The sequence below is a fragment of the Acaryochloris thomasi RCC1774 genome, assembly GCF_003231495.1.
Taxonomy (GTDB): Bacteria; Cyanobacteriota; Cyanobacteriia; order Thermosynechococcales; family Thermosynechococcaceae; genus RCC1774.
Genome location: NZ_PQWO01000003.1, coordinates 288357 through 402651 on the forward strand (window position 1 = coordinate 288357; position 114295 = coordinate 402651).

At 50.9% G+C, this 114295-nt stretch carries 112 protein-coding genes, 1 tRNA gene, 1 pseudogene, 1 riboswitch and 1 other annotated feature (1 of these 116 running past the window's edge); of the genes and pseudogenes, 48 read left to right on the top strand and 66 right to left on the bottom strand.

Annotated elements, in window-relative coordinates; genetic code table 11:
• The 5 genes from serA to C1752_RS06930 form a co-directional block, all read right to left on the bottom strand.
• Positions 1-749 carry the start of a phosphoglycerate dehydrogenase gene (serA, locus tag C1752_RS06910; protein ID WP_110985317.1) on the bottom strand. Its footprint begins 835 nt before the window's first position, so only the first 749 of its 1584 coding nucleotides appear in the window; it begins with the start codon at positions 747-749; the stop codon falls past the left edge of the window.
• Positions 750-894: 145 nt separating this feature from the next.
• On the bottom strand, positions 895-1593 hold the full coding sequence (locus C1752_RS06915) for a DevA family ABC transporter ATP-binding protein (protein ID WP_110985318.1): 699 nt from the start codon (positions 1591-1593) through the stop codon (positions 895-897).
• 7 nt (positions 1594-1600) lie between these two features.
• Positions 1601-2755 (bottom strand): ABC transporter permease DevC, encoded by a 1155-nt coding sequence (gene devC / locus C1752_RS06920; protein ID WP_110985465.1) that lies wholly within the window; start codon positions 2753-2755, stop codon positions 1601-1603.
• Positions 2756-2766: 11 nt separating this feature from the next.
• The gene (locus C1752_RS06925) at positions 2767-3960 is read right to left on the bottom strand and encodes an efflux RND transporter periplasmic adaptor subunit (RefSeq protein ID WP_110985319.1); all 1194 of its coding nucleotides are present in this window, start codon (positions 3958-3960) and stop codon (positions 2767-2769) included.
• Positions 3961-4036: 76 nt separating this feature from the next.
• Positions 4037-5476 (bottom strand): aromatic ring-hydroxylating dioxygenase subunit alpha, encoded by a 1440-nt coding sequence (locus C1752_RS06930; RefSeq protein ID WP_110985320.1) that lies wholly within the window; start codon positions 5474-5476, stop codon positions 4037-4039.
• 314 nt (positions 5477-5790) lie between these two features.
• On the opposite strand from C1752_RS06930, the gene acnA reads away from it, so the two are divergent.
• Positions 5791-8469 carry an aconitate hydratase AcnA gene (gene acnA / locus C1752_RS06935; RefSeq protein ID WP_110985321.1) on the top strand — a complete coding sequence of 893 codons (2679 nt, stop codon included), beginning with the start codon at positions 5791-5793 and terminating at the stop codon, positions 8467-8469.
• Between the two features lie 94 nt (positions 8470-8563).
• Positions 8564-10513, top strand: a complete 1950-nt coding sequence (locus C1752_RS06940) for an AMP-dependent synthetase/ligase (RefSeq protein ID WP_110985322.1) — start codon at positions 8564-8566, stop codon at positions 10511-10513.
• On the opposite strand, the gene C1752_RS06945 is transcribed toward C1752_RS06940, so the two are convergent.
• From C1752_RS06945 to C1752_RS06955, 3 genes are all read right to left on the bottom strand, one after another.
• On the bottom strand, positions 10490-11218 hold the full coding sequence (locus C1752_RS06945) for a DUF6816 family protein (RefSeq protein WP_110985466.1): 729 nt from the start codon (positions 11216-11218) through the stop codon (positions 10490-10492). The two genes, C1752_RS06940 and C1752_RS06945, sit on opposite strands and share 24 nt — an antisense overlap.
• Before the next feature lie 102 nt (positions 11219-11320).
• Complete coding sequence (gene thiC / locus C1752_RS06950) at positions 11321-12697, bottom strand: phosphomethylpyrimidine synthase (protein ID WP_110985323.1); 1377 nt, start codon at positions 12695-12697, stop codon at positions 11321-11323.
• A gap of 7 nt (positions 12698-12704) precedes the next feature.
• Positions 12705-12801: riboswitch (TPP riboswitch) on the bottom strand.
• Between the two features lie 334 nt (positions 12802-13135).
• Positions 13136-13465: an STAS domain-containing protein gene (locus tag C1752_RS06955; RefSeq protein ID WP_110985324.1), complete on the bottom strand. Its 330-nt coding sequence runs from the start codon at positions 13463-13465 to the stop codon at positions 13136-13138.
• A gap of 156 nt (positions 13466-13621) precedes the next feature.
• Between C1752_RS06955 and C1752_RS06960 the strand changes: the two genes are divergently transcribed.
• From C1752_RS06960 to C1752_RS06980, 5 genes and pseudogenes are all read left to right on the top strand, one after another.
• On the top strand, positions 13622-13873 hold the full coding sequence (locus C1752_RS06960; protein ID WP_110985325.1) for a hypothetical protein: 252 nt from the start codon (positions 13622-13624) through the stop codon (positions 13871-13873).
• 36 nt (positions 13874-13909) lie between these two features.
• A complete protein-coding gene (gene mltA, locus C1752_RS06965) occupies positions 13910-15067 on the top strand; it encodes a murein transglycosylase A (RefSeq protein ID WP_110985326.1) in 1158 nt (385 codons plus the stop codon).
• 151 nt (positions 15068-15218) lie between these two features.
• A complete protein-coding gene (locus C1752_RS06970; protein ID WP_110985327.1) occupies positions 15219-16742 on the top strand; it encodes a polysaccharide lyase domain-containing protein in 1524 nt (507 codons plus the stop codon).
• Between the two features lie 350 nt (positions 16743-17092).
• Entirely contained in the window at positions 17093-18076 is a 984-nt protein-coding gene (locus C1752_RS06975; protein WP_110985328.1) for an SDR family oxidoreductase, read from the top strand.
• 21 nt (positions 18077-18097) lie between these two features.
• A pseudogene (locus C1752_RS06980) lies at positions 18098-19014 on the top strand (NAD(+) kinase).
• Between the two features lie 106 nt (positions 19015-19120).
• On the opposite strand, the gene C1752_RS30520 reads toward C1752_RS06980, so the two are convergent.
• The 3 genes from C1752_RS30520 to C1752_RS06995 all read right to left on the bottom strand — a co-directional run bounded on the left by C1752_RS30520 (position 19121) and on the right by C1752_RS06995 (position 23355).
• Positions 19121-19309, bottom strand: coding sequence for a replication restart DNA helicase PriA (locus C1752_RS30520; RefSeq protein WP_110985329.1), 189 nt, complete (start codon positions 19307-19309; stop codon positions 19121-19123).
• 643 nt (positions 19310-19952) lie between these two features.
• Positions 19953-21854, bottom strand: coding sequence for an excinuclease ABC subunit UvrC (uvrC, locus tag C1752_RS06990; protein WP_110985467.1), 1902 nt, complete (start codon positions 21852-21854; stop codon positions 19953-19955).
• Positions 21855-22317: 463 nt separating this feature from the next.
• Entirely contained in the window at positions 22318-23355 is a 1038-nt protein-coding gene (locus C1752_RS06995) for a retropepsin-like aspartic protease (protein WP_110985330.1), read from the bottom strand.
• 116 nt (positions 23356-23471) lie between these two features.
• On the opposite strand from C1752_RS06995, the gene C1752_RS07000 reads away from it, so the two are divergent.
• Positions 23472-24422 (top strand): RluA family pseudouridine synthase, encoded by a 951-nt coding sequence (locus C1752_RS07000; RefSeq protein ID WP_110985331.1) that lies wholly within the window; start codon positions 23472-23474, stop codon positions 24420-24422.
• 292 nt (positions 24423-24714) lie between these two features.
• Positions 24715-24984, top strand: a complete 270-nt coding sequence (locus C1752_RS07005; protein ID WP_110985332.1) for a hypothetical protein — start codon at positions 24715-24717, stop codon at positions 24982-24984.
• A 33-nt stretch (positions 24985-25017) separates the two neighbouring features.
• Here C1752_RS07005 and C1752_RS30200 read toward each other — a convergent pair whose 3' ends face one another.
• From C1752_RS30200 to C1752_RS07035, 6 genes are all read right to left on the bottom strand, one after another.
• The gene (locus C1752_RS30200) at positions 25018-25299 is read right to left on the bottom strand and encodes a methyltransferase family protein (RefSeq protein WP_315865244.1); all 282 of its coding nucleotides are present in this window, start codon (positions 25297-25299) and stop codon (positions 25018-25020) included.
• Positions 25289-25792: a DinB family protein gene (locus C1752_RS07015; protein WP_110985334.1), complete on the bottom strand. Its 504-nt coding sequence runs from the start codon at positions 25790-25792 to the stop codon at positions 25289-25291. The genes C1752_RS30200 and C1752_RS07015 overlap by 11 nt, the downstream gene beginning before the upstream one ends.
• A gap of 145 nt (positions 25793-25937) precedes the next feature.
• A complete protein-coding gene (locus C1752_RS07020) occupies positions 25938-26324 on the bottom strand; it encodes a hypothetical protein (RefSeq protein ID WP_110985335.1) in 387 nt (128 codons plus the stop codon).
• Between the two features lie 8 nt (positions 26325-26332).
• Positions 26333-27904, bottom strand: a complete 1572-nt coding sequence (locus tag C1752_RS07025) for a YcjF family protein (protein WP_110985336.1) — start codon at positions 27902-27904, stop codon at positions 26333-26335.
• 9 nt (positions 27905-27913) lie between these two features.
• Positions 27914-28321 carry a hypothetical protein gene (locus tag C1752_RS07030; RefSeq protein WP_233501423.1) on the bottom strand — a complete coding sequence of 136 codons (408 nt, stop codon included), beginning with the start codon at positions 28319-28321 and terminating at the stop codon, positions 27914-27916.
• 1 nt (position 28322) lies between these two features.
• A complete protein-coding gene (locus tag C1752_RS07035; RefSeq protein ID WP_110985337.1) occupies positions 28323-28796 on the bottom strand; it encodes a GNAT family N-acetyltransferase in 474 nt (157 codons plus the stop codon).
• 76 nt (positions 28797-28872) lie between these two features.
• Between C1752_RS07035 and C1752_RS07040 the strand changes: the two genes are divergently transcribed.
• Positions 28873-29145, top strand: coding sequence for a cell division protein SepF (locus C1752_RS07040; protein WP_110985338.1), 273 nt, complete (start codon positions 28873-28875; stop codon positions 29143-29145).
• 95 nt (positions 29146-29240) lie between these two features.
• On the opposite strand, the gene rplL is transcribed toward C1752_RS07040, so the two are convergent.
• From rplL to C1752_RS07085, 9 genes are all read right to left on the bottom strand, one after another.
• Positions 29241-29630, bottom strand: coding sequence for a 50S ribosomal protein L7/L12 (gene rplL, locus C1752_RS07045; protein ID WP_110985339.1), 390 nt, complete (start codon positions 29628-29630; stop codon positions 29241-29243).
• A 61-nt stretch (positions 29631-29691) separates the two neighbouring features.
• Positions 29692-30219, bottom strand: a complete 528-nt coding sequence (gene rplJ / locus C1752_RS07050) for a 50S ribosomal protein L10 (RefSeq protein WP_110985340.1) — start codon at positions 30217-30219, stop codon at positions 29692-29694.
• Between the two features lie 51 nt (positions 30220-30270).
• Positions 30271-30417: a sequence feature (ribosomal protein L10 leader region), on the bottom strand.
• Positions 30418-30457: 40 nt separating this feature from the next.
• A complete protein-coding gene (gene rplA, locus C1752_RS07055; protein ID WP_110985341.1) occupies positions 30458-31174 on the bottom strand; it encodes a 50S ribosomal protein L1 in 717 nt (238 codons plus the stop codon).
• Positions 31175-31255: 81 nt separating this feature from the next.
• The gene (gene rplK, locus C1752_RS07060) at positions 31256-31681 is read right to left on the bottom strand and encodes a 50S ribosomal protein L11 (protein ID WP_110985342.1); all 426 of its coding nucleotides are present in this window, start codon (positions 31679-31681) and stop codon (positions 31256-31258) included.
• A gap of 3 nt (positions 31682-31684) precedes the next feature.
• The gene (nusG, locus tag C1752_RS07065; protein WP_110985343.1) at positions 31685-32308 is read right to left on the bottom strand and encodes a transcription termination/antitermination protein NusG; all 624 of its coding nucleotides are present in this window, start codon (positions 32306-32308) and stop codon (positions 31685-31687) included.
• 10 nt (positions 32309-32318) lie between these two features.
• Entirely contained in the window at positions 32319-32594 is a 276-nt protein-coding gene (gene secE, locus C1752_RS30205) for a preprotein translocase subunit SecE (RefSeq protein ID WP_110985469.1), read from the bottom strand.
• 259 nt (positions 32595-32853) lie between these two features.
• Positions 32854-32926: transfer RNA gene (locus C1752_RS07075), tRNA-Trp, on the bottom strand.
• 127 nt (positions 32927-33053) lie between these two features.
• Positions 33054-33416, bottom strand: a complete 363-nt coding sequence (gene rplS / locus C1752_RS07080) for a 50S ribosomal protein L19 (protein WP_110985344.1) — start codon at positions 33414-33416, stop codon at positions 33054-33056.
• A 102-nt stretch (positions 33417-33518) separates the two neighbouring features.
• A complete protein-coding gene (locus C1752_RS07085) occupies positions 33519-34853 on the bottom strand; it encodes a GGDEF domain-containing protein (RefSeq protein WP_110985345.1) in 1335 nt (444 codons plus the stop codon).
• 415 nt (positions 34854-35268) lie between these two features.
• On the opposite strand from C1752_RS07085, the gene C1752_RS07090 reads away from it, so the two are divergent.
• Positions 35269-36534: a dihydrolipoamide acetyltransferase family protein gene (locus C1752_RS07090; RefSeq protein ID WP_110985346.1), complete on the top strand. Its 1266-nt coding sequence runs from the start codon at positions 35269-35271 to the stop codon at positions 36532-36534.
• 89 nt (positions 36535-36623) lie between these two features.
• A complete protein-coding gene (locus C1752_RS28020) occupies positions 36624-37034 on the top strand; it encodes a hypothetical protein (RefSeq protein WP_146242287.1) in 411 nt (136 codons plus the stop codon).
• A 10-nt stretch (positions 37035-37044) separates the two neighbouring features.
• Here C1752_RS28020 and C1752_RS07105 read toward each other — a convergent pair whose 3' ends face one another.
• Positions 37045-37953 carry a double zinc ribbon and FHA domain-containing protein gene (locus C1752_RS07105; protein WP_233501426.1) on the bottom strand — a complete coding sequence of 303 codons (909 nt, stop codon included), beginning with the start codon at positions 37951-37953 and terminating at the stop codon, positions 37045-37047.
• A gap of 712 nt (positions 37954-38665) precedes the next feature.
• Between C1752_RS07105 and ctpB the strand changes: the two genes are divergently transcribed.
• Positions 38666-40003: a carboxyl-terminal processing protease CtpB gene (gene ctpB / locus C1752_RS07110; RefSeq protein ID WP_110985350.1), complete on the top strand. Its 1338-nt coding sequence runs from the start codon at positions 38666-38668 to the stop codon at positions 40001-40003.
• Positions 40004-40074: 71 nt separating this feature from the next.
• On the opposite strand, the gene C1752_RS07115 is transcribed toward ctpB, so the two are convergent.
• Positions 40075-40587 (bottom strand): MogA/MoaB family molybdenum cofactor biosynthesis protein, encoded by a 513-nt coding sequence (locus tag C1752_RS07115; RefSeq protein ID WP_110985351.1) that lies wholly within the window; start codon positions 40585-40587, stop codon positions 40075-40077.
• Positions 40588-40926: a photosystem II reaction center protein Psb28 gene (psb28, locus tag C1752_RS07120; RefSeq protein WP_110985352.1), complete on the bottom strand. Its 339-nt coding sequence runs from the start codon at positions 40924-40926 to the stop codon at positions 40588-40590. It lies immediately after the preceding gene.
• A gap of 303 nt (positions 40927-41229) precedes the next feature.
• Here psb28 and coaD point away from each other — a divergent pair, with 303 nt between their 5' ends.
• Genes coaD through C1752_RS07135 form a run of 3 tightly spaced genes read left to right on the top strand, consistent with a single transcriptional unit; the run spans position 41230 to position 42702 of the window.
• Entirely contained in the window at positions 41230-41712 is a 483-nt protein-coding gene (coaD, locus tag C1752_RS07125) for a pantetheine-phosphate adenylyltransferase (RefSeq protein ID WP_110985353.1), read from the top strand.
• Positions 41691-42332 (top strand): F0F1 ATP synthase subunit B family protein, encoded by a 642-nt coding sequence (locus C1752_RS07130; RefSeq protein WP_233501427.1) that lies wholly within the window; start codon positions 41691-41693, stop codon positions 42330-42332. The genes coaD and C1752_RS07130 overlap by 22 nt, the downstream gene beginning before the upstream one ends.
• Before the next feature lie 40 nt (positions 42333-42372).
• On the top strand, positions 42373-42702 hold the full coding sequence (locus C1752_RS07135) for a DUF8822 family protein (protein WP_110985354.1): 330 nt from the start codon (positions 42373-42375) through the stop codon (positions 42700-42702).
• 84 nt (positions 42703-42786) lie between these two features.
• Here C1752_RS07135 and rpsN read toward each other — a convergent pair whose 3' ends face one another.
• The 3 genes from rpsN to rseP form a co-directional block, all read right to left on the bottom strand.
• A complete protein-coding gene (rpsN, locus tag C1752_RS07140; protein ID WP_110985355.1) occupies positions 42787-43089 on the bottom strand; it encodes a 30S ribosomal protein S14 in 303 nt (100 codons plus the stop codon).
• 61 nt (positions 43090-43150) lie between these two features.
• Positions 43151-43837, bottom strand: a complete 687-nt coding sequence (gene nth, locus C1752_RS07145) for an endonuclease III (RefSeq protein WP_110985356.1) — start codon at positions 43835-43837, stop codon at positions 43151-43153.
• Positions 43838-43858: 21 nt separating this feature from the next.
• Positions 43859-44974 (bottom strand): RIP metalloprotease RseP, encoded by a 1116-nt coding sequence (gene rseP, locus C1752_RS07150; RefSeq protein ID WP_110985357.1) that lies wholly within the window; start codon positions 44972-44974, stop codon positions 43859-43861.
• A gap of 339 nt (positions 44975-45313) precedes the next feature.
• Here rseP and C1752_RS07155 point away from each other — a divergent pair, with 339 nt between their 5' ends.
• The 6 genes from C1752_RS07155 to C1752_RS07185 all read left to right on the top strand — a co-directional run bounded on the left by C1752_RS07155 (position 45314) and on the right by C1752_RS07185 (position 50103).
• Positions 45314-46720, top strand: a complete 1407-nt coding sequence (locus tag C1752_RS07155) for a sensor histidine kinase (RefSeq protein ID WP_110985358.1) — start codon at positions 45314-45316, stop codon at positions 46718-46720.
• Between the two features lie 26 nt (positions 46721-46746).
• Complete coding sequence (locus C1752_RS07160) at positions 46747-47292, top strand: GIY-YIG nuclease family protein (protein ID WP_110985359.1); 546 nt, start codon at positions 46747-46749, stop codon at positions 47290-47292.
• Positions 47292-48143, top strand: a complete 852-nt coding sequence (locus C1752_RS07165) for a 3'(2'),5'-bisphosphate nucleotidase CysQ family protein (protein WP_110985471.1) — start codon at positions 47292-47294, stop codon at positions 48141-48143. Before C1752_RS07160 ends, C1752_RS07165 begins: the two co-directional genes overlap by 1 nt.
• Positions 48144-48159: 16 nt before the next feature.
• On the top strand, positions 48160-48852 hold the full coding sequence (locus C1752_RS07170) for a uracil-DNA glycosylase (RefSeq protein WP_110985360.1): 693 nt from the start codon (positions 48160-48162) through the stop codon (positions 48850-48852).
• Positions 48853-49173: 321 nt separating this feature from the next.
• Entirely contained in the window at positions 49174-49539 is a 366-nt protein-coding gene (locus C1752_RS07180) for a DUF760 domain-containing protein (RefSeq protein ID WP_110985362.1), read from the top strand.
• A gap of 39 nt (positions 49540-49578) precedes the next feature.
• Positions 49579-50103: a GNAT family N-acetyltransferase gene (locus C1752_RS07185; protein ID WP_110985363.1), complete on the top strand. Its 525-nt coding sequence runs from the start codon at positions 49579-49581 to the stop codon at positions 50101-50103.
• A gap of 174 nt (positions 50104-50277) precedes the next feature.
• On the opposite strand, the gene crtR is transcribed toward C1752_RS07185, so the two are convergent.
• The gene (crtR, locus tag C1752_RS07190; protein WP_110985364.1) at positions 50278-51276 is read right to left on the bottom strand and encodes a beta-carotene hydroxylase; all 999 of its coding nucleotides are present in this window, start codon (positions 51274-51276) and stop codon (positions 50278-50280) included.
• A gap of 166 nt (positions 51277-51442) precedes the next feature.
• On the opposite strand from crtR, the gene C1752_RS07195 reads away from it, so the two are divergent.
• Positions 51443-52393, top strand: a complete 951-nt coding sequence (locus C1752_RS07195; RefSeq protein WP_233501429.1) for a COP23 domain-containing protein — start codon at positions 51443-51445, stop codon at positions 52391-52393.
• 51 nt (positions 52394-52444) lie between these two features.
• Here C1752_RS07195 and C1752_RS07200 read toward each other — a convergent pair whose 3' ends face one another.
• A complete protein-coding gene (locus C1752_RS07200; RefSeq protein WP_199464309.1) occupies positions 52445-53416 on the bottom strand; it encodes a 3'(2'),5'-bisphosphate nucleotidase in 972 nt (323 codons plus the stop codon).
• Positions 53417-53863: 447 nt separating this feature from the next.
• Between C1752_RS07200 and C1752_RS07205 the strand changes: the two genes are divergently transcribed.
• The gene (locus C1752_RS07205) at positions 53864-54694 is read left to right on the top strand and encodes a hypothetical protein (protein ID WP_110985366.1); all 831 of its coding nucleotides are present in this window, start codon (positions 53864-53866) and stop codon (positions 54692-54694) included.
• Between the two features lie 204 nt (positions 54695-54898).
• Here C1752_RS07205 and C1752_RS07210 read toward each other — a convergent pair whose 3' ends face one another.
• The 4 genes from C1752_RS07210 to C1752_RS07225 are packed head-to-tail and all read right to left on the bottom strand — an operon-like array spanning position 54899 to position 57622.
• Positions 54899-55294 (bottom strand): cytidine deaminase family protein, encoded by a 396-nt coding sequence (locus tag C1752_RS07210; protein WP_110985367.1) that lies wholly within the window; start codon positions 55292-55294, stop codon positions 54899-54901.
• A 22-nt stretch (positions 55295-55316) separates the two neighbouring features.
• Positions 55317-55622 (bottom strand): hypothetical protein, encoded by a 306-nt coding sequence (locus C1752_RS07215; RefSeq protein ID WP_110985368.1) that lies wholly within the window; start codon positions 55620-55622, stop codon positions 55317-55319.
• Between the two features lie 9 nt (positions 55623-55631).
• Positions 55632-56273, bottom strand: coding sequence for a response regulator transcription factor (locus tag C1752_RS07220; RefSeq protein ID WP_110985369.1), 642 nt, complete (start codon positions 56271-56273; stop codon positions 55632-55634).
• Positions 56270-57622, bottom strand: coding sequence for a sensor histidine kinase (locus C1752_RS07225; RefSeq protein ID WP_110985370.1), 1353 nt, complete (start codon positions 57620-57622; stop codon positions 56270-56272). The genes C1752_RS07220 and C1752_RS07225 overlap by 4 nt, the downstream gene beginning before the upstream one ends.
• Positions 57623-57859: 237 nt before the next feature.
• On the opposite strand from C1752_RS07225, the gene C1752_RS07230 reads away from it, so the two are divergent.
• Positions 57860-58381: a Spy/CpxP family protein refolding chaperone gene (locus C1752_RS07230; RefSeq protein ID WP_110985371.1), complete on the top strand. Its 522-nt coding sequence runs from the start codon at positions 57860-57862 to the stop codon at positions 58379-58381.
• 174 nt (positions 58382-58555) lie between these two features.
• Positions 58556-58783, top strand: a complete 228-nt coding sequence (locus tag C1752_RS07235) for a ferredoxin family protein (RefSeq protein WP_110985372.1) — start codon at positions 58556-58558, stop codon at positions 58781-58783.
• Positions 58784-59016: 233 nt separating this feature from the next.
• On the opposite strand, the gene C1752_RS07240 is transcribed toward C1752_RS07235, so the two are convergent.
• The 3 genes from C1752_RS07240 to C1752_RS07250 form a co-directional block, all read right to left on the bottom strand.
• Entirely contained in the window at positions 59017-60858 is a 1842-nt protein-coding gene (locus tag C1752_RS07240; RefSeq protein WP_110985373.1) for a sodium:proton antiporter, read from the bottom strand.
• A 193-nt stretch (positions 60859-61051) separates the two neighbouring features.
• On the bottom strand, positions 61052-61927 hold the full coding sequence (locus C1752_RS07245) for a pantothenate kinase (RefSeq protein WP_110985374.1): 876 nt from the start codon (positions 61925-61927) through the stop codon (positions 61052-61054).
• The gene (locus C1752_RS07250) at positions 61908-62330 is read right to left on the bottom strand and encodes an ATP-binding protein (RefSeq protein ID WP_110985375.1); all 423 of its coding nucleotides are present in this window, start codon (positions 62328-62330) and stop codon (positions 61908-61910) included. The genes C1752_RS07245 and C1752_RS07250 overlap by 20 nt, the downstream gene beginning before the upstream one ends.
• Positions 62331-62550: 220 nt before the next feature.
• On the opposite strand from C1752_RS07250, the gene C1752_RS07255 reads away from it, so the two are divergent.
• Positions 62551-63711 carry a PP2C family protein-serine/threonine phosphatase gene (locus tag C1752_RS07255; protein WP_110985376.1) on the top strand — a complete coding sequence of 387 codons (1161 nt, stop codon included), beginning with the start codon at positions 62551-62553 and terminating at the stop codon, positions 63709-63711.
• Positions 63712-63735: 24 nt separating this feature from the next.
• Here C1752_RS07255 and C1752_RS07260 read toward each other — a convergent pair whose 3' ends face one another.
• Positions 63736-64053: an STAS domain-containing protein gene (locus tag C1752_RS07260; RefSeq protein WP_110985377.1), complete on the bottom strand. Its 318-nt coding sequence runs from the start codon at positions 64051-64053 to the stop codon at positions 63736-63738.
• 108 nt (positions 64054-64161) lie between these two features.
• On the opposite strand from C1752_RS07260, the gene C1752_RS07265 reads away from it, so the two are divergent.
• A complete protein-coding gene (locus C1752_RS07265) occupies positions 64162-65031 on the top strand; it encodes a phosphatidate cytidylyltransferase (RefSeq protein ID WP_110985378.1) in 870 nt (289 codons plus the stop codon).
• Between the two features lie 353 nt (positions 65032-65384).
• Positions 65385-65546 (top strand): hypothetical protein, encoded by a 162-nt coding sequence (locus C1752_RS29220; RefSeq protein WP_233501432.1) that lies wholly within the window; start codon positions 65385-65387, stop codon positions 65544-65546.
• A 72-nt stretch (positions 65547-65618) separates the two neighbouring features.
• Here the strand turns inward: C1752_RS29220 and C1752_RS07275 are convergent, their stop codons facing one another.
• Positions 65619-66608 carry a glycosyltransferase gene (locus C1752_RS07275; RefSeq protein ID WP_110985380.1) on the bottom strand — a complete coding sequence of 330 codons (990 nt, stop codon included), beginning with the start codon at positions 66606-66608 and terminating at the stop codon, positions 65619-65621.
• Positions 66609-66678: 70 nt separating this feature from the next.
• On the opposite strand from C1752_RS07275, the gene fabG reads away from it, so the two are divergent.
• Positions 66679-67374, top strand: a complete 696-nt coding sequence (gene fabG, locus C1752_RS07280; protein ID WP_110985381.1) for a 3-oxoacyl-ACP reductase FabG — start codon at positions 66679-66681, stop codon at positions 67372-67374.
• A 2-nt stretch (positions 67375-67376) separates the two neighbouring features.
• Here fabG and C1752_RS07285 read toward each other — a convergent pair whose 3' ends face one another.
• The 3 genes from C1752_RS07285 to C1752_RS07295 all read right to left on the bottom strand — a co-directional run bounded on the left by C1752_RS07285 (position 67377) and on the right by C1752_RS07295 (position 70736).
• Positions 67377-68624, bottom strand: coding sequence for a coiled-coil domain-containing protein (locus tag C1752_RS07285; RefSeq protein ID WP_110985382.1), 1248 nt, complete (start codon positions 68622-68624; stop codon positions 67377-67379).
• A gap of 221 nt (positions 68625-68845) precedes the next feature.
• On the bottom strand, positions 68846-69745 hold the full coding sequence (gene trpC / locus C1752_RS07290; protein ID WP_110985383.1) for an indole-3-glycerol phosphate synthase TrpC: 900 nt from the start codon (positions 69743-69745) through the stop codon (positions 68846-68848).
• 259 nt (positions 69746-70004) lie between these two features.
• Positions 70005-70736, bottom strand: a complete 732-nt coding sequence (locus C1752_RS07295) for a class I SAM-dependent methyltransferase (RefSeq protein WP_110985384.1) — start codon at positions 70734-70736, stop codon at positions 70005-70007.
• A gap of 183 nt (positions 70737-70919) precedes the next feature.
• On the opposite strand from C1752_RS07295, the gene C1752_RS07300 reads away from it, so the two are divergent.
• A complete protein-coding gene (locus C1752_RS07300; protein ID WP_110985385.1) occupies positions 70920-71699 on the top strand; it encodes a class I SAM-dependent methyltransferase in 780 nt (259 codons plus the stop codon).
• A gap of 50 nt (positions 71700-71749) precedes the next feature.
• Positions 71750-73468, top strand: coding sequence for a glycosyltransferase family protein (locus C1752_RS07305; protein WP_110985386.1), 1719 nt, complete (start codon positions 71750-71752; stop codon positions 73466-73468).
• 10 nt (positions 73469-73478) lie between these two features.
• Here C1752_RS07305 and C1752_RS07310 read toward each other — a convergent pair whose 3' ends face one another.
• The 3 genes from C1752_RS07310 to C1752_RS07325 form a co-directional block, all read right to left on the bottom strand.
• Complete coding sequence (locus tag C1752_RS07310; RefSeq protein WP_110985387.1) at positions 73479-74642, bottom strand: pyridoxal phosphate-dependent aminotransferase; 1164 nt, start codon at positions 74640-74642, stop codon at positions 73479-73481.
• The gene (locus C1752_RS07315; RefSeq protein ID WP_110985388.1) at positions 74639-75160 is read right to left on the bottom strand and encodes a P-loop NTPase family protein; all 522 of its coding nucleotides are present in this window, start codon (positions 75158-75160) and stop codon (positions 74639-74641) included. Before C1752_RS07315 ends, C1752_RS07310 begins: the two co-directional genes overlap by 4 nt.
• 247 nt (positions 75161-75407) lie before the next feature.
• Positions 75408-75779, bottom strand: a complete 372-nt coding sequence (locus C1752_RS07325) for a VOC family protein (protein ID WP_110985390.1) — start codon at positions 75777-75779, stop codon at positions 75408-75410.
• 459 nt (positions 75780-76238) lie between these two features.
• Here C1752_RS07325 and C1752_RS07330 point away from each other — a divergent pair, with 459 nt between their 5' ends.
• The 4 genes from C1752_RS07330 to C1752_RS07345 all read left to right on the top strand — a co-directional run bounded on the left by C1752_RS07330 (position 76239) and on the right by C1752_RS07345 (position 81875).
• Entirely contained in the window at positions 76239-77810 is a 1572-nt protein-coding gene (locus C1752_RS07330; protein ID WP_233501433.1) for a hypothetical protein, read from the top strand.
• 423 nt (positions 77811-78233) lie between these two features.
• Positions 78234-79487 carry an MFS transporter gene (locus tag C1752_RS07335; RefSeq protein ID WP_110985392.1) on the top strand — a complete coding sequence of 418 codons (1254 nt, stop codon included), beginning with the start codon at positions 78234-78236 and terminating at the stop codon, positions 79485-79487.
• Between the two features lie 105 nt (positions 79488-79592).
• The gene (gene ilvB / locus C1752_RS07340) at positions 79593-81416 is read left to right on the top strand and encodes a biosynthetic-type acetolactate synthase large subunit (protein WP_110985393.1); all 1824 of its coding nucleotides are present in this window, start codon (positions 79593-79595) and stop codon (positions 81414-81416) included.
• Positions 81417-81419: 3 nt separating this feature from the next.
• Positions 81420-81875: a hypothetical protein gene (locus tag C1752_RS07345; RefSeq protein WP_110985394.1), complete on the top strand. Its 456-nt coding sequence runs from the start codon at positions 81420-81422 to the stop codon at positions 81873-81875.
• Positions 81876-82065: 190 nt separating this feature from the next.
• On the opposite strand, the gene C1752_RS07350 is transcribed toward C1752_RS07345, so the two are convergent.
• Positions 82066-82245, bottom strand: coding sequence for a hypothetical protein (locus tag C1752_RS07350; RefSeq protein ID WP_110985395.1), 180 nt, complete (start codon positions 82243-82245; stop codon positions 82066-82068).
• Between the two features lie 103 nt (positions 82246-82348).
• Here C1752_RS07350 and C1752_RS07355 point away from each other — a divergent pair, with 103 nt between their 5' ends.
• Together C1752_RS07355 and C1752_RS07360 are read left to right on the top strand one after the other, a co-directional pair.
• Positions 82349-83290 (top strand): nucleotidyltransferase domain-containing protein, encoded by a 942-nt coding sequence (locus C1752_RS07355; RefSeq protein ID WP_110985396.1) that lies wholly within the window; start codon positions 82349-82351, stop codon positions 83288-83290.
• Positions 83291-83293: 3 nt separating this feature from the next.
• Positions 83294-84052 carry a nucleotidyltransferase domain-containing protein gene (locus C1752_RS07360; RefSeq protein ID WP_110985397.1) on the top strand — a complete coding sequence of 253 codons (759 nt, stop codon included), beginning with the start codon at positions 83294-83296 and terminating at the stop codon, positions 84050-84052.
• Between the two features lie 157 nt (positions 84053-84209).
• Here C1752_RS07360 and C1752_RS07365 read toward each other — a convergent pair whose 3' ends face one another.
• The gene (locus C1752_RS07365; protein ID WP_110985398.1) at positions 84210-85178 is read right to left on the bottom strand and encodes a heme o synthase; all 969 of its coding nucleotides are present in this window, start codon (positions 85176-85178) and stop codon (positions 84210-84212) included.
• A gap of 255 nt (positions 85179-85433) precedes the next feature.
• Complete coding sequence (locus C1752_RS07370) at positions 85434-86387, bottom strand: COX15/CtaA family protein (protein ID WP_274704503.1); 954 nt, start codon at positions 86385-86387, stop codon at positions 85434-85436.
• Between the two features lie 337 nt (positions 86388-86724).
• Between C1752_RS07370 and C1752_RS07375 the strand changes: the two genes are divergently transcribed.
• From C1752_RS07375 to groL, 4 genes are all read left to right on the top strand, one after another.
• On the top strand, positions 86725-87708 hold the full coding sequence (locus C1752_RS07375; protein WP_110985399.1) for a cytochrome c oxidase subunit II: 984 nt from the start codon (positions 86725-86727) through the stop codon (positions 87706-87708).
• Positions 87709-87759: 51 nt separating this feature from the next.
• Positions 87760-89493, top strand: coding sequence for a cytochrome c oxidase subunit I (gene ctaD / locus C1752_RS07380; RefSeq protein ID WP_110985474.1), 1734 nt, complete (start codon positions 87760-87762; stop codon positions 89491-89493).
• A gap of 52 nt (positions 89494-89545) precedes the next feature.
• The gene (locus tag C1752_RS07385; RefSeq protein WP_110985400.1) at positions 89546-90157 is read left to right on the top strand and encodes a cytochrome c oxidase subunit 3; all 612 of its coding nucleotides are present in this window, start codon (positions 89546-89548) and stop codon (positions 90155-90157) included.
• Positions 90158-90351: 194 nt separating this feature from the next.
• Positions 90352-92022: a chaperonin GroEL gene (gene groL / locus C1752_RS07390; protein ID WP_110985401.1), complete on the top strand. Its 1671-nt coding sequence runs from the start codon at positions 90352-90354 to the stop codon at positions 92020-92022.
• A gap of 140 nt (positions 92023-92162) precedes the next feature.
• Here the strand turns inward: groL and C1752_RS07395 are convergent, their stop codons facing one another.
• The 9 genes from C1752_RS07395 to C1752_RS07435 all read right to left on the bottom strand — a co-directional run bounded on the left by C1752_RS07395 (position 92163) and on the right by C1752_RS07435 (position 103072).
• A complete protein-coding gene (locus tag C1752_RS07395; RefSeq protein ID WP_110985402.1) occupies positions 92163-93053 on the bottom strand; it encodes a glycosyltransferase family 2 protein in 891 nt (296 codons plus the stop codon).
• Between the two features lie 81 nt (positions 93054-93134).
• The gene (locus C1752_RS07400) at positions 93135-93851 is read right to left on the bottom strand and encodes a DUF8692 domain-containing protein (protein WP_110985403.1); all 717 of its coding nucleotides are present in this window, start codon (positions 93849-93851) and stop codon (positions 93135-93137) included.
• 217 nt (positions 93852-94068) lie between these two features.
• Positions 94069-95538: a lipopolysaccharide biosynthesis protein gene (locus tag C1752_RS07405; protein ID WP_110985404.1), complete on the bottom strand. Its 1470-nt coding sequence runs from the start codon at positions 95536-95538 to the stop codon at positions 94069-94071.
• On the bottom strand, positions 95535-97034 hold the full coding sequence (locus tag C1752_RS07410; protein WP_110985405.1) for a class II glutamine amidotransferase domain-containing protein: 1500 nt from the start codon (positions 97032-97034) through the stop codon (positions 95535-95537). Before C1752_RS07410 ends, C1752_RS07405 begins: the two co-directional genes overlap by 4 nt.
• Complete coding sequence (locus C1752_RS07415; protein WP_110985406.1) at positions 97021-98118, bottom strand: glycosyltransferase family 2 protein; 1098 nt, start codon at positions 98116-98118, stop codon at positions 97021-97023. The genes C1752_RS07410 and C1752_RS07415 overlap by 14 nt, the downstream gene beginning before the upstream one ends.
• A 32-nt stretch (positions 98119-98150) precedes the next feature.
• Entirely contained in the window at positions 98151-99419 is a 1269-nt protein-coding gene (locus C1752_RS07420; protein ID WP_110985407.1) for a glycosyltransferase, read from the bottom strand.
• A gap of 51 nt (positions 99420-99470) precedes the next feature.
• A complete protein-coding gene (locus C1752_RS07425) occupies positions 99471-100382 on the bottom strand; it encodes a glycosyltransferase family 2 protein (protein ID WP_110985408.1) in 912 nt (303 codons plus the stop codon).
• Between the two features lie 51 nt (positions 100383-100433).
• The gene (locus C1752_RS07430; protein ID WP_110985409.1) at positions 100434-101891 is read right to left on the bottom strand and encodes an NAD(P)/FAD-dependent oxidoreductase; all 1458 of its coding nucleotides are present in this window, start codon (positions 101889-101891) and stop codon (positions 100434-100436) included.
• A gap of 167 nt (positions 101892-102058) precedes the next feature.
• A complete protein-coding gene (locus tag C1752_RS07435; RefSeq protein ID WP_110985410.1) occupies positions 102059-103072 on the bottom strand; it encodes a glycosyltransferase family 2 protein in 1014 nt (337 codons plus the stop codon).
• A gap of 711 nt (positions 103073-103783) precedes the next feature.
• Here C1752_RS07435 and C1752_RS07440 point away from each other — a divergent pair.
• Positions 103784-105259, top strand: a complete 1476-nt coding sequence (locus C1752_RS07440; RefSeq protein WP_110985411.1) for an ArnT family glycosyltransferase — start codon at positions 103784-103786, stop codon at positions 105257-105259.
• A gap of 146 nt (positions 105260-105405) precedes the next feature.
• Here C1752_RS07440 and C1752_RS07445 read toward each other — a convergent pair whose 3' ends face one another.
• Both C1752_RS07445 and C1752_RS07450 read right to left on the bottom strand, forming a co-directional pair.
• Positions 105406-106293 carry an ABC transporter permease gene (locus C1752_RS07445; protein ID WP_110985412.1) on the bottom strand — a complete coding sequence of 296 codons (888 nt, stop codon included), beginning with the start codon at positions 106291-106293 and terminating at the stop codon, positions 105406-105408.
• A gap of 42 nt (positions 106294-106335) precedes the next feature.
• The gene (locus tag C1752_RS07450; RefSeq protein ID WP_110985413.1) at positions 106336-107355 is read right to left on the bottom strand and encodes an ABC transporter ATP-binding protein; all 1020 of its coding nucleotides are present in this window, start codon (positions 107353-107355) and stop codon (positions 106336-106338) included.
• A 129-nt stretch (positions 107356-107484) separates the two neighbouring features.
• On the opposite strand from C1752_RS07450, the gene C1752_RS07455 reads away from it, so the two are divergent.
• A complete protein-coding gene (locus C1752_RS07455) occupies positions 107485-108234 on the top strand; it encodes a sulfite exporter TauE/SafE family protein (RefSeq protein ID WP_110985414.1) in 750 nt (249 codons plus the stop codon).
• Between the two features lie 22 nt (positions 108235-108256).
• On the opposite strand, the gene C1752_RS07460 is transcribed toward C1752_RS07455, so the two are convergent.
• From C1752_RS07460 to glyA, 3 genes are all read right to left on the bottom strand, one after another.
• Positions 108257-109507, bottom strand: coding sequence for a competence/damage-inducible protein A (locus C1752_RS07460; RefSeq protein ID WP_110985415.1), 1251 nt, complete (start codon positions 109505-109507; stop codon positions 108257-108259).
• Positions 109508-109515: 8 nt separating this feature from the next.
• Positions 109516-110634, bottom strand: coding sequence for a glycosyltransferase family 4 protein (locus C1752_RS07465; RefSeq protein WP_110985416.1), 1119 nt, complete (start codon positions 110632-110634; stop codon positions 109516-109518).
• Between the two features lie 136 nt (positions 110635-110770).
• Positions 110771-112054 carry a serine hydroxymethyltransferase gene (gene glyA, locus C1752_RS07470; RefSeq protein WP_110985417.1) on the bottom strand — a complete coding sequence of 428 codons (1284 nt, stop codon included), beginning with the start codon at positions 112052-112054 and terminating at the stop codon, positions 110771-110773.
• Between the two features lie 259 nt (positions 112055-112313).
• Here glyA and C1752_RS07475 point away from each other — a divergent pair, with 259 nt between their 5' ends.
• The 4 genes from C1752_RS07475 (at position 112314) to C1752_RS07490 (ending at position 114281) form a co-directional block, all read left to right on the top strand.
• Positions 112314-112517, top strand: a complete 204-nt coding sequence (locus tag C1752_RS07475; RefSeq protein ID WP_233501436.1) for a hypothetical protein — start codon at positions 112314-112316, stop codon at positions 112515-112517.
• A 74-nt stretch (positions 112518-112591) separates the two neighbouring features.
• On the top strand, positions 112592-113071 hold the full coding sequence (locus C1752_RS07480; RefSeq protein WP_110985418.1) for a Tic20 family protein: 480 nt from the start codon (positions 112592-112594) through the stop codon (positions 113069-113071).
• A 215-nt stretch (positions 113072-113286) separates the two neighbouring features.
• Entirely contained in the window at positions 113287-113604 is a 318-nt protein-coding gene (rpsF, locus tag C1752_RS07485; RefSeq protein WP_110985419.1) for a 30S ribosomal protein S6, read from the top strand.
• Positions 113605-113753: 149 nt separating this feature from the next.
• The gene (locus C1752_RS07490) at positions 113754-114281 is read left to right on the top strand and encodes an Npun_F5560 family protein (RefSeq protein ID WP_146242288.1); all 528 of its coding nucleotides are present in this window, start codon (positions 113754-113756) and stop codon (positions 114279-114281) included.
• The last annotated feature ends 14 nt before the right edge of the window (positions 114282-114295 follow it).

Genomic DNA, 114295 nt, shown 5'->3' on the forward strand with positions numbered 1-114295 from the left:
CCTGCGATTTGCCCCTCATCTATAGCCTTTGCCAAAGCGGCTTCATCAATAATGCCGCCTCGGGCACAGTTGACGATCCGGGCGGTGGACTTCATCTTTGCCAGGGTCTCAGCGTTAATGAGGTGGTAAGTCTCTGGCGTTTTAGGGATGTGAAGAGTGATGTAATCGGCTTCGCTAAACAGAAAATCCAGCTCCACCAGTTTGCAGCCTAGCTGCTCCGCTCGCTCTTGGGATAAAAACGGATCGTAGGCGAGCAACTGCATGCCCATGGCCCGTGCGACCTTCGCCACATGGGAGCCAATTTTACCGAGGCCCACAATGCCGAGCGTTTTTTTGTAAACTTCAACACCCGTGAACTTTTTGCGTTCCCACTTGCCTGCTTTGAGGGAGACGTTGGCCTTGGGGACGTGGCGAGAGAGGGCCAGCATCATGGTAAGTGCGTGTTCAGCCGCAGCAATGGTGTTGCCTTCAGGGGAGTTGACCACCACAATTCCCTTGCGGGTGGCGGAGGGAATATCAACGTTATCGACGCCAACCCCGGCCCGACCAATAATTTTGAGGAGCTTACCGGCTTCAATAACTTCGGGGGTGACTTTAGTTCCCGAACGGATCATCAGAGCATCGTAGTTGGGAATGACCTGAATCAGTTGTTCGGGGGTGAGGTCAGTTTGAACATCGACTTGGGCCACTTGACCCAGCAGTTCAATACCGACGGGGTCAATGGGATCGGAAACGAGAACCTTAGGCATGATTTAAGTCTGTAGTGTGTGTTCAGTAAGGCTGAGCTGGCAAGGAGGCAGCAACCTCTTTCACGCCGCTGGCGATTTAGATTTATCTGTAAGCCGCTATTGTACAGAATTGAGCTGTCCGCGTGAAGGTTCCCCAAATCACTCTTCAGACAATTGCCTTTTCAACGGAACGTAGGCGACCGTCTTCCATGTGGATCAGGCGATCGGCCACGTCTAAAATTCGGTTGTCATGGGTGACGATGATGATGGTGCAGCCCTGCTGCTTGGCTAGCTTTTGCATCAGTTCCACGACATCTCGGCCTGTGTGTTTATCTAAGGCTGCGGTGGGTTCATCGGCGAGGACGATCTTGGGTTGGCTGACGAGGGCACGGGCTATGGCAACCCGTTGCTTCTGTCCCCCCGATAGCTCCTGCGGGAAATAATCTCTCCAGTCCTTTAGCCCCACAGCTTCCAGCATTTCGGAGCTTTGCTGCACTGCTTGCGTTCCTGAAATCTCGGGATGCAAATCTAAAGACATCTGGACGTTCTGACGCGCCGTTAACGAATGCAGCAGATTGTGGGACTGAAAAATATAGCCAATGTTGCGGCGCACCTTGACTAACTTATTTGTTCCGGTGCGCTGTAGCTCTTGTCCTAGAACTTTGAGGCTGCCTTCTTGAGTGGAGCGCAGTGCTCCCATCAGCGTCAGCAGCGTGGTTTTTCCCGATCCTGAGGGGCCAGTCATGATCACCACTTCGCCCGCATGAATTTCAGCACAGATCTCAAACAGAATCTGCTTGCGGAGTCGTCCTTTGCCGAAAGAATGGTTGACGTTATCAATGGCGATCACGGGTTCAGAGATCATGGGTGAGCTAGAAGATATCCGCAGGGTCAGCAGCCTGGACTTTTCGCATTGCGATCGCACCTGACAACAAACACATTACTAAGGTTAGAGTAAAGACCAGTAAAGCGCGACTGGTCACCATTGTGAGTGGTAGAGCTGTGGCACTGCGCGTCAGGCCATAGAGCAGCCAAGACAGGCCAAACCCCGGCAGGTAGCCTAGTACGGACAGAATTAACGCTTCCTGTATCACCACAGAAAACAGGAATGTGCTTTTGTATCCCATTGCTTTGAGAGTTGCATATTCTGGCAGGTGGTTCGAAACATCAGTGTATAAAATCTGGTACACAATCACGATGCCCACAATAAAGCCCATCATCGTCCCGAGGGTAAAAATAAAGCCAATGGCGGTGCTGCTGCGCCAATAAGCCTGCTCAAATTCAGTAAAACCCTCCTTAGAAAGAACAATGACATCATCGGGAAGGGTTGTTTGTAGCCGCTGAATCACGCTCTCAATATCCGCTTCTGGCTGCGTCCGAATAAGGCCCACATCAATGAGCCCTGGAGGACGCTGATCAAAAATCCGCAGAAAATTGAGATCGCTGGTGATCAAATTACCGTCGGCAGCAAAGGAGGCTCCCAGCGTAAATAATCCCCCCACCCGAACTTCACGACTAGAGACCTCGGTTGTGACCCGCTTCCCCTGCCTAAACTCAGCGGCGATCGGCCCAAACTCTTCCCGTGAGGCCTGATCAAATAGAACGACGTCTGGGACTTTGACCTTATTCTGCAGGGCTTCTACCTCTGGCAGGTCTAACACAGATACATCTGGATCAAACGCAAGGGCCAAAATTTGCCGGGTCTCACGGGTCTCAGGATTTTTCCAAAAGCCAAAGTCTAAGTAAATAGGGATCACAGACTCAACCCCGGCGATCCCCTGAGCTTGGTAAAGGCGACTACGGGCAAAGCTCTTCATGGCAATCAATGCCGTTGATTGGGGATTAATCAACACGATGTCGGTTTTCAAGCGCCGATGTAGCGTTACAGATGATTCAAAGAGCGCGTCTTGAAAGCCAAGCTGCAGCATCATCAGAATGACAGCAAAGGCGATGCCTGCTAAAGCAATGACGAGTCGAGCTTTTTCTCGGACGAGCTGCAGCCAAGCTAGCGGAATCGCAAAGATCATTAAGAGCATGTTTAGCCCTGAGGGCGAATAACAACGTCAACCTGCAGGTTCGTCAGTTGTGCCACAGGTGAGCCGTTGGCAAGGCCAATTTTGACCTCAATGACCCGAGAATCAGTATTGGCAGCCGGATCCGTATCGAGGACGTCATTTTTACCAATTCGTAGCCCGACCTGCTTGACGACCCCATACAGCTCACCATCAAAGGCAGGACTGGTCACCATTGCAGATTGACCGACCTTGACGTGCCGAATATCTGTTTCGTAGACCTCTGCCACCACAACCATGCGGCTGGTGTTGCCCATTTCTACAATGGTAGGATCCCCGTCAGAACCACCCTGACTCCCGCCGAGAGGAACGGCTTCACCTTCTCGCAGCAGCACTTTAAGAATTTGTCCGTTTTGCGGAGCGGCAATGATGGTACGCGCAAGGCGGGCGTTGGCAACCTCTAGCTCCCGAATTCTAGAGGCAACCTGTGTTTGCACTTGGGATTTGATGGTACCGGCCCGTGCCATGTCCACTTGGGTGGTGGCGTTGGCGAAATCAGTCTGGAGCTGCTGTCTGAGTTGAGCAAAGGTGGCGGCGGCGTTGTTTAGCTCTTCTTGTCTGCTCCGGAGGGCCAAGGCGCGATCGTCGAGTTCTTTGGCAGAAATTGCCCCTCGCTCCTGCAGGTACTGAAAACGTTGATAATCTTTTTGGGCCAGCGTTAGTTCAGCTTTTAAGCGCTCTACGGTGGCAGCTTGGGCACGCATCTGCTCGGCCTTAGGCTGGCTCACCTGGGCCTGTCGCGTTTGGGCCTCCTGTACCTGTACCTGTCCTAACTGCTGTTCGCTGGCGAGCAGCGCTTTGGCTTCCTGTAGCTGGCTTTTGGCGAGATCCCGTTCAGCCAGTTGCTCAGGGTAGCTCTCTAGGTAAGCAATGGCCTGTCCCTGCTTCACCTCTTGGCCGTCTTGCACCAGCATCCGCAGAATACGTTCGCCTGCGGGAGCGCCGATTTTGATGATTTCACCTTCGGGTTCTACGCGCCCCAGAGCCGTCACAAGTCGGCCACCGGTCTCAGAAGCTTGCTGACCTTCTGCTGAGGCCTCTTCGCCTGGCTGGAGCTGAGCAACTCGGGCGATGCCTACGGCAGCCGTTGTTAAGGCCACAAGAATGGCTCCGCCCACAATCCATTTGCCCGGAGGCTTCAATAACGGTTTATCACCCACAGTTTGACCTATTTATCTAACTCAATTGTAGAGGCAATTTGTCTGGGCTGTTTTTAGGGTGAGATTTGCTGGTTCTTTAGTCGTTGTGGGCGTGTTCAAATTCGTAGACGTAAAACAAACGGCTGAATTTCTGCAGCAAATATCCCCCCCCAGCCAAGAGAATGGAGGATGCGATCGCGACCCAAAAACCAACAGACGGCATCACCCATAGCTGACTTGTCGCACGAATCGCCCGAGCATCCACCAAAATCCCAACGCCAAAGCAGATGATCGCCGCAACGTAAGCCACCACCGTCACCCGCTGAATATTTTTCAACGCTTGGCGACAGACCTGGCAGTCTTTTGTATGGGTTGACCAAACATCGAACAAAACCTGCTTATCGCGCTCAGCAGGTGGTAGCTCTGGGTCACAGGCCCAGGGAATGCCGCCTCCAGCTTTGTACTGCAGCCACTTGCGAAAGGCGATAATCGCCTTGTCTTGGGGATTTGGTGTATAAACCTGATCGAGCCATTCTTCTGACCGACGCGCAATGATCTTTTCTTGATAGTGCAAGAACACCAAGTCTTGATGCATAAACAGCGATGTGAGGGCATGGCCTAACCACTGTGGCATGGGTAGCCCGTAGAATCCCAAGCCCGACGGCAACTGGCCCGCTTCATTTTTGACTAACACCTGACACCCAACTTGGCGACACCAGCCCGGACGAGTGGGGCTTGCATAGAGAGCCAAAATAAACTTGCCGCCATCTTTATACTGCGAGCCAATGTGGACTAAACAAGGGGGCTGAAAGTCTTGGACCGTCTGCGCAATCACGTCAGGGGTCGGGCCAACCTTGAAGGACAGTCCTTCTTGGGCAGAGACTTCTTTGACGCGAGACATCTCCACGTAGCGCGCATCTTCTCGTTTGCCCATAATGCCGTGGTGGGACACGGTGACGTGGGCAGGGTCGATGACGTTCTCAATGAAAGAGTCCCAGCCGTAGGGCAAGTCCCGAACGTACCAGAACAGCTTTTTAACTCGGCCTGAATCATCTTCAAGCTCTGGAATAATGCGAGGCTCACGCATCTGGCTTTCTAGGTATGCTTCTGCGCCTGATTCAGCCCAGATCCACAGCAGCCCCTGACGCTCTTGTGTTGGATATGCGATCGCACATGCCTTCGGGTTTGCCTTGTGCTTCTCTTCCGTCGCTGCATCCTTTGATTGAGGGATGCTAACGCAGTTTCCGGCTCCATCAAATCGCCAAGCATGGTAAGCACAGAGTAAAGTGCCGTCGTCCTCCACTCGACCTTCTGAGAGAGGTACCAAACGGTGAGGGCAGGCATCTTCAAAGCAGTGCCATTGCTTATCCCCATCGCGCCACAACACCAAGTCTTTTCCTAAAAGCTGCACTGCATGAGGTTTCTTTGGGTCCAGTAGCTCAGTCACAGCCAATGGGTACCACTGCTTTGTCCATTGAAAGACCTCTTGCTCATTTTCAGAGGACACTTCAACGGAGCGCGCTTCGGCCAGACTCATCTCAAAACCTCGGTGGACTAGGCTTACATTTCTTTACAAATTCTAAATGATTTTGAGAGCTCAGTTATGAGAGGACAAATTACGTCCAGTCTTTGGCCTCTCAAATCGCTTAGCCAAATTAATAATTCAGTATTTTTAAATACTCTAGCGGTGCCAATCTTCGTGGCAGAGTAACTGAACCTAGCTTTCTCAATCTTTCACCGCTTATTTTTCGAAATCGCAGTATTGCTTACTTAAAACCTCGAAGACTCTAATGCTGGACTAGACTTCAGCGCACGCGCTAGGGTGTATATACCTCAATTGGAGAACCGTTCTTGAGTAGCTTCAACGCCAAACAAACCCTCACCGTTGCTGACAAGACCTACGAAATCTATAGCTTGCCGGCCGCCGCGCAAACCTTGGGGGATGTCAGCCGCCTTCCCTATAGCCTCAAGGTACTGCTAGAGAATCTGCTGCGTTACGAAGACAATCGCACCGTCACGGCAGACGATGTGCGCTCCATTGCTGATTGGCTGAAAACTCAAACCTCCAAGCGAGAAATTGCCTACCGCCCTGCCCGCGTACTGATGCAGGATTTTACAGGTGTTCCAGCCGTAGTGGATCTCGCCGCCATGCGCGATGCCATGGTTTCATTGGGCGGTAACCCCGAGGCCATTAACCCCCTTTCTGCTGTCGATCTGGTGATTGACCACTCTGTAATGGTGGATGCTTCTGGTAGTGCCGATGCTTTTGCCAAAAACGTTGAGCGCGAATTTGAGCGTAACTACGAGCGCTATGCCTTTTTACGCTGGGGTCAGCAAGCCTTTGATAACTTCCGGGTGGTGCCGCCGGGGACTGGCATTTGTCATCAGGTCAACCTAGAGAATCTATCTCAAGTGGTTTGGATTAAGGACGTAGATGGCGAAACCGTTGCCTACCCTGACACGTTAGTGGGCACCGATAGCCACACTACGATGGTGAATGGCCTGTCTGTTTTGGGCTGGGGCGTAGGTGGTATTGAGGCTGAAGCCGCCATGCTAGGCCAACCCATCTCGATGCTGATTCCGGAAGTGGTGGGTGTGAAGTTGACTGGGCAGCTTCCTGAAGGAGCTACGGCGACAGATCTAGTGCTGACCGTGACGGAGATGTTGCGATCGCAAGGTGTCGTTGGAAAGTTCGTCGAATTTTATGGCGCCGGTCTTGATCATCTAACATTGGCCGACCGGGCCACCATCAGCAACATGGCTCCCGAGTACGGAGCCACCTGTGGATTCTTTCCTATCGATGCTGAAACAATTAACTATCTGAAGTTCACAGGCCGAGAACCTGATCGGGTTGCTTTAGTAGAAGCCTATGCCAAAGCTCAAGGCATGTGGCGAAATACCGACAGTCCTGATCCTATCTTCACAACGAATTTGCAGCTTGATCTAACCACTGTGGAACCGTCAATGGCTGGTCCCAAACGCCCACAAGATAGGGTGCTGCTTTCCAACGCAGCTGAGCAATTTAAAACAAAGGACTTCCCTGGATTTAGCAATCTAGAGTTCTCTCAAAGTCGTTCAGTTCCGGTAGAAGGGGCCGACTATGAGCTCAGAGATGGTGCAGTCGTCATTGCTGCAATTACAAGCTGCACCAATACCTCCAACCCTTCCGTGATGTTGGGGGCAGGATTGGTAGCTCGCAAAGCTCGAGAGAAAGGCTTAACCGTTAAGCCGTGGGTCAAGACTTCGCTGGCTCCAGGCAGTCAAGTTGTAACCGACTATCTTGTGAATGCTGGTCTGCAGGCAGAGCTAGACGCCCTAGGCTTCAACCTAGTGGGTTATGGCTGCACCACCTGTATTGGTAACTCTGGCCCTCTACCTACTCCCATCATCAAGGCCATTGAAGAGCAGGAGCTAGTTACCTGCGCGGTCCTCTCTGGAAACCGCAACTTTGAAGGTCGAGTCAGTCCCCACACTCGCGGCAATTATCTGGCGTCTCCACCGTTGGTCGTCGCCTATGCGCTGGCCGGGAACTTCTCCATCGACCTTCGCACAGAGCCATTGGGCAACGATACGGAAGGCAATCCGGTGTATCTCAAAGACATCTGGCCGACGAGTCAAGAGATTCGAGATACGCTGCAGGTTGCCCTCACACCTGAGATGTTCCGCAGTCGCTATAGCAATGTGTTTACGGGCGACCAAGAATGGCAAAAAATCAAAGCAGAAGACAGCCAGACCTATAGCTGGAATACCTCTAGCACCTATGTCCAAAACCCACCCTTCTTTGAGGGGATGGGGGCCAAAAGTCAGAGCAGCTCCGCCGATATTAAGGACGCTAGACCACTAGCCCTGCTGGGTGACAGCATCACTACAGATCACATCTCTCCTGCCGGAGCCATTAAGCAAGATAGTCCCGCAGGCAGTTACCTTGTCGATAACCAGGTGAGCGCCACCGACTTTAACTCCTTTGGTTCACGACGCGGCAACCATGAAGTGATGATGCGCGGGACCTTTGCCAATATTCGGCTCAAAAATGAGATGGCACCGGGTACCTCGGGCGGTATTACAAAATACATGCCTGCTGGTGAACAGATGTCGATATACGATGCAGCAATGAAGTATCAGGCGGAAGACACGCCGCTAATTGTGATTGCGGGTAAAGAATACGGCACGGGTTCATCTCGGGATTGGGCAGCAAAGGGCGTTCGGCTACTGGGCGTTAAGGCCGTAGTGGCCGAGAGCTATGAACGTATTCACCGCTCTAACTTGGTGGGCATGGGCGTTCTACCTCTACTGTTCCCAGACGGCGTTAGCCGGAAGACCCTGAAGCTAGATGGTACTGAAACATTTGACCTTACGGGCCTCAGCAACGGCATCCAGCCTGGAATGATAGTGACCTTAGTGATTCATCGTGCCGATGGTTCTACGGAAGAGACTGACCTCCTGTGCCGGATTGATACCTTAGATGAGGTGGAGTACTACAATAACGGCGGTATCCTGCACCATGTCTTGCGGCAGTTGGTTGCGGCCTAGTGCTGTAAATATCTACTGAAGAGCTGCTCCTTACACAGCGCTCACGTTTTGAGAGAGAATTGTGAGAGTGCTTGGGTTGTAGAGAGGAACAAATATGTCTAATAGCGAGGTCCTGTCCCCCGGCGTAGCTGACTACACCGCCATTACGTCCATTGCTGATGTTTGGCCCATCGCGGCTCGTCATTTCGGGGAAACGGTGGCCCTTAGAGATCCGCACCGGCAACCCGAAGTTAGTCTCACCTTTGCAGAGCTTAATCAGCAGCTTCATGGCTTTGCAGCAGGTTTGCAGGCTCTCGGGGTAGAACCCGGTGATCGCATCTCCATCGTGGCTGACAATAGTCCTCGCTGGCTGATTGCCGATCAGGGTAGTCTCATGGCAGGGGCCGTCAACGTGGTCCGCAGTTCCCAAGCTGATGCACAGGAATTGGCCTATATCCTTGAACATAGCGGCTCAACGGCTCTGCTAGTTGAAGATCTTAAGACCCTGCGCAAGCTGAAACCTTTCCTGGGTTCCCTTCCTCTCAAGTTTGTGGGCCTCATGTCTGATGAAGAGCCAGAACCTTCAGAGTCTGTGAAGATGCTGAGCTTTAATCAAATTTTTACATCGGGTGCTGCTAGCGGCCTGAAAGACGTATCTGGCAGCCCAGACCGCTTAGCTATTCTGATGTACACCTCTGGGACCACAGGCCAACCCAAAGGGGTTATGCTCAGTCACGGGAATTACCTCTTTCAACTCACTCACCTTCGCAGCGTGCTTCAACCAGAACCAGGCGATCGCGTTCTCAGCATCTTGCCCAGTTGGCACGTTTTTGGTCGCATCGTCGATTATTTCTTTTTATCCCAGGGCTGCACTCAGATCTACACTTCAATCCGCCATGTCAAGAAGGATCTGCAGGTTTATAAGCCTCAGTTCATGGGCAGCGTTCCTCGACTGTGGGAATCTATCTATGAAGGCATCCAAAAGCAGTTTCGCCAACAGTCTAAAATCCAACAGCTACTGATTAATCAATGTTTCAGTGCTAGTCAACGATACATTTTGGCCCAGCGTACGCTACAGGGGCTAGATCTCATAAATTTGAAGCCCTCTGGTGGTCAGCGGCTGCAGGCCCGTATTCAGACGCTATTGGCTTTACCGCTCCATGCCCTAGGGAAGAAGCTGGTCTACGGCAAAGTGAATGCAGCCCTGGGTGGGAATTTCAAGTACTCCCTTAGCGGCGGCGGCTCTTTAGCCATGCATATAGAAAACTTCTTCGAGATCGTGGGCATTGATTTGCTGGTAGGCTATGGCCTCACAGAGACAGCGCCCGTACTAACCGCTCGACGGCCTAGGCATAATCTGCGCCGATCCTCGGGGCGACCGATCCCTAAAACGGAGCTAAAGATTGTAGATCTAAAAACGCGGCAGGCTTTGCCCTTAGGAGAAACTGGCTTGGTTCTAGCACGGGGACCGCAGGTTATGCAGGGCTACTATCATAATCCTGAGGCTACAGCTAAGGCCATTGATCCAGAAGGATGGTTTGATACCGGCGACCTTGGCTGGATGACGGACCAGCAGGATTTAATCATCACCGGGCGCTCGAAAGATACGATTGTGCTCTCCAATGGCGAGAACATTGAGCCACAGCCTCTAGAAGACGCCTGCGCTCGTAGTACCTATATCGATCAACTTGTGGTGGTGGGGCAAGACCAGCGATTGTTGGGGGCGCTCATTGTGCCCAATCTAGAGGTGCTACAGCAGTGGGCAATCAGCCAAAATGCAACGCTGAAGTTACCTCCTGTTCTGCAGGATTTAGTGGCATCAGCCCCCGCGGGCGCTCAAGCTTGGGATCTAGACAGCCAACCGGTGCAGGAGCTGTTTCGCCAAGAGCTGCTGCGAGAAGTCAAAAATCGTCCAGGCTATCGAGCCGATGACCGGATTGGGGTGTTCAAGTTCATTCTGGAGCCGTTCACGATTGAGAATGGCTTACTCACGCAAACCCTCAAAATCAAGCGGCCTGTTGTTGCAGAACAATACCGCACATTAATCAACGAGATGTTCATTTAGCGTCAAGATCAGATGATAGCGGTAGAGCGCAACCGGTCGATTCCCCGCCTTAAAATACTGCGGATCTTGGGGAGATAGATAAATCGCCGTCACTTGGTCTGCTTCAATCTGAGGCTTCTCGATGCTGGTAAGACGGTAGTCAGTCGTGTTTTCCACCTGATTGACGTAAATTTGGCTGGCGCTGCTAAATATTTGCTGAAATAGCTCGCTTGTGATGAATTCAGCTGTGCTAGATTCTGTGGCGCGATCGCTAATCACCGAAGTTAACTTGCGATCTCCCCTTAAGCGTGTCACCTGCCGTGTCGGATCCTTCGGATCAACCGTCACGTTTTGCACACTGCCGTCTCCTAGATAGGCCGTGATTAAACTACGGCTGTTGTAAGCCTGATCGGCCACAATTGCCGCATCGCTGGTGTCCTCAGAACCAAAGCGCACATCAAACACCACGGGCTGCTCAAGGTATCGCTCTTGATCTGCAAACCCCGGCGTCACAATTTCAGGCGATAAAGGAGCCTCCAGCGCCGTTAGGGTGCTGGTCACCTGCCACTCACCTTGAAACCAGTCAGGATACTGCAAATTCCCCTGAGCAGGCTTAAGGGGCGGCCGAGATTTCCAGCTGGGAAACTGATCGAGCCGATCTGCTAGAGGACCGGCTAAAACACCGCCCTTGATGTCAGCCCATTTATACACCGACGTTTTATACATCGATGTATAGGGTAATGAAAACCAACAAAACACAAATAGCAACATCAAGGCTATTGAGCGTCCAATACCCTTGATGCGTTGCAGAAGAACGGTCATAAAACGCTAGCTAGCAGATCCCACCGCATCCTTCGCTAGATACTTCTCTAGTTCAGTGAGGGCATCGGCATCTACTTTTGTCTGCATTGGGCAGAACTTCGGACCACACATAGAGCAAAACTCCGCCGTTTTGTAGATGTCTGCTGGCAGCGTTTCGTCATGATATTCCTTGGCCCGCTCAGGATCGAGGGATAACTCAAACTGACGATTCCAGTCAAAGTTGTACCGCGCCTCCGAAAGCTGATCGTCACGGTCTCTCGCACCCGGACGGTGGCGGGCAATATCAGCCGCATGGGCCGCAATCTTGTAGGCAATCAGGCCCGCGCGAACGTCTTCAGCATTGGGCAGGCCCAAGTGTTCCTTCGGCGTGACATAGCAGAGCATCGCCGTACCGTACCAGCCCGCCATCGCTGCACCGATCGCAGAGGTGATGTGGTCATAGCCCGGTGCAATATCGGTGACCAGCGGCCCTAGAACGTAGAAAGGAGCTTCGGAACACTCCTCCATTTGCTTACGGACGTTGAATTCGATCTGATCCATCGGGACGTGTCCTGGACCTTCCACCATTACCTGAACGTCGTGTTCCCAGGCGCGGCGAGTCAGCTGGCCGAGGGTTTTCAGCTCTGCCAACTGTGCTTCGTCAGAGGCGTCGTGTGTGCAGCCCGGTCGGAGGGAATCACCCAGACTAAAGGAGACATCGTACTTCTTGAAGATTTCAATGATGTCGTCGAAGTGGGTATAGAGCGGATTCTGCTTGTGGTGATGCAGCATCCAGCGAGCGAGGATGCCGCCCCCCCGAGAAACGATGCCGGTAATGCGATTTCGCACCAGCGGCAGATGCTCAATCAAGATCCCGGCATGGATGGTCATATAATCGACCCCCTGCTGGGCATGCTTTTCGATAATTGCTAAAAAGTCATCTGCAGTGAGATTCTCAATATTGCCGTGGACGCTTTCTAGTGCCTGATAGATGGGCACCGTACCAATGGGCACAGGAGAAGCACCGATCACAGCTGTGCGGATCACGTCTAGATTACCGCCACCCGTGGACAGGTCCATCACAGTATCGGCCCCGTACTTGACCGCCAGATGGAGCTTCTCTAACTCTTCATTGATATCGGAGGAATTAGGGGAGGCACCAATGTTGGCATTCACCTTACAGCTTGAGGCAATGCCGATCGCCATCGGCTCTAGATTGGTGTGATTGATGTTGGCGGGGATAATCATGCGACCCCGAGCGACCTCTTCAAGGATTAAATCTGCGGGTAGCTTCTCCCGCTGGGCGACGTAATTCATCTCTTCAGTGACGATACCCTGACGGGCATAGTGCATCTGCGAGACATTGCCCTGGCCCTGTCGCTTGGCGACCCATTCACTGCGCATATTTAGTTCCTCTAATTGACAGCTTCCCTCCGCCGGTGCTAACCGGTCTCAGGTTCTCAGGGTGTGATCTCAGCCTGATGCTTCAGGCACCCCTAGCTAGTGAAAATCGTAGCATTTACCTAAGAGGAGACGCGCTGAGATTGAGTAAAGTTTTGCGAGGTTTCGTAAACGCCAACGAATTTATGGGTCAACGATTCCCAGCTCTAAGCGACAGGTTGTTTGTAGTCCTTGCCCAACGACTGTCGTTAGCTATGCTCGCTGGCGTGAATCCCTTGCCAGGAGAATCTTGGCACAGTGCCACATTTACCAGTAGTTAATTGTTGTGATTGGCTGCTGCGGATCGACCTTCAGAGGAAGATCTGTGCCAACGGCCATTGAGAATATCTAAGGCTCGTCGCTTTGCCTAGAGTACTGTGTTGTCTCCGAAGCATTCAAACTTCAGCTAAATCGCTCAGCGACGGCTCTGTCTACGGATTCACGATCAGGATGAATATCAAAGACCTGATCGACGCCAATCATATCCATGATCATGCGTGCACTGGAGTTCATTGCGCAAAGATAGAGGTGGCAACCATCCTTCTCAGCTCGTTTGAGAATACGGACGAGAATGCCAACGCCCATGCTGTCAACAAAGGTGACATGGGTAAAGTCAATCAAAATTGCTTTTGCGCCCTGATTAATGGCAGCCGTTGTCTCTTGCAGTAGCGGAGGATTCGCTTCTTGCCCCCCTAGCCATCCCGTCGGGTTAAAGATTTTTAGCGCTGACATCTAGAATTTTTGGTAGATGAAGGAACCTTTTCTAGGATATACTACTCACTCACAATAGCCTTTAACCTAGGGTGAGGATAGTCTAACGCATAGCGATGGTCATCTTGCCTGTATTTTTGTCCATAATGAGGTCGATGTCCGCGCAGAGATTCCGCCATGTCTAGAACCGCCAATGAATTTGCAGCCCATCTCTTTCTAGAGGGTGGTCATCGAGAGGAAGTTCGCTTTGCCACGATTCAGGAGTTCCAGCATTGGTACAGCAATGAGCTAGTGCCCAAGTCAGACTCCCGTGATTTTATTAATATTCCCCTCAAAACGATTCAGGGTGAGTATATGGTCATTCGCCCTTCTAGCATTTCGGCTATTCGGGTGGAACCTGTATTCTCTTCTAGCGTCGACCGTTTCTAACGGTATGATGTTTCAGGTTTTTGAGTTTTCCTGTTTATGTTGAAAATTACAGCGCCTTTTGTTCTGGGATGTGCGATCGCACTTTCTGCTTCCACATCAACGGGTGCCCCCCTGCAAACGACACAAATTGATCAGCTGCCGCAGGGTGTGGCCCTCGATCCACAACTTTGGGTGAGTTCAACGGGCAAGGCAGGGGATAAAGCTGCCCTGCTCAGGGCGCTAGACGACAGCCTCAAATATCTGCGAACTTCAAAATCAGAGCAAGATTATCAGGACTATGCCGTACCGGGAATCACTCGAGATCGCGTTCGTGAGAGCGTCCAGCGGTTTCGTCAGCTCGTCGTGCAGTCGCCCTCTCCTGAAGCGCTTGCAGAAGCTGTCAAGCGTGAATTCTCCTTCTATAAGTCTGTCGGCAACGACGAACAGGGCACCGTGCTGTTTACGGGCTACTACGAAGCCACCTTTACCGCCAGTCGAAAACCCACTGCTGAATTTAAATATCCGCTCTACAAAGCCCCTGCAGCCCTTGCGCAGTGGCCCACCCCCAATCCCACCCGTGAGCAACTTGAAGGTACTGACGGCCTCCAGGGGTCTCAGGGGCAGCTCAAGGGGCTAGAGCTGGTTTGGCTGCGCGACCGCCTTGAGGCCTTCCTCGTCCAGGTTCAGGGGTCAGCTCGACTGGGTCTCACCGACGGCGGCACCATGACCGTTGGATTTGCGGGAAAAACCCAGCATCCCTACACCAGCATTGGCAAAGAGATGATTGGCGACGGTATTTTTACACCGGAGGAGGTGAGCTTGCCTGCCCTCATCGACCATTTTCAAAAACAGCCCGCCGATCTGGATCGCTATTTGCCTCGCAACAAAAGCTTTGTGTTCTTTCAAGAGACCCATGGCTCTCCCGCAATGGGCAGTCTAAGCGTTCCCGTCACTGCAGAGCGTTCCATTGCCACCGATAAATCCATCATGCCGCCGGGTGCGCTGGCGCTGATCCAGACCCAGCTACCCTATTTCAATAGTGCGGACCAGCTTGAATTTCAAGACGTGAGTCGCTATGTGCTCGATCACGATACCGGCAGCGCTATTAAAGGCCCCGGTCGTGTGGACATTTTTATGGGTACTGGCTCTAAAGCAGCTGATCGGGCTGGCGTGATCAAATCCTCTGGTGCGCTCTACTACTTGTTGCTGCGTTAGAAGCAGGAGCGAGTTACCTCCAGCAAAAAGGCGATTGGGGTACCTCACAAAGTTACGTTAGTTGCTTGCAAGCAGCCAAAATAGCCTCAGCAGACTAGACTCGAGAGAACTAGGTCTATGTTGGACTTTAAGCTGAATCAAGGTGACCCTAATGCGCTTGAAAGCTAATAGTGTTCGAGCCATACTGCTCGTTTCCGCCGTAATAGTGACGGCCTGCGGAGATAGCAAAGCCACAAGCGAAGCTGCCAGACAAGATCCTAAGCCTGCAGATGTTGACCTCAAAATTGAGAAGGTCAAAGAACTGCCACCGTCCGTTGCCAGTGCCGGCAGCAACCCTGAGCCAGTTCCATTGCCTACCAGTGGTGAGGCGTGTAACGGCACCCCGGTTCGTACCGTTGAAGCCTTACAGAGAGCCGTTGCTAACAGTCAAACGATCGCCCTGAGCGCAGGCGTTTTTGAGCTACCCCAATCATTGAGGCTTCAGACTGGCACAACCCTTTGCGGGCAGGGGGCGGACAAAACCACCGTACGGGGCGCTGCCACATGGCAACCTGGACTTGGCTTACTCCCCAAACTTGAAGATCCGAATGCCTACCTCTTCATTGTTGAGGGACAGAACAACGTCACCATCCGGGACATGAGCCTGCAGGGACCACAGCTGCACGGTGCCGTTTACGGCAAGCGTTCGCAGCGGCTAACGCTTGCAGGCCTTGAGCTACGAGATTTTATGTGGAGTAGCGTTCGCACTTTTAACATGGTGCAGACGCGGATTCACGATAATGACTTTATTGATGCCGGGGGATACATCGAGAAAGAGATTGACGGCAAGATCCGGCGGGCGGTGGGCGGCGTCCTCTTTGACCAAAACCCCCAAGAATGTGAAGTCTGGAACAACCGTGTGCGGGCTTCAGGGAAAGGTGACCGTCGATTCTTTGGTTTCAAAGGAAGAAGCGGCAGAAATTGTCGATTTCATCACAACGATATTAGAAGTCGTTTCGCCATTGAGTACCCCTTCGACAACATTTTTGGCTTTGAAATTGACCATAATTACATCGAAGGTACTATTTCGATCCCTAAGTTTGGGGGTGGCCCGGTCCTCGATAGCAGCGCACTGGCTGTTCATATTCATCACAACGTTATTCGCCGATCCTACGCCATTGAGTTTGCGCGCAACAACGTGCGAATCAACCACAATCTCTTTGATTTCAAGCCCCAAGAGAACCAGGGCAACTTGATTAGCGATCATGGCAGGCAGCCTTCCCCAGGGCCTCTATTAATGCAAAACAATCTGATTCAGAACGTCGGTAGGGGCATATTCTGGTCACGTCCTGGCTACAACAATGTTGAATTTATAAACAATCATGTACGGGCGCTGGGTAACCCCCAGCCTCTGGCTCTGTTTCAGTTCAATCCCAGTACTGACTTTCAGAGCATTAAGATTGCGGGCAATATTTTCGAGAGCGCGCCCGATAGTCCTCGCCCTCTACTACAGGATGGCATCGGCTCTAATGCCATCATCGAGAACAACAAGCTTACGAACATCCTCGATTCAGGCCTCTATGCCAACCCACAGACGGGTGGCTCGGTTGGGCCAACGGAGCCACTCCAGTTTCGAGCGGGCGTTCGTGACGAAATTCAGGTTGACCAGTGGACAACGACGGGCGTGAGGCCTTGAATATCTAACAAAATCCCCAGCATCTAAGATGCTGGGGAAGGCTTGGAGACTCAGTCAACATTGAGGTTTACTCACTGGACTGCGAAGTATAGCGGTACACGTATTGATTAGGACATAAAATGGCTGAAACCCGTCTGTGCTAAAGAAAGGCTGTCCTAAGTCAGTCGGGTACTGCCATAGAATTTGCTCAGGTTTTATTGATGGTCCAGCGCCTGGATTTGTTCCCCAACGAAACAACGCCATAGCACTCATTAATGCCATCTGATCCGCTGCTTCTCCGTGGGAGATCTGTGCTGTTCGGCAATTTCTGATAAAGTATTACAAAAGTTAAGATTTCTACTTTATCCCTCATGAAATTACTCATCGTTGGTGCTACTGGAACGTTAGGACGGCAGGTTGTTCGTCATGCCATAGATGAGGGATATCAAGTGTCTTGTCTGGTCCGCAATGCTCGCAAAGCCTCATTCTTAAAGGAGTGGGGAGCCAATCTTGTTCAGGGTGATCTGAGCAAGCCAGATAGCCTAAAGCTTGCGCTGCAGGGTATGGATGCGGTCATTGACACTGCAACAACGCGCCCTACCGATCCGGGCAGCACCCGAGTTGTTGATTGGGATGGTAAAGTCTCTTTAATTCAGGCTGCAGAAGCGGCGGCTGTCAAGCGATTCGTCTTCGTTTCGATTATGGATGCAGACAAGTATGCCCACGTTCCATTAATGGATATGAAAGCCTGCACCGAGAGTTTTTTAGCCGAGACTAAGTTGGACTACACCATTCTGAGGCCCTGCGGATTTTTCCAGGGGCTGATTGGTCAGTACGCCATTCCGATCTTAGATAAGCAGGCTGTGTGGCTGATGGGTGAAGGCTCGTCCATTGCGTTTATGGATACCCAAGATATTGCGAAATTTGCTGTCAAAGCCCTAAAGCAGCCTCAGGTCAGTCGAAAAACCTTTGATTTAGCGGGGCCAAAAGCCTGGACGCCTCGAGGTATTGTCCAGCTTTGCGAAAATCTCTCTGGAGAAGAAGCTAAGATTCTGAGTTTGCCTGCAGGACTGTTGAAGGGGGCCAAGCGCGTTATCCGCTTTTTTGAATGGGGCTGGAACACGGCGGATCGGCTGGCATTTGCTGAAGTTATTTCTGCTGGGAAGCCTCTGAATGCTGCTATGGATGACACCTATGATGCCTTTGAGATTGATCCCAGTACTATTTCAACGCTAGAGTCCTATATGCAAGACTACTTTGGTCGTATTCTTAAGAAGCTGAGAGAACTCGACTACGAAAAAAACAAAAAGTCGTCCCGTAAGCGGACTCCTTTTAAAGCGCCTCGTTCCTCTTAAAATCTCGTGTGACTTTTGAGTGTGTCCAAGATCGGCATCATTTATAACGAAGCGAAGCCCACGGCCTGTCAAACGGCTCAGGCTCTTCAAGATAAGTTCGAAGTATTGGCTGGGAAGTCGCCGTCGCCAATGGTGTAGGCGGAATTTTAGGGTGCTCCCGTCCCGGCAGCCCCGTTTGTTACTCGGCGATTGATGATTTGGTGCCCACTGGCTTTGATAGCCGTGTGGAATTCGCCATTGTGCTGGGGGGAGATGGGACTGTTCTGTCAGCCTGTCGCCAGTTGGCTTCCTGTAATATTCCGCTACTGACGGTCAATACGGGGCACATGGGTTTTTTGACTGAGACCTACCTCAATCACCTGTCTGATGCTATTGATCTATTACTGGCCGATACCTACACCGTTGAAGAGCGCGTGATGCTCTCGGTTCAGGTGGTTCGTGACGATGTTGTGTTGTGGGAAGCACTGTCTCTTAACGAGATGGTGCTGCACAAAGAGCCGCTAACGGGTATGTGCCATTTTGAAATTGAAGTTGGTCAGCATGCTCGAGTCGACATCGCTGCTGATGGTGTGATCCTCTCAACACCCACAGGCTCTACTGCCTACGCATTGTCTGCCGGCGGGCCGGTGATTACGCCTGATGTGCCGGTGCTGCAGCTAATTCCCATTTGCGCTCATTCTTTAGCTTCTAGGGCACTGGTCTTTTCAGAGACAGAGCCGGTCGAAATTTTTCCGGCCCACTCTGAGCAGCTTGTGATGATGGTGGACGGCAATGCTGGCTGCTACGTTTCACCAGCAGATCGCGTTCGAATTCACAAGTCTCGCTATGCAGCCCGCTTCATACGGCTTAGCTCTCCTGAGTTTTTCAAGATATTGAGAGAGAAACTAGGGTGGGGGTTACCCCATATTGCTAAGCCGGCGTCTGTTGAACTGCCTTGACTTAGGTAGATGGCGGAACAATACATGCATCAGCAAGAAGATCCAAAACCTACCTACGACATAGCGTTGCTCTAAAGCCAAGTACCACTATGAAAATTTTGCTGTCTTAACGACAAACGAGTTGTTCTAGCGAAAGCCCAGGGGCATAAGCTTCAATGACCTTACCGGTTTTACTACAGGTGATCATTAGGTAGTCGCAGTAGGCACACTGAGTGCGAATTAAAGACTGCTCCAAATGATGCCGCTCTGCTGGGCTACCGCAATTGGAACAGCGTATATTTTCTATCCGGGTCATGATTAAAGCCTTATTTAAAGCCGAGAAGTTGATCAGTAGAAGTAAAAAAGGTGGTTTTTATGAATTCTTGACTACGACGGGATGCCGAGGTGAACTGAGAATTAAAGTGATTAGCAAAAGAATTGGCAAAAAAGTGATTGGATTTATTCTTTAATTTATAACACTTATACTTCACTGCCTGGGATCAATCACTGGTTTATTTAATATCCTGATTGAATTGTTTAAAAAATGTGCCCGAAAGATCAATTCTATGAGCTGATGGGAACCCTCAGAGACTGCTTTGCGCTTGCTTGCGGTCAGAGGTTAGAGGTGTCTATAGAGATGACTGATCGGTTTCTGTGCTGCTGCTTTCGATCTCTCATGAGAGCTGCTGTAAGCCTTGTCCTAAAGTGATCCCCTATTAATCTCCCTTAAGCTCTGTGTGGTTGCTGGGGATCAGTTGCGATCGCAACCCCTAGAAGAGGTCCGCCCGATCCCCGTTCTCTCGATGATCCCAAAAATCACTGTAAAAGTAGAAGAATAGATGAGTCTCAATCCCTCACTTCTTGACGAGAATGTATCGAAAACTACAGATTAATTTTGACGCTTCAAAAGAGCCTTCGTCATCTTAAATACGGCTCATCAAACGTTCATTAAATAAATATCACTCCTCCGCTTTCGATGACTGTGAGGGATGAAAGTAGTCATAAATTTGCTGGGCGAGCTGGGGTCCAATCGTTGGCACCGTGACCAGTTGCTCAAGAGAAGCCTCCCGAATGTAGTCAATGGACCGAAACGCTGCCAGCAACTCTTTCTGGCGATGGTGTCCTAATCCAGAAATCTCGTCTAAGCGTGAGCGGCGCATGCGCTCAGTGCGCTGCTGGCGATGGAAACTAACGGCGAATCGGTGGGCCTCATCCCTGAGGCGTCGCAGGAGCTGGACCCCAGATTGTTCACTGTCGGTGGGCAGCGGCTGTTTAGCACCGGGCAGGAAGATTTCTTCTCGCTGCTTGGCAAGACTGACCACCTGCAGCGTGTCGGCTAGCTCCATCTCAGAGAGGACGGCCATCACTGCAGAAAGCTGTCCTTTGCCGCCGTCAATCATGACGAGATCCGGCCAGTCAACAGAACCGAGGCGGGGCTGTTCTGGTTTATCAACATAACTACGGAAGCGGCGACCGATCACCTCTGCAAGGCTGGCAAAATCATCGGAGTGACCGGCGCGCACGGTGGGATCCTTGATTTTATAGCGGCGGTAGTGCTGCTTGGCAGGCAGGCCGTCAACGAAAACGACCCTGGAGGCCACTGCGTCTGAACCTTGGATATGAGAAATGTCGTAGCCTTCAATCCGTCGAGGAAGGTCGGGCAAATCTAATAGATCGGCGAGATCTTGCTGGGCTTGGGTGCTTAGATCACGGGCGCGTTGGGTACGCATCAGCTCGTGACCAGCGTTGCGCTCGACCATTTGGATCAGTTCAGCCTTGGTCTGCCGCTGCGGACACAGGACTGTCACTTTTCTACCTTTGCGATCGCATAATCCCCCCGCCAGCAGTTCCGCCTCTGGCAGCTCTGTCTGCACCAAGATCTCTGCCGGAATTTCGACCGGATCAACATGGGCGTAATGTTCTTCCAGCGCCCGCTGTAGAATGGCTCCCACAGAACCGGACTGGGGATCGGCCATAAAGCCCAAGCGGCCCACTAAGCGACCGGCGCGAATCTGAAAAAGCTGGATACAGGCGCTTTGCTCATCCGCCGCCAGCGCGATTGCGTCACGGGAGATCGTGTCGTCGGGTAGCGCTACTTTCTGATCGGCCCCTAGATTTTGTAGACCTGCAATCTGATCGCGCAGTCGGGCCGCATACTCAAAATTGAGATCCGCTGAAGCGAGCTGCATTTGCTCATTGAGGATGGCGATTAGCTCCCCAGTACGCCCCTGGAAAATCATGGCGATTTTCTGGAGCGTCTTACGATACTCCTCTGGCGTTACCAGTCGCTGGCAGACCCCTGGACAGCGGCCAATGTCATAGTTGAGGCAGGGACGATCTTTGAAGAGGGGACGACGGCGCTGCTTGAGCGGAAAAATCTGTTTGACGAGATGTAGTGTCGAGCGCAGCAGTCGCGTATCAACGTAGGGGCCATAATATCGATCCTGCTTTTTGCCCAGCCGTCGCCGTCGGGTAATGAAAATGCTGGGATACTCTTCCGACCAGGTAATACAGAGATAGGGATATTTCTTATCGTCCTTGAGCAGCACATTGAAGTGGGGCTGATGCTGCTTAATTAGATTAGCTTCCAGCGCTAGCGCCTCAGCCTCTGAGTCGGTGACGATGAACTCAATATCCGTGACCTGACGCACCATCAAGGCAATGCGCGGCCCTAAATCTTGAGATTGACGAAAATAAGACCGAACCCTCGATCGCAGCTTTTTCGACTTGCCAATGTAAAGAATGTGGTCCTTTGCATCCCGCATGAAGTAGACCCCCGGCTCTGGCGGAATTTGCTTCAGACGAGATTCGAGACGTTCAGGGGTTTTGAGCAGCGGCGTTGTGGAGAGCAGATCGGGCACAGATTTGAAGAGTAGCACTATGATCTAGGGTATCGCGCTTCAATTCCTCTCGGGGGTGGGGCTGTCCCCTTCATAACGCAAAGGTAGATGTTGCGATGCGGCCCTAAACCCAGCCTGCGACATTTGCGAGCAGAAAACCTAAGAAGAGACCAATGGTTCCAGCTAACGCTGTGGTTAAAACAGACCCGGCGCACAACCTTAGCCATTTCCCCTGTGAGGTAAGATAGCGCTGCGTATTAAGACTGTTCAGCATGGGCATGAATAGGCCCCCCTCAATGCATTTACAGATCATCATAGCAAACCTAAAGAAAACATTAAATTGTTTTTGCTAGGGTAGGCACTCTCTCAAGTCTCATCGGCATCCTCCGCGTTATGCTCAGCCTCTTCGATCAAAAGCTATTCTGGAAAGCTCTAACCGAGATCGGCTGGTTTGGCCTGCACGAGATGGTACCCGTGGTTGAATTTAGCGCTGCGGAAGCGGAAACAACAGTAGGCTACCGTCAAACTGACCTGCGGGATCCTGAGTAAATCGCCAGTATTGCTGATACTGATCGAGAAAATTCTGTCCCAGAATGCCGTCAACCCCTAACACTGAAAGAATTGAAGAAGAGGATAAGACAATCGTGTCTAAATCAGACTGCCAGTGATTCTGGAGCTGCACAGATTTGAGCTGCGAGGCTTGAGCCTCTTCTATACCGCAGAAGCCGCGAATCTGAATGGGCCGATAACCGGCTGCATCTAGATTCGCCTGCAGAGCAACATCAGGAGAGATGAAGGTGCTGTCTGCCGCTGTATCAAGCAAAAAGGTAAACGGACCTCGATCATTCACTTGCACCTGAGCCAGCATGACACCCAGCTTTTCTTGCAGAGGAACGGCACGAGATCGCCACTCAGGTGGAAGTGGGGTAGCCGGACGGAGCTGTAAAGACTGCTGCTGAGGATTGAGTTGCAAATCGAAGAACTTCAGCACGTCCATGCCGAGGACCCCAGAGAGTGCATCTGGAATCACGGTGCTGTTAAACTTCAGAGTGCTCAGCCCTTGCACTTGAACACCCTGCATTGAGAGCTGCGGTAGCTGGTAGAGATTAGCCTTGAGGTCAGGACAATCATCTCCGGCCACGGCCAGATCTAGGCGCTCTTGGGGAACGGGTCTTCCCTGGAGCTGAAGCTGCTGTACTGTTGCGGCTGTCACCATCGAGGTTGAGGCACCGGTATCCAACAGGAAGCGTCCGCGGTAGTTGCCCAAGCTAACGGGAACGGTATAAACCCTCGTTCCTGTAAGGGGCTGGAGGGAGAGCACCGCACTGCCCTGGGTTTGCGGGGGAGGTACGTTTAGGCCCTGAAGCTGCACAATCGCCCGGAGCGGTAGTTCGCGTTGAGAGGACGGCACTGCGGTGCGTTGTTCAGAACGTTGCGCTAAGGCCGCTCCACCGGTCCATGCCCCTAGGGGAAAGCTCCAGGCCAAGCTGATTAGCAGTGTTTGCAGCCGTTGATAGTTCATGGATTAATATCGCTTTCCACCTTTTTTGAGGCGGTCTTTTAATCTAGTTTAGGAGAGCCGCGACGCTGATTGCCTCGGTTCTCTCCGCGCTCAAAAGTCCCTTAAAATCAAGATCTATGACGGAATTCTGCTACCGACTCACGGAAGATTCAGGCCAGCGTTTAGATCGGTGGCTGGCGGGTCAATCTGAGATTTCGCGTTCACATCTCCAGCGCCTGATCGAGCAGGGCCATGTTCAGGTCAATCAGCAGGTTTGCCAATCAAAGAAGCATCTGCTGCAGGTCGGAGATCAGGTGCTTGTTACCCTGCCAGAACCGGAACCGCTCAGCCTGGAGCCAGAGGCCATTCCGCTGGATATTTTGTACGAGGATGATCATTTTCTGATCGTCAACAAGCCGGTGGGGTTAGTGGTTCATCCCGCGCCGGGACACGCGACCGGAACCCTTGTTCATGCGCTCTTGGCCCACTGTCAAAAACCTGACGGCACGACGTCTTTGTCGGGGATTGGCGGCGTGGAGCGGCCCGGAATTGTGCACCGGTTGGATAAAGATACGACGGGGGTGATTGCGATCGCAAAAACCGATCAGGCCCACCATCACCTACAGGCCCAGATTGCAGCTCGAACCGCGAAGCGAGAATATTTAGCCGTCGTCTACGGACAGCCCAGTACAGACTCAGGCAAAATCGATCGTCCCATCGGTCGGCATCCCGTCGATCGAATCAAAATGGCAATTATTCCCGAAGAAGAGGGAGGCCGAAGCGCGGTCACCCACTGGCAGGTGAGAGAACGACTCGGTAACTATGCGTTGATGCATTTTCAGTTAGAGACAGGCCGAACCCATCAGATTCGCGTTCACTGCGCGGATCAAGGCTGGCCGATTATTGGTGATCCCCTTTACAGTCGCGGGAAATCAGTCGGGGTGAATTTGCCAGGGCAAGCGCTCCATGCATGGCAGTTAACTCTGCAGCATCCGGTAACAGTCGAGGAGATTCAGGTACAAGCACCCTTGCCAGAAACCTTTGCTAAGCTGCTGCGGCGATTAAAAATATACATGGATGGTCTCTAAAATGTCTATTTGCTGCATGTTGTGAGTACGCTTTAATTACTTAAAGAGGCCCAGAGTGCTGATATGCCGGGAGGAAAGTTATATAAACACGGTCGTGCTGTTCATATAACAGTACCCGCTATGTTCAAGCCGTGGGTTGAAAAGTTGGTGCGAGCTGTCGACGAAGACCCGCAACCCGAATATTTGATGGAAACCCTCAATCGCGTGGCGGGGGTAAAAGAAGATGCAGAAAGCTGAACCCAACGGTAATGGCCTGTTTCAGCAAAAGTGATGCAGCAACGGAGCAAGTCAATTGACCAACGAAGAATTCAACGCACAGATTGAGCAAATGCTAGCCGTTCAGCGTCAGATTCAAGAGTCTGATCTGCAGTGCCAGCAGGAGCTGCGAATCATGGAGCGTACAACTCAAGGATTGGTCCGTACAACGGATAATCTGCTTCGTGCAGCCCAGAGTGGCAATGAGCGGTTAGACCACCTCGAAATAATTGTTGCCTCTTTAGCAAGGTCTGCTCAAGCCCATATCGATGACGGCGATCGCCACCTTCCCCAAAACGATGCGTAAAACTCGACGGTAGCAATTAATCTTTGAGATATTTCAGTATATGAATGGCAAGAGCCTCCAAGTTTTTTCTGAATAAACTTCGTACTGTTTGCCATACTTAGCTTTTAGCATTTCTTCCTCTGCTTGGATGCGATAAACATGTGAGAGTGCTCCGACGACCATAATGGCTGCTAGCACTATCCAATTAGAGACCGCCAAGCCTGCACCGATTTCCACTAAAGACATGCCTAGATATCCAGGATGCCGAACAACTAAGCTCAGCGGAGTTAGGCTTTTACGCTGGATGGTCAAAACTCCAACTACTTCATGCCTCAATCCCTGGTAAAAAAGGTAAATCCGTCGTTCCCATATCTAATCCAATTTGGGAGAGTAGTGTCGTAATTTGACCTCGGTGATGAGTCTCATGATTAAACATATGCGTTATGAGAACCCAATTTTCTACTGTTCTTATTTTTTTATCTACTTTACTTGTATAGGTTGTTGTAGATCGTAGCCACTCATGATCTAATGCAGAAGCCCATCCAACTATTCTTTGATCAAGATCAATTCTTGCTTTGAATAGGGTATCAAAATCGTCGTACAACAAAACGCCCATCTCTGGCACTACTGATGGCTCACCCGTAAAACGAGAAAGAAATGCCAAATCACCGTAAATAATGTGATTTAGTGTGGCATGGATTGATTTGAAGAATGCACCTTTATCAGATTTTCGTTCTTTATCGTTTATCTTGGCACAGACTTCATAGAGCCGCTTATTCATCCATTGATTATATTGCGCCATCTTCTCACAGTAGGCTGAGTCAATCATAAACGAACTCCAAGAATAAAATGCAATTTATCTAACTCACGGCCGAACAAGCGGTTACTTGATATACCTTTCTAGACATCGTCATATCAATACAATTGGCATTCATTTACTTATTCACCGTAATCGCAAAATCAAATTTTCAGATTTACAATAGCCCTGCTGTAAAAAGCCTAACGAGACTGTAGGGAGCTTTATCAATGATTTGCTGCTCTTCAATTGTTTGTAATGTCCGCGTGTAGAATTTACCAAGTGTCTTAGCAGCCCAGTATCGTAAGCTAAGGCCACCCAGCATGACTACAACTCCTATCCAGTCGATGTATTTGCCGTTCCAATCGCCAATTTGAATAGCGTTCAGAATGGAAGCAAGTAACGCCAAGAGAATACTGAGTAGACCACTAATCCAGAGGATTCTCGAACTACCCTGGTCAGATTCACTCGGCTGGAGGCTAAGGGCTTTCTCCCCCTTCCTTAGCAACCGTTCGATGATGAAGTAACAGACGATTAAAAGGTATGCCAGTACAGTTGTCGTCATAGCGATTCCTATTTTTCGTACTCTTCCTCTGAAATAAGTTCTGCTGTCTCTATCTCTAGGGGCTGTTCAGACCAAGGCTGGAGCGCACGTCCAAAGCTCTTGGGGAGCTGAGTAATGGCATCCTGAATGAATTTTTTCACAAATTGATCGCGGCGGTTGAGCTGAAACTGCTGCTGTACCACCTCTGCCATGCCGCCATCACCCCAGTCCTGGTCATTGCGGAAGTATTCAATAAAGCTATTGCCCGCAATCCGAGTGAGGTAGGCGGTACTGATGCTCTGCACCGTTTTACCTAAGACATAACCCGCCACGCTGAACTCCAAGGCTCGCGTCACGACAGAAAGGACGCCTTTGACGATTCCCAGCCCTCCTAAGGTTTTGGCGAGGGAGCGGGCCAGCTCTTTGCCTTCTTCCTTGGACAGTTCACAGCCGTAGACCTTGGCGATTTCGATCACCATTTGAGCGTTGACGGCGGCAGCGGCCAACAGGTCAATCACGATGGGGGTGGCCCAAATCACCCCGGCTCCAATCCACTGGAAGCGTTCTACCACTTTCTCCGCACGGCCCTGACGCTCTTGGGCAATTAGATCGCGCGCTTCCGTGCTCAGTCGCTGGGACTGGAGCAGAATGTTATCGGCCAGTAGGTCGTCGCCTTCCTCGTGCAGAATGGTGCCCAATCGCTGCAGCAGAGAGCACAAATCAGGCTCTGGCTCCAGTCCTTCGCCGTTGGCAAGCTGCAGGGGCTGAGGAGCAGCCGAGATAGCCACAATATCTTCTGGGGAGAGGCGGGTGCGATCGCAAAGCACCTTCAACACAGTCTCTTGATCCGCTGCTGAGTAACGATCCGTTTTGTTGAACACCAGCAACAGCCGTTTACCCATCTCCTCTAAGGAGCTGAGGGGTTGATATTCCGATTGAGTGAGGTCGCCATCTACTACAAACAGCAGCAGATCAGCCTCCGTCGCTAGCTTGCGAGCCGCCTGTTCCCGAGCCGTACCCATGATCCCTGGCTCTAGGAGTCCCGGCGTATCGGTGATCAGCAACTCTCGATCAAGGCGGGGCAAATAGCAGCTATAGGTCTCTCCCACCTCAGTTGTGCCAATAGTGGGACCCACCTGACCGGCGATCCGACCCATCAAAGCATTGACTAGAGACGTTTTACCCGCAGATCCGACACCAAACACCACCAGCTTGAGCTGTCTGCGAGATAGATCTTGAGCAATATTTCGCGTTTGAGACAGCAGCACTTCCCGCGCCACCTGATCTTCAATTTGCTGAATTTGCTGCCGGATCGCCCGCAGATTTTCCACTGCTGCCGCAGATTTCTGGGCCGGAACCTGAGGCGGTTGTCGTTGCTGCCGAGGCTCTTTTTTGCGACTAAAAACCCAGACATAGTAAGCCAAAGCTCCGATTAAGGCCAGAAATAGACCAATCAGGAGCAGCAGCAATAAATTCGCCAAAAAGGGAGAGGTGTAAAAAACGGATCGATAGAGCCACAGTAGCGAACTCACGAGCCACACCATCAGCCCTAAAATGACAGCAATCCCTAGAATTAAAAGCGGTAAGCGCGGTAAGCGCATAGACAGTCCCTAAGGGAGAAACTTTGCCAGACGACTAACGCCAGGAATTTCAGGTGGCTTCCGCTGCCAAACACGCACCATCAACCACAGCATCGTCATGAAGTAGCTAGAGGTAAAAACGCTGTTAATGACGAGTAAAGACAGACCCGTTCCTGATGCACCGCTTTCGCTGGCAAAGACGAAGCCAGTATTGAGCGTCAAAATTCCCAGTCCCCACAGTAGACCCAGAGCAATCGCTAATCGACTGACAGACCTGCTTTTGCGATCGCTTTGCCGACGTGTCAAAGACCAAGCCGCAGGCACCACGCCAAAAACCGGAATTAAGTATACAAACAACAACGTTCGTTTAAGAGTGGAATTATCAAAGGCTTCGCGGGGATCTTCCATCGCGCCAAACGGGATTAACTTTATCCCCATCCTAGCTTGTCTCTGTGATCCCTTTGCTGGGACGGTGCATGAAGTGCACTGGTAGCTGAAGCCGTTGGCCCAGCGCCGAGAGTGCAAACTTGCGCTTGAGGCTCTGAGGAAGATCGGACCAAGAGACCGCGACAAAACCGAACGGTGTATAAAATTCAGCTAGCTTATCCCCTAAACATTCTATATACAACGATGATGTGGCCTGCTCAATTAGCCACTGTGTCAAAAATGAGCCAATCCCTTGTCCTCGCCATGCCGAAGCAACCACCAAGCTGCCTAACTCCTGCGCCTCGGCAAAGTGCCGGAGCTGCCCACAGGCAATGATTTCCTGCTGATGCTCAACGACCCAAAACTGAGTCCAGCGCAGTTGTGTGGGATCAAGAAGAGCATAAAGAACCAGCTTACGGATTCTCCAGATATCCTGGGCCGTGGCTGAGCGCACTTCACACCCCGATGAAAGTTTAGGGATTTGCATTACGACGTTCAGAGATTTTGATGATTTTTCCCAAGTTGCGCTACTTTAGACTGTAGCAGCCCAAGTTTAGGCGCGTATGAACAATCTACTCCCTTTGCCAGGAATGAAAAATTGTGCGATCGCAATTCTGCGTCCACAAACCTTTGACGAAACCGCCCGTGCCGTCGAAGCGCTCAAAACCGGAACAATCATCTTACTGAACTTCGCAGATCTTGCCAGCGATAAAGCCCAGCGCTTTCTCGACTTTGCCGCTGGCAGCACCTGTGCATTGTCAGGACATCATCAAGCCATTGGACGGGGCGTTTTTCTATTTGCTCCTCCCACCGTAGAAATTACAACAAAGGTCTAGGGTTGCCCCTAGACCTTTGCTCTGCATCCCTATACGCTAGCGGCAGGGGACCAATGAAGATGGCCGGAACAATTCCGACCATTATGTGATCATCTCTACTTGAGAGCGACCTTAGCGCCAGCCTCTTCAAGCGTTTTCTTCGCTTCCTCAGCGTCGTCCTTAGAAGTTCCTTCTTTGATAGCCTTAGGAGCTGACTCCACAATTTCCTTCGCCTCTTTGAGACCCAGACCCGTGAGAGAGCGAACGACCTTGAGAATCGCAATTTTCTTGTCGCTAGGAACTTCTTCCAGAACGACATCAAATTCAGTTTTCTCCTCAGCCTCTTCAGCAGCACCGCCACCGGCAGCAGGAGCCATCATCATGCCACCGACAGGTGCAGCAGCACTGACGCCAAAGGCTTCTTCAATCTCTTTAACTAAATCAGCTGCCTCTAACAGCGTTAAAGATTTTAGCTTCTCTAGAATTTCTTCAGTTGCAGCAGACATAGATATTACTCCAGTTCAAAATGTATAGGTTAAAACGTGTGGGTTAAAAACGTAGAGCAATCTACGATTCTTCTTTGTCAACATAAGCCTGCAGACCACGCGCCACAGAAGAGGGAACCTCTTTGATTCCGACCGCAATCTTGGTTGTGACCGCGTTGAGAGCACCGGCAATTTGCCCCATAAGCTCTTCTTTCGACGGTAGATCACCAATTGCTTTAACATCGCTTTCGGTTAAAACTTGTCCGTCTAAGACGCCACCGCGCAGCACCGACTTCTTCGTTTCTTTTTGGAAACCTTGATAGGCTTTAATCGCGCTACCAAAATCCTCTTTAAGCAGCAAAAATGCCGAAGACTCTGTCAAAAATTCTGACAGATGTTGCCAGTCATCACTACCCTCAATTGCTTTACGCATTAGAGTATTTTTCGTCACCTTACAGCTTGCACCAGAAGGGCGAATACGGTTCCGCAAATCTGTGATTTCAGCAACAGAGAGGCCTCTGTAGTCAATCACGACTGCCATCTGCGTGTCATCGAGCTGAGTCTGCAAGTCTGCGACGATCGCCTGTTTGTTCTCTAGGGTTCTACCCATGTTGTTGTCACCTCCTTAAGTAGTTGTAGACCTAAACTTTTAGCTGAATATTGCCCTAATTAAAAACCCCGGATATCAATCCGAGGCTGAATAACAGTCTCCCTGGCATCATCATGCAACAGAGTGACATCAATTCCACCTCGGTAGGATATTAAGCCCATTGGCCCCTACGGTCTTCGGTTTCTATCGTGTTGTAGGTTAATTCAGAAAATACTGACTCCTGTTGTGGGGGACGCCCCTACGGCATCTCATCCATCTTTAGATCGCGCAGGGAATTAACGCCAATTTGGATGGATGGCCCCATGGTCGAAGACACATAAATACTGCGCCAGTAGCGTCCTTTTGCTCCTGAAGGGCGATTGCGGTCGATGGTCTCCTGGAGTGCTTTTAAGTTCTCCAACAGATCCTGAGGCTCAAAGGATGTTTTGCCAAATAGAACGTGGACAATCCCTGCTTTGTCAGCCCGGAACTCAAGCTTACCAGCTTTGAACTCTGCGATCGCACTTTCCAGATCGAACGTTACCGTTCCCGCCTTTGGCGAGGGCATCAGACCTCGTGGACCCAAGATGCGGCCAACCTTCGCCACCTGCGGCATCATATCTGGCGTGGCAATCAGGAGGTCAAAGTTGATATCACCTTTCTGAATTTCTGCAATCAGCTCTTCAGAACCAGCGACATCAGCACCGGCATTCGTTGCCTCGGTGACCTTCTCGCCCTTCGCGATCACGGCAACCTTAATATCCTGGCCCGTACCCTTTGGCAATGCCACGGTAGTCCGAAGCTGTTGGTCCGTGTACTTCGGATCAATGCCCAACCGTACATGAGCCTCTGCTGTTTCTGCAAACTTCGCCGTTGCAGTTTTCTTGAGCAGTTCTAGAGCCTCTAGAGGTTCATACTCACGCTCCTCAACCAGCTTGAGCAGCTCTCGCATGCGGCGCGAAACTTTCTTAGTCATTTTTTCCTCCTGGGGTGATCACGAAGCCTGAGCCTCTCCCCCAATAAATGTGAACAGAATGAGATGAATTCGAACGGTAATCTAATCGACCACCGTTACGCCCATATTGCGAGCCGTACCCGCCACAATTTTCATAGCCGCCTCAATATCGTTGGCGTTTAAGTCCGGCATTTTTGTCTCAGCAATATCCTGAAGTTGTGCCTTAGTGATTTTACCCACCTTGACAGACTGAGGTTCACCTGAGCCCTTCTCAATCCCCGCCGCTTTCTTAATCAAGACAGAGGCCGGAGGCGTTTTTAGAATGAAGGTAAAACTTCGGTCTTCAAACACCGAAATTTCCACCGGAACCACTAGCCCGACCTTATCAGAGGTACGAGCGTTGTACTCCTTACAGAACATCATGATATTGACCCCATGCTGTCCCAACGCAGGACCGATGGGAGGGGCTGGGTTTGCTTTGCCAGCCGGAATCGCCAGCTTAATGAGGGCTACAACTTTCTTTGCCATTACTTAATTCTCTTTTTTCACCTGGTTAAACTCTAGTTCGACGGGGGTATCCCGACCAAAAATTGAAAGCAGTGCTTTAAGCTTGTTGCGCTCAGCACTCACCTCAATCACTTCTCCTTCAAAGTCTTTGAACGGACCGTTGAGAACCTGGACCTGGTCACCAACCTCCATATCTACCTTGACAACAGGCTCCTGATCCTGAGACTGCCGGAAGATTCGCTCCACCTCTGCAGGCCCCAAAGGAAGAGGCTTAACGTGTCCTCGACCTCGCCCGTAGCGGCGTCGCTCCTCAGACCCGACGAAGTTGATGACATTTGGCGTGTTCTTAACCACCTGCCAAGTATCATCGTCAAGGATCATCCGTACCAGAACGTACCCAGGAAAGACCTTCTCGTCGCTCGTGGCTCGACTGCCATCTTTCCGAACTTTAACTGTGGGTGTTTGTGGAATCGCGATCTGTACAATCCGGTCTGCTACGTCTAGCGTCTGAAGGCGCTGCTCCAAATTTTGCTTTACCTTCTTCTCACACCCAGAAGCCACCTGTACCGCATACCAGCGATTAATTTGTGCTGAGGCATCCGTCTCCGGGGCATTAACTGTAGTTGTATCAAGCGGTTCATCTACCATGATTCAAGCCCTAAAAGACCAGCCGGGAAGCCCAGCTGAACACATTATCAATAAGAGAGATGAAAATCGCCAAAAAAGACACCATTAAAATAACTGCGGCTGATTCACTAATGAGTTGCTGTCGATCAGGCCATACAACCTTGGCAAGTTCTTCCTTGGTTCCCTGTGCAAATCCGACAGGACTGGGGCCTTTAGGCTTCTGAGCATCCGGCTCTAAATCAGGCGATGAGCTCCCTGCCGCGACCGGTTGCTGATCCGTCGTAGATTCCGCTGCATCAGGATTCACTGATGCAGCACCCTGATTCGCGGCTGCACTTCCTGGTCCTTTCTGAGCGCCCTTCGCTCCTCTACCTTTCCCTTTCCCTTTTTTCCCTTTTGGCACTATCTTTTAACCCTTCACTGCCGATCGCTTACGTTTGCTTCAACCTAATCAGACTAGGAATACACCAGAAAAACATGCAACCTTGCCACTTCTGGACCTAACATCCTCTAAACGAGGGCGATGCTATAAAACTTTCCAACACCCTGCTAGATCAGGAAAAGAGCGCGCCTTGGAGGACTCGAACCCCCGACATCAGGTTTTGGAGACCTGCGTTCTACCAACTGAACTAAAGGCGCAAATTCTCTAGTTGCTGCAGAGCTTTTGCCACAATGCTAGATCCACGGTGCCTATTAGTCTAGCGCGTTGTGGAACATCATTGATATCAGTCACTCACTGATATCAACATGACAGACACAGTTGTGATTAAAGACTTCGATCGAAGCGCTGCTTGATTCGAGTGGCCTTACCAACGCGATCTCGTAAGTAATAAAGCTTTGCTCGTCTAACTTTACCGCGTCGCATCACCTTAATATCGGCAACTCGAGGAGAGTGAAGTAAAAACACCCGCTCAACGCCAATTCCTTGGAAAATTCGGCGGACTGTAATGGTCTCATTAATACCGCCATGACGCTTGGCAATCACGGTCCCCTCATAGGGTTGAGTCCGCTCCTTGTTCCCTTCACGGATCCGAACACCAACTCGAACAGTGTCGCCCACGTAGACTTCAGGCAACTTTTCCTTTAAATGTTCCGCTTCAATAGAGCGGATTAACTCTTGGGCGTGCATAATTTCTTTTAAAAGCCACAAGTAGCTAGCCTACAACAGACAGTACTGACCTGTCTACATAGACTGACTCTAAAATAGAGCAAATTCGTACGGTCAAAAAATCTACACCGGTATTTTTCCCGCATGCTGGACCTGATTGCGCCCCGCCTGCTTTGCTCGATAAAGGGCACAATCTGCTTGCCTCAGTAGCTCCTCTTCGTCCCGGGTCTCTTCAGGGAACGTGGCTAACCCCAGGCTTGCTGTTACGTATAGAAGTTGTTGGTTGAGTACTTCAACCGGCTGAGTTTCTATTGACTGCCGAATCCGCTCGGCAATGACTAGAGCCTCAATCTCGGTTGTTTGGGGCAAGATAATGGCAAATTCCTCACCACCATAGCGGGCCACAATGTCCCCAGGTCGAACATTCTCTGACAATAGTGCCCCAATCCACCGCAGAGCAATGTCGCCAGATTGATGGCCATGCTTATCGTTGAGTCGTTTAAAGTAGTCGATGTCAACCATGACTAGTGATAGGGAGTGAGACTCCCGTCTCGCTTGTTCTATCTCGATATGTAGCCAGCGGTTGAACTCCCGGCGATTGTAAACGCCCGTTAGGCCGTCTATCGTTGCTAATGTTTGTAGATCTGCTTGGCTTTGCTCTAGCTTGGTGGCCATTTGATTGAAGGTCTGCGCCAGTTGAGCAAGCTCGTCCTGAGTCTGTAGCTCAATCCGATGGGATAGCTCACCGTTGCTAAACCGAGAGATTGCCTGCTCTAGAATCTGTAGAGGGCCGAGTATTGTCTTGGATAGGGCCCAGACGGTAGTAATCGCCAGACTGAGGGCAATTCCACAAATAATCACGAGTAAAATGAGGCCTTTCCTGCTAACTTCCTTCGCCTGCATTAAGTTGTTCTGATCCTGCCACGAATTCAATAGATGATTCAGACGATGGATGATAGTGACTGTCTTTTCAATGTCTCGAATAAAAATCTGCCGTGTCTTGCGCTGACGCTCAAGCTCAGAGGCCGATGTTGGCTTGAAGAATTCTGTGCCGCTTGCACGAGCCTCAAGCCACTGGGTATTAATCGCCGTTACTAAATTCTCGCGGCCGGGTGGCAGGAAACGTTCTGGGACTCCGCTAATTTCCTCGTGCTTGAGTAAGCGCAATGTTTGATCAATCTGTTGACTAAGCTGCTCAAAGTCACTTTGCGAGTCAGATGCTTCAACTGTTTCTATAGAAGCGGCCAAAAGAGAAACGCGGATCAATAGCAGCTCTAAATCTGCTGCGGGGAAAGACTCATGGAGTATAACGGCTTCTGTCTCTTCAAAACTGCTGAAGGCCAAGTTGAACGTACCGATTGTTCCAACCGCTAGCACAACAACCGGTATCAACATTGAGCCAATACTAGTCAGCAATCTATTCCGTACAGAAATCGGACGATTAAACCACTTGCTCATGAAAATAGCGTTGTAGCAGTACTCGGCTGAGTTAGGACAGCTTTTCTTTAGCAGGCATAGCTGTCAACCGTTTTAATGTCCTAATCAATACGTGTACCGCTATACCAGTGGATTGCAGACGGGGGAACAAGACCTTGCCCTTCTATTGTGACTGCACCACAGAGATTGTGACCGTAGGAGGAGGTAAAAAGGCTGACGCTGCGTCTTTGAAAACTTGAGTGGACTGTGATGTCGGTTCTTTCTTACTCACCCTTAACCTTAAGGATTCCCTATAGCTTACTGGTTATCGACAGCCAAATATTGTGATCTCACAACAAACTTCTAGTGAGCAAATCCCTGATTTAGCATCGCTTTGAACCACAGGTCAGTATAGAATCTAGCTTAAGACAGTTTCTGAAGGTTCGGAATAGCACCCATGATTCATGAAGTTTTCATGCCCGCCCTTAGCTCTACGATGACGGAAGGCAAGATCGTCTCTTGGATTAAGAGTCCTGGAGATCAGGTCGAGAAGGGTGAAACTGTCCTGGTCGTGGAGTCCGATAAGGCTGACATGGATGTGGAGTCTTTCTATGCGGGGTATTTAGCTGTAATCGCAGTCCCTGCCGGAGAGATGGCACCGGTTGGATCAACGATTGGTTATGTTGCTGAAACAGAGGCAGATATTGCGTTAGCCCAGGAAAAGGCAAAATCCTCGAGTACTGCTGCAGAGGCTCCAGCCGTGCCTGATGCTGTGCCACCAACTCCCGTAGCTGCGTCTCTAAATGGGGGGAATACATCAGCGACGCAATCGACCGGTCGCACCATTGTCTCTCCGCGTGCGCGCAAGCTCGCAAAACAATTCCAGGTTGATCTCAAGTCTCTTGCTGGTAGTGGACCTCACGGTCGTATTGTTGCGGCGGATGTGGAAAAAGCTTCGGGTCAAGTCTCTTCTACCAGCGTTGCCGTTGCAACACCTCCAGTCATAACGGCAACGCAACAATCGACTCCTGTTCCTGCTGCTGCACTGGCGGGTGAGATTGCTCCTTTCAATACCATGCAGCAGGCTGTGGTCACAAACATGATGGCCAGTCTAGCGGTACCTACTTTTCACGTGGGGTACACAATTACAACGGATGCTCTGGACGCGCTGTATAAGCAACTCAAGGTCAAAGGCGTCACGATGACTGGACTGTTGGCGAAAGCAATTGCTGTGACTCTGAAGCAGCATCCACTGGTAAATGCTAGCTATAGCGATCAAGGGATCCAGTATCGCGCTCCGATTAATGTGGCGGTGGCGGTGGCGATGCCGGGAGGCGGTTTGATTACACCGGTGCTGCAACATGCAGATCAGCTCGATATCTACTCACTATCACGTGATTGGAAAGATCTGGTTTCTCGCGCACGTTCAAAACAACTGCAGCCCAATGAATACAGCTCTGGAACATTCACTTTGTCTAATCTAGGTATGTTTGGCGTTGATAGCTTTGACGCTATCTTACCGCCGGGGCAAGGCTCAATCTTAGCGGTGGGAGCGTCTCGCTCTCAGACGGTGGCAACTGAGGATGGCCTATTTGGAGTGAAGCGCCAAATGCGCGTGAATATTACCTGTGACCATCGCATCATCTACGGAGCAGATGCAGCAGCATTCCTTCGAGATTTGGCTCAGCTGATTGAGGTAAATCCTCAATCTTTGACGATGTAGCAATAGCTGTGGGTCTTTATGCTTCGTAGCAAAGATCACCGCATCTTTAATAAAGGGCACCCTAGAGAAAAATCTCTCTACGTTTTGCTATGCGTTTTTTATTGCTAACGGCTCTCGCCTTCTCCTTGGTGCCATCCATCGCTTCTGCCCAGGACTGGAAAGATTGGGCTAACAACAATCCGACATATCCGTCGCAGTCACAGCCGACTCCCGTTGCTCCGGCCCCGGCGACTCCGGCCCCTAGCCCTGCGTCGAACTCATCAGACTCGTTTGGTATTAGCAGTACCCAAAGTCCAGCTTTTGAGCAGCTATTCATGAAGGGATGCACGTCTAAGGGAGGTGCCCAAGCCAGCAGCTTTTGCGCCTGCACCCTCACAGAGATTCAGAATACTCATACGATTCAGGAGTTAAACCAGCTCGGGCTGCAGATGCAGCAAACAGGCGAACTACCAGAGTCTTTTCAAGATATTGTTATATCCTGTATTTCTCGGTTGCAGTAGGAAGCGTTACCTACCCAGCATTAAAGATAAAGCTGACCTTGTCTTCTTTGCCCAATGACACGCGATCGCCAGTTCTCAAACGATAACGATCCCCAGTTCGCAATGCCTGGTTATTGACGTAGGTTCCATTGGCACTTCCCAAATCTTGGAGATAGTAGCCATCAGCTTCGAGGCGAAGATCAGCATGGACACGGGAGACCACATCACTATCGGGAAAACCTGACATATCTATGTCGGGAGGGACACGTTCGTTGGGTTTACCCAGATGGACAATATCCAGGTGGAGCGGAAGTAAGAGCTTCGTATCACTCCGTACGTGAACAAGGTAAGCCATCGGCTGTTGAATCTGTGTTGCCCCTGCTCGTGGGTTGGCGGGCTGTGTATTCAACGGTGCCGGAGGGGGAGTGAAGACATCAAAAGCTGAGGGGGGAACTGTTTCCGATTCTGAAGTTAGACCTGCTGTCGAACTCGCAGCAATATTGACGTCGGATTTTGGCGGTATTGCGGATGAATCCTCTGGGAAAATCGTGAACTCAGCCACAGATTGCTCTTCTGGAGGAGATTTTAGCTCTGAATCATCATCTGCCAATAAGTCGGGAGGCTGGCTGATGGCTGAGATAGGCATATCTATCGCTGGTATTTCAGACATCGGAGCCGGTATAGCTTCTGTAAGATTTACGACTTCGGTGGGTGGGACTTGACCAACCGCTGACGCATCGGCCTGGCTGGCTGCCTTAGGGGCCACAGGAATCGGCTCCCCTGACTGGAGAGGGGTCCCGCAGTGGGCGCAGAAGTAGGCGTCAGTGGAAACGAACTCTTGACAACTGGGGCAAGGGGACATCGCTGGCAAAGGTGCAGCACAAGAGGCGCAGTGGCTGGCACCATCAGGATTGGAGTGACCGCATTGAGTACAAAGCATCAGTGTTCGGCTCCGTGCAGATAGGGGACAGCTTTCACCCTAATCGAGGAAAGAAGCCAACGGAAGGCTAAATGGGTGAGCTTTCCATATATTAAGCGTCTTTGCTGTCGGTGGCACATAGGCTGAGAATAATCCTACAGATAAACCCAATGTTCATTTTGGTGTATCTCTAAATTCTGGGGGGCAGGTTGTTGGAGATCAAACCCTATAATGAAATTCAATAAGAAACCAGCCGAAGCGCTATGGGTTATAGGAAAGAATACCGAAGGACTTCATCTGCTCGGTCTCTAAGACTGGGGCGGGGTTCCCAACACCGTTGTGTGATCTGTGAAGAATTATTTGATTCCCCGACTCTCAGTGTCAAGGTGGGGAAAGGTCGAGGACATCTCTTATGTGTGGGGCTCAGCCGTGTAGGTCTAGAGAAACTGGCTAGAACATCAGGCCGTTGGTAGTGCGGAGTAATGTTTAAGTTTTGCTCAGCTTCATCTACAAACTGTTACACAAAGCACTCCCATTCTTCTCTGGGTTTGGGTAACCTGGACTAAAGGAACTCTGTTTAGTGATTAAACGTCAATCATGCTGAGGGTTGGGTGCTGCATTGCTTTGGCTCTAGGTGGCCGGAGTAAATTGGAGCTTCTTGAGATAAGTACTCCCCTGACAATTCAGTTTTAAGCCCAGAGTCTTTCATCTCTTCGTTACGTTTCGAACTTCAATGAATCCAACTTCTCGCTCTTTGCACTCCCTCCAGACTGTTCTGTTTGGGGGGGCGGTTGTCGTCTCTGCTTCGGGCATTGGCTTGTGCTGGCAGCATCCAGCTGAGGCAGCACTGGAAGATAGCCCAAAGGTGATTGTTGATGAGGCTTGGCAGCTGGTCAATCGTCACTATGTTGATGAGACGTTCAATAAGACAGACTGGAAAGAAACTCGGCGAGAGCTTTTGAGCCGCAACTATACTTCAACGAAGCAGGCTTATACGGCCTTGCGAGAGGCACTGCAACCCCTAAATGACCCCTATACCCGTTTTATGGCTCCTTCTGAATATGAGTCTCTCACGAGTCAGACCTCGGGTGAGCTATCGGGGGTTGGCATCCGGATGGAAATTAACAAGAAGACGAAGGTGCTGACGGTTGTTGAGCCGCTGCCGGGATCTCCAGCGACCAAGGCAGGGTTAACTGCAGGAGATCGCATCATTGAGATTGATGGTAAACCCACGGCCAAGCTAGATATTAAGGAGTCTTCCAAATTGATCCGGGGTCAGAGTGGAACTCAGGTCAAGTTTTTAATTCAGCGTAAGGGAACGAAGAAGTTTGAGGTTGCGATTGAGCGTGCGGTTATTGAGCTGTCAGCCGTCACCTCTAGAATTCAGCGGGAAGGTGGCAATCGTATTGGCTATATTCGCTTAAATGAATTTAGCGCCCATGCGTCTGAGCAAATCAAGGCAGCAATTGAGAGATTGACGGCGGAGAAAGCGGATGGATTTGTCCTTGATTTACGAGGGAATCCAGGTGGTCTCCTGAATGCCAGTATCGATATTGCTGATATGTGGCTAGATCGGGGTCTGATTGTGCGCACGGTTAATCGTCAAGGGACAAATGAAAATGTTAAGGCCCGGACGAAGTCTTTGACGCAAAAACCCTTAGCAGTTCTTGTGGACGGTAATTCAGCCAGCTCTAGTGAGATCTTGACAGGGGCGCTGCAGGATAATGGGCGCGCTAAAGTCATTGGAAGCACAACCTTTGGCAAGGCCCTCGTTCAGTCGGTGCATCAGCTGTCGGATGGCTCCGGCTTGGCGGTGACGGTGGCTCATTACTACACGCCAAAAGGCACTGATATCAATCACAAGGGGATTACACCTGATATTCAGGTAAAGCTCTCAGAGGGGCAAAAAATTCTACTGTCTACTAATCCTAAGATGTTAGCGACGTTTTCTGATCCACACTATACGCAGGCTATTCGGACATTGCAGCAAGGTATTCGTGCACAGAAAGGGCAGCCGGATAGTACGGTCATCAACAAGGCGGTTGTTCCTAAGGCTTTCCATCAGAATTGATCAGCTCTCTTCCTCTTTTCTTTGGGCTCCTAGAAGTAAGCAGAATCGCACAGCGTTGACTCGCTGTTGGACTACGAAGATAGAAGGCGGGTTAGGTGTCGAAGTTCGGGAAGAATCAGCCGGGTGGCTGCTAATTTAACAGCGCTGGTTGATCCGGGCAGGGAAAAAATAAGTAGGTTTTGGTAAACCCCTGCGGTTGCTCGAGATGCGATCGCACGTGATCCGATCTCCTGATAACTGAGCATGCGGAACAATTCACCAAAGCCAGGTAGCTCCTTCTCTAAGAGCCTAGACACGACGTCATAGGTGACATCTCGGCATGCGATCCCCGTGCCGCCAGAACAAAGAACAGCTTCAATCTTATCTGCAACTGCGAGTTGCCTTAAGTAGCCGTCAATCTGAACGGGGTCATCAGGGAGAATGTCATAAACCAGGACTTGATGCCTTGATTCCGCTAAGGCTTGCTGTAAAAATTGACCGCTGGTGTCCGTTGCAGACGTTCGAGTATCACTAATGGTCAGCACCCCACAACGTACAGCACGCTGGTCATCATGGGGCGGGTCAGAGTGGGGGTGGCGTTCCACCTACTCGCTAGCTTTGCTAAAGCCTAGGCCGTGACTTTCGGCATAGCGATTCATAAACAACATAAACCGCTCCCACTCTTGGGTGCTCAACATATTGTAGGTTGCCTCAATTGCCACGATTTGCCCATTAATGAACTTGGCATTGACATCGCGAGTACTGATCTCACCGTCTTCATCGATCATAAACATGCCCAAAATTTCTGGATTGCCATCCTGAACAATATCTGGGTTTTCAAACCGAAAAAATGCTCGACCAGAGGTTCCATCAGGTGCTCTCGTCAACCGAACATCAGGAACCACTGACTCATCAGTACCTCGAACAAATTGAATTTCTGCCATAGTTTTTCTGAGAGACCTTTATGCAGTGGGTAAGAGTACACACTCCATCCTCACACGAAGGTATCCACGAGACAAATTGGCAGCAAAGACTGTTTGATTAATATGGGCTGGCTGTCAAAGTTTCTCAAGATCTCGAATTCCAACATCCTTTTGGCTTGAATATGATGATGCTCATGGCCCCACAGTTCATCTCTACTAATTAGCAAATCTTGTGATTAGAGACTCGTGACATAAATTAAACGCAATGTTCTGTGAGGAATTTAGAGTTATGCACTATAATCGCCTCAACCAGCTTATCAATTTATGCTTGCAGTCTACCCAGGGAGCTTTGACCCTGTTACATTAGGGCATCTCGACATCATTGAAAGAGGGTGTCGATTATTTGAAAAGGTGATCGTTGCTGTCTCTAAAAACCCAAATAAGTCTCCCTTATTTACGGCGCAGCAGCGAATGGAGCAAATTCAGTCCTGCACTCATCACCTAACCAATCTAGAAATCGATGCCTTCGATACTTTGACGGTGCATTATGCCCAGCAGCGTCAGGCACAGGTTCTGATCAGAGGGCTGCGAGTCCTTTCTGATTTTGAATATGAGCTGCAGATGGCTCATACAAACGCTAGTCTCTGTGGTTCAATTGAAACCGTTTTTCTGGCAACCTCAAATGAATATAGTTTTTTGAGCAGTAGCTTAGTTAAGGAAATCTCTCAATTTGGTGGTTCAGTCACTCACCTTGTCCCTCAAAATGTTGCTGTTGAGTTAAAAAAATGCTTCACCAAGAATCCATAAGTCTTGAAACTCAGACCGTTACAAATGGCGTCCCTCCACAGAGCGGTCTTACTGCACAGCAAACACAGGGCTTGGCTCTGCAGCAACAGCTTCAGAGATTAGAAGAAGTGATTGTGCTAGATGGCCTCAAACTACCGCTTACACAGCGAACAATTGTTGATGAGGAGCAGCTTCTGTCCCAGCTCCTCGCCGTTGAGCGTAGTATTCCTGATACGGTGCGAGCTGCTGAAGATATTCTTAAGGGCAAAGAAGAGATCTTAAGCCGCGCCCATCAATATGCCCAAGAACTGATTAAGTCTGCGGAGCAGCGGGCTGCTCAAATTGCGGATGAACTCACGATTATTCAGCAGGCTGAGCGAGAGGCGCAGCAGCTACAAAAACAGGTACAGTCGGAGGTGGAAGCATTACGACAGCGGAATATATCTGAAGTTGAGCGCGCTCGGCGTCAGACCCAGCAGGAATTGGATGCAATGCGTCAGGCAACCCAGGCTGAGTGTGAGCAAATCCATCGGGAAGCTGATCTATACGCGGATCGTGTTTTGAAAGACCTTGAGGTGCAGCTAGGCACGATGCTCAAAGTGATTAATAATGGTCGGTCCCACCTAAAAAAATCAGCCTAGGATAAACTGGTATCTAGCGACGAGATGAGACGTTGGGGTTATGCAGCCAATTGAGCCAAAAGTATTACCCCCTAGCCAGTCTCCACAGGAAGAGGCAGGTTGGCTGCAGGAGGCTCTACTGGAGTGGTTAGATACGGAATTCTTGCCAGAACCCGTCAATCAAAAAATCGCTGCACAGGCCGCTCGCATCTATCTGCGGCAGCGCATGGAAGGTGAGAATGACTTGGGTGCGCTCCTCATTGCAATTCTGACAGAGATGCAGGCCTTTGATTTTTCAAAAAGCTTCTATAGCGAATTTGCCGTCGCCAACGCCGTCAGCGATTTGCTGCTGACAAGTCTTGGGATTGATACCTGCTGTGGACAGTCATAGTTTACCGACTATAAAGAAATCGAGAATCTATGCTAGATCCTCGATTTCTTAGATTATTCAGTGAAGCGATAGTCTAATGAGACGCTACCAGCTTGCCTTGCGCACGCCAGGAAGCAAGCCTTCGTGAGCCATCTCTCTGAGGCAATGGCGAGACAGGCCGAAGTCACGGTAAAAGCCTCTTGAGCGGCCGGTTACCCAGCAACGATTGCGGAGACGGGTGGGGGCGCTGTTTCTAGGTAGGCGCTGTAGCTGACGGTGCAGGTCCATTTTTTCTTGCTGCGTTGTCGCCTGGGCAATCTGTTCCTGGATTGCCTGTCGCTTATGGGCGTACTTCGCAACCATTTTTTCGCGCTTTCTTTCGCGCTCAATCATGCTCTTCTTTGCCATGGACCTTTAGAATACCTATCGTTGTAATTTAGACAGTGCTTCCTATAGTAACCAATTTTGTTTACTTGTTGACAGCTTTCTTAGAAGTTTTTGTCGCCACGGTCGCTTTACCTGCTGAGGGACACAGATCTGCAAGGGTACAGCGATCGCAACTCGGTTTTCGAGCCATGCACACCGCTCGCCCGTGATAAATTAGCCGGATCGACCAGTTTTCCCAATCGGGCTGGGGTAAGAGTGCCATGAGATCGCGCTCAATCTTTACTGGATCCTGGTGCTTTGTTAAGCCCAAGCGATTACTGAGCCGCTTAACGTGAGTATCTACTGTTACCCCTGCGTTAATGCCAAAGGCATGAGCTAAAACAACATTAGCGGTTTTGCGTGCCACCCCCGGCAAGGTTAGTAGCTGCTCCATTTGCTGCGGTACATCTCCGCCAAAGTCAGTGACGATTCTATGGCAGGCTTGCTGAATGTGCTTAGCTTTATTGCGGTAAAAGCCGGTAGAGCGCACCAGCGCCTCAATCTCTTCTCGTTCTGCCCCCGCTAGGGCTGACGCATCAGGAAATTGGGCAAACAGTGCTGGGGTCACCAGATTGACGCGCTCATCAGTGCATTGTGCCGATAGTACAGTTGCTACTAACAACTGTACGGGGGTCTCGTAATCGAGACTACAGGTGGCATCCGGGTAAAGGTGCTCAAGGCGGCTGAGTAGTTCTAGAGCCTTCTGTTTTCGCTTAGAGGGTCTGGGCAAGGTAGCTTCTTCTAAAGTTTTTTACTGAAATAGCTGCTGGACCCAGTTGAGATTGGCTGTGTCCCGCACAATCAAAACAACGCCGAGGCTTAGTAAGAGAACCAGTCCGGTCTGCATGACGCCCTCTTGGAGACGGCTAGGGAGCGGCTTGCCCAACAGCCCTTCAATTAACAGGAAGGCAAGCTGGCCACCATCTAAGGCCGGCAGCGGCAGGATGTTGATAAAGGCCAAGTTGATGCTGATGACAGCGGCAAAGTCAAAAAGCCGGGAAACATCGGTACTGGCCATCTCTGCGCCCATGGCGACAATGCCTACAGGACCAGCGACTTGGCCTGCAGCCTCGCTGAAGTTACCGATGAGTTGACCAAAGGTCCCGGCCATATAAGTGATGATTTTTTGGTACTCATCTGCGGCGGCTCCTAAAATCTCACCAGGATTGTGGGGCGCACGGCGAGCGACCCGGCCATCGGCTAACTGTCTGACATTGGGAAAGAGCTGCACTCCGATCTGAACCTTGCCAGTGTCTGAAATTTTGGGCGTTAGATTTAGATCAAGGGATTGCTCGCCCCGCTGAATGCCGAGCTTTAGAGTCTGATTGGGGCTACTCTTAATTGTCTCCATCAATGTTGTGGTGGCTTCGCTGCGGGCGCCTAGGGACTGGTTGTTGATAGAAACAACAACATCTCCGGCCTGAATACCTGCGTCAGCCGCAACGGAGCTGACGTCGGCGGCTACCTGACTGATGAGGACGCCGGGTTGATAGTCAATGACGCCCATGCCACCTAGCTGCGCGACTAAAACAATGTAGGCAAAGACAAGGTTGGCAATCACACCGGCACTAATGACGATGGCGCGATCGAGTAGGGGACGATTCTTAAGTAGGTTCGGATCGCTGGGGTCAAGGGTGCTGTCGGGATCGTCATCGGGGAAGCCGACATAGCCACCCAAGGGAATGCTACGCAGTGCATATTCAGTTTCTGGCCCCTGATATCGCCATAGCGCTGGCCCAAAGCCAATGGAAAAGCGGTTGACGTGAATGCCTTGGAGACGGGCTGCCAGGAAGTGCCCAAGCTCATGCACCGCAACTAATAGACCGATGACGGCAATCATGGCGAAAATGGCTGCGGTACCTGGCATATATATATCCCGTTGCTTACAGAGGTGCAAAAGTTGCCTGTGGCATAGAGCCAACAGGTTTATCTATCTTAACGTTTAAGGTGAATGGGGGAGATTTCCGGTCAGCCTGTTGTGGAGAAGGTGAACTGGTGGTGATAGTTCTTGGCCTGGCTCTGGAGGTTTATTTGCGAGAAGATCAACGTCTATCTCTGTCTGCTTTTTGAGGCGCAGCGGGGCAGTATTGGAGTGTGTTCTACACCTATGAGGTTCGGTTTCATGGCTATTCAGTGAATGCTAAAGGTAGATATTCTTGTGAAAGATGATGTGTAGCTGCCAAGTAAGGATGAGTAATCTGTGACCATGTGGGTCGTACCAACAATGGGTGAAGTTGTCGCAATGCAGGAGCCTGAGGCGGCTCTGGTTGCGAGTGCTTCTGCAGAAAAAGAATGGCGGGTTGCGATCGCAACCATGACCCAGCTCCTCTCTCAATGCGTCCAGCAAGATCTCGACTCTGCGGATGTTTGCCCAATGCAGGGCTTTATCCTATCTGGCCCGATTCCACTCTTCAACGAACCGACTCGCTTCGGAGATCTCCAGTCTTTAGTTTTTACAGCAGACAAATCAGTCTTGCAGCTACCACCCAGCGATCATGGACCGCAGCAGCCCTTTGAAACAACCTGTCAGTCGGTTCCGCTGCTACCTGCTGATCCGTTGAGCCATGAAAAATTCTGCTTGATTCAAACCTCTGCGTTTAGCTGGCTGGCGGTTTTGCGACATCAGTCGGAGGGGATTCAATTCCAGTTCTCCTTCAATCCAGAGACCATTGGAGAAGCATTGAGCGCTCTCCGCTCCCGGATTCAGCTCACCCGTCCTCACCAGATTGAAACTTTTGATGCACTGTTGACGCAGTTCCCGGTGCTGACGCCTGACTATCGTATTCCCCTGCAGTTTAGTCGCCACCTGCTGCATACCGCCGTTCAGGCCCCCTTTTCTAGACAGGGGCTGGAGCGTAAACCGGAGCCGCAGGCGACTCCAGAAAAGGAAAAGGCGAGACCCGAAGTGGAGCTGCTACAGGCAATTGCCCATGAAGTCCGCACGCCTTTGACGACGATCCAGACCTTTACGCGGCTGTTGCTGAAGCGATCGGACTTGCCAGGGGAAGTTCTGCAGCGTCTGGAGTCTATTCAACGTGAATGCCGAGACCAAATCGATCGCTTTGGCCTGATTTTCCGGGCGATGGAGATCACAAATAACGATTCGAACCCTGTCCCCACAACGCTGCAGCCGATTTCACTACAGCAGGTCTTAGAAGAAAATATCAGCCGCTGGCAAAAGCAGGCCGCTCGCCGAGATCTGTCCTTAAGTATTCGGGTGCCTCAGCAGCTTCCGTCGGTGGTGATTAGCGACCCGATGATGCTGGATCAGGTACTGACCGGGTTAATTGATCGCCTCAGCCATAGCTTGCCGTCTGGAAGTGAGATTGAGCTACAGGTCGCTGTGGCTGGGGAGCAGTTGAAATTGGAGTTGCGATCGCATCTACAAGCCCACAGTAGTGACTCTCCTTGCTCAACCCCGACCCCAACCCTTAAATCAGTGGGGCATGTCTTGATGGTGCAGCCTGAAACCGGAGGACTCAGCCTCAGTCTCCCGGTCACCAAGCACCTGTTTGAGGCATTGGGCGGCAAGCTCAGCGTTCGCCAGCATCAGCAGCAAGGTGAAGTATTGACAATCTTTCTACCCCTCGGTCCAGAGGGTCAGGCATACTAAGACTGGCGCTTGCTCAATCGATATCTATGCCTGCAGAGACCCAAGTTACTCCCCTCAACAGCCTCGAATATTCTGCCTACCTCAATGCAGAAGGACTAGTCCCCACTGAGCCTAGCGGCAAAATTGGAGCCTACGCCATTTTCTCTGAGGATCAAACGCTTCAGTATGTTGGCTATTCGCGGGATATCTTTCTCAGCCTGAAGCAGCATCTCGTTCGACGGCCCCATGATTGTTACTGGTTTAAGACCCAATTCGTTGATAAGCCCAACCGCACTCTCTTAGAAGCAATTCGGAATGATTGGATGGCTGAGAACGGATCAGAGCCTCTAGGGAATGGTCCAGACCAGACGAAGTGGGAACAGGCCATCGATGTGAAAGCAGCCATGACCCCTGAAGAACTGAACCAGTACAATGATCCTCAACTGGATGAGCGATCGCAAGTCAAAGTTCTAAAACAATCAGCCCGCCGTATTGAAGCCGAGATTTTAGCGATCTTGAGCGAACGAGGCATTCAGGAGCCGCTGCGGTTTAATCCTAAACTCAAAGAAACCGGTCTTTTAGATTTAAAATGATGCCCCCCGTTTCAGCGGAACAAGCACAACTGATTCGGACTCTGCTCCGCCAAGTCGGTCAACAGGCAAAACGAATGGCGACCCAACCCTTCGATGTCTCTGCTAAGGGACCGGAAGACTTTGTCACCAGCGTCGATCGAGCCTTAGATCGACAGCTATCGACTCAGTTTCGGACCTGGTTCCCTGACGACGGTCTGATCACCGAAGAAAATGCCCAGTCAGTGCAGGCCTTTCGCCAATCTCATGTGCGCCTGTGGTTGATTGATCCGATTGATGGCACAGAAGACTTTATGCGCGGGCGTCCGAACTATGCCGTCATGGTGGGGTTGCTGCAGAACAATCAGCCTATTGCTGGCTGGGTCTACAGCCCTGTTCGCGATCAGCTCTATTGGGGGGGGCCTCACTGGGGATTGTTTCAGACCACTGGTCCCAGCCCGGTTCAGCCGCTTTTGGCTCAGCCACCGCCGCCGCCCTCTTCTGACTTTTGCCCGATCATGATTGGAGAACGCGATCGCAAAAATTACGGCACCGTTCTCAAGCGTCAGATTCCGGCGGCTCAGTTTCAGGGACTCGGCAGCTTCGGCCTCAAAGTAATGGAAGTGATCCAGGGCCGCGCCGGTCTCTACCTCTACCTCAATGGCCGCGTTAAGCTTTGGGATACCACCGGACCCCTTGCCCTAGCGCGGGCTGCTGGTTTAGTCTGCTGTGATCTAGAAGGCAAAGCCCTGCAGTTCACCGCCGATCAGCTTAATCTAGAGACGCTCGCGCACCAGCAGGCCATCCTTGTAGCTTGGCCCCATTATTTTGAAGCCCTTCAGCAGCCCATCCAAGCTGCCGTCTCCGCTGCCTAATTCACCTCGATAACCCATGTCTAGCGAAGAACAAACCAGCCTCTTTGACACCTCGGCCCCGGCTCCACCGCCCCCCGACTTTGACCCAGAGCAAATCCCCACCAGCGCTCAGGTTCCAATCCCCAGTGGAACCTACGCCAGCCTGGAGCAGCTGCAGCCCCACTGTAATAACTGTCAGCGCTGTGATCTTGCTGCCGGTCGTACGAATGTTGTGATCAGTCGCGGCAATCCCAAAGCCCCTCTGATGGTGATCGGTGAAGGCCCCGGCCAGCAAGAAGATGAAACCGGACTCCCCTTTGTAGGTCGAGCGGGTCAGCTTTTGGACAAAATCTTTGCCTCAGTCAATCTAGATTCTGAGAAAGACGCCTATATTGCCAATATCGTGAAGTGTCGGCCTCCCAATAACCGCACTCCCACGACCGATGAGTCTGCTGCCTGTAAGCCCTATCTTCTAGAGCAAATCCGTCTCGTCAACCCCAAAATCATTCTACTGACCGGGGCCACTGCCGTGCGTGGACTCACCGGCAACAAACAGGGAATTACCAAAATTAGGGGCCAGTGGATTGATTGGCAGGGCTATCGATGCATGCCCATCCTGCATCCGGCCTATCTACTGCGGAATCCCTCAAAGAAAACAGGGAGTCCCAAATGGCTGATGTGGCAAGACATTCAGGCTGTGAAAGCTAAGCTGGACGAGCTGGAAGCCTAAAGTCTGTCATCATATTGCAGCCGATTTGTGGTCCCGGCTCGTCGCTCTTTGTTTAGGGGGCTTTGGCGGATGGGACAAGCCTGGGCACCTTCGGATTCAGGCTCTAGATGCTCAATATAATTTTCTTTCTTCAGAGTGTTGCTTTTATCCTTTGTGTTAACGTCTAGGGAATTCATCTTGAGAAGTAACGCAACTCTGTTGTTTCACTCCAAGGCCGTGGTAAGTCACTCCACTTTTGTGTTCGGGCTTCACTCCACCGTGGATGTGGGCACACTAGAGTTATTCAATGTCACAATGAAAGCAGCAACTTAGAGGGTGCCCATGTCTTTTGACCCCGAAAACGCCAATTTCATCATCAATGATTCTGAGGAGGGTCAAGCTAATTTACTGATTCAATATCTGCAAAATCAGCCTCCAGAGGTCTTAGCGCGGGTCGCGAAGTCTGTGAGTCCAGAGATTAAGCAAATCATTTCGCAGAATGTTCAGGGATTAGTGGGTGTACTTCCCAGTGAAGCGTTTAGCGTTCAGGTGGTCACAGAACGGGATAATCTTGCTGGCTTGCTCGGCTCTGCCATGATGACGGGCTACTTTCTACGCAAGATGGAACAGCGGATGGAGCTAGAAACCAGTCTATTTGATGGTCTATCAATCCCTGGGGTTGATGAGGCTGATTCTCAGGATAGCTAAGCTCGATCTAAATCGGGAGCGCAATAACTTAGATCGGGTATGTCTTTAGAATCAACGCGTCTCTCATATGAGCGGATTACTCGAAAGCATACTCAAGAGCTGCAGCCTATTCTCTGCGATCCAAGAGTCTATGTACACGTTGATGATGGTGTTGCTCCAAGTTCTAATGAGTTATTAGAATCATTTATCTCACGAGAGGTGGGGCCTTATGGCGATCGAAGTCATGAACGATGGGTTGATTATGTCGTGCGGCTCAGGGAGTCACGGACCGCAATTGGGCGTGTAGAGGCGACGGTAATCGAGCATCGTGCTGAGGTTGCGTACATCCTCGGCTTTCCCTACTGGGGAAAAGGCTATGGAAGTGAATCACTGGCTTGGCTGCAGCAGTTTGTGCAAAAGAACTATGGCGTAAAAGAGTTTTGGGCGACTGTGACGCCTGGAAATATCTCCTCCAGGCATCTTTTGCTTAAGAATGGCTATAGGGAAATGTCCAACGATAATCTGCCACAGCTAATGAGCTACGAGCAAAATGACTGGGTTTTCTTCAAAGCAGCCACAGCATGAGAGTACGGCAATATCGAATCAGGAGCGGAAGCGAAAGAAATCACTACGTTGTGAACGTGCTCTGAAATGAATTTCTTGTTTGCCGATCAGCAGAGTGGGTAAGTTCTCTGATGAGACTCTAAAGCGATGAGACACAAATGCTTCAGGTGAGAATGGGTTTGTCTGATCACCCCTCTAGCTGACTTTGGCTTTGGCCGCTACCAGGACTGGCTCTAGCTCTAGCTCTTCAGATTCTCGCTGCAAGTCTTCAGAAGCTGGCTCTGGTAACACGGTCTCTTCTGATTCCAGAGGTTGCTCAATATTCTCGATCTGAACGCCGACGAAAATATCGTAGAGAAAGCCCATAAAGTTTTTGCGATCGTCGAAGACTCCGAACGTTTGGGGGGATTCACGCTCGTCTAATAGATGCTTCACCGCAAAGTAGGACGGCTGAATCCTATACCAGGGGATCGAAGGCCAGAGGTGGTGAATCAGGTGATAGTTCTGACTCAAAATCAAGACGTTGAGGATGGGGCTGGCATAAATGCGGGCATTGCGCCAGCGAGCCGTCTCTTGGAAGGGTCGATGCGGAAAATAGTCGAAAAAGAGGCCGTAGGTGATGCCCACGATTAGCGCTGGCACGAACCAGAAATTGAGTACAAAGTGAATAAAGCCGAATTGAATGGCGCAACCAATCAAAGCCACTAGGTACAAACGACTCAAGAACCACTCCAGTAGCTCGTACTTCCGCCACAGCCGCCGCTGAAAGAAGAAGATCTCATGATAGAAAAAACGGGCTGCAATTAGCCACAGAGGTCCGCCGGTCGAAACAAAGTGGTCAGGGTCTTTATCAGGATCGTTGACGTTGGCGTGGTGCTGCAGATGAACCCGCGTAAAAACCGGAAAGGCAAAACCCAGCATCAGGGCGCTAGCGTGTCCGAGAGTTGCGTTGACAATGCGATTGGTGTGGGCTGCGTTGTGAGAGGCTTCATGGATGATAGTCCCGGCGAGGTGCAGGGCCACAATGCTGCACAGGAAGGAAATCCAACCGGGCCAATTCCAAACAAACTGACCCAGAGTGCCACCGGTTAGTAGGGCTGTTGCTGTTAGAAAAATCCAGATTGTGGGGCCAAAGGTCTCGGGGGGCAGCAGAAACTCAGGGGGGATCGTGCGGGGCTTGAGAGCTGCGGTCATGTACGAGAGATCCTTAAGCTGCTTTGTCAGAGTACCCAGGTAGTATACCAATTAATAAAGTTTCGTAACATTTCAAGGTGTAAATAGGGAACCTTGATGTTCCTGCCTAGGTCAGTGAAAAATGAAGAACTTTTCCTTCTGCTGCAAACTTTTGAGGTGTGTTTTCATGGCAAGTACTAAGAGCCAGCGGCGTCCAATGCTGAAAAGAGCGATGGGATTGATGGGGGCCATGGCCTTGGGCCTGCCGGTTGCGATCGCAACCCTGACTCCATCAACTGCAATAGCCCAACCTGTAGAGACGGAACTACCTCCCGTTGATCCAGGAATCGAAGATGTTGACCCAGACAACGAAGCACCAATTGACTCAGAACTACCCCCCGTCGATTCTGATGCTGTTGATCCTGACGATATCGAATCAGAGGAAGCCGCTGGGACAGATGATTCGAGTGAGACCGAAGCAGCAACCGAGTCAGAATCAACCACTGCCACGACCCCCAACGATGAGCGGTTCTTCTGCCAGTCCAGCGGCAACCAATATTCAGTCATGTATAACCCCGAAAGTCGTCCGGGAGAAGCCTTTCCCTGGGCCATTCCGCAGGAGCTGGGGGGCGGATGGACGCCGGAACTGCGCTGTCTAGAAATCGCCAAACGTCTAGAAGAATATCGGCCCGACGGGTTGCAAGAGCTGCAAACCTCAACAGAGAACGGTTACAACACGGTCTGCGTCACCACAGAGAGCAACGGTCGTTGTCGCCTCGTGTTTACGGTTCCACCCGGTCAGGATCCGCTTCAGACACGCGATTCTGTCTTTGAAAATCTCACCACCGCCGATAGCGGCCAGCAAACTCAGGGCGTGACCACCTTTGCGGATGGAGGCCAAGCTCCTATTGGAAACCTTGGTAGCGGCGAAGGTGCCATTGATGAACTCGTTAACCTGGGCATCTCCATTTTGGGTGGGCAAGGGAAGCGACCCTCCAGCGCCGGTATTCCGCTTAAGCCCTATCTAGATGCGTCAGACGGTGGAACAGGCGTCGCATTGACTGACGGTGTTCCGGTCACTCGTAGCACAGCCCCTAACCAGAGAGGGCGGCGTCTACAGCCCAATCAGTTCCGATAGTTTATGCCTCTCGCCATAGATTCAATTGCCCCTATGGCGAGTCATTCTGACTTAGGATGTCTGCTGCTGTAAAGCCGCAATCACTTTGTCATGCAGTAGGCCATTACTGACAACCACCCCTTGGTTATCCACCAGCTTTGCACCTTGGGAAAAATCGAGGGGTTTGCCATGCATATCTGTGACGCGCCCTCCGGCTTCTTCGACAACAATGGTTCCGGCCGCGTGGTCCCAAATTTTCTCCCGGTAGTCTGGGGTTTTGGGTGAAGGTAAACGTAGGTAGAGAGCCGCTTCCCCTGAAGCCACTGCACCGTATTTAGCTTGGCTATCCATTCTTAAAGAGTCTTGGGTAATGCCCGCAGCTTTAGCTATTTCAGCCTGCTGAGCTTGGTTGCCGTGGCCTGATTCTACGCTCTCAACAAACCGTAGATTTGGGTCATTTTCAGAACTTACAACTTTAATAGTTTGAGGATTCTGGCCGTCAAGTCCAGACATCGTTGTGCCTTCGCCACGAACAGCGACAAACATCAGTCCGGGCTGGGCTGCACTCAACTGGAGGGCAGGACAGACAAGAACGCCGACCTTGACCTCTCCATCTTCGACTAGGGCAAGGGCCACAGCATACTGATCTTTCCGCAAAAAGCCTTTGGTGCCGTCGATAGGGTCTAGGGTCCAGTAGCGCGGTCCCACGGAGCCGTTGCCGTGATCGATCCAGGAGACCACCTGATCAGGAGTGGTGTTGGGGGCGATGGCACCGACATAATCAGCAACCTGAGACAGTCGCTCTGCCATCTCGGGCTGCTTCAGTTCAGCGGCATCTTCTTCGCCTACTACAGGGTCGTTGGGAAACTCAGTTGCCAATTCTCGACAGATCAGGGCTTGAGAACCAAAGTCAGCAATGGTGACGGGGCTGCGATCTTTTTTTTCGATGGCCTCTGGCGAAATTTCGTGTCGGACACGCTCACAAAGCTGACCGGCAGCTAGGGCCGCTTTAATCGCAATTTGTTTTTCAGTTTCGTAGGCCATATACAGTCGATCTCTCAATTTTCTGACGTGGATAAGCAATTTTTACAATAGCGTATTCCTCAGGCCTTTCTGAGGTCTTGATCCTGGACCAATGATGAGAAAAAAGTTCGCTTATGGAAATAGTCTCAATTTCGGGAACTATCTCTAGCAACAGGCTGTTGTGATCATTGCTACACACCATCGTTTTTCGCCAGTAATCAAACAAAGGTCATTAGAAATTTAGCACTGGCAACAGACACGATTGAGAGACGAATGCTTTTTCCCAATTTGAGCACGCGGCAAAAGCGGAAAGCTCCTCATCGTAAATTTCAGAGATCTTTACAGCTGATTCACAATTTTGCTGGATTGAGCTTCATAAAGGAGAGTTGACAATACCTTGCTAATAGCTTAATCCTGAGAATAATAGTTCTGTCTGTAATAGCTCACTCGATATCCTTCACTCTGTACATGAAGCTACAAAGTTTTCTCAAAAAGACCCTGTGGGTTGCAACATCAGCTATCCTCCTGAATCCCGTCGTTGTATTGAGTCAATCAGCTAGGGAATTTCTCACGAATAGTGATGTTCTCAAGCTAATTAAAGCGGGAATTCCTGAAGAAACAATTATTCTTTCTGTCCAAAATAGCCCTGCTAATTTTGATACCTCTCCTGAAGCATTAATTGAACTTCGTCAGCAGGGTGTAAGCCAACAAATAATGAACGCAATGCTGGCTCCGAAACAGTCACCTGACGTTACAAAGGTTGGCACACATCAAGATAGTCAAGGAAATGCGGTTAGCATTGCGCTGAGTTCAGTGAAGCTGATTGCTGACGAACAAGAACACATCATGAAACGACGCAAGCCCAATGTTCAGATCACTTCGGGCTCTAGGCTATTGGCACCTTGGGTTGCGCCCTCGAAGCAAAAAGCAGTCATTAGCGGGAGTAGGTCAAATTTACGAATCTCTGATCACTCCCCAACGTTTGAGATGTCTCTCCCCTCTGACATTTCCCCTAACGATTATATTGTTCTCGTGAAACTCGATTCGAAGAAAGACCGACGTGAGGTTCAAACGGGCAGAGCTGGTGGCGGTGGACTGAAGGAATTCTTTGGAGCTGGCGTTCGCGTCAAACAAGGGATACGAGAAAAGACTAAGGTCAATTTGGTATACGAAGAGCTACAAAGTAGCAGTAGTGTCGGACTCACGACCTATCGTGCCAAGGTTAACAGTCCGCTGGCGGCCGGCGAGTACGGTCTAGTTTATCAAGACTTCTTTTATGACTTTGGCTTGGATCTTTAAGCATTGAAGGCTCAGTCACTTCAGTTCGGGTTGAGCCAATCTTGGAACTTCATTCACGACGAAACGCGGACGGCTGCCTGTAAGAGAGTCAGGAGGAATGCCGATCTCGCACACTCTGGTTCAGTAGAAGGTTGCTTGCTTCCCCAAGTAGTCATTTGGCGAGATCGGCAGCCATGACCCTAATCACCTAGTAGATTATCTACTTTATTGGCTTAGCCAATGACGCGGTAGCAGCTCGCTCACGGGTACGACCTCAGTTTCAGAAACGATCACTAAAGTCTTGTAGTTTTGCTCGCTAACCTGAACCATCATTTCTCGACAGCGACCACAGGGGGGGATAATTCCTCTTTTTGAAACAGCGACGATGTAGTCAATCACTGTTTCACCTTCTTTGATCATATTCACGATTGCAGAAGCTTCGGCACAAAAGCCAATGCCGCAGGCGAGGTCAATGCAAATACCGGTATGGATTTGACCATCTTGAGCTTGGAGAGCACAGCCAACGGTACCTGCATCTTCTGAGGGACGTGCTAGAGCTACGGGCTTGACTAACTTTTGAGCTTCGGCAATCAACTGACCAAAGTTGTTAGAAGGTATCATTGATGTTTTTAATCCAACATTTTTACTCAAGGGGTTGCCAGGTCGAAACGGCCCGCAACACATCAGGAATATCCATCACCTCGGGGGCAAAGGCAAGCTGCGTTTCAGACAAACCCAAATAGCCAGATTCCTGAAAAGCGAGCAGGACTCGCTTGAGGGCCAGCCAAACTTCGACTTCATACTCCCAGTCACCGTAGCGCGGTGCATGACCTGCAATCGCTTTCAGTGCCCAAAAATAGCTGTTGCGGACCACCGATCCCCCTTTCTTGAACTGGGGTAAATCGTTCTGGTCAATAATTAAGATCTCTTGCTCAACTCGCGCTTTCATTGGGGGCTTTCATTCAGTTTTTAGAGACTGCAGGTTCGTGGCTAGGATAGCGGCCTGGGTGCGATCTCTTAAATTAAGCCGCTTCAAAATGCTGTTAACGTGATTTTTTACAGTCCGTTCCGAAATATACAGCGCGTCCGCGATTTCACGATTGCTCTTACCCGCTGCGATCAGCTGCAAAACCTCTAGCTCTCGGGGTGTTAGCTCATTGATCTCAGGCGGCGGCGGGGGAGCTGCTGGAGTCGCCGTCATCACCTTATCAAAGAGTCCTGGTCCTAGATGGGTATAGCCCTTCTGGACAGCTCGAATGGCTTCGGCTAGCTCGTTGGAGGGCGTATCTTTGAGCAAATAACCCTTTGCCCCCTGTCGCATGGCACGAGTCACGTAGTCATCTTCGTCAAAGGTGGTCAATATCAGCACCTTTAGATGGGGAGCCTGTTCATGCAGGGTGCGGGTTGCGGCCACGCCATCCATAATCGGCATTCGCACATCCATTAGAATCACGTCAGGCTGCAGGGCAATTGCCTGCTCAACCGCTTGCTGTCCATTCTCTGCTTCGCCAATCACTTCTAAGTCAGGTTTGGCATCCAGGAGGCTGCGTAGCCCTTCGCGGACAATCCCCTGATCGTCAACGAGTAGTAAGCGAATCATCGGATCCCTCGTGGAATGATGGCCTGAATTTGGCATCCTTGCTGGGGTTGGCTGTGTAATGTGAAGGTACCCCCCAGTGCTTCTGTGCGCTCTTGCATACTCTGCAGTCCGAATCCGACGGTGTGCTGCGTGGGATCAAACCCCTGTCCATTATCTGTGATTTGAAGCTGATAATCAGCATTCTGTTCCCGAAAGTGAAGCTGCACCTCGGTGGCTTGGCTGTGTTTGGAAACGTTGGTGAGGGCTTCTTGCGTCAATCGGAATAAGGCGTTCGCGAATTCTTTGGGCAGCGTCGCTGTTTCGGCAATTTGAGCAATTATTTTGATGCCCGTATTTTGCTCGAAGGCTTTGGTTAACTGCTGCAGGGCTTGGGTTAGGGTTCTATTCTGCAGCGGATCAACCCTGAGAGAGGCGACGGATTGCCGGACATCTTGTAGGGCATTTTTACCGAGTTGTCGTGCTTTTTGCAGGTGATCGAGGGCTTTTGTCTGATCCTGGGGCATCCATAGATCAACGTTCTCAAGCTGAATGCTTTGAGCTGTTAGGGAATGCCCCACTGAATCGTGCATCTCGCGGGCGATGCGCTGTCGTTCCTGGAGGGTAGCCTGATTTTCAATCAAGAGGGTATAGCGACGCAGGCGCTCATTGGCTTGGGTCAGATTGTCTTGACTTTGCTTCGCGGTCAGTAAGGCGCTGACCAGTAACGTGACAAAAATGAGGACAAATCCGAATAGCAAAGAGGAATTCAGGACCACAGCATCTAAAAAGTCAGGCTGCAGGCGGAAGCGCTCTCGATGGAGCAGGCGGGTCAGAGGGACACCCAAGAAATGAACTCTGGCAACGGCTAACCCCAGCATTACCAGAAAGGAGATGTAGGCGAGCAGGGTGACGATAATTCGACCGCGCCAGCGGAACATTAGGCAGGCGCGAATGACCACGACTAACAATAGAGGCGGAAAGGCAGTTTGAGCGTGACTGCCGATTAGAACCGCGAGCCAGCTCAATTCTAACCCCAGTAGTGTGTAGAGTCCCTGGGGGAGACGTGTGGAACCAGTGGGGAGGCGCAGCCCTAGAAGGCCGAGAATGCCGATGCTGGTCACTGCGGCGATGGGGTATCGAGGATAGTTGCGTCGATGTCGTCGGAAGGGGCGTTCGTGAATGGGGGGTGACTGTGCCCGTTCGATGAATGGAGCTGGAACAACCCTGATTTGAGCTGCGGGTCGAGGACGATTGGGGGGGCGACTGGGGAGGGGCGAGAGGATAGCTAGGGTTGCGATCGCAACCAAAATCCACTCTAAATAGAGCAGCAGCCGAAACGGATGGCGAGACAAAGGGGATCGGCGCAGCATGACCGCAAACAATGGATTGCGCCTCCACTATAGAACAGCGACTCCAGCGCCTGGTGGAATTGACCTATCGCTCAAAGAATTTAGTACCAAAGGACTAGAACAGGATTAGTACCCCCGGTGCAATCGATTTAGGAGCTTTGATCCTAGTGAGACCAAGACCCAATTTCATAGGATAGAGATGTTCAAAGGAAAACCGGTTTCCCAGAGCCTTTAGCTTTCTATCCAAGAGATTTAACCATGAAATTCAACCAGGTCACCGTACTTGCCGCAGCTACTATTTTGATTCCCCTGGGCGGCACGATTGCCCACTTTACCGCCGCGCCCAAGGCGGCTGTTGCTCAGTCAGAGCAACTCCTTTTAGCTCAAGCATCTGAAACGCCTACAGAAGGGAAAGGTGAGAAACGTCGAGGTTGGGACCGCAGCAAACTCTTTGAGCAGCTCGATCTATCAGATGCTCAAAAAACAGAGATTCAAAACATTCGTCAACAGGCCCGCGAGAATGGACCAGGCCGAGAAGAAGCACGTGCTGCACGAGAAAAGATGCGCGAACTTTTTGCCAGCGATGCTAGCTCAGATGAACTACGCACGCAGTACCAAGACAGTCAATCACTTCGTCAAGAGCTACGTGAGCAGCGCTTTGAGACAAAACTCAAAATTCGTGAGGTTCTCACTCCAGAGCAGCGCACCAAGTTAGCAGAACTTAAGCCAGAGCGTCGTAGACACCGTGGGGGAAAAGGCCCTCAAAGCAGAACCTTCTAAGAGCAACGCATCGTTTTGGCCGAACGATCGGCGCTAATTTTACTCTCTAATTCATTCTGTAACGCGAGCTAAAGATGAACCTTTAGCTCGCTTTTGCTGACAGCAACGTTTCCTCAAGCTTCAAAAACGATTAAGGTAAAAAAGAGAAAATCGCGTTCCTGAGATCAAAAAATTATGGCTCACACCATTGTCACTGACGTTTGCGAAGGCGTAGCCGATTGCGTCGATGCCTGTCCCGTTGGCTGTATCCATGATGGTCCTGGTAAAAATACGAAAGGAACAGATTGGTACTGGATTGACTTTGCCACCTGTATTGACTGCGGTATTTGCCTGCAGGTTTGTCCTGTAGAGGGCGCTATTGTGGCCGAAGAGCGAGCTGACTTACAAAAAACACCGACTTAAGGCGATGTGCGACTTAATCGCTGAAACCCTTGTATTCTCATTGCCTCTCATAAAACAGAGCGACCAGGAACAACGCAGTATCAAGTCTTTCAGAAAAGTCGCACATGGCCTGACTTAACAATCTTGCAAAGAGAGCTGCAATCTTAGGAAGCTGTCCAAGTGAAAGAATGCTGGATCTCCTGACCCGTTGGGGCGCTCTCACTTAGCCAGGATGCATTCTTCTCCAGTACTAGCTACACTTTCTCCGGTGTCGGTTCCGCTGCGACTGGCTTAGGGATATGGAGGAGATAAATGACCCGATCGCCAGGCTGCCAGTCTTCATCTGCCTTAGCAATTCGTATCTGATCCTGACGTTCTACCAGCATGGGCGTGAGCGTCCCGGCCTTGGCTAAAGCCCGCAGGTGATTGCGCTGCTTCTGGCATTTCCCTTCATCGGTGTCTAGGACTGTCTCATTCACTTTGACTTCGCTTTTCGCCAGATACTGGTTCCATTTTTTAATCGATAGCTTGGGTGAGAAAGCGCGCTTGATCTCAGGGCTAATGGGCGTATCCGTTCCTGGCTTCGGGTCGGCCTTCGTGGGGAATGCCGCAAGTACTCGAGGCGGATGGAATTCTTCATTCACCCGTTCGGCTAAAACTGAATTGACCTCTAGGTTGCTGGTGACGGTTAAAAATGTCCCCACGGAAGAAACGCCTGCGCTGTTCAGAGCTTCCATATCTAAGGCACTGGTCTGGTAGACGCGCAGATTCTCAGACCGAGCCTGCTGGCAATAGTCGGGGTTGGCATCGATCATTACCACATCTTCCCCGCGATTTTTGAGGAGGTGGGCGAGCTGGCGTCCAAAAGCATTACAGCCCACAATCATCGCACCACTGGCTTCGTCGGAGCGCACCTTAAGCCAGCCCGCGACCCAGCGTGCGGTCAGGCCCTGGACAAACACCGTCAGAATAATGGTCAAGAATACAAGGGCCTTAATGGCATCGCCGCCATTGATGCCCTGCTGCGTCAGCGAGATAGAGAACAGTGACGCCACGGAAGCCGCCACAATGCCCCGAGGGGCGACCCAGGAGAGAAATGCTTTTTGTCGCCAGTTGAGATCGCTGTTCCAGGTGGACACAATGATATTGATGGGGCGCACCACGAACATCAAGACTAAAACCGTCAGGAAGCCACCCGGTCCTAAAGCAAAGATACTGGCAATGGATAGATCGGCTGACAGTAAGATAAACAGCACTGAGATTGCCAGGATGCTGAGCTGGTTCTTAAACCGACGCAGCAGCCGTTCCTCTGGGACTGATGCCACCCGCAGCATGATTCCCGCCGCTACCGCTGTCATCAGACCCGATTCGTTGAGCAGCGTCTGTGCCGCACCAAATAATCCCCACAAACCCGCGAGAACTGACAGATTTTTCAAGTCCTCGGAGAGAAACTCCGCTTTTTTGAGCAGTAGACCCAGGAGCCAGCCGCCCCCGACGCCGATGGCTCCACCAATCCCCAACCGCAGCGTTAGACCGCTGATAATTGTATAGGGGTCTGCATTACCTCGCAGCACAATGTTGAGGACTACTACCGCCAGAATCGCACCCACGGGGTCAATGATCACTCCTTCCCCTTCTAGGAGGGTCGAGACTTTGCGATCTGCTCCTACTTGCTTGAGCAGCGGTGCAATAACGGTGGGGCCCGTGACCACGACTAAAGAGGCATAGAGAAAGGCAATCTGCCAAGGAAATTCACTTAGCCAGTGGGCTGCCATGCCGCCCCCTAGCAGCGTGATCAGTGAACCGATGGTGACTAAGTTGCGAAGACTGCTGGAAACTTCTTCGACTTCACGCAGCTGCAGGTTCAGGCCACCTTCAAATAGAATGAGCGCCACAGAGAGAGACACCATCACCTCTAGGCCACTACCTAATAGAGAGGGATGGATAACTCCAAGGCCGCTGGGTCCCAATAAGATGCCAAAGGACAGCAGAAAGACGATGCTGGGCACCTTGAGGTAGTCTGCAATCACCTGGGCGGCGATTCCCGCGACCACTGTGATCACCATTAGCAGCGTAATGTCTAGGCTCCCTTCCATCTACGACTGCCTCAGCTTGTGCGCCTCATGTCCCTGTGGGTGCACCCTGGTCATGGTCTGATTCCTTTACAAAGCAACGCCAACTTTACGCTTTAACCCCTTGCGAGATCATTCTATTGTGCCTCAACAGTATGCCCATTTCTCCTGATGTTGCCTACGGGTAGCAGGCCGTTCGAAGCAGGGAGAGACAGATCTATTGAGATTCTAATCGTTTTGCCCGCAGGCGTTGAATCCCCTGAAAAAGAAGCGTTTCATCACAGACTAACTGATTTTGACAGGGTTCGTACCCTTGGCCGGGTATTTGGAGGACGGCTGTGGCAGAAGACGCTGTAGAGTTGCACAGGGCCTGCAGACCTTGAAAAATCTGCTGATGATCGCCACCCGTGAGGACGATGTGGCTGTGAGAAAAGTCTTGACACCAGCTTTGAATGAAATCAGATAGCCCTGCCCAAATCGTATAGAGCACGCCGCTGCGCATAGCGTCGGCTGTATTTTTCGCCCAGCGTGGCGGCATTGGATCGGTGGGTTGGAGATCGGGAAGCGGGGTTGCCTGCGTCAGAGAACGTAGCTGGAGGGCGATGCCCGGTAGAATCGCTCCACCCACTAAGTGACCGCTGGCATTGGCCCCGGTGAGTGTTAGGGCAGTGCCGCCATCGATGACTAACATGGGCCAGCCGTAGATTTCTCCGGCGGCCCAGAGGGCTAGGGCGCGATCGCAACCCAACGACGTATACATTCCGGGCAGGGGAATATCAGTAAGCTGCAGCAGCGTTCCCCGAGGATAGCCCTGCCATAGCTGGGTTTGATGGGGCACAACCGAAAGAATCCACAACGACGGCCACTGTCTTTCTTCATCAGATGTACCGCCCTCATCTATACATTGCAACGCTGGAGAGAGCACCTGCCACTCAGCCCACTGCTGAGGCGTCTTTGCATCTCCGTTTGTGTAGGGGATATCCCAGGTTTGCTGCAGCTTAGAACCCGAAAACATAGCCCAGTGTTGCCGAGAATTGCCCACCACTAGAGCACACCAGCGCTCCTCCGACCGCTCAAGGTTGGCTCGGGACATACTTCACCATGTGCAAATAGTTCTGTACATCATGCAGCCGCTCGTAGCTGAGCCGATCTGCAACCTGATTCATAATAATCAGTCCTCGCCCTCGGTCTGACTCTCGATCTTCTAGAGGCATTTTTGCTAACTGCTGTAGAAGATTAAAGAAGGGGCCCTGATCCCAGACGTACAGCTCCAGGTACTCTGGCGCTATTTTGACTTCAATATCGATGGGGGTTTCAACGGGTAAACCTCGATGAGCATGGCGGACTGCATTGGTAAAGCCTTCCGCTAAGGCAATTTGACAGCGAAGCCAGTCCATCTCTGAAAGAGAGACATGATCAATCTGATTAAGCCAATCTAGTATGGTACTGAGATTCTTTAAATCAGTACTGACCTGGAGATGGTGATGCTTCAGCACATTGGGTAACCCGTAACAAAGGAGCGAACCAACTGATTTTTGGAGCTAATCGTCTGGGAGATATCCTGATCGCTGAGTCTCCTAACGCTGTTGGGAAACCGCATCAGTGGGAGAATTCTTAAAGGACTGTAGACATCGGCAGGGGGGCCAACGCTTCGTCTCGATTAAGTCCATGATCTCCTTGCTGATAGCAGATTAGCTCAAATCCTTACCCTCTAGCATGTTGCACATTTTAATTATTGATGATGATCGCGTGACTTGCTTACTGCTGCAGCGGGTCCTTGAGCAGCAGGGGTACAGGGTGACGGTCGCGACCAACGGTCAGGCTGGGATTGAACTCGCCCAATCTGTTCAGCCTGCCCTAGTGATCTGTGATTGGATGATGCCGATTATGGATGGCATTCAGGTCTGTCGAACGTTGAAGGCCGATCCGTCGCTATCCACCACGTTTTTTATTCTATTGACCTCTCGGGGAGACCTTGAAGACCGAATTAAGGGACTCAATGCTGGTGCCGATGAATTTTTAAGCAAGCCCATTGATGCCAACGAGCTAAAGGCACGGGTGCGGGCTGGACTACGACTCTATCAGCTCAATCAAGATCTGTCTCAGCTTAATCTGGCACTGCAGCAAGAGACCCAGCGTCTAGAGCAGGAGCGGGCTGAGGCGGCTGACTATGTGCGCTCCATTTTGCCAGATCCCATGGAATCGCCCTGCACGATTCGATCTCGGTTTGTGCCCTCTAGCCAGCTGGGGGGGGATTGTTTTGATTATTTTTGGATCACGCCGGAGTCTCTGGTTCTTTACCTGCTAGATGTCTCGGGGCACGGTCTCAAGTCGGCGCTCTCTTCGGTTCAGATTTTGCAGGTGCTGCGCTCCCGAGGGCTGGGCGCTGACTATCAGAATCCCCAGGCGGTCCTGGAAGCGCTCAACCGTTTGTTTGCAATGGAGGAGCATGATTATCAATACTTCACGATTTGGTACGGTGTCTATCAGCCTGCTAAACAGGAGCTGGTTTACGCTACTGCTGGACATCCTCCGGCGTTATTGATTGGTGAGAGTCAGCCTATTGAGACTCAGCTACTAAAAACAAAGGGATTGCCCATCGGGATGTTCGCTGAGGCAGAATATTGTTGCGATCGCATCTCCATTCCCATTAACAGCACCCTCTATCTGTTTAGCGACGGCATTTATGAAATTCTGCAGCCCGACGGCCAAATCTGGGGGTTTCCGGCATTCGCTGAAGCACTCAAAAGCTCCCACAGCAAAGGTCAGCCCAGTCTAGACACGATTCTCGACCAAACCAAAACCCGCTGCGTCGCCGAGACCTTTAGCGATGATCTCTCTCTGCTACAAATTCACTTTACGGCAGATCTGCCCTAAGCCACTGTCGCTTTTGAAGCGACCCTAAGTCACTGTCGCTTCAAAAGCCGCACGATCTAAATAAATTTCAAATACCTGATGCGTATCCGTGAGGCCAAACAGCATATCAACCTGCTGATTGATCGCGCATAGACAGAATCGACAGCCCTGGGCGCGAGACATCTTGAGAGCCAGCACCAGCGCTCCTAGGCCAGAGCTGTCCATAAACGTCACAGCCTGACAGTCCACTAGAATAACAGTGGCTGCCGTATTTAAAGCTTGGCTGACCGCCTGGTGTAGGGCTGCCGCCGTCGTACCGTCTAAAATCTCAGTAGGCTGTATGATTTGCACATTGAGGCTCATAGCTTCTCAACTAATCTCTTCGTTAAGGATGAACAACAGGCGATTCAGCGTCGGTGTCTTTAGGTTCTCCGTCGTCGGACAATGCCCTTTGGGTTCAGAATAGATCGTATGCCTTGGACTCGGATTTTCAGCGGAATCATTGCCATTATCCTGGCTCTAGGGGGGACCATTCTGGGGGGCTGGTACTTTACCGCTGGCCTCGCTATTCTCGTTTATCTGGCTCAGCTAGAGTATTTCCAACTGGTTCGTGCCAAGGGCATTTTGCCTGCAGGTAAGACGACCATCATTGTCAGTCAGGCACTGCTGATCATCTCGACGCTCTCCAATAATCTCGCGGATGCAGTTCTACCTGTGGCAGGTACTTTTATTTGCTTTTACCTGCTCTTTCAGCCAAAACTGGCCTCCATTGCCGATATCTCCACCTCAATTTTGGGTCTGTTCTACGGCGGCTATCTTCCGAGCTACTGGGTCAGAATCCGAGCCATCGATAGCGCCGGCACAAGCAACTTGGCTCTCAACGGCTTTTGGCCTGCTGATTGGGGACATTTCAGTGCTTTACCCACGGGTTTGGCCATTACCTTACTCGCCTTTGGATGTATCTGGGCGGCTGACATCGGGGCTTACACGATGGGCCGCCTCTTTGGTCGCACACAGTTGTCGAATATTAGTCCTAAGAAAACGGTTGAAGGTGCGGTCTTTGGCGTTGCAGGAAGTGTGGCCGTCGCGCTCCTGGGATCTTGGTCCTTGGGCTGGCCGCTCTGGTCGATTACGGGGACTGCCTTGGGGCTGTTAATTGGCGCTACGAGTCTACTGGGTGACCTGACTGAATCAATGATGAAACGCGATGCAGGCGTAAAAGATTCTGGACAATTGATTCCCGGCCACGGCGGTATCTTAGATCGCGCCGATAGCTACGTTTTTACTGCACCGCTGGTCTATTACTTCGTGGTTCTTTTACTCCCGTTGTTCTCAAGCTAGATGTTGTCAATAAGATGAATTGGCTTTGGAGAGAGCTTCACTATCTATTTGAAACTGATGATGGTTCGTTACCAGAGGTCTTGGTCAACTATTTCAAAACAGAATCTGTAGCAGTTGGCTACACATTACTACGCCAGCGCACCTCGGAGGTCATAACTGAGGCTCCATACTTTTGGTCAAATGCTCAAAACGAGGAGAAGCCTCTAGATTCAGTCAATAACCCAGCTGCACTTGTTACAACAGGCGCAGCTGCACCCTTTTGCGTTGTCTTTGGCGGTATACATTCTCAGGGAATAATACTTCCAGATCTTGGTGTGTTTGTTTGCCCTAGTTGCCTTGCTCTTTATTATCGTATGGGTTCTGAATGGGGGCCAGAGTCTCTAGAAGCCTTCTTTCGACTTCTTTTTGAACTCACTACAATCGATCCAGAGACTAGGCTTTCTCTTGAAGAGGGTGTTTGTCCTGATATCGCGGCCCATTTCCAGCAGTGCTGGCAGTATTGGCTTGCAGAGTAGAGCATTTATCAAATTGCTAATCTAATGGAGCTCCCAAAACATATACCCCTTGTCCTCTGTAGATACTCACTATTAGCTGCCTAGCTTAGCTCGGAGCTTTTGCCAGAGCTTCTGGCTTCGTAGCTGAACAATTCGTCCCGAGGTTAAGGGCTGAATGTTGGAGGCATATTTCTCTTGGTGATCAAACAAGGTATTCACTTCTAGGAGAACCGTCTGCAAGCGACGAAGTATATTATCGGTACGATATTCTGCGAGCACCTGTTCAGAAAGGCTGAGCGATTTCGGTGCTGAAAGTGCACTTAAAATTCGCTGCACGTCAAACTCACAAGAATACCCAGCAATGTTGTGGCAGTTGAACCCTGGATCTAGATAATCCGACAGCCCCCCATTGACGCTAGAAAACACCTGACAGCCACAGGCAGCGGCTTCCATCGGCTGTAGGCCAAACCCCTCGCTGACACCTTCTCTAGCCCAATATTCAGCAGAGTCATAGAGATAGATCTTCGCCCGGTTGAAAAGCTGTGAGAGATCTTCGACAAAGGTATCTAGAACAAACACATTACACTTTTCCTGCAGGGCCGGGACCAGTTGCTGCAGCAGATATTCAGAAGACTTGCGGGCCTGCACCAATACATCGATATCTCGGGGCTGCTCTAAGTTGCAGAACCGATCCGAGATTTGGTTAGGCAAATAGTAGATCAAAGAGTGCGGTGCCCACTGCCCCCAATAGCCCATTGTGTTGCGGCTGACAGTAATGATCGGAACGCTGGCGGGTAGCCGAAAGCCGTATCCAGAGCTGTGGGCGTGGTAGAGAGTGTGATGCGCCTTCAACCGTTTTGCTAGCTTCGGTACATCGAAGCCCCAACTCAACACAAAGATCACGTCATCCGGTGCTTGCAGAACGTCATCAAGGAACGGAGTCTTAGGCTCTCGCTGTCGATAGGTGACCACCTCTGCTGAGCAGACCTGCTGCGCCAGCGCCAGCGCATTCAGCTCTGCGAACAAGCCACCGCAAGCAAACTTGCCGGTCGTTCCGGGCAGCAGGAAATATAGCTTTCTCATCTCGCGGCTCCGCACATAGACGGGGTAAAGTACGGCATAGTCCTCACTTAAAACATTTCTTTCAGAATAAATGCAAACTCAACACGTATTGATAACCGGTGGAACGGGTGGCCTGGGTCTGGGGGTTACGCCGCAGATTTTAATGGCAGGCGCGGAGGTTACAATCCCCTTTATCAATGAATCAGAGGTGAATCGCCTGCGGGAGCGACTATCTGCGGCTGAGCTGGCCCGCACTCATTTTGTCAAAGCTGACCTGATGCAGGAATCTTCCGTGGCTGAGCTGGTGATGGGTATGCAGCGCGTCGATGTGTTGATTCATCTGGTGGGTGGGTTCGCCATGGGACCGACCCATGAATTTAGCGAACAGGATTGGATCCAAATGCTGGACCTCAATCTACGCACAGCATTTTTGTTGTGCAAGCATAGCCTCAAGCGGATGCGACAGCATGGTTATGGCCGCATCGTCACCGTCGGCTCTCAGGGGGCTGTGCAGCCGGGTGGACAGCTTGCAGCCTACTGTGCGGCGAAGGCCGGTGTAGTGGCCTTGACCCAGTCCATTGCTGACGAGACCAGGGGAACTAACATTACGGCCAACGTAGTGCTGCCCAGCATCATTGATACCCCCAGCAACCGGGAAGCGATGGGTACCGAGCAGGTGGATCAATGGGTCAAGCCTGAATCTTTGGGTCAGGTAATCGGCTTTCTAGCTTCTGAGGCGGCTCAAGATATCAGGGGGGCGGCAGTTCCCGTCTACGGCAGTCTCTAATTTCAGGATTTTGAACTTCGCCACCGATGCATGATTGAGGGTAGATCGAGCATCAAATTTTTTCGAGCTGAGTCTGCCAATTGATTGTCTGGGAATGATGCCGCAATCTCTGCGATCGCATCTTCTAGCTGGCGATTTGAGAGGGGTTCATTGTTGTTGCGATCGCAAAGCAGATGCTCCAACACATGCTTCATTTGATCCACCGTCTGCTCAGCGTCAATACAACGATCCTTCCAGTGCTGTACAGCGGTTTCGTACTCACTGGCCTGCTGAGCCTGCTGTAAGATCTGCTCCTGCATCTCGGCGACCTGCTGTTCTAGCTGCTCTGAGCGCTCCTGCAACGTTTGGTTTTGCGCCTCGTACTCCTGAGTGGAATGCTGAAACTGTGCCTGGATGATACCCGCACTCGATAAACTGGACTCCAGCTTGGCAATTTTAGTCTGGGCCTTGAGCAGCGTAGAACTCAGATTCTGAATCGCCTGATTCTTGTGCGAATCTCTCTGACCCGTGGTTTTAAGTGCGTCAATAATTTCCTGCTGCTCTGCCAGGGTTGTACGGCTTTGCTCTAGCTGTGTCTCCAGCGACTGCAGGGTCGTTTCCTGTTCCCGTAGAGAATTCCGCAGCCGCTCTGCCGTCGTTTGAGCGATAATGCGCTGCTGCGTCTCCTGGACCGCAGCCCCCTGAGATAGCTCATTTTGCGTCAAAAGTCGCTCGGCCTCGTCCTGCATCTGCTTGACGGCAGCTTGTTCCTGCCTGAGCCGATCCTGTAGCGATTGGATCTCTGAAGACTGGCTTTCTGACTGCCCCGCAACGGTTTCAATCTGGGCGATTAGCGCTAGGTTCTCTTGGCGCAGATTATCGAGTTCGGTTTGATCAAGCTGAGCCTGACTAGATTGCCGCCCCTTAAGCGTCACAATCGCCTGCTTCTGAATATGGGAAAACTCTTCGGTCGCTGCCAGTTGTGCCTCTAAAAAAGCCTGGTCGACCATCTGTGACTTTAGTTCATAGATGTAGTGCTGACACTGCTCCAGCGCTTTTTCAAGCTGTCGAATGCGACGGTGAGTTGCTTCAGAGGCCGTGTCGCTGTTTTCTAAAAGCTCCTGCGATCCATAGACAAGTGCCGGGTCGAGGACATCTCCAAGAAAACCCTCTGTATCGGCATCCAACTTATGCGCTTCGAGAAGGGAGGCTTCTGATGACAGAGGAAAAGGGGATTCATCTCCCCAGTCAATTTCGAGTTGCTGATTCAAGTCCAGTTGCTCTCGACGGTCGGGCCTACAGTACGTTAAGTGCAGTTTAACTCAGATCACGACAACCCTTGAGGTTGCATGAGCCTCGACAGGCAACTGGTTGAACCGCTGACAGATCCCATTAAACCCTCATCCCTACGGACTATATGCCTGCTGCATTTGGGATGCTCCCACAGGCGATGGGGTCGGCTTCTGATGAAACGACTAGATCTCCGTTAAGACTAACTGGGAAACAGGCTAGAAATTCTCTGGCACATGTGCTCCGATTCGTTGGTAACCGGGGCTTCTTGCTTGATCAGTGATTCGCCAATGAGGACAGCTTTGGCACCGGCTTGGGCAACGCGCTTGATGTCAGCAGAGGTATGGAGACCCGATTCGCTCACGATCAGCGCTGTCTCTAATTTTTCCTTGCGCGCTGCAGCTAGATCGCAGGTGACCTGCAGATCCACAGTGAAGGTCTCCAGATCGCGATTGTTGATGCCCACTAGATCAATGGGTAGTGCTAAGACTCGATCGAGTTCTGTAAGATCATGAACCTCGACAAGAGCTGCCATACCTAACGATTTCACGATTTTCAAAAAGTAGGTCAAGTCCTGGTCGGTGAGCACAGCCGCAATCAGCAGCACCGCATCCGCTCCTTTGGCTCTCGCTAAATAGATCTGGTAGGGCGAGAGGATAAATTCTTTGCACAGAAGCGGAATCTGGACGGCCTGACGAGTCTGCTGTAGGTAGTCGAAGCTGCCTTGAAAGAACTTTTCATCGGTAAGCACTGAGAGGCAGGAGGCTCCGGCGGCTTCGTAGGCGGTTGCGATCGCAACCGGATCAAAGTCCTCCCGCAAGACGCCCTTACTAGGTGACGCTTTTTTCACCTCTGCAATTAACGCTGGCTGCGTCTTTCCCTGCCTGAGGCTGCCGATGAAGTCTAGAGGGGGAGATGCGATCGCAACCTGCTTCTTCAGCTCTAGCAGCGGCTGCGCTTCCCGCATCCGATCGACCTCAGTTTCCTTGTGCCAAACAATCTTTTCTAGAATATTGCTGGGTTCACCTTCTGGCACTTTAACCTGATAGCCTAAGCCAGCAACGGCAACAGTGGCAGCGGGGGGACGACGACGAATTTCCATGCACGAAATCAAAGCGAAGAGCTTTCCAATTATACCGAAAGCTTTAATGTATATAGTTTGCATCGGCAGACTGGGAGCATCCCACTTTCGCTAAAGTCTTGCACGGCCCTCACCCTAAATCCCTCTCCCAATTCTGGGCGAGGGACTTTGAGTGCTTTTATCTTGCCCCCCTTCTCCCAAGCTTGGGAGAAGGGGCTGGGGGATGAGGGCCAAGTGCAACAGTGGGATGCCTCCGACTTCGTTCTTGTAGGCGCGAAGTCTATTCGCCAGCCTTGACCTTTGACTCCCGTTGGCTCGTAGGCTGGATAAAGATGCAAAGGTTAGAAACCATGCCTAGAAACTTAGGCTGGTACCAAGTGATAGCGACCTCCAATGCTTGATGCTGCAACGCTTGGTCAATCACGGTGGCAAAGTCTTGCTGCGACAGCAGCCGCAGATTGCTTTCACTGGCCCAAAAGGTCTTGCCGATCAGCTTGAGCAACCCCCGATGCCAAGCTCTTGGTAGCCAATGTATCAGCGGTAGCTTGGTATGAAACTCTAGCCAATGATAGCGATTAGGCGTGGTCATCAGGAGCGGCGAACCGAGCTGCAGCAGGCTGCGAACGTACTCAACCTGATCTGTCTGAGAACCGACATGCTCAATAACCGCCGACGATAGAACACAGTCTAGAGTCTCATTGCTTGCAAGCTGTAGGGGCCAATCCATGACCTTCACCCCCGGAAATGCCTGAGCGAGATGGGCAATAGGCTCAGGGGACGTTGCCCTTACCTGTGCCTGATCTTGAACAAGCCATCGAATGAAGCAGTTGCTGGCTTCGCGCTCTGTGTCAGGGGTGGAACCATGATCAAGAATCACCTTTCCCTCAACCCCACCGATGGCCTCGACAAGGAAATGGTATATTTTACGGCGATACTTCAGCGTTGTTTGATTATGGAGGTCCGCTAAGGGATGTTTGCGTCCAAAGTAATCAATCCCTAACTGTTCAGACATATTGGCGCTGTTGATGACGATAAAACAAAAGGCTGCTGCGTGGCGACGGCTGGGCTGGGGGCAGAGTTCTTTAGAATCCAGCCAAGACTTTCCTAAAGGAGTGAGCGCCCGTCGAAATTATACCTTTCAAACTCAACGATACCTTTGCCTTGTCACATCCTGCCGCTAGGTCATCCCACCTCTATGTCAACCCAAGAAATTGAACGTCAGGATCAGGCATTATTTGATCAAATTGCCCTCCAGTATGGACAGAAAGATCGGACACTGTCCTCTTCCATTGCCCGCAAAGGACAACTGCTCTCAGCCTTGCAGCCGCTGCTCAAGCAAACGCCATCCCTCGGGACCGTGGTTGATATTGGTTGCGGGGTAGGTGCCCCGGCTCAGTATCTGCAGGGTTTCTATGACCACTACATCGGCGTTGATCAATCTTCAGAAATGATCCGGGTAGCTGAAGTTTTAAATCAGCCCTGTAACAAGACTCAGTTTGTCGCTTCCAATATCAAGGCGATGACGCTACCGGACCACATCGCTGATGTCGTGTTGGTCGTGGGGGCGCTGCACCACATGACTGATTTAGAGGCGGTTATGGGCTGCCTGGTCAAGCTGGCGAAGCCAGGGGCGTATCTGATGGTGATTGAACCCCAGAAAGCCAATCCTCTGATTCAAGGAATGCGATGGCTGCGGACTAAAATTGATCGAGGATATTCAGAAGACCAGATTTTCTTTTCTGAACAGGAGCTGGTGGATCTGCTGCACCAGCACAATATCTCGATTCACGATCTGACCTATCGGGGGTTTCTCTCGCCGCCCTTTGCCGAAGTGATCATTCCGCCCCAGTTTCTCAGCCGCCATTTGAGTCAGTGGGCACTCACTATCGATCGGTGGTTTGATCGATATCTGCCTCAACCGCTCCACAAGTTGAGCTTCAATATTTGCATTACTGGTGTTTTCCCTCAGGCGTAGCGGACTCGATACCCGATCTAAGACTGTCATTCATAACATTTAGGACCGGCATGGCTGAAATATCTAGAGAAAATATTTTTTCGCAGCAGAACGTCAGGTTCTGGTTTGGCCTGTCTCTGTTGATCCCCATCTACTACTGCATCGTCACGCTGCTCAACGTGTTTAGCCATGAGCACATCGTGCAGGATGATGCGCGACTACACGTTGTTTGGCTACAGCGTTTCGTCGATCCGGATCTGTTCCCAAAAGATTGGATTGCCGACTACTACATGGCCTATGCTTCGCCAGGATTTAAGGCACTCTATTGGTCTGTGGCCCAGATCGGGATAGAGCCAATGCTGTTCGCCAAGCTATTGCCGATTCCGGTGGGTCTGGTGGCGACGGCCTATTTCTTTGGGCTGGTTCTCCAGATTTTTCCGCTGCCTGCGGGGGCGTTTCTGGCAACGCTGATTTTCAATCAGGGGTATTGGTTCAAAAACGATGTGCTGTCGGCGACGGCGCGGGGCTTTACCTATCCATTTTTTGCCGGGTTTTTGTTCTATCTGCTGAAGGGACGGGTGATTCCCTGCCTAGTTTTTATTGCCCTTGAGGCGCTGTTCTATCCGATGATTGCGCTGGTGTCGGTGGGTATCTTGATCCTCCGGCTCATTCAACTTAAGGGCCGATCGCTGCAGCTCTCTCGGGAGCGCGTTAGCTATGTGCTGGCGGTGGGCGGCATGATCGTTCTTGTGATTGTGCTGTTGCCGACGGTGTTACGGACGACTCCCTTTGAACCCCAGGTAACGGCGGCTCAGATGAAGGAAATGGTTGAGTTCTCGCCTGAGGGGCGCTCTCCCTACTTCGGCTTTAGCCCGCACTTGTTCTGGACCCATGGCAGAAGCGGGGTGAGGATTCCACTGCTGCCGCCGATTGCTTGGCTGGCGTTTTTGTTGCCTTGGTTCCGTCGATCACCGCGCGGCTTGATGAAGCACGTGACGCCTAAAATCGAGATTCTGTGGCAAATCTTGCTGCCGTCGCTGGCTCTGTTTGTGCTGTCCCATATTGTGCTGCTGAGGCTATATCTGCCCAGCCGGTATACCTACTTTAGCTTTCGGTTCATCATGCCGATTGCGGCGGGTATCGTGCTGACAGTTCTGCTGGAGAGATTTTGGAAAGCGCTCTCTGCCATTCGGCGCAGCGGTAAGTGGATGACGCCTAAGCAGTTTTTGCTGTCTAGCTTTGCAGCGTTTCTCTGCTTTGTGTTCATTTTTGTGCCGTTGGTGCCGCTGGTGTTGAGGAGTAATCAATATTGGGTGATTGCAAAGCGTCCAGAGCTGTATGAATATATTGCCCAGCAGCCGAAAGATACGATGGTGGCGTCTCTGAGTGGCTATGCCGATAATATTCCGTCGTTTGCGGAGCGTTCGATTTTGGTGAGTCGTGAAATTGCGATCGCATTCCATCTTGGCTACTACAGCGAGATTCGACAGCGGGCGCTCGATTTGCTCTCAGCCCAGTACAGCACGGATCCTGAACAGGTGAAGCGCTTCATTGAGACCTACGGCGTTGATTTCCTGCTGTTGGATAAGGGGGAACCAGGGACTTTTACCCCTGAATACGTATCTGAGAATCCGTGGCTGATGCAGTTTGAGCCTGCGGCAGGGGATGCGATCGCAACCCTAAAACAGTCTGAAAAACCCGTAATAGAAAAACTCTCAGAACAATGCTCAGCCTTAACGGGCGTCAAGTATATTTTGCTAGACGCTCAATGCCTCAAACAGCAGTCCTAACGATGAGATCCTAGAGAACTACCCGAAGTCCCTTCGTCAAACGCCCCATCCCTTCAGCAACCTGATCTTTATCTAAAGCACCGTAGGCCACCCGCAAATAACACCCTTTCTCTGTGCCAAACGTATCGCCAGGAATAACAGCGACACCGTGTTCTTTAATCAGCCGTTCCACAAGGGCCATCGCGTTTAGCTCCGTGTTCACTTTGAGAAAAACGTAAAAGGCTCCGTCAGGTTGGGGAATTGAACAAAGATCGTGGACTGAATCTAGAGTGCTTAGGGCTTGCTGATGGACCAGTGCAATTTGATTCAGGTGGTCTTGGCAATAGTCTCGACCCGCCTCCAGCGCTCCTAGCGCCGCGTACTGAGAGACCACGGGCGGACAAATCAAGATCGTGTCTTGAATCTTTTTCACTGCCGTCATCAGGTGCGCTGGAATCACCATGTAGCCGATGCGCCAGCCTGCAAACCCATAGGCTTTGGAGAGGCTGAACAAAGAAATGGTGTGCTTCCCTGCCAGATCAAAGGTGGCGGGTGAGACGTGCTGTGCCTGACCGTAGGTGAAGTACTCGTAGGCTTCATCGCTGATGTGATAGAGGTTGCGATCTCTGCACAGCCGATTGACTGCCGCCAAATCTTCGGGTGGATAAACGGCCCCGGTAGGATTATTCGGCGAAATCGTGACGATGGCGCGGGTGCGATCTGTTATCGCAGCCTCAATCGCTGAAAGCCTGAGCTGATAATGGTCATCGGTGGGGATGCATATCGCTTTGCAGCTTGCAGTTGCGATCGCCATCTCATGATTGAAGTAATAGGGCGTCTGCAAGATAATCTCGTCACCGGGCTGTGTAATCGCCAGCAGCGCATTCATGAACCCCATATTGCTGCCCGCCGTGACCACGACCTGCGCGTGAGCATCCACTGCAATTTTGTTCTCAGTTTGCAGCTTGTGAGCAATGATTTCTAATAAGGGTGCAATACCTTGAACAGCCTTGTACTTGTGGTTCTCAGGATCTTGAAGGCAGTCAGAAATCCGCATAATGGCCTGAGTTGGTGGTCCATAGGAGACAACGCCCTGTCCCAGCGAAATCGTGCCAGGATGCTGTCGAATCAATTCCCCTATCACCGGAATAATCGGGGCCTGAACTTGCTCCATGCGAGAGGTAAAAGCAGTCATATCAAAGTTTTTGCCAACTCTAGAAACTGTGCAACCTGCCGAGCTGATTGAAGGTGATAGACCTGTTTAGAATTTTGAGTCTCGGTAATATACTTTCGATATCTTGGCGTCAGCAGCCGATGGCATAGCCGCAAAACGCGATAGCTACTGAGCGAACTCTTCCATATGGGGCTTTTGTCCGGCCAACCGGTCGGGGGACTAAAAAATCCCGTGAGCAATCGCTTCGTCACCCACCAGAAATGCAGCGGCAACGGTAGATCAATGTAAATCAGCGTATCTGCCGTATCTAGACGTTCCCAGAGCATATCGAGCGAGCCAAACCCATCAATAATCCAGCGTTCAGTTGCCAGAATCTCTTGGTGAAACTGCTGGAACTCTGCCTCAGGCACCTCAGCGCCCCCAGTTTGGTATTTAATCTTGTCCAATACATAAAGGGGTAAGCCAGTGATGTCTGCCAGCTTTTTGCTGAGTCTTGACTTACCTCCACCTGCATTGCCAAACACAGCCACTTTTTGCATAATTACCGCGCCTCCAGCATTTTGCTGATGAACGCATATCTCTGACAGAAATCATCTAACAGACTTTTCGTATGAATAACATGCAAACCTGCACTGGTCTCCCAATTCTGGAGGGCTAGCATAAAGCTCTTAGCGAGACTTTCCAATATCGCTAAACAAGGGTGCACACCTAATAATGATGCTTCATATAAAAAGTCCAAAGCCTCTCCGTCCCCAAAATTGAAGGTGGAGAGGGTCAAAAATATCTCTAGTGAGCAGCACTTCCTGCTGGTACAGGATTAGGCTGCAGCAAACTTAGCAGATGTCCATCAGGAGAGCGCATTGCAGCCACCTTACCGAAAGAAGGTTCGCGGACCCGGCCCTCTAGCTGAGCACCCATCGATTCTAGAGTGGCAATGGAATTATGTACATCATCGACATGAAAGCTGAGAATAGGCGAATCTGCCCCTGCGCTGGTCTCGCCCGCAGCATGGAGCGCAATCGTTGTGCCATCAGCATCTAGCTCAGCCCAACCCGGACTTGCCATCTTCACCTGCAGACCCAGACCCTCTGAGTAAAACTTCACCGTGGCGGGAATATCTTTCACCATCAGCATTACGTGCTTAAAGTGAGCAGCCATATCGAATCTCCGTAAATAATGCAGGCGTTTCTTCACTCATGCTTACATTTTTTCGCTGAGGCGGGCAAGGACGAGGTGCAACCCGATAAAAAGTTGTGCTATCGTTAGGCCAATGCACTTTAGAGTGGCATTTTGACCATGAAATTGAACAAACTATAGGAGGTGATGCCCATGGTAGAAGGTAGTACTAAATTGGGTTTTCAGTTTAACTCTGGCCGGCTGTGTGCCGGGACTGTTCTCTAAAAATCTGCTGGTTCGCCAGTTTGGTTCGGGGTTCTCCCGGCAGTCAGGTCTTAATCTGAAGACCCGCTAGACCGCTCCTAACGCAGTAAGCTGCTGTAGATCTTCTACAATGCAACTGTTGGGAGCGGATAGTTTTTTAAAGCCAGATATGGCGTGAATCTTAAAGCTTTAACTCAAATCCATCGAGTGTCTGCTTTTGGCTCTCGACATCGCAGAATGCTCTCTCTTCTCTGCGTCTTAGGGAGCATCTTTGTTGTAGATTATCTGTTCTCTCGACTCTATCAGTTCCGACCGCTACCCTCCGTCAATCTGATTGAGATTGGCTTTGTCCCTGAAGTTTGGCTGTCTCTGATTGGTCTAACGCTAGGGACTTTGGTGATCGCTATTTCGATTGCCTCTCAAAATATTCCTAAGATCGCTGAACTCTACATTCAAGACTGGGTGAGCTTGTTCTATCTCTGGTTCTTGATTCTGGGGGGTGCCCACGCTCTGTTCGTCAAGTTTCACCAGGAATCTGGTTTAGACGCCACGGCTAGCACGATCCTAAATGTTTATATTTTCCTGCCGGTCTCGATCATTTTTTCTTTTTCTTACATCTTTTATGTCTTAAACAGCATTCAGCCGCTCACCGTCGTCAAAAAGGTGGTCAAGACCCACTACCGCAATCTGCATCAGCTCTACCGCTATCCAGCTCGGCAATTGCTGAACGTTGAGGCTTATCGAGAAGACTATCAGCATCAGCTTCTAGAGTCGCTGAACCAGCTTGATAATCTACTGGAATATGTCACGTTCAAAGAACTCAAAGCTGAGATCCTGCAAGATGTGAGTCTGCTTCTGCAGGACTTTGTTTGTCTAAAGCCTAAGGTTAACCCTGCATTCTTTAAGGTAGGACCGGCGGTGCGCTCAGATATTTCGTTTAAGACGATGGTGGATCAGCTTGATGGTGTCGAGCACAATCGCACATTTTATGAGCAAAAGTGTTTTCGCCTGCTGGGTAATGCCTATGTCCATCTCTTAGAAGAGTCAGAGTTTGACCTCGCTTCGCTTTGCGTTTCAGAGATCAGTAAGATTGGGTCCAAAGCTCTAGCCATCAATGATGACCGGCTGCTGGATGTATTGATTGTTCGCTTTAACACCCTGTGTCGCTTTGCTCTCAAGCACGGTGTCAAGCACAATGAAGCCCGGAATTTATACAACCTAGCGTTTCACTACCGCACTTTTATCGCTAGCTTGGTCCACCATGACAAGCTGCAGCAGGCTCAAGATAGCTTTATCTATCTGCGCCGCTACGGGAATGAAGCTTATGCTTACGGCCACATGAGTTCGGCAATGTATTTTATTGTGGATGTGATTGCAGCTGAGATGAAGAAAATCTTGGTCTTGGTCCATGAGCAAAGCTGGCCGCCAGAGATTCAGGCTCGGCTTTTGGACGAGATGCTGCAGGTAGATAGCCCGCCAGAGATTGATGAGAACAATCCTGAACAGCCTCACCTCAATAGCGGTGTGAGGACGCTGCAGATTGGTCTGGCGTTGTTTTACCTCAAGGCAGGCCAGCGTGATTTTGCCCACCGAATTGTGATTGATATTTTGGATGATCTGACGATTCTAGGCAAAGATTTGTTTGAGCAGGCGATTCAGAGAACTTGCGATCGCCTCCGTATTTCTCAACCCAACTTCTGGGAAGATACGGATCGAGGCAACACCAACCTCTACTACACCCCAGACCACGACCAGCTCGATGCCTTTTGTGAGCTTTTGAATGGTGCTATGGTCTCCGACCGGCCTTAGGCCATCGTTACAGATGCAGCAGTTTTCATCTAGGGAGGAGATCGTCATGGCTCCTGAAAGACTTGCCCAGCAGCAGCTCTAAAATTGGATGCGTCCCCAATTAAGCGGCGATCTGCTATAAAACCTCAGCTAGATTGAGCGTTTTGACTCATCTCTTAGTATCCCCTCATTGATGGATAGCGATAGAATCGTGCCTATCTACTTAATAAAAGCTGAAAGCATCACCTCAAGAGGTGTTCTTCCTGCCGTTTAGTGCTGTGTTCAACACCTTCTATAACAGCCTCGAACAGAGAAATCTCATCAGTAAGCCCATGAATGCTAGAGTTGCTGCTGTACCATCGTGGACCTGGAAAGATTTTGCTCTACGCCAATAGTCTTGATGGAACCATCGTTTTCCGCTGCTGTTGATTAACTCTTTTGTCTATGGCGACTCCCGGCCCCCAGCCTCCGAGTAGCGGCTTCCAATCTCTGATGCGCAACCGAGGATTTGTGATTCTTTGGTCAGGGCAAATTGTGTCGCAGCTCGCCGACAAGATCTTTTTTGTGTTGCTGATTGCGCTAGTGGTGAATTACCCCAATCCACCCCAGTTTTTAGAAAACTCCATGCGCTCGGCGGTCATGATCGCCAATACGCTCCCTGCCGTCTTCGTGGGTTCTGCCGCCGGTATCTTTGTCGACCGCTGGTCCAAGAAACAGATCCTGTGGACGACGACCCTGGGGCGAGGACTGCTGGTCTTGCTGATCCCGTTACTACCAAATCAGTTCTACTGGCTGCTGCTCATCGCCTTTTCTGAGTCGATTTTGACGCAGTTCTTTGCGCCCGCAGAGCAGGCGGCTATTCCCATTTTGGTAAAGTCCCACAACCTCATGTCGGCCAATGCCCTGTTTACCACCACGATGATGGGGTCGTTAGTTGTGGGATTTGCGATCGGAGAGCCTGTTCTGACTTGGGCGACCACTTGGGGCGGAATCAATGGCCGTGTCTACCTAGTCGGAGGGCTATATGTACTCTCGGCAGTTGTTGTCGGTATTTTACCGATGCGGGAGCGAAAGAAAGACAAAGAGCTGGCTATGCACCCTTGGCAAGATTTGAAGTCAGGCTTCAAGTATCTGCGCAAAAATCGCTTGATTAGCAATGCAATGGTGCAGCTTACGATTCTCTACTGCGTGTTTGCCGCGCTGTCGGTGCTCGCCATTGGTCTCGCTGACCGAATTGGCCTGAAGCCGGAGCAGTTTGGCTTTTTACTTGCAGCGACCGGCATTGGCCTAATTTTAGGTGCTGGCGTTCTAGGGCAGTGGGGCGAACGCTTTCATCACCTGCCGCTACCGTTGGTGGGCTTTTGCAGTATGGGCGTCGTGCTAACCGTCTTTTCCTTTGTCCACCATGTATGGGTTGCCCTCTTGCTCAGCGTTTTGCTAGGACTGGGAGCGGCATTGGTGGGAGTGCCGATGCAGACCTTGATTCAGGTCCAAACTCCGCCAGACATGCGGGGGAAGGTGTTTGGCTTTCAAAATAATGTGGTCAATATTGCCCTGAGTTTACCCCTTGCGATCGCAGGTCTATTAGCAGATGCAGTGGGCCTCCGTCTTGTTCTCACCAGCATGGGCATCATTGTCGTGATTGCCGGTTTTTGGGCTTGGCGCAACACTCGCAATGTTTTGCAGGATGTTATTTAAGCTTCTCTTCAGGAATCTGGCGTCTAGACTATCGACACAGATTAATTGCTGGCGCTAAGATTAAGGATTAACCGCCACTTATTGGCGGTGTACAACCTTTTTTCTATGGATGGGGTTCCCCTCGTGCGTGCAACCGGAGCTTTTGCATTAATTGACAGCCTGAAGCGTCACGGCGTCAAACATATTTTTGGCTATCCTGGTGGCGCAGTTCTGCCCATTTACGATGAGCTATATCTGGCAGAAGAGCGCGGGGATATCCAACATATTCTGGTGCGTCACGAGCAGGCAGCAGCCCATGCGGCTGATGGTTATGCTCGAGCAACAGGACAAGTGGGCGTTTGTTTTGGCACCTCTGGTCCAGGGGCAACCAACCTAGTGACGGGCATTGCCACGGCCCACCTCGACTCCATCCCGATGGTGGTGATTACGGGACAGGTGCCCCGACCCGTGATCGGCAGTGATGCCTTTCAAGAAACCGATATTTTCGGGATTACGCTGCCGTTGGTGAAGCACTCCTACGTGGTGCGCGACCCGTCCCAGATGGCGCAGTTTGTCGCTGAAGCCTTCCATATTGCTGGAACTGGGCGTCCCGGCCCTGTCCTCATCGATGTTCCGAAAGATGTGGGCCTAGAAGAGTTCGAGTATGCCCCTGTCGAGCCGGGTTCGGTCCATCTAGCTGGGTATCGGCCTACCGTTAAAGGGAATCCTCGACAGGTCAAGCAGGCGATTGATCTGATTCAGCAGTCGGCAAGACCGCTCCTTTATGCCGGGGGTGGAGCGATTACATCCGGTGCCCATACCGAAATTAAAGAGCTAGCCGAGCGGTTTCAGATTCCGGTGACCACGACTTTGATGGGCAAGGGAGCCTTCGATGAAGCCCACCCGCTGGCGGTGGGAATGCTGGGAATGCACGGCACAGCCTACGCTAACTTTGCGGTCAGTGAGTGCGACCTGCTAATTGCTGTGGGTGCGAGATTTGATGATCGGGTAACCGGGAAGTTAGATCAGTTTGCCTCGCGGGCAAAGGTGATTCACATCGACATTGACCCGGCGGAGGTGGGCAAAAACCGCGCGCCTGAGGTGCCCATTGTCGGCAGCGTCAAGCCGGTGTTGATGGAGTTGCTGCAGGTTGCCAGACAATCAGAGGCAGCAAACGGACGCACTCAGGATTGGCTCGATCGCATCAACCGCTGGCGACAGACCTATCCCCTACAGATTCCTCATCCGACTGAGAAGCTCTCACCTCAAGAGGTGATTGTGGAGCTGGGACGTCAGGCACCTGACGCATTTTTCACCACTGATGTCGGACAGCATCAGATGTGGGCAGCACAGTTCCTTAAAAATGGTCCTCGGCGCTGGATTTCTAGCGCAGGTCTCGGAACAATGGGCTACGGCCTCCCTGCAGCAATGGGAGTAAAAGTGGCGGTGGCCGACCAGCAGGTGATTTGTATTAGCGGTGATGCCAGCTTCCAGATGAATTTGCAGGAGCTGGCAACGCTGGCCCAGTACGGCATCAATGTCAAGACGGTGATTGTCAATAATTTCTGGCAGGGAATGGTGCGCCAGTGGCAGCAGGCCTTTTTTGGCGAGCGCTATTCTAATTCCAATATGTCTCGGGGGATGCCCGATTTTGTGAAGCTAGCTGAGGCGTTTGGCGTCAAGGGTATGCTGGTGCGGGAAAGGGGAGAATTGGGGGATGCGATCGCAACCCTCTTAGCCCACGACGGTCCCGTCTTATTGGATGCTCAAGTTACCCGTGACGAGAACTGCTATCCCATGATTGCACCGGGTCAGAGCAACGGCCAGATGCTAGGGCTACCGGAACAGGAAAAGCTAGAGAAGGCAGTAGAGCTAATCTACTGCAGTGGATGCGGCGCTAAAAATGCTGCGAGCAATCATTTTTGTCCTGAATGTGGGGCCAAGCTATAAAGCATGAGTTTACAGGACCAGATTCAAACCCTCGTCAACGAAGCACCGGAGGATGGCAAAACGCCCCAAGCGATGCAGACGATCGGTCCTGTCTTAGCGCAGGTCGCCCACAACCTCAATCATCTGGAATACTACATCCTGCAAAACTTGGGGCAGAACTGGCAAATCACAACGCTTCGGCATCAAAGCAAACCAGAGCTTGAAAAAACCGTAGTGTATGCCTACGCTCACCTCAAAGACGCCACTCACTCCTGCTCAGATCCAAACTTAATTGCCATTCCAAAGCCAGTAATTTTGCTACTGTTTCAGCTCCTAGCCATGAAGCCAGTGGATAGCCTGATTTTCTTTGATAATCCCAAGGGGCAAGATTCTGGATACGAAGTTCCACGCGAAGCAATCCAGCAGCTTGTGCAGGAAAGTTTGCGGCAGCTAGTAGAACCCCCTACAGAGATTGCCTAAAAATTGATCTTCGAGACGTAACCCGAGTTACAGCATTAAGTTCTAGGGATACCTATTCTTCCAGCGATAGGTATTGAGGTCGCTGCTCATCAACAGAAAAGATTTGACCATACTCTAAATATTCGGCCAGAATCACCAACAACGCGACGATTTGCGGGGGCAAGCCAAAAGCCAGTATCAACAATAGTCATTACCGCTTGCCGTACTTATCTTTTAGGGACTCTGCCAACTGAGCTTTATAACGGATAGACAAATCGCTCTCAGCTTCGCCACATCCAATGAAACCACTATTTATACATGCATTAACAGGATCAGCCTGAGTCATAGATTGATAATAAGCATCTAGTATTGATTTGATGATTTCCGTCATGCTAGTAAATTCATGTGAGATAAGTTTTCAACATGTCGATTTGAGACGTGGCCTTCAATCTAGTTAGAGGTTAGATTGGACAACCGACCCTGGCTTGGCCTCCATGTCTCAAACACAGTCTCCTGTCAATCTAATTCTACCCGTGGGCACACAGGTCGTTAGCCGCATTGAAGTCAAAAATGCCGCAGGGGAAGCGCTGTGCCCACAGGGTGCGGTAGGGGTGATTGTGCGATCGCCTACAGATAATTCTCATACCTATCAAATCAAACTGCCAAACGATACACTCATCAGCCTGAAACGACTGAATTTCAGTATTCGAAAGCATTTTCAGCGGGAAGGTTTGGAACCGCCTCAGTCGGCATTGGAAGAGCTGAATCTTTTTGATCACGTTATCTATCGCTGCGTGATTGGCTCCAGAGCCTACGGCCTTGATGATTCTGAGTCTGATACAGATCGGCGCGGCATCTATTTACCTCCGGCCCAGATGCACTGGTCACTCTATGGCATCCCAGAACAAATTGAGCACAAAGAAGAACAGGAGTGTTATTGGGAACTACAGAAATTTCTGGTACTGGCACTGAAGGCCAATCCCAACATATTGGAGTGTTTGTACTCCCCCCTTGTGGAAACCGCAACGCCGTTAGCCCAAGAGCTGCTCAGTATTCGAGAGATTTTCCTTTCTCGGCTGGTGTACCAGACCTACAATAGCTATGTGCTTTCACAGTTCAAGAAAATGGAGCAAGATCTCCGCACAAAGGGAATCATTCGGTGGAAGCATGCGATGCACCTGATTCGACTTTTGCTCTCCGGCATTACGGTCTTGAGGGATGGGTTTGTGCCCGTTCGAGTGGAAGCCTATCGAGATCGCCTCATGGCGATTAAATACGAGCAACTATCCTGGGATGAGATCAATCAGTGGCGCTTGAGCCTGCATACAGAATTTGATCACACCTTTGCTCAGACCCATCTACCCGAGCGTCCTGACTATGAAAAGGCCAATGCCTTCTTGGTTCAGGCACGGCAAAGTCGAGTCGGCGAGCAATAGACCATGAATGCAGTAGATCCCCGACTGGTTAATGTTGTTGCTCAACAACCCTACCCACTCCTGTTTGTAACGGTGAGTGGTGCACATCTCTATGGATTTCCTTCGGCTGATTCTGACTACGATCTTAGAGGAATCCACCAACTTCCCTTGACTGAGCTAGTCGGTTTAAGAAGGGGAAAAGAAACGATAGAAGTTTCCAATATTCAGCAAGGGCTAGAGATTGATTTAGTGACGCATGAGGCTAAAAAGTTTTTCAGTCTGCTGTTAAAACGCAATGGCTATGTACTAGAGCAGCTCTATTCTCCACTCGTTGTTCACCAAACAGGGCCAGAATATAACGAACTAAAAGATATTGCCAAGCACTGCATCACGCGTAATCACAGCTATCACTACTTGGGTTTTGCAAAAACACAATGGCGACTCTTTGAAAAAAGCAGCCCAAAACGGGTCAAGACTCTGCTGTATGTCTATCGAGTTTTACTAACCGGCATCAACCTGATGCACAGTGGCGTCATCGAAGCGAATCTTGTCACTTTAAATGAAAAATTTCAGCTTCCTTACGTACCCGATCTGATTAATGCCAAGATCACAGGGACAGAGAAGAACACGCTGGATGTCTCCGATGTTGAATTCCATGAGCGAGAGTACATGAGGCTGTATCAAACACTTGAAGCCGCAAGCCAGGCAAGTCATTTGCCTGATGAACCCTCAGCAAAACCCGACCTGCATGATTTATTAATTAGGTTGCGATTACAGGGCTAAAACACTCTGGAAGTCAGCAATCAAGCACACAGCACGAGTATTTGCAGCGCCGAAGAAGCTTCTCTTAAAATGCTTTGAGCCAATAGCAAACTATCAAGTCTCACTATCAATAGCGCTCGAAGTATAGAGCAAATAGACCCAAGGTCATGACTGATTTTCAAGCACCCAATACAAGCATCTGTAATACCTGAGAGCCTTGAGCAACGAGGTTTTGAGTTAATGGCAAACTATCAAGTCCCATCCCTGCACAAAGCAACATCATGTATAAAATCGAGAATTTAAAGACAGATCGAGCCATTGTCTTATCTGCGGGACTCTGATTGAGCTGCCAGACCTTTTGTATGAACATGCCGCCTAGGACAAGTGCGATCGCACCATAAACTCCACCCGAAGCATGGAGCGGATACACCAATAGCAAAGACGTGGGCACCAGCAACACTGTATAAAACATCATCTGCTTAGCCGTGGAATCATCACCATCCACCACCGGCATCATCGGCACGCCAACCTTGGCATAGTCCTCTTGAATCATCATCGCCAGAGGCCAGAAGTGAGGCGGTGTCCAGACAAACACGATCGCAAACATTGCCCAAGCCGCCAAGCTCAAATCCCCCGTGACCGCAGCCCAGCCCACCAGTGGCGGAATCGCACCAGCCGCACCGCCAATAACAATATTTTGCGTGGAAGAACGCTTCAGCCAAGCCGTATATACAAAGAAGTAGGCCGCAATCCCTGACATGGCGAGGCAGGCGCTTAGCAGATTGGCAACGGTGGCGAGAAGCGTGAAGGATATTATTGCAAGTGCGATCGCAAACACCAAAGCCTGCCAAGGCTGAATCCGACCCGAAGGTAGCGGACGGTGGCGGGTGCGCTCCATTACATAATCAATATCGCGATCGTAGAGACAATTGATTGTATTCGCCGATCCTGCAGCCAAGGCTCCACCCGTCAAAGTTGCCAAAACTAAAACGCCATCCACTTGGCCCTTTGCCGCAACCCACATCGCCGCCGCCGTCGTAATCAAGAATAGAAGAATCAGACGGGGCTTCGTGAGCTGATAATAGTCCGCGATAGTTTGGGTGACACTCTCTTGCCAATTAGTTCCAGGCCAAGTCAGTCGTTGCATAATAATCCCCACGTTCAGAGTTCAAAAATTTTGTAGTGAGAGAGCATCTCAATTCAGATGCTCATCAGTCAAGATGTAGCGATTTTTAATCCAGAAGCAAAGTTGAAGACGTCCCCAGCTTTCTGCTTTCTCCCCCCAGAAGTGGAGCCACTGCGTTTGGCGGGTTCCCCGACTTGAAACAAGTGGCATGGGGGCCGGAAGGGCCAGTGCAAAGCGTTCATAATATCTCCCAAACGCCAGCGCTCCTTACATCCGTCATAAATTTGTTCCAATATTCAGATCCTGAGAACGATGGTCTCCACCCGGCTCTCGGCCATCGCGCCATGCCCAAACCGTAAACAGAACCAGTGATCCAAGCAGCGCCGCCCCAATCGCCTGATGAGCCACCGTTAATGCCACCACCTGCAAGTGCAGCCGTAGCGTAGACACACCCAAAACAACCTGAAGACCCAGCAGCAGCGTCATAATCTGCGTCAGCATCCGCAGTCGAGGATGAAGCGCCGCCGTTCTCATCGCCAGCACCACCAGCACCACCACAGAAAACACCGCCGGTACTACTCCAGCAAAATGGCTATACATCACAGAACAGAGACGAGAACCGCCCAAACACTGATGCGCGGCCCAGCGAGATGCAACCACGCCACCTAAAATGCTTTGACCGTAGACACAGCCTACAGCCGCCATGCCCAGCCAGGACAGCCGACCGACAACGCCTGTCCCCTGGTAAGTTACGAGGGCAGCACCAATACCCAGCAGACAGCTAAAGAACATCAGTCCAGTTGCTAAATGGGCCGTCACAATATCAAACCGGAGCAGCTGGGTCACCGTCAGACCGCCCAGAATCCCTTGAGCAATGACCAATAGCAGACAGAGTCCAGCAGCCACGGGCACCCAACGCGGAATCTGCTTTCGCCAGAAGAGCGTCATGCCGGTTAAAGCAATCATCAAAAAGCCAATGGAAGAAGCGACCAGCCGATGGAACCACTCCAGAAAAACCTGAAGGTTCATTTGTTGTGCAGGTACTAACTCTCCGTAACAGAGAGGCCAGTCAGGACAGGAGAGGCCCGCATTCATGACTCGTGTGGTGCTGCCCAATGCCATTAAGAAAAAGGTCAGTACAGCCATACTCAGAAACATCCAGCCCAGACGCTCGGAAGGACTGCCTGCACTAGATTCAGCGGTGGAATTATTCAGTAAGCTATCAGCCATGAACCTCAATCGACTATTAACTAGACGCTTTGACGTGATGAATCACGCCTCTTCAATTTAATGAAAACGAAACGGTATTTGTACTCAATCGTGAACTTATATCACCTACTCTCAAGTCATATTGAGGTTGGCTGAGCTTTTATAAGCAAGTCTTAATATCAAGTAGAGGCTTCCCTAGCCCGGATTCCAGCATTCGCAACCGTTGGACTCGCACAGATCCCTAAGAAAAGCCTAAGACTCGCCTAAGCTTTGCAACTCTTCCTTGTCGCCTGATCTACTTTAGTTAAAGTAAGAGGGTCAGTATTTGCTGGCTACACCATCGAAGGGTCCGTCTATCGTGAATGTTCCAAGCTCCGTTGCCACGCTTATCATTGGCATCGCCATTACCTTGATTAGCCTGTGGGTCGGGCAGAATAACGGTTTGCTCCCCACCGCCGCCTCTGTTGAGGCGGCCCAAATTGATAACCTGTTCAATGCGATGATGGCGATCGCAACCGGCTTATTCCTCTTAGTCCAAGGCGCGCTCCTCTACTCGCTCTTTGCATTCCGCAAGAAAAAAGACGATGACACTGACGCTGCCCCCGTTCACGGCAACGTCCCGCTAGAGATTGTCTGGACTGCGATTCCTAGTGCGATTGTGCTGTGGCTAGCGATTTACAGCTTTGATGTTTACCAGTCCGTCAACAGTGGCGGCTTTATGGGCAGCGATCACATGGCCCACGCCCAATCCAAGATCGTCAACGTCTCTAACCAGACCCAGATGGCCGACATGGGTTCGGGCATGTCGAATCCCATTGATAATTCACTGGTGATCAACGTTAAGGGACTGCAGTACGCTTGGCTGTTCTACTATGACGGCACCGACATCGTTTCCGGCGACCTCCATGTTCCTTCTGGACGCCCGGTGGAGCTGAACATCAATGCTCAAGACGTTATTCACGCTTTTTGGGTACCCGAGTTCCGCCTTAAGCAAGATGCCGTTCCTGGTGTTGAAACCCATTTGGCCTTCACCCCCAATAAGCCCGGTAACTACCCAATCATTTGCGCTGAACTCTGCGGCGCCTATCACGGCGCAATGAAAACCCGCGTGATTGTAGACACCCCTGAAGACTATGAAACTTGGTACAGCAGTCGCGTGGTTGCCACCACCGACAGTTCCTCAGAGGTAGCGGCGACCTCCAATGCCGATCATCAGATGGCAAGCCTGACGCCCGAGCCTGACGCGTTGACAGACCTGCAGGCCGAGAACCCCAGCGTTGATTCTCAACAAATTCAGGCGCTGCTTAGCTCTGCCGAACCGTTGACGGCCCCCAATCTGTGACCTTCAAATGATTGAAAACGCCCCTGAAAACGTCCCGACTGGATGGAGACTATGACCACAGCCCCCATAAATGCCTCAGATCACCATGTCGAAGTTGCTCACGGCACCCCGTGGAAGGAGTACTTTAGCTTCAGCACCGACCATAAAGTGATCGGGATTCAATACTTAGTCACCAGCTTTGTCTTTTATTTGATTGGTGGCGTCCTAGCCGAACTGGTTAGAACCGAATTAGCGACGCCAGCGTCTGACTTCGTGCCCCGTGAGGTCTATAACGAACTGTTCACGATGCACGCCACGATCATGATCTTTCTGTGGATCATTCCGAGCTTGACGGGCGGATTCGGTAACTTTTTGGTGCCGCTGATGATTGGGGCCAAGGATATGGCGTTCCCCAAATTAAACGCGATCGCATTTTGGATTATCCCCCCCACCAGCGTTTTGCTATTGATGAGCTTCTTCGTCGGCCCCGCCAGCGCCGGTTGGACCTCTTACCCGCCGCTGAGCCTGATCACGAATAAAGCCGGTGAAGCCATCTGGATTGCGGGCGTTATTTTGCTAGGCACCTCGTCAATCATGGCCGGACTCAATTTCCTGGTCACGATCTTAAAGATGCGGATTCCCAGCATGCCCATGAACAAAATGCCCCTATTCTGCTGGGCAATGCTGGCAACCTCTGCGCTACAGCTTGTGGCAACTCCAGTTCTAACGGGTGCGATGGTTTTGCTCGGTTTCGATTTAATTATCGGCACCGCATTCTTTAACCCAACCGGCGGCGGTGATCCGATTGTGTACCAGCATATGTTCTGGTTTTACTCGCACCCAGCGGTATACATCATGATTTTGCCTGCATTTGGGCTAATTTCTGAAATCTTGCCGGTCCATGCTCGCAAACCAATTTTTGGATACCAAGCGATCGCATACTCCAGTATTGCCATCAGCTTCTTGGGCCTGATTGTTTGGGCGCACCATATGTTCACTAGCGGCACCCCTGACTGGCTCAGAATGTTCTTCATGATTGCCACAATGGTGATTGCAGTCCCCACCGGCATTAAAGTCTTTAGCTGGGTGGCAACGGTATGGGGCGGCAAACTCAGGCTGTGCAGCGCCATGCTGTTCGGAATGGCCTTTGTTTCAATGTTCGTCGTCGGTGGCCTCAGTGGTGTTATGGTCGCCGCAGTCCCCTTCGATATTCACGTCCACGACACTTACTTCATCGTCGCTCACCTGCACTACGTTCTATTCGGCGGCAGTGTATTTGGCATCTACGCAGGCATCTATCACTGGTTTCCTAAAATGACCGGCAAGATGCTCAATGAGCCTCTGGGTAAAATCCATTGGGCTTTAACCTTCGTCGGCTTCAACATGACATTCTTGCCCATGCACGTCTTAGGTCTACAGGGTATGAATCGCCGGGTGGCTGAATACGACCCGCAGTTTGCCACCATCAATATGATCTGCACCATTGGCTCCTATATCTTGGCCGTTTCTACGCTGCCCTTCATCGCCAACGCAATCTGGAGCTGGATGGCAGGCGAAAAAGCCAGCGATAATCCCTGGGAAGCCCTAACCCTAGAGTGGACAACCCCTTCACCGCCGCCCCATGAAAATTGGGACATTGAGCCAGTGCTCGTGGTCGGTCCCTACGATTACGGCATGAACCATAAGCTGCCAGTCAATATCCCGCTGGCTAAGGAGTCAGAGCCGGTCCTGGCAGCAGGTCCAAACTCCGCGTTACGAGCAGAGGGAAATCCCGAAGTTTCTCCAAGCGAAAATAGCGAAGAGTAGCGCTCCAACTACGCTCAAGTGAATTAGCCCTACCCGAGGTGTCGTTTTATCCATGCAAGGTTCAACCGTCGATCAAAATCAACCCGCAGTCAGCAGTGCCGCAGAACATAGCGAACATCCCGATCTACGCCTGTTTGGTTTTGTGATCTTTCTTGTCTCAGAAAGTATGTTGTTTGTGGGCCTCTTTGTGGCCTACCTCACCTTTAAAGCCATGAATCCAGAATGGCCCCCGGAAGGAACGCCCAGACTAGAGCTGCTTCTGCCCGGAATTAACACCGTCATTCTGCTCTCCAGTAGTTTTGTCGCTCACAAGGCAGACGAAGCGATCAAACACGAAGGTGATGTCGCGGGCGTCCGTAAATGGTTCGGCATCACAATGGCGATGGGGGTAGTCTTCCTCTGCGGTCAGCTTTATGAGTACAGCAACCTAGAATTTGGTCTGACGACCAACGTGTTTGCCAGTACTTTCTACGTGCTGACAGGCTTCCACGGGCTGCATGTTTTAGTGGGCGTTTTGTTGATGGGAGGGGTTTTGTGGCGCTCTCGCAAACCGGGTCACTACACGGCAGAAACACACTTCGGCATTGAGGCGGCTGAAGTTTACTGGCACTTTGTCGATGTCGTTTGGGTTATTTTATTCTCGCTTCTCTATCTCTTACGTTAGCTTTACGGTTTGATCAGCTTGCTGCTCTTCTGAATGGTTCGGTTATCCGCAAATCTGGTCCCACAGACGGTTGAAGAACAACCCGGTAAGATAATGAGGTCTTGAAATTAGCACTCTCTACAGTGGAGTGCTAATTTTCTTTCAGGACACACTGCCCAACCCGCTGTGGACACAAGGTCAAAAGGACGCTAGAAATGGCAAAAAAAGTAGTATTTGATGAACAGTCTCGCCGCGCTCTAGAGCGTGGTGTGAACTCCCTGGCGGATGCCGTCCGAATTACGTTGGGACCGAAGGGTCGCAATGTGGTGCTAGAGAAAAGCTACGGCGCACCCCAGATCGTAAATGATGGTGTCACCATTGCTAAGGAAGTTGAGCTAGAAGATCCCCTAGAGAACGCTGGGGCACAGCTCATGCGCGAGGTAGCTTCTAAAACTAACGACGTAGCTGGTGATGGAACGACTACGGCGACAGTATTGGCCCAAGCGCTAATTCGTGAAGGTATGAAGAACGTTGCTGCGGGTGCAAACCCAGTGGCGCTTCGCAAAGGAATTGAGAAGACCATCGAAGCTTTGGTCAAAGAGATCGAAGCGATGTCAAAGCCGGTAACTGGAGATGCGATCGCACAGGTCGGCACTATCTCTGCCGGCAACGACGATGAAGTCGGTGGCATGATCGCTCAAGCGATGGATAAAGTCGGCAAAGACGGTGTGATCACCGTTGAAGAATCAAAGTCTCTCGCCACTGAACTAGAGGTGGTTGAAGGGATGCAGATTGATAGAGGCTATATCTCCCCCTACTTCGTCACCAACAACGAAACAATGGTGGCAGAGCTAGATAATGCCAAGCTCCTGATTGTTAATAAGAAAGTCAGCAGCCTTCAAGATTTAGTTGGCATTCTTGAGAAAGTCGCTCGGGCCGGTAATCCTCTTTTGATCATCGCGGAAGATGTCGAAGGGGAAGCTCTGGCAACTCTAGTGGTCAATAAGCTTCGGGGTGTTCTGAACGTTGTTGCCATTAAGGCTCCTGGATTTGGCGATCGACGCGGTGCCATGCTCCAAGATATTGCAGTCGTCACAGGCGGCCAAGTTATTTCTGAAGACATCGGCTTAACCTTAGACAAAGTTGAGCTAGAGATGCTGGGCACTGCTCAGAAAGTCACTATCTCGAAGGACAACACCACCATCTTGTCTGACTCTGACGGCAACAAAGCTGATATCGACAAGCGTGTTCAGCAGCTTCGACGTCAGGTTGAAGAGACTGACTCTGAATATGACAAGGAGAAAATTTCAGAGCGGATTGCGAAGCTAGCTGGTGGCGTTGCGGTCATCAAAGTTGGGGCAGCGACTGAAACTGAGCTAAAGGACCGCAAGCTCCGCATTGAGGATGCCTTGAACGCAACCCAAGCAGCCGTAGCAGAGGGCATTGTCCCTGGTGGCGGTACAACTCTTATTCACCTCACCAAGAAGGTTGAGCAGATCAAGTCTCAGCTCACAGGTGAAGAATCGCTGGGTGCTGATATTGTTGGCTTGGCGCTCACGGCTCCGCTCTCCCAAATCGCGGAGAATGCCGGTGCTGAAGGTGCTGTGGTTGTTGAGAAGGTTCGTGAAAGCGATACCACTCAAGGCTACGATGCTTTGAACAATGTCTACACCGACATGATTGCTTCTGGCATCATCGACCCGGCAAAGGTAGTTCGTTCTGCTTTGCAGAATGCCGGTTCCATTGCGGGAATGGTCCTGACCACTGAAGCCTTGGTAGTAGATATCCCTGAAGAAGCACCTGCTGCTATGCCTGATATGGGTGGCATGGGCGGTATGGGTGGCATGGGCGGCATGGGTGGCATGGGCGGCATGGGCATGATGTAGCCCTCCGCTTTTAGACCCACGAACGCACCTTGAACTAAAGGGAAAGGGGCATTGATTAAGTTCAGTGTCCCTTTCTCTATGGCAGTCAGAAAGAATCAGCGCAAGCGATTTGCTCTTTCAATAGCTTTGAGTGTGAAGGACTAGGTCGCCTGCTTTTTGGCCCAAAAGAAGCCCATAACGTTGGCGACCTGCGACATGAACAGCAGCAGAGAGACCAAAAAGCTAGGCTGGTTAGTGGGCTGCATGAACGGAAAACTCAGTAGCTTTGCATAGAAAGAAATAGGCTCCACTTTGATGTTGTCCTGTTTACGGTTCGCACGAATAGCATGAAAGTAGAAAGCGCCGCGGCCGTAGTTAAAATGCTGACGCCAAAAGCTTTTGAACGTCAGGTGGTGGGCATGGTTAATAATGGCTTCCGGTGCGTAGTACATGGCATAGCCCTTGCTTGAGATGCGATCGCAAAATTCACGATCTTCCCCCGCAGCCAACGGGAAATTAGTATCGAATCCGCCTATCTGATGGAACAAATCTGCAGGGAGGGCAAAGTTATTGGAGGCAAAAAAACGTGCATTCTCTTCCCCTCCGTTGTAGTAGCTGTAGAGATAGTCAATCAAGAGCTGACTAGTCGTGGAGTAAAGGTTTTTCTCTAGGGCGTTGAGAGTATGGCCACCAATCAGACCTTCGGATTTTTGCTCGAATTCGTGGGCAAACTGAGCTAACCAATCAGGCTTAGGGGCACAATCATCATCGGTAAACACCAAATATTGACCCAGCGCACTCTCTGCTCCAGTATTGCGAGCCTTGGCAGGGCCGCTATTAGATTGGCGAATCAAGCGAATCTGGATCTGTGACTGCACGGTGGCAATCACTGGCTCCATTGATTGTTCACTGCCGTCATCAACGACCACCACTTCCCAAGATTGCGTGGACAACGTTTGTTGAGTAAGGGCCTGAAGACATTGCGACAGCCTCTCAGGGCGGTTGTAGGTTGGAATAATAATAGACAGCAACGGCCTAGCTGAGTTCTCCATAAATTAATGCTCGGTAAGTGCAGCTATCGGCCGAGTCAACTCGGAGGCATCAAGCCGTTGAGAGCGCACGTTGTTCAATTATCAACCTAAATTAGAATATCGATTATTTTCTGAAAGCATTGTACTGATTGACTGAAATCCTACGCTTACAAAATAGAGTGACCAGCTAACGATTCCTAAGAACTTACTTCCATTCTCCATTAGAGAGCGGAGACTACTTTCAGCAATGCTTTCTGGCAGAGGGATAAAGCGCATATCTAAAGAAACTGAAAGCGCAAAGAAGGCAAATGCCAATGTAATCAACAACAGATTCCTATTAATTACTTTTCTTCTAAATTTCCAAAAGAATAGGATCATAGAAAGCCCATAAGCTAAAAGCAATAACTTTTGTGGAATTAAAAGATAGTCTGGGAAAATCTTTTCATGAATCAAGAACAAGTCATCAAATAAAAAGACAGCACTTATGAGGCCCGAACCGAGGAAGAATGAGTACGTTTCCCGTTCATAGGGTCGATATTTGATCAGTGCTGCACAGAAGAAACAGATTCCTGCAGAGATGCACCATCCTAAAATCCCGAGATTAGAGAGCGCTCCTAAGTAAAACTTCTGGCCAGTTATTGTTGCCGGATCGCCAACCAGATAGAAGACATTGACTTTTTTTTGCAGTCCTACTCCAGTCAGTATCAGAAAACTGAGGGAATAGATAACTAACAGTGTCTTAAAAAAGCTTTTGTTTTTATTGAATAAGGCTAATCGAAGCTTCATATAGCATAATACATCGATGGCTAGCATGGCCATGACACAGTTGTTTGTAGTCCGCTATTGCGGTCAGTGGCGGTGGCTAGCTAGCTCGTATTCTTAAGAAGAATCAAAATAAGCCAACAACAGCTATGTCAATTAACCGCGATTTTATTTTAACGATATTTAATTGAAGCTTAACCTATATTTAGAGTAAAGTCTTAGGTATGCCCAGATAACTAAGCTATGGATGAATTTTGCTGCGAGTACAGCTTAATTAGGCTTTCTGAGTGTCTTTAGACCGCGACAGCGCGACTCGGCCAATCTCCCAGAATTCAGCAACAATCTGAGGTGCCAGGGTACGAAGCATCAAACCGTAGGTCGCCGCTCCTAGAAGCGTGCATAGAGACAGGATTATGATTTGCATTTCTATGAGGGAAGTCAAGTAAGTCTTCACTGACAAAAGAAGCCCCATCATAACCAGTGAGCTAACCAAGGCTGCGGAGAACTGCCTCGAGTAGGTGAAGAAAGGAATCTTGACCATCCGACTGAGAACCCATTGCCCAACCGGAAAGACGATTAAGCCACGCATCATATTGGCAAAGGTGACGCCAATAATGCCCCAGCGAAACGCGATCGCAAATCCCACCAAGTTCAGCGTCACGCTCAAAAATTTCAGCTTCATGGCCCAAGCAGGTTCTCCTAAGGCCATAAAAACGGAGCTTTTAAAGAACGAAATGGAGCGCACGAGGCCCAAAATCGACAGCAACTGAATCACCGGCACGGCGGGTAGCCACTTCTCCCCAAATAAGACTGTCACAAGCTCAGGGGCCAGAACAGAGGTGCCGAGGAAGAAAGGAAATGCGATCGCGCTGGTCAATCGCGTCACCGTATAAAAGGCATTGCGGAATCGGTTGAGGTCGTGCTTTAGCCGCGAGAACGTGGGCAGCGAAACGCCGCTTGTTGTCCGCACCAGCAGTTGCGTCATCACCTGCAAAATCCGGTAGGAAATGGCGTAGTACCCTAGGGCCACAGAGCCGAGGAAGTAGCCAATTAAAAAATCATTGATCTTGGTATTAAAAAAATTAAGGAAGTTCAGCCCCAAAACATGACTCCCGAAGCGAAAGAGCTGCCGGAAGTGCCGGAGCGAAAACCGGAAGCGGGGTCGCCAGTCGCTGGCCTTCCAGATCACAAGGGTGCCGACAAGTTCGTTCATAAACTGCTGCCCGACAAGGCTCCAGACCCCTAAGCCGGACAGGGCCATGCCGATGCCGGTGATGCCACCGATCATGATCCCCAATAGCGATCGCATCGCTATTGCCTTGAAGGCAAATTGTCGTTCTAGAACAGCCTGCTGCGTTCCGCGCAGCGCATTGATCAAGAAGATCAGCGAAAAACAGCGCAGAATCGGCGTCAGTCGCGGCTCATCAAAACCAGCAGCAATCCAGTCAGCGGTGAGCAGGCTCAGCAGACCGAGGGCAATACCGATGGCAATATTGGTCCAGAAGGCCGTATCTAAATGCTCAGGTTCTAGATCTTCGCGCTGAATCAGAGCCTGAGCAAATCCCTGCTCTAGAAAGATTTGCATAAACGCTAGAAAGACGTTCGCCAAGGCCACTAAGCCAAAATCGGCAGGCTCCAGCAGACGAGCCAGAACAAAGAAAACCAAGAAAGCTCCCATCTGGCCTGCCCAGTTTTGAATGCCTGTCCACAATGCGCCTCGAATGGCCTGCTGCTTAAGGGTCATAGAGACTGTGATGAGAGAGGAATAGCCCGCAGAAGCCAGCGTGTTTTGCTGGCCGCTTTGCCGAGCAGGTATTGGGGAAGGCTATGGGCCTTTGTGGACAGAATCTGCAGCGGTCCGAAGGATAAATCCTCTGGATTAAAGGGGTAGTCGAGCAGCTCTGGCACTGTTCGCCGGATGAGTGCCTCTTGAATCAGAGAGTTAAGGCGCTGGGACTCGGGGATGCTGAGCAGCAATGCATAGAGATAGGCACAGTTGAGAATGGGGAACCGCACTAGATCGGTCAAGTCGTAGACCTGCTCTTTGGCGCTCAGCCAGCCTGCCTGCCGCTGTTCAATAAAAAAGCGATCGCACCAGTTGAGATGAGGATGGGGATGGCGTGCGATCCAGGCCAGCCATTCTTGCAGACCTGCGGTCGCTGAAGAGGTCTCACGTTCCTGAAAGAGCTGAGCCATGAGTTTGGCTCCGGTTTTAGGATTCGGCATCACTTCGGGAAGTTCGCGCAGTCGCCAGAACCCACTTGCGATCGCAAATCCATGTCCTCCAAACGCCAGTCCCTTAAGCTGATCGCGGTCACCTCTCACAAAAGGTTCAGCATCCCCAGCGGAGATTTGCCCCCCGCTGTGTGCTTCGACTAGAGCCTGCCGTTCCGGGAATCGCTGATCTCGACGAAGAAAAGTGTGGGAATAGCCACAAACCTCAGCCAGCAGAGGCGGCAGTCGCTGGTCGGCAATCGACATCCGCGCAGCCACTCGCGTGTATAGCTTGACCTCAATTTGGGCCACTCGACAGAGAGCCATCATCAGCCGCGAATCATAGCCTGCCGTTAACCCTAGCCACAGCGGCTGGTTCTGGGTGGATAAGCGCTTGAGCGTTGTAACCAGGGACTGCTGAATAAGCTCTAGCCCCTGTTCGTATGCTCGCTCAGGCTGAATAGCAGGCATGAGCGGTCGAGGAATGGGGTTCCCTGTTTCTAGGCGGAGCGCCTGTGACGGCAGCAGCCGCTGAATACCCAAAAATTGACTGCGGGGCGGCGGATACCAAGAGATTCCCGTTTCATAATGTAGATGGCGGGGATCGGTGACCTCAGCCGATAGAACCTCCGCTAAAAGCGCTGCGCTGCTAGAGGCCCAGGTCTTGCCCTCTGATGTTTGACCATAGAAGCAGCCCAGTAAACCACTGGCATCCAAGTACAGCATTTTCTCATCTAGGAGAATCCAGCGGCCTGCCCAGTTGGCAGAAAGCTCAGGAACTTTATCGGTAGTTGTCTTGGCAATATCGACGAGGGGTGCCGAGCGGTGTGGCTGGGTCTCAACAGCCAGCCCTAGCAAAAACCAGCGGGTGCCGTCCAGATCTTGAGCATTCCCGACCCGAAGTTCAGGGCAATGAGAGAGGTCAATCGAGGCGCTCACAGAGACAGAATGCCAGTGTCCGTTAGGGTTGACAGGAGTCGGCCCTAAGATGAACTGCCGCCGATGCAGGTGTTTAAATGCTGCCATCGAGCTGATCCTGTGTCAGGGTCTGTGGAGATCCAATTTTGCCCCGTCCGTGCTGTTGTACGTTAAGCCGCTTTTGCTGTTGGGCGTGACGGTGGGTTAGGTAGCGGTTGATGGGGTGTTCTAGTTTTGCGATCGCACGGGTTAGCAAAGAATTCCCCACACCAAAAGTCAGTTTGCGCGTTAGCGGCTCTAGCAATGTACCGTAGCGTCGCCAGCCTAACCTTTTGTATTTAGTCTTAAAGTAACCATCCTCGGCTAGATCCCACTTTTCACGCAGGCGCTTGAGGCTACCCAACGTCCACTCATCGCTCCAGCGCAGCATGTAGTAGTGCATATCACTGCGTTCCAGAGGCGGACCCGGGACGTAGGTGACGAGGCTATCGGGTTCAAAATAGACCGATTCGCTGAGCTGCCGCACCAGCATACAGAAATCCAAATGCTCTTTTGTGTTGAACATCGCCTCATCTAGGGGGCCTGTTTGCTCAAAAATCGAACGCCGCACCAGTACGCAGTGAAACTCCGCTAGCTCCGTCTGCGTGCGGGTCAGGCGCTGACGCACGGTGTACACCTGCTTGCCTTGGTCGTACATCTTTTCCCGCAGGCGACGACGGCCCAGTTTGTCCACCCAGATATGGGATTCTCCACCGGCGAAATGCACAACTTCGTGAACAGGCTCCTCTTGGCACATTAGGGGACCGACCACCGCTGCACCCGTTTCATCGGCACAGTTCAGCAGCGCCGTTAGCCAACCTGGCGTGACCACCACATCATTATCAATAAAGACAACATAGGGCGTTTTAACCTGCGCTAGCCCTAGATTGCGAGCCTGATTGGGGTAGAGGTAGTAATTGGTCTGCAGCAGCAAGAAGTTCTTCTCTTGCGATCGCATCTCTAGATAGTCACGAACCTTCGCCGGAGAGTTGCCATCCACGTAGATCAACTGAAAGGGAAGCTGAGTATGGTCATAAATGCTGTCTAATGAAACTTGAGTACAGCTAAATCGCTCACGGGGAACGACAACAATGGTTACCCGAGGATTTTCCTGAGGCGTATTGCTGTGCTGTTGGGGGGCGGTGGGTGACATAACCGATAGCTCCGGGTCTTGCGATAAGTTGACTAGCTAAGCTGATGCTGTGGAATATTCGGAGAAAGAGTGGGTGTCCCTGACAGCTCCCCATAGAGATGCACGAGCTGATGGTTAAGTTGACTCAGGCTGTAATTTTCCATGACGAAGGCTCGGCCCGCTTTACCCATCTGAGGCCATTGGTGAGGATGATCACATAGATACCGGAGTCGCTCCGCAAGGGCTGTTGCATCTCGCTCTGGAACCAAAAAGCCTGAAACTCCATCCTGGACTAGCTCGGGAATCCCGCCATGCTCGGTACTAATGACAGGGATACCCAAAGCCATCGCCTCCTTTAAGACGTTGATGGGGGCATCCTGGTTGCCGTCCTTTGCAGTGACGCTGGGGGCGATGAAAATATGGGTTTGAGCCAAGATATCAATGATTTCATCCTCAGTTTGCCAGCCCCGCAACTGAATCTGAGAGGTTACTCCCAGCGTTTCGATCAGTTCCTGAAGCGGCTGCCTTAGAGGACCGTCACCCAGAATTGAATACTGCAGCGAATAGCCCTGATCAATGAGCTGCGCCACGGCTCGAATCGCGTACTCAATGCCCTTTTTCTCTGCCAATCGTCCCGTTGTTGCCACTCGGATCGGTCCCTGCTGGGGCAAAGAACGGGACTTAAACGGGAAACGATCGCATTCCAGGCCCGAGCGATGAACCACAATCCGGTCAGGAGGGCAGCCTAAGCGAATGGCACGGTCTCTAAAGAAATCGCAGTTGGTAAGAAAGAAATCACCCGCCTTAAAAAGGTGATCATAAATGTGGGATCCTTTCTGTTGGACAAATCGGCTGATATCATCTCCGCGAAAGGTCGTGACCAGCTTAGCCTCCGGCGCGTGCATCGCTTGAAAACACAGACCTCGGTAGCTTTGAGTACCAAACTGACAGTGGACAATGTCGTAATCCTTGTGATGGTTAGGGACCAGCGTATACAGCGCCCAAAGGGAGAGTGACCGTTTGCCCTGTTTGAGAATATTGAGCGATCGCAACGTCGCGAAGGGATCTTGAGCCCAACAGTGGGCCAATAGCGGCAGTGCCTTAAGCACTCGAATCGCAAGATTTCCGGGTACTTTACTGAGATAAGTAGTGCGATCTAGAAGGTCATACTGCTCCACAAGCGGGTGCAGCTTTTGAGAATTGCCCTGCTGGTCAGCATAGATATCCACCTGATGTCCCCGCTCCAGTAAACCGGCGGCCTGATTGATGATAAAGGTCTCCGATAGGCTAGGAAAGGTACCGACAATAAAGGCAATGTTCATAAGCGATCTATGTTCCACTGACTAGGCACAAGAAGACAGGACTAAACGACGTTAGCGGGGAGAAACGCCACCAAGTCGGAGCCTCACAAGCTCCCAAGCACTGACGTATCTGACAAAAAACATAGCAAGAGAGGCGGCTGCTTTTTGCTGCATCCCCTGCAGCGCTGAATTGCGAAACGTATTGACCACAAACCGCAGCGGCGGGACCAGATGTGTCGCTAGCGTCCAAGCAAAAAATGGGTCGGGCTGCGATCTCCGGTTGCTCAGATCGTATTCGCCTCCTACGAGACGAACAGTCCGCTGATAAAGCTGCCCCCAAGCGTAACGAGCCGGGTGTTGAACCCTTGCTGCCTCAACGTAGCGCTGCTGATAGCCCGCTGCATAAACCCGCTGTCCCCACTCTAGATCGCCCCGAGACTTTAGCGATCCATCGAACAGTCCCACGCGATCCATCACGGCCCGGAAGGTAAAAAGATTGGCCGTGGCCGCTCCTCTTTCTCGTGCCAGCAGGTCTGCCTGCGGAAAAGCGGTAATACTTTCGTACAGCTCAATGGGGTTAGGGCACTGCGGATTGCGAAAAAATATATCAATCGCCCCGGCCACTAAGCCACAGTTCGGTGTCTGCAAAAGTTCTGAGACACCCGCTTCTAACCAGTCTGCTGCTGGAATGCAGTCTGCATCAGTGAAGGCAAGAATGGTCCCTTTTGCGGCTGCAATGCCTCGGTTGCGAGCGGCGTAAGATCCTGGCTGAGGCTCATTGACATAGCGGGTCTGCCGGTGGTTCGCAGCAATTTCTGCAATGCCTTGACTGCGGTCAGAACCGTTATCAATCACAATCACTTCGTAGGCGGAAGGATCATAGCTCTGCTGCTCCAGAGCTGCCAAGCAAAGCTGAAGTCGTTCAGCATCGTTAAAGACTGGCACAATCACAGAAACAAATTGAGTCTGGTTCTGGTCACTCACGGCTCAACCTCAAAGAGATCACGCATCAAATTCGGGCTTGGGAATAGCAGTTCATCGAGCCGCCTGCTCAGCCTTCAGCTTCGTCCATTGCTCCTTGGTAAAATCTTCGTAGTAGGAGCGCTCTGTATTCACGTTCCAAAGATCGTGGGACTCGCCCAGAATGTTTTTAGCCGCGAGCAGGCCCGTTAACATTGAGTGATCTTGGTTGTTATAGCGATGCATCCCGTTGCGACCAACGGTCTGCAGATTCTCAAAGGCTTCTAGATAATCACGAATAACCTGTAGATGCTGACGATATTCGCCGTCATAGACGGGGTAAGCTTTGCGCTGACGGATCACAACGCCGTCTTCCACCTGGCAATCCTTGGGCATCAGGCCCAGGTCAGCGACTTCACGCGTGGCCAGCTCGATAAGGTTGCGATCGCACATTTCCCAAATCTCATCCCCTTCGCTGCAGAAATACTCCATGCCTAGGCAGGTTTTGCTGGCATCTGGCACCATTGCCGGACTCCAGTTCTTGAAGTTTTGAATCCGGCCCACCTTAAAATCTGGATTGTGAATATAGAGCCAATTATCGGGGAAAAGATCAGGATGATCGATGATCAGGGAAACAATCAGAAAGTCTCGGTATTTCAGCCCCTGGGCAGCTTCGAGCACTTCGGGCGGCGCGGCTGGAGACAGAAGCCGGACCAGCATCGTAACCGGAATACTAAAAATGAACTGCTCCCCTGAAAACTCAACTAAGTCTTCTCCCTGCTGAGCGATCACCCGCTCTATCATCATGCCTTGGCGTTCTACCTTGATCGCCTTCGTATTGAGATGGACTGATGCTCCCTTCTCAATGACTTTGTCCTGAAAGCGCTCCCACATCATGCCTGGCCCCAGCAAGGGATAGTCAAAAGTCTTAATAAGCGTCTTCGTATTTTCGCCCCCGAACAAAGCATTAATTACAGCCTGCTTCAGCGACAGCCCCTTGATTCGCTGAGCAGCCCACTCCGCTTGAATCTTGTTGCACGGAATTCCCCAAACCTTCTCTGTATAGGTTTTGAAAAAAGTCTGATACAGCCGTCGTCCAAATCGATCGGTGACCCAATCTTCAAAGTTTTCAGGCTCCGGCCCCGGCGCTATTTTGGCCTTCGCCTTCGCCTTGAGATAGCTTAGAACAATCGATGAACTCGTGATGGGGCCTAGATTCAAGAGCGTATTGAGAATGGATAAAGGATAATCAAAGAACTTCCCGTTGTAGTAAATTCTAGACATTCTCGGCACTTGAATAAATTCATCGCCCAGAACTTCTTGCCATAGTTGCTGCACTTCGCCAATTTTAGTGAAAAATCGGTGGCCGCCAATGTCAAATCGATAGCCTTTGTAAACCTCAGTACGAGAAATTCCGCCGACCATATCTGCCTGCTCTAAAACAGTGGGAGTTACACCATGTTTCGTCAGGTCATAGGCAGCCGTCAACCCTGCGGGACCTGCACCAATGATGATTGTTTCTTTCGATTTCATAGAGCAACTACAATTTTTTCTGCAAGGGATCGTTGAGATAAAACGGTATAAAGAGATACACGCCTAAATAATTTCAAAAACAGACGCCGATCCTTAAGCCTGTTTCGTCTTGCTGGCTGCGGGAAAATGGCCCTTTGCAATTACAAGATTCAAGAGGCTAACTCAAATCAAGGCGCAAACGTCGTCTCTTTAAAGATGAACCTCAGGTTGCCAATTGCAAATGATAGGCCACTGTAAAAATAATAGAAGATATGCCAGGGGATGACCTGTAGTGCAAACAGAATACCTCTTTCTTTTTGAAAGAAGTGATACACAGGAATGTTGATCCCAATCACAAGACAGAGCAGTGCTGCCGTCAGGAGCCAGATGATTGGCCAAAATAAAGCAATGACGATGGATGCAAGGAACGCAAAGACTAGGACTACGCTCACTTGACTAGAAGTGCGTAGATTGAGATCGCTCGTAAACTTCGCGTAGTCCTGCGGACTTTCTTGCTTGATTTCTAACAGTAATGCTGTCCAAGGCAGAGCGCGATAGAAGACCTCAGCCCGCAGCAAAGAAAAAGGCTTCCAGCATTTCAAATGCTTCACCTGAATGTCTTTCTCTAGACCGATCTGATAGCCTGCTCGCTTGAGCCTGTAGCCCAGCTCGATATCTTCGATGCAGGGACGCCGATATTTTTCGTCAAATCCACCCACTTTTTCAAAAATAGGCCGTCGAATCGCTCCGCAAGCCCCCCAAAATGTGGAGGCTTCTTCATTGCCCAGCTGATGGTTGTAGTGGTGAAAGAGATTCTTATACTGAGACAGAAAGTTAGAGGCTCCGGGAGAATCATCATAGGAACCAATGAGCGCGGATAGGCTAGCGTTGTGTTCAAAGGCCTGTAGCACCTTGCTCATGGTGTCAGGATGGACCACCACGTCGGCATCAACAAAGAAAAGAATATCACCCTCTGCCACTGCCGCACCGGAGTTTCTTGCGACGGCTGGCCCTCTTGATTCAGGTAGCCTAATGAGCCGAGTCCCAAATTCATCCGCTAGCTTCCAGCTACTGTCTGATTCTCCGTCGGCAACAACAATGATTTCAGTGCCTGGAGGCGCAAACTCCGTCAGGCTCGCTAAGCATCGCCGAAAGCCATCTCCTCCGTTGTGTACGGGAACAATTACAGATAGTTTTTGCATAGCAAATGACAGCTAGATTCAGGATAGGCTTCTGTAAACAACAACCCATTGAGGATCGCATCTCTGCAAGCTTGGATTGACTGTGGCATGTTCATAAACATTCAGCGACTCTACATCTACATATTCAACAGTGCTGAATTGATCTACAAACGCCGAGTCGTGCGTCCCACAAAGTGAGGATCCCTAAAAGACAGTCATAACACATAGCATCGAGAAAGCTGCATCTAACTCCATCCGTCTGCCGAAGAAATTACGGGGGGAATGTGAGTTGAGATCGCACATGAAGCAGAACCGCTTGGCCATAAGATTCACAGAGGGTTCGGCACATAACAATACCTGATGTCTTGGGTCACCTGCCAGTTCAGCCAAGATAGCTAAATGCCTAACCTTTGTTGCCCCTAACTTTAGGGCAGTGCTACTACTGACCTAGAGAAAAAGAATTTTCTTTCCACAGGCTAAATACTAGCATTGAAACCTCTATCCGTCCTGGTTTCGACCTATGAAAAAGTGGATTTATATGCCAATAAACGAAAGATTAGTAGAAGACTTAAGATTCAGAAGACATAGAAGTATCCGGCTGATTTAGAATAGCCTCGCTACGTCGCAGACGAGCTTTAACGACCTTCGTGACTCAGTTGATACGTGTATCGCCATGAATGTGGGCTAACTCTGCGCTTGATCATTCCTGTCTTTTGCATTAAGAGAACTTTAATGAGAAGTAAAAACGAGATTAAATTCTACGCATTAGTACTGATCATTGTTTGTCTCTCGGGACTTAGACTCATAAATCTACAGGCTGACTTTCCATCTGGGCTGACGGTCTCAACGGCGCTCTATACAGACGAAGGTCTATGGGCACGGAATGCCGTAGCAGCCTTACGTAGCGGAGCCTGGTATGTCGAAGATGGATACAACCCAATCTTGTCGGTTCCGGTGATTCCCCTCCTGCAGATGTTCTTATTCAGGATATTTGGTGTCAGCCTCGTTGCCGCGCGCAGCTTAGTCGCGACTTCATCCCTTATTCTGCTGGGCCTGGTTTATGCTCTGCTGCGTCGCTTTCTGCAACGAGAATTGGCAATCTGGGGCCCATTGATTATCGCAGGCAGCTACTCATTCTTCGCCTACAGCCGTATTGCTTTGCTAGAGATTCCGATGCTGTGTTTTGCAGTCTTGAGTTTGTTGATCGCGCTCAGAAAGGAGGCTAGTTATGTCAGCATTGTTGCTTCTGCCGTCGCTTTGTATCTCGGGATTTTGACAAAGACGACAGCCTTATTCGTTTTGCCCGTTATCTATTTAGCGGTACTGATGCAGCGAGGAAGCAGAACAAAAAAGCTTTTCAAAGTGATGACGCTAACGCTGACCCTGCTGATTCTATTTGCTACCTACTATGCCTTGGTGGTTCAGCCTTTCACCAGTGACTATCAAACATTTTCTGACACCAATATTTCTTCTCAGGTGGCGACCTCTAGCTGGCGCTTCATCACTGAGCTGAAAGCGATCGCACGCGTTTCTCTGAAGCTTTATCCGTTACTGTTGCCGCTCTCTCTTGGGGCCGCATTCCTCTTGCTTTACCTGCGGTCTTATCGCTTAAATCCCCTATTCTTAGCTGCGAGTCTTTGGGCTGCGAGCGCTTTTCTAGCGCTATTCTCAACCCACTATCATCCATCAAGATATTTCGTGATCCTAATTGTACCGATGGCTTTAATCATCCCACTTGCGATGGAGGCCACCATCAACTCGCCACGGATGAGGAAAATCAAGAAAGTCGCGCTCACATTCGCGGCGATCATTATGCTGACCTTCAACCTGTCGCGTATTACCTTACATATGGCGCAGCCTCAGTTTACGTTTGTCCGCATGGCCGAGTCAGTAGGGGTGTACATGCGTCGATATAGCGATCAAAATTCAGCAAGTTTGATCGGCGAATTCGCTGACACGATCAGCCTGGTCTCTGAGGTTGATCCCGTTGATATCAAGAGAGGTAGCCTTGCTTTAGAGGCCCGGATTAAACAATTCAACCCACAGCTTTTTGTCTCGCTGGGTGAGATGAGTGATCAAGAGTTTGAGGCTCTCAGTGACGACTATCGCATTGAGAGAATCCAAACATACGAGGTCTTTAATAACTATGCTCAGGGTAGACCCGTATTCCTCTACCGTTTGGAGAATCGCCAAAACCCTGCCGCGTAGAACTTCAGACGTACCTTAACCTTCTGATCTCAAGGACAGGCTTTTTTGGCTTTCTTCAATCACACAGCTCCATCTGGTGAATAAAACCTTAGCTTCAGGGAGGACGACTTATGCAGGGCAAACCTCTAAAGCTCTGTGCTTTGGTGTTAGCTGAGACGACGGTATAACAGTCGCTGGATGCTGACAAGTGCGATCGCATCAAACCCAGCCAACAAGAGCAACGCACCACCCAAGCTGACAGACCCCCAAGGCGCATCCATCACAATGCTGGCAAAAGTCCAGTCGCTGTGGAGATAGAGATAGCGGATCGGTTCGATAGCAAAGCTGAGTGGATTAAGGCTAGACACAAACTGCAGCCAAGTCGGCATAAACGCCAGTGGAACTAACGCCGTACTGGCAAACAACAGGGGCAGATTTGTGACGAAAATAACTGCCAACAGCTCGATGTGACCCGGCAGGGCAAAAGAGAGCCCCAGACTGAGGGCCGTGACACCCAATACCAGCATCAGCACAATCAGTGCAACAACTGCTAGACCAGCCGCACCTGGTAGACCAGCCCCTAGAAATACGCTAGTGATCACAATAGCGACCGTTTGGATCAGGCTGAGCGTGGTAATAAAGATGGCAGAGGCCAGCACAATCGAAAATCGAGACGCCAATGGAGCCACCAGCAACCGATTGAGGAAACCAAACTCGCGGTCAAACATGACGGGCAAGCCAGCATTGAGCGCTCCACTGAAGGCTGTAAACACAATCACGCCCGCGCAAAGGAACTGCCCGTAGCTTTGGCTCGTGCCAAACAGTCCCTCAGGAACGTTTTGGAATAAAGCACCAAACAGAACCAGCCACATTAACGGTTGAATAATGCCTGCAATCAGGGTCGTCGGACGGCGCTTAAGCTGAATAAAGAGGCGGCGGGTCAAAGCCAGGGTTTCCTGGACAAATTCTCCAGAAGCGATGCCGGGCGTCGCCAATAGCTCAGCCCGAGAAGGAGCTGAGGCGTTCGAGGTTTTCGGATCTATTGTCGTTGTCATAGGAATATTTAAGCTTCAGTACTCGATTGAAGGGGCTAAAAACTAGCGCATATTCTGCTTGCGTTCTTTTTTTACATCCCGTTTGCCAGAGGCCGCCATTTCAGCATCCATTAGGGTTTGACCGGTGGCGGCTAGGTATACGTCATCAAGACTGGGCCGGGATTGGGCAATGCCAAAAACCGGCAGTCCGGCTTCTTTAAGCGCTTGCTGAATGGTGAGCAGCGCATCACTCTGAGGCGTGACCACTAAGTTCAAAGAGTTGCCTTGGGCGCCGTTAATAATCACGTCCTGAACAAACGGCATCTCGGCGGTCATTGACTTCGCTTGCTCGGCTTCATCATCAGAGGTGAATTCGCGAATGCGGAGAGTGATGCGATCGCCTCCAACCTTATCTTTTAGCTCCGAGGGACTGCCTTCGGCAATTACTTTGCCCTGGTCGATGATGGCAACGCTGTCAGCTAAAGCATCGACTTCTTCAAGGTAGTGACTGGTGATCAAAATTGTGGTCCCCTGATCGCGGAGTTCACGCAAAAAGTCCCAAATCACGACGCGGCTCTCAATATCGAGGCCCACGGTGGGCTCATCTAACACAAGAACGGCTGGCTGGTGCAGCAGGCCCGCCGCTAGATCTAGGCGCTTGCGAATACCGCCCGAGTAGGTACCGGTTTTCTTGTCAGAGAATTCTTCTAGGCTCAGCAGTTTGATGGCGGTCTGAATCCGCGATTCTATCTCTGCGGCGGGAATGTGATAGAGCGCCGCCTGAAGCTGCAGCATTTCTTTGCCGGTCAATACTTTATCGAGCGCGACTTCTTGGGCAACATAGCCTAAAAGTTGACGGGCGGCGCGGGGATGCTCTAGCACTGAGATCCCAGAGACTTCAACTTTGCCTGAATCTGGACTCGTGAGACTACAAAGACATCGGAGAGTTGTAGTCTTACCGGCTCCATTGGGGCCCAGTAAACCGAAGATTTGTCCGGGGGCGACTTCGAAAGACACATCTTTGACGGCATCAACGGTGCCGTAGCGTTTTTGAAGTTGTTCGATCAAAACGGCGGGAGCCATGATATCCCTTCTTTATGCAATTGACACACCTATTTAGTGTAGGTCGATTTATCCTGTTTGGGGATGGCTCCCGAAGATTCGCGGGGGGGTGAGCTATCAAAATAATTCATCAACGGAGTCTGTCTAGAATTGCTGACCGATCTTTTATCTACTCTGCCGCTGCAGCCGGCTCAACTTTTGGCTGCGCTAGCCATCATGACGCTCGGGGCAACCGTTCAATCATCGGCGGGCTTCGGTCTGGGGCTGGTCGCGGCCCCAGTCCTGCTACTCATTGATCCGATGCTAATTCCTGCGCCGCTGCTGATCTGTGGTGTAACGCTGGCGCTGATGCTCAGCATTCGAGATCGTAAGGGTCTTAATATTCAGGGCATCCAGATTGCTCTTGTGGGTCAACTGCTGGGGATTATCCCCGCCATTTTGATTCTGTCTGCGATCTCGCCCAAAGTTTTCGACTTGGTTTTCGCGGCTGTGCTGCTCGCGGCGGTGGCTGTTAGTTTATTAGGGCTATCCCTGAAGCCTACGCCGGAGCGTGTTTTTGTGGCTGGGGCATTATCCGGTCTCATGGCGACGATCTCTTCTGTCGGGGGTCCACCGATGGCCTTAATCTATCAGGGTTCGAAGGGACTGGAGTTGCGTGGCACTCTGTCGGGATATTTCACCCTTTCAGGGTCGTTCTCTCTTGTTGCCCTTGCCTTTGCGGGGCGATGCGGCTTGCAAGAGATGCAATTAGCGCTGCTGTTGTTGCCGGGGCTTATATTCGGTCTTATATTATCTGCGCCGCTAGCCGAGCGACTAGAGCAGGTAGAGACAAGACCGATTGTATTGGGGCTTTCTTTTTGCTCTGCGATCGCAGTCCTAATCAAAGCAATTTATACATAGATGCTTGCAATATACATAGACACTACAGAAGCTGTCGCCGCAGAACATCTAGGGCACGGGAGGTGCTGATCTTGCGAATCCAGTCTCGCCCTGGCAAGGCATTAATCTGATAGGACCAGCTTTGGGGCGGACCTTGAGGACCGGCAAGACCGACATACACCAATCCCACGGGTTTCTCTGGTGTACCGCCACCCGGCCCCGCAATGCCTGTCGTGCTGAGTCCCCAAGCGCTGCCGAATTGAGATCGCACCCCCTCGGCCATCTGCTCGGCTACCGCTGCACTCACAGAACCCGCTTCATCTAAGGTTTTGGATTTAACACCCAGCAAATCCACTTTGATGTTGTTGGCATAGGCCACCAAGCTACCGACAAAATAGCCCGAGCTACCGGGAATCGCCGTCAGCCGCTGTCCAATACCACCGCCCGTACAGGACTCTGCCACCGCGATTGTTTCCTGACGCTCCAGCAATCGCTGACCAACCACAGAGGCCAACGTGTCTGCATCAGCCCCATAGCAATCCACGCCGCACTGCTGTCTAATCTGTTGCTCAATGGGGGCAATAATAGCCGCAGCTTCAGCCTCAGAAGCTGCACGAGTAGAAATTCTCAGGCGCGCTTCTCCGTCAATAGCGTAGGGGGCAACAGTTGGATCGATTAAGTCAAAGACCGGCGCAACTTTCTCAGCTAGGTTCGATTCAGGAATACCAAAGAACCTTAAAACTCGACTGTAGATTTGGGCATCTCCCCATCCTTGTTTTTTGAGATAGGGCACCACCGTCTTGCACCACATATCCTGCATTTCGCTGGGCACACCGGGGAAAATGAGCAGGGTTAGCCCCGGTCGCGGTTCCCAAATCAGACCAGGAGCGCTGCCGGTTTCGTTGGGTAAAATATCTGCGCCCTGGGGTAAAAGCGCCTGCTTGCGATTGTTGGCGCTGAGGGCGTGGGGACTGTGGGCAAACTTTTGCTGGATGTCGGCGATAATTTCAGGACGTTCGACTAAAGGGGCCTGGAAGAAAGTTGCGATCGCATCGGTCGTCAAGTCATCCGGCGTCGGTCCCAGCCCTCCCGTAAAGATAATTAGGCTAGAGCGCTGGCAGGCAATTGCGATCGCCTGCTGCAGCCGTACAAGATTATCTCCCACCACCGTTTGGTAGTAGTGAGGGATACCTAATCGCGCCAGCTCCTGACCGAGAAATTGCGAATTTGTATTGAGGATTTCTCCAAGCAGCAGCTCGGTACCCACACAAATAATTTCAGCATTTGGAGACATGGCACAGCTCAGAGTGAGTCCTGATCAGAGACAGGATCCGATAGGGGTTGATCCGTTTTGGATAATTCGATCTTAAGCTGTTTTTTAGAGCGGACGACGCGCTTGAGCGCTTGCCAGCAGGCATAGACCAGCAGTAGTGTTGCGATCACAGCATAAACCTTGCCCCACGGAACCCCGGCATAGGCCATCGCGATGCTCCCAACCCAGAACGTCAGCGCATAGATAAACAAAACAATGCGCCGCTGAGACAGTCCCGCATCTAAAAGTCGGTGATGGAGATGACGCTTATCCGCCGCAAAGGGAGATTGACCGCGCAAAAGGCGATTGGCAACCACCGTTGACGTATCGAGAATCGGGACAGCCAGAATCAAAAACGGCAGCACCACCGCCACAGTCGTCACCGTCTTCACCAGACCAATTACGCCAATTCCCGCCAGCGTAAAGCCCAAGAAGTAAGCGCCGCCATCCCCCATAAAAATTTGGGCCGGATTGAAGTTATAGCGCAGAAAGCCTAGCGCTCCCCCTGCCAGCGCCGCCGCCAGAATAGCAGCAGCAGGCTGATTCATGAACAGACTGGTAATCAGCATCACCACCGCTGCAATCCCAGAGATGCCCGCAGCAAGACCATCCAAGCCATCCGTAAAGTTGATCGCATTGGTCATACCCACCAACCACACCAGCGTCACCGGCAAACTCCAAAGCCCCAGATTAATCAAGCTCGGCTCAATAAAGGGGACGGTGAAAAACTCAATGCGGACGCCCATGGTCCAGGCCATTGTGGCCACACCGAGCTGCATCACCAGCCGCGACTTGGCAGACAGCGTGAATAAATCATCCAGCAGCCCAATCACAAAAAATAGCAGCCCGCCGAAGGTAACCCCCCAGATTTCGTACTCAGAAGGGGGCGGCAGATACCCAAAGCCTCCGGCAAACCAGACCAGCATCAGCGCCGTCAAACTGCCTAAAAAGATTGAAATACCCCCCAGACGCACCATCGGGCGACTGTGTACTTTTCGGGGGTTCGGCAGGTCAACGTAGCCACTTTTAAGACCAATCTTCTTAACGATCGGCGTCGTCACAAGCACAACTAGAGCGGCCACAACGAAGGCAACTAGATGATAGGGCATCTATTAATAATGGCCTGGTTGATACGGCAGGTTGGCGGACTCGGCAACAGCTCCTCGACCGTTCGTTCTGACGTCTCTTCAGAACAGAGAAGAAAGTAAAGTCAGCCTTAGAGGATGTTGTGAGTCTCGTTATAGTCTAAGCGGTCACGGGCACCAGATTTTGCAAGTGGGGGTAAAGCGGGAAGCGATCGCAAAGCTGCCCCACCCGATCAATACAGGCCTGAGCCACCGACTCATCTTCAGGACTCAGGAGACGATCGGCAATGATATTGGCAATCTCAGTGAACTCCGTCACGCCCATGCCACGAGTCGTCATCGCCGGGGAGCCAAGTCGTAAACCACTGGTCACAAAAGGCGATTCAGGATCGAACGGCACCGTATTTTTATTGGTCGTAATTCTCACCTGACCCATGAGCAAATCAGCCTGCTTGCCGGTCATCCCAATGGACCGCAGATCCACCAGCATCACGTGGTTATCCGTGCCATCAGAGACAATCTTGAAGCCTCTCTCTTGGAGCTGCTTCGCTAGCGCTTGAGCGTTTTCAATCACGTGACCCGCGTAAGTTTTAAACTCAGGCTGCAGCGCCTCACCAAAGGCCACCGCCTTCGCCGCAATCACGTGTTCTAACGGACCGCCCTGCGTCCCTGGAAATACCGCCTTATCAAACTTTTTCCCAAGGTCAGGGTCGCGGGTCAAAATCAGGCCACCTCGAGGTCCCCGCAAAGTTTTGTGGGTCGTAGTGGTGACCACATCACAAATAGGAACAGGATTAGGATGATGTCCCGAGGCCACTAAGCCAGCAATATGAGCCATATCGGCCAGCAGGTAGGCTCCGACCTCATCAGCAATGGCGCGGAACTGTTCAAAATCAATAATGCGGGAATAGGCTGAATAGCCACAGATAATCATCTTGGGCCGATGCTCAAGGGCCACCTGACGAATCAGATCAAAATTGAGCTGCTCGGTTTCTGGATCGACGCCATATTGCACAACATTGAACCACTTCCCTGAAACGTTGACGGGGGAACCGTGGGTCAAGTGGCCACCGTGGGACAGATCCATACCCATGATCGTGTCACCAGGCTTCAGCAGCGCAAGGAAGACCGCAAAGTTGGCCTGTGCGCCGGAGTGGGGCTGAACGTTGGCGTGGGCAGCACCGAAGAGTTCTTTAACGCGATCAATGGCGAGCTGCTCCACCGTATCAATGTGCTCACAGCCGCCGTAGTAGCGTTTTCCGGGCAGACCTTCGGCGTATTTATTGGTGAGGACCGTGCCTTGAGCTGCGAGAACGGCTGCTGAAGTGAAGTTTTCGCTAGCGATCAGCTCTAGGTGATCGCGCTGGCGCTGCAGTTCTTGCTGCAGAATACCGGCAACGGTCGGATCAGTCGTTGACAGAATATCTAGGCTGGTTTGTGTCACAGGGCACCCCTTTTTCCAACTGGATAGCGTAAAAATAATCAAAAAGACAGCCAGGAATCTTGAGAAGAAACGGCCTGTTCGCCTCAGGCTAACATCTTACCTTGATCGGCTCGGTCATAAATTCAACAAAAAAGAGAAATGCTCAGCAGGATTCTCCTGAGAGCAACAGGCATATATTAAGTTCAACACACAGATCCCCTAATCTCTCTAAGTCTTGGCTAGAATAGGGTCTAGGGTCTTAAACTCGTCCCGGAGGTGTATGGTGCTGGTAATTGTCACAGAGGATCAACTGCTGCAGCCTCAGCTCATCTGTCAAAGCTGTGTGTTAGCAGATCGCAGCGGACGCCCGCGCTGGCATCAGGGTAAGTTAGATTGCGGCAGACCGGTGCCGTCTCCTCCTGAAGATCAGCCAGATCAATATCGCTGTCAGATGGGTTTTCGAGTCACGAACATTCAAGAATGAGCGTTAGCATAGATATTAGGATGAGTGGGCTGTAGCTCACTCCTACGTGAAGAAGACTTGGTGGAGAGCTATTTATGACCTGGCGTGGAACAACAACCGTAAGCGATCGCATCTTTGCAAGCTTGCCTTACCTCATTACACTCATGTACGGCATTGAATTTGGTCGTTCAGTGTTGGAGGTCGTTCCGGCACTAGGACAGGTCTTGTATCCCTTGATTGCACCACTTGCAATCATTTATGCCATTCCCTTTGCTAGCATCATTATCTTTTTTGCTCTGTTCCTATTGGTGGTCAGAAATGAGAAGATTAGCCACTTCATTCGCTTTAACACCATGCAGGCACTCTTGATCAGTATTGCGCTGTTCCTATGCCAATTGGTAATTGGGATTTTGAGCAACCTCGGCGGGAGCGTTGCTTCGATTATTTTAGTGCTGAACAACGCAATCTTTCTGGGCGTGTTAGCGGCCTTTTTCTATTCGGTGGTCCAGTCTTTTCGAGGGCAGTATGCCGAGATCCCGACCATTTCTGAAGCGGTCTATATGCAGGTGCGTTAAGTTCTAGTGCTTTCATGCTGCTGTAATTGCGACAGAAGCCTTACGTTTGCAAGAACAAGCCAAAATTTTAATGGAATTCTCCTTCAAACTGGTCTAGGATTATAGATCCTTGCTTTTGGTGTTTAGGTACCCAGCACTACCTCCTTAAAATAGGAGTCCCGGCTGCTGTACTGAGTCGTCAAAGGCCACTATGCTCATAAGGACAAAATTCAACAATGGTTTCCTACGAAACGATGTATATCCTCAGACCTGACGTCAATGAGGAGAAGTTAGACCAGGCAATTAACAAGTATCAAGATATTTTGCGCGAGAATGGCGTTGAGAATCTAGATACTCAGCACCGAGGTAAGCGCCGCTTAGCCTATGAGATTCAGCGCTTTCGGGAAGGGATTTATATCCAGATGAATTACGATGCACCCGGAGCTGCGATCGCAAAGATGGAGCGTGCCATGCGCATCAGTGAAGATGTGATTCGATATCTAACCCTGAAGCAAAGTCCGCCTCAGCCCCAAGATGCAGAAAACGACGATTAACTAATCTTGAGCAACTGCACATAAGCGTAAAATAGACCGAAGAGGGGTCAGCATTTATCGTGTCGGCTCCTTTTTGGTATGCAATGCCATAGGACTGCTGCCGTAGAGTATAAGAAGTTTATGCAGGAGCCAGCCGCTGGAGTTTTCAAATGATGAATCAACCACAGCAGGACCCTACCGCTTTAGAAAAAGAGCTTAAGCACCTGCGGCAGCAGCTCTCTGCCCGAGATCAGCTAGTGGATCAGCTTTCCTCTGAGTTATTTCGCCTCATTCAAGCCCACCCACCTCTGCTGGCCCCTGCAGCAGAGGTAACAACAGGACCACTCTCCCAGGTTGACCGGCTGCGCCAAGAGCTACAGGCTGTCGAAGAACAAATTGAATTCTACCAACAGCAGATCGACGATCGAGATGCTGAGATCAACCGCTTGCAAAACTCTTGTCAGTCCCTTAGTGAACGGAACCAAATGTTAGAGCGACTGATTCAAGAACTGCCCGAAGTCTATAAGCATCAGTTCTCAGACCGCCTCGATCAAGTGAAGAACAAAATGCAGTCACTCCAGACCGAGAATCAGCGCCTTTACTCACAAATCCAGCAAGAATCGACCGAAGAACAACCGGGAATTGCCCGACGCCTCCTGCCCTCTTTTGGTGGCCCCAAAAATTCCTCTACTTCATGAATATCACTGAGAGC

Coding starts and splice junctions, on each gene's coding strand:
- C1752_RS07460 (WP_110985415.1), bottom strand. CDS start 109,507: ATGTCTCCAAATGCTGAAATTATTTGTGTGGGTACCGAGCTGCTGCTT.
- C1752_RS06975 (WP_110985328.1), top strand. CDS start 17,093: ATGAAATTACTCATCGTTGGTGCTACTGGAACGTTAGGACGGCAGGTT.
- C1752_RS07450 (WP_110985413.1), bottom strand. CDS start 107,355: ATGGCTCCCGCCGTTTTGATCGAACAACTTCAAAAACGCTACGGCACC.
- C1752_RS07445 (WP_110985412.1), bottom strand. CDS start 106,293: ATGACAACGACAATAGATCCGAAAACCTCGAACGCCTCAGCTCCTTCT.
- C1752_RS07030 (WP_233501423.1), bottom strand. CDS start 28,321: ATGGGGATAAAGTTAATCCCGTTTGGCGCGATGGAAGATCCCCGCGAA.
- C1752_RS06945 (WP_110985466.1), bottom strand. CDS start 11,218: ATGTATAAAACGTCGGTGTATAAATGGGCTGACATCAAGGGCGGTGTT.
- C1752_RS07440 (WP_110985411.1), top strand. CDS start 103,784: ATGAGAAGTAAAAACGAGATTAAATTCTACGCATTAGTACTGATCATT.
- ctpB (WP_110985350.1), top strand. CDS start 38,666: ATGAATCCAACTTCTCGCTCTTTGCACTCCCTCCAGACTGTTCTGTTT.
- C1752_RS07370 (WP_274704503.1), bottom strand. CDS start 86,387: ATGGCTGATAGCTTACTGAATAATTCCACCGCTGAATCTAGTGCAGGC.
- C1752_RS07205 (WP_110985366.1), top strand. CDS start 53,864: ATGAAGCTACAAAGTTTTCTCAAAAAGACCCTGTGGGTTGCAACATCA.
- C1752_RS07345 (WP_110985394.1), top strand. CDS start 81,420: ATGAGTTTACAGGACCAGATTCAAACCCTCGTCAACGAAGCACCGGAG.
- coaD (WP_110985353.1), top strand. CDS start 41,230: ATGCTTGCAGTCTACCCAGGGAGCTTTGACCCTGTTACATTAGGGCAT.
- C1752_RS07090 (WP_110985346.1), top strand. CDS start 35,269: ATGATTCATGAAGTTTTCATGCCCGCCCTTAGCTCTACGATGACGGAA.
- rplA (WP_110985341.1), bottom strand. CDS start 31,174: ATGACTAAGAAAGTTTCGCGCCGCATGCGAGAGCTGCTCAAGCTGGTT.
- trpC (WP_110985383.1), bottom strand. CDS start 69,745: ATGGAAATTCGTCGTCGTCCCCCCGCTGCCACTGTTGCCGTTGCTGGC.
- C1752_RS07040 (WP_110985338.1), top strand. CDS start 28,873: ATGAACAATCTACTCCCTTTGCCAGGAATGAAAAATTGTGCGATCGCA.
- C1752_RS07315 (WP_110985388.1), bottom strand. CDS start 75,160: ATGCAAAAAGTGGCTGTGTTTGGCAATGCAGGTGGAGGTAAGTCAAGA.
- C1752_RS07200 (WP_199464309.1), bottom strand. CDS start 53,416: ATGGCCTACGAAACTGAAAAACAAATTGCGATTAAAGCGGCCCTAGCT.
- rplS (WP_110985344.1), bottom strand. CDS start 33,416: ATGCACGCCCAAGAGTTAATCCGCTCTATTGAAGCGGAACATTTAAAG.
- C1752_RS07405 (WP_110985404.1), bottom strand. CDS start 95,538: ATGACCCTTAAGCAGCAGGCCATTCGAGGCGCATTGTGGACAGGCATT.
- C1752_RS07275 (WP_110985380.1), bottom strand. CDS start 66,608: ATGAGAAAGCTATATTTCCTGCTGCCCGGAACGACCGGCAAGTTTGCT.
- nusG (WP_110985343.1), bottom strand. CDS start 32,308: ATGGTAGATGAACCGCTTGATACAACTACAGTTAATGCCCCGGAGACG.
- C1752_RS07430 (WP_110985409.1), bottom strand. CDS start 101,891: ATGAAATCGAAAGAAACAATCATCATTGGTGCAGGTCCCGCAGGGTTG.
- C1752_RS07335 (WP_110985392.1), top strand. CDS start 78,234: ATGGCGACTCCCGGCCCCCAGCCTCCGAGTAGCGGCTTCCAATCTCTG.
- C1752_RS07195 (WP_233501429.1), top strand. CDS start 51,443: ATGGCAAGTACTAAGAGCCAGCGGCGTCCAATGCTGAAAAGAGCGATG.
- mltA (WP_110985326.1), top strand. CDS start 13,910: ATGTTGAAAATTACAGCGCCTTTTGTTCTGGGATGTGCGATCGCACTT.
- C1752_RS07215 (WP_110985368.1), bottom strand. CDS start 55,622: ATGAAAGCGCGAGTTGAGCAAGAGATCTTAATTATTGACCAGAACGAT.
- C1752_RS07395 (WP_110985402.1), bottom strand. CDS start 93,053: ATGGAGAACTCAGCTAGGCCGTTGCTGTCTATTATTATTCCAACCTAC.
- C1752_RS06970 (WP_110985327.1), top strand. CDS start 15,219: ATGCGCTTGAAAGCTAATAGTGTTCGAGCCATACTGCTCGTTTCCGCC.
- C1752_RS07420 (WP_110985407.1), bottom strand. CDS start 99,419: ATGAACATTGCCTTTATTGTCGGTACCTTTCCTAGCCTATCGGAGACC.
- rplL (WP_110985339.1), bottom strand. CDS start 29,630: ATGTCTGCTGCAACTGAAGAAATTCTAGAGAAGCTAAAATCTTTAACG.
- C1752_RS07155 (WP_110985358.1), top strand. CDS start 45,314: ATGTGGGTCGTACCAACAATGGGTGAAGTTGTCGCAATGCAGGAGCCT.
- C1752_RS07220 (WP_110985369.1), bottom strand. CDS start 56,273: ATGATTCGCTTACTACTCGTTGACGATCAGGGGATTGTCCGCGAAGGG.
- rseP (WP_110985357.1), bottom strand. CDS start 44,974: ATGCCAGGTACCGCAGCCATTTTCGCCATGATTGCCGTCATCGGTCTA.
- C1752_RS07180 (WP_110985362.1), top strand. CDS start 49,174: ATGTCTTTTGACCCCGAAAACGCCAATTTCATCATCAATGATTCTGAG.
- C1752_RS07355 (WP_110985396.1), top strand. CDS start 82,349: ATGTCTCAAACACAGTCTCCTGTCAATCTAATTCTACCCGTGGGCACA.
- ilvB (WP_110985393.1), top strand. CDS start 79,593: ATGGATGGGGTTCCCCTCGTGCGTGCAACCGGAGCTTTTGCATTAATT.
- C1752_RS07035 (WP_110985337.1), bottom strand. CDS start 28,796: ATGCAAATCCCTAAACTTTCATCGGGGTGTGAAGTGCGCTCAGCCACG.
- C1752_RS07245 (WP_110985374.1), bottom strand. CDS start 61,927: ATGTCCCGAGCCAACCTTGAGCGGTCGGAGGAGCGCTGGTGTGCTCTA.
- C1752_RS06995 (WP_110985330.1), bottom strand. CDS start 23,355: ATGAACTATCAACGGCTGCAAACACTGCTAATCAGCTTGGCCTGGAGC.
- C1752_RS06930 (WP_110985320.1), bottom strand. CDS start 5,476: ATGAGTCTGGCCGAAGCGCGCTCCGTTGAAGTGTCCTCTGAAAATGAG.
- C1752_RS07015 (WP_110985334.1), bottom strand. CDS start 25,792: ATGATTGACTCAGCCTACTGTGAGAAGATGGCGCAATATAATCAATGG.
- C1752_RS28020 (WP_146242287.1), top strand. CDS start 36,624: ATGCGTTTTTTATTGCTAACGGCTCTCGCCTTCTCCTTGGTGCCATCC.
- C1752_RS07490 (WP_146242288.1), top strand. CDS start 113,754: ATGATGAATCAACCACAGCAGGACCCTACCGCTTTAGAAAAAGAGCTT.
- psb28 (WP_110985352.1), bottom strand. CDS start 40,926: ATGGCAGAAATTCAATTTGTTCGAGGTACTGATGAGTCAGTGGTTCCT.
- rplK (WP_110985342.1), bottom strand. CDS start 31,681: ATGGCAAAGAAAGTTGTAGCCCTCATTAAGCTGGCGATTCCGGCTGGC.
- C1752_RS07465 (WP_110985416.1), bottom strand. CDS start 110,634: ATGCCCTATCATCTAGTTGCCTTCGTTGTGGCCGCTCTAGTTGTGCTT.
- C1752_RS07135 (WP_110985354.1), top strand. CDS start 42,373: ATGCAGCCAATTGAGCCAAAAGTATTACCCCCTAGCCAGTCTCCACAG.
- C1752_RS07415 (WP_110985406.1), bottom strand. CDS start 98,118: ATGTCACCCACCGCCCCCCAACAGCACAGCAATACGCCTCAGGAAAAT.
- C1752_RS06915 (WP_110985318.1), bottom strand. CDS start 1,593: ATGATCTCTGAACCCGTGATCGCCATTGATAACGTCAACCATTCTTTC.
- C1752_RS07480 (WP_110985418.1), top strand. CDS start 112,592: ATGACCTGGCGTGGAACAACAACCGTAAGCGATCGCATCTTTGCAAGC.
- C1752_RS07325 (WP_110985390.1), bottom strand. CDS start 75,779: ATGGCTGCTCACTTTAAGCACGTAATGCTGATGGTGAAAGATATTCCC.
- C1752_RS07400 (WP_110985403.1), bottom strand. CDS start 93,851: ATGGCCATGCTAGCCATCGATGTATTATGCTATATGAAGCTTCGATTA.
- C1752_RS07165 (WP_110985471.1), top strand. CDS start 47,292: ATGCCCCCCGTTTCAGCGGAACAAGCACAACTGATTCGGACTCTGCTC.
- C1752_RS07000 (WP_110985331.1), top strand. CDS start 23,472: ATGACGGAATTCTGCTACCGACTCACGGAAGATTCAGGCCAGCGTTTA.
- thiC (WP_110985323.1), bottom strand. CDS start 12,697: ATGCGCAGTGAATGGGTCGCCAAGCGACAGGGCCAGGGCAATGTCTCG.
- C1752_RS07260 (WP_110985377.1), bottom strand. CDS start 64,053: ATGAGCCTCAATGTGCAAATCATACAGCCTACTGAGATTTTAGACGGT.
- C1752_RS06955 (WP_110985324.1), bottom strand. CDS start 13,465: ATGTCAGCGCTAAAAATCTTTAACCCGACGGGATGGCTAGGGGGGCAA.
- C1752_RS30520 (WP_110985329.1), bottom strand. CDS start 19,309: ATGACCCGGATAGAAAATATACGCTGTTCCAATTGCGGTAGCCCAGCA.
- ctaD (WP_110985474.1), top strand. CDS start 87,760: ATGACCACAGCCCCCATAAATGCCTCAGATCACCATGTCGAAGTTGCT.
- C1752_RS07025 (WP_110985336.1), bottom strand. CDS start 27,904: ATGCGCTTACCGCGCTTACCGCTTTTAATTCTAGGGATTGCTGTCATT.
- C1752_RS07020 (WP_110985335.1), bottom strand. CDS start 26,324: ATGACGACAACTGTACTGGCATACCTTTTAATCGTCTGTTACTTCATC.
- C1752_RS07210 (WP_110985367.1), bottom strand. CDS start 55,294: ATGATACCTTCTAACAACTTTGGTCAGTTGATTGCCGAAGCTCAAAAG.
- C1752_RS07255 (WP_110985376.1), top strand. CDS start 62,551: ATGTTGCACATTTTAATTATTGATGATGATCGCGTGACTTGCTTACTG.
- C1752_RS07160 (WP_110985359.1), top strand. CDS start 46,747: ATGCCTGCAGAGACCCAAGTTACTCCCCTCAACAGCCTCGAATATTCT.
- crtR (WP_110985364.1), bottom strand. CDS start 51,276: ATGACCGCAGCTCTCAAGCCCCGCACGATCCCCCCTGAGTTTCTGCTG.
- C1752_RS07475 (WP_233501436.1), top strand. CDS start 112,314: ATGGTGCTGGTAATTGTCACAGAGGATCAACTGCTGCAGCCTCAGCTC.
- C1752_RS07235 (WP_110985372.1), top strand. CDS start 58,556: ATGGCTCACACCATTGTCACTGACGTTTGCGAAGGCGTAGCCGATTGC.
- fabG (WP_110985381.1), top strand. CDS start 66,679: ATGCAAACTCAACACGTATTGATAACCGGTGGAACGGGTGGCCTGGGT.
- C1752_RS29220 (WP_233501432.1), top strand. CDS start 65,385: ATGGGTTCTGAATGGGGGCCAGAGTCTCTAGAAGCCTTCTTTCGACTT.
- rpsN (WP_110985355.1), bottom strand. CDS start 43,089: ATGGCAAAGAAGAGCATGATTGAGCGCGAAAGAAAGCGCGAAAAAATG.
- C1752_RS07295 (WP_110985384.1), bottom strand. CDS start 70,736: ATGTCTGAACAGTTAGGGATTGATTACTTTGGACGCAAACATCCCTTA.
- C1752_RS07310 (WP_110985387.1), bottom strand. CDS start 74,642: ATGACTGCTTTTACCTCTCGCATGGAGCAAGTTCAGGCCCCGATTATT.
- C1752_RS07170 (WP_110985360.1), top strand. CDS start 48,160: ATGTCTAGCGAAGAACAAACCAGCCTCTTTGACACCTCGGCCCCGGCT.
- C1752_RS07105 (WP_233501426.1), bottom strand. CDS start 37,953: ATGCTTTGTACTCAATGCGGTCACTCCAATCCTGATGGTGCCAGCCAC.
- C1752_RS07240 (WP_110985373.1), bottom strand. CDS start 60,858: ATGGAAGGGAGCCTAGACATTACGCTGCTAATGGTGATCACAGTGGTC.
- groL (WP_110985401.1), top strand. CDS start 90,352: ATGGCAAAAAAAGTAGTATTTGATGAACAGTCTCGCCGCGCTCTAGAG.
- C1752_RS06960 (WP_110985325.1), top strand. CDS start 13,622: ATGTCTAGAACCGCCAATGAATTTGCAGCCCATCTCTTTCTAGAGGGT.
- C1752_RS07265 (WP_110985378.1), top strand. CDS start 64,162: ATGCCTTGGACTCGGATTTTCAGCGGAATCATTGCCATTATCCTGGCT.
- C1752_RS07365 (WP_110985398.1), bottom strand. CDS start 85,178: ATGCAACGACTGACTTGGCCTGGAACTAATTGGCAAGAGAGTGTCACC.
- C1752_RS07300 (WP_110985385.1), top strand. CDS start 70,920: ATGTCAACCCAAGAAATTGAACGTCAGGATCAGGCATTATTTGATCAA.
- C1752_RS07350 (WP_110985395.1), bottom strand. CDS start 82,245: ATGACGGAAATCATCAAATCAATACTAGATGCTTATTATCAATCTATG.
- C1752_RS07410 (WP_110985405.1), bottom strand. CDS start 97,034: ATGGCAGCATTTAAACACCTGCATCGGCGGCAGTTCATCTTAGGGCCG.
- rplJ (WP_110985340.1), bottom strand. CDS start 30,219: ATGGGTAGAACCCTAGAGAACAAACAGGCGATCGTCGCAGACTTGCAG.
- C1752_RS07330 (WP_233501433.1), top strand. CDS start 76,239: ATGCTCTCTCTTCTCTGCGTCTTAGGGAGCATCTTTGTTGTAGATTAT.
- C1752_RS07435 (WP_110985410.1), bottom strand. CDS start 103,072: ATGCAAAAACTATCTGTAATTGTTCCCGTACACAACGGAGGAGATGGC.
- C1752_RS07305 (WP_110985386.1), top strand. CDS start 71,750: ATGGCTGAAATATCTAGAGAAAATATTTTTTCGCAGCAGAACGTCAGG.
- C1752_RS07085 (WP_110985345.1), bottom strand. CDS start 34,853: ATGAGCAAGTGGTTTAATCGTCCGATTTCTGTACGGAATAGATTGCTG.
- devC (WP_110985465.1), bottom strand. CDS start 2,755: ATGATCTTTGCGATTCCGCTAGCTTGGCTGCAGCTCGTCCGAGAAAAA.
- C1752_RS07185 (WP_110985363.1), top strand. CDS start 49,579: ATGTCTTTAGAATCAACGCGTCTCTCATATGAGCGGATTACTCGAAAG.
- C1752_RS07225 (WP_110985370.1), bottom strand. CDS start 57,622: ATGCTGCGCCGATCCCCTTTGTCTCGCCATCCGTTTCGGCTGCTGCTC.
- C1752_RS07130 (WP_233501427.1), top strand. CDS start 41,691: ATGCTTCACCAAGAATCCATAAGTCTTGAAACTCAGACCGTTACAAAT.
- C1752_RS07360 (WP_110985397.1), top strand. CDS start 83,294: ATGAATGCAGTAGATCCCCGACTGGTTAATGTTGTTGCTCAACAACCC.
- C1752_RS07385 (WP_110985400.1), top strand. CDS start 89,546: ATGCAAGGTTCAACCGTCGATCAAAATCAACCCGCAGTCAGCAGTGCC.
- C1752_RS06940 (WP_110985322.1), top strand. CDS start 8,564: ATGTCTAATAGCGAGGTCCTGTCCCCCGGCGTAGCTGACTACACCGCC.
- rpsF (WP_110985419.1), top strand. CDS start 113,287: ATGGTTTCCTACGAAACGATGTATATCCTCAGACCTGACGTCAATGAG.
- C1752_RS07230 (WP_110985371.1), top strand. CDS start 57,860: ATGAAATTCAACCAGGTCACCGTACTTGCCGCAGCTACTATTTTGATT.